Genomic DNA, 115,343 nt, shown 5'->3' with positions numbered 1-115,343 from the left:
CATCCAGGATTACCCGCCCACACTAATGGATAGCTTGTATCTTCTGGTTTTCTGGTAAACAATGTGACTGCATCTTTCCCTTCACCCATAACAAGCTCTGTTTTAGCATTTATTAATGCTTCTTCAATTTCTTCCATTTTAACTAAAAAGCGCTTGCCGTCACTGATATAATATAGACCAATATCTGCCAATAATTCCTTCGCAGCTAAAAACGTATTTTTAATTTGTTTTTCATCCGTTGGAATAATGATGTCTTCGTGGTATTTTAATTCATATTTCATCACCAAGTCCATGATCTTCATGACAACATATTCCACATCCCATTGTTCTTTGGTCATCTTTTCACCATTGTGAGCTCTTTCTACCCATTCTAAATAATGCATAATGTCCTCCTTTAAGTCTCTACTTTTAGTTGTTGTTAGATGATAACTTTTTTAAGTGGTTCTAACCGCTTATTTATTTAAACACCTCTCATGTTTAACATGTTACTTAGCATTGTTCGCTCTATAGACTATAAAAGAACGTCATGGTTATTATCTATGTATGTAATCAAGGTAAATCAATACTATATTAACCTGATAAAGCCTATGAACGTAACAACCTGTTTTGACATGTATATTTACACATATTATAAGATGTTTAATTGTACATGTCAATGATTAGAAACTTGCTCTTCTAAGCTGTTTTAAGCTTAATTCAAAACAACTATGGCCTTTGAAATCATGTATTAATGTATGATTTAGCCATGTCCTAAGAAGCTTTTATGGGGATAGCAAAAAACCTGAATCAGTAGCTGCATTCAGGTTTTTTTGTGCTTATGTATACAATTAATGCTTTAGCCGTAACCTTTTCATTGTTTAATAACTGTATAAGAATGCCAAGAAGTCTATCTATTTTCATTATCTCACCTATTTTGTTTTTATATTTTATCCCTTAATTTAGCATATCCACTAGACTTTGATAATCTAGAATCTCAATATACTGATTTGCATAATCAATTAACCCTTCTTTTTTCATATGAATCATCTCTTGTGATAAAGCAGGTCTTGAAACCCCCAAGGATTCTGCCATTTTCTTTCTTGTCATACCTAATTGAATAAAATAGCTACCTTGCTGCCGGTGTAATTTCAGTATTAAATCAATTATTTTCTTTCGTATGGTACTGTAATTAGCCAGCTTTATGCGTTCGCTTAAATACACCACTTGATTGGATATAAGTCGGATGAAATTATGTAAGAATGTAGCATTTTTCTCACATAGGTGACGCATATCTTCATGGGATATACGCATAATTTCTGTTTTACCACTTGCTACTAAGGTGTTTGCATAGACAGGATCATCGGAATAAACCAAAGCAAAACCAATTAAATTCCCAGAAGACATTTTCTTAATATGAACTTGTTTGCCATCTTCATATAGTTTATTAATGGCTATTTCTCCCTGAATGACAATGTCAACATGTGTAGCCTTCTCACCTTCAAGTGCAACAATTTCACCTTTTTCATATGTTTTCATTTGATAGTGAATTGACTGCAGTAACTGTTCAATATCCTCACTACCTATACCCGAAAAAATCTCACTTTTTTGAAGCATTTTTATTAATTTCATGGTCTTATTCCTCCATACGTGATATGATTTTTTTTAATGGTTTACATATAATTTTTATGGTCTACTTTTTTATTGTATAATTCTAACTTATTTATTATTATTTTATATTAACCTAATATTTATAATTATAACATATTATAAATCCAATCAGCATATATACATTATAAGTTTACATAATAATATTACAGTCTACTTTCATCCTTTATTAATCAATAATTCAATTTTTCAATCTCATCAAACATTCTATTTTTATTGATGATCTGAATATAATTATCAAAAGTAGTACTGGTACGACGATGCCCTAGAATATCACTAACGATTCTAACAGGTACACCACTGTCTAGCAGGTAGGTTGCGAAAGTATGTCTAAGGCTATGGGGGGTGATTTTCTTTTCATAATTCCTTGTACCATTAATACCCGTACGTTCAAGGATGTCTTCAATAATAATGGCTATACGTCTCGTTGTTAGAGGTGTATCCTGTCCTTGACGATACAAGGATGGGAACAGATATTTACTATGAAAAAGTGATGGATTCATCTTTAATGCTTCACTTACAATGGTCTTCCCTAACCTGTCAATTGCTGTTTTATACTTAAAAAATGCAAACATAAGTTGACTGTTAAGAGGCACCCACCTGGTTTTATTGCCTTTTCCTGTTATGGTTAACAACTTGCTATCCAGATTGAAATCATCCCACATGACTTTCGCTGCTTCAGATATACGAAGTCCCGTGTAAAGAAATAGATGAATCAAGAAACGATTGCGTATTTTATAATAGACCTGATAGTATTGATCTTCTAAGGTTTCATACGTTTCTTGATGGGTATGGCTTGCCTCTTGATCTAAAAGTTTTAATACCTTGTCAATTTCATGTTTTCGCAAGATTGGTTTTTCTTGGGTGGTATCAATTTTTAATGCTTTTAGCTTATGACTAACACTTACCTGAATAATTTCCTCTTCATTGGCATACTTAAACAGTCCAGTCAAAGCATTCCGCTTGGCATTAATGCTTCTCGTTTTGTATTGACGTGTATCCGTATCTAATGCTGATAGAAATCCTTCTATAATGTCTTTTAGTTGGTCTTCCTCCACATAATGACTGCCTTTATTTTCTATGATGTAATTGGAAAATTGGTTCAAGGTCACTTGGTAATTTTTCTTTGTGGCCTCAGAAAGACGATTAATTTTCAGATAGTTCATATATTTCTTATTAAGAGATATAATATCAAAAATATTTGGTTCTAGCTCCATGATGCTCTTTTCCCTTCTATGTAAAAATACAATTTAGTTTACATAATATAATTATAGTATACTTGCCCTATCCTAGGGGTCTATGCCTATCAATTTTTCATTATAAGCTGTATTTTAGCCTGTTCATATAATAATAATTTTATATGAACAAGGTGTATGTAATGTAAAGCTTGATTATATAGGCTTATACAGATATTTTACCTTATTCTATATCGATTATCAAGAGATAGTTCGTATATTTATCTATAGTGAGTTCGTATATTTTTCATTAATTGCACCAACGATATATGAAGTATACCCTATTAGTTAAAATGTAATGATAGCAACAGGAAATCATCTATAGATCATGATATATATTGGCTAACCGTGCAGTGATGTGCCATGAAGAAGTATTTGTTTATTAATAAGAACGATATTTATAGAGACAGTAAATTTCCACTCTCCTCTATGGACAAGGTTTCATGTTTACAAAAAGTATTTGAATAGGAAATAAAACATTTTAATATTTTTTATTTTCATTATATAATTTAAATATTTTATTAATATTGATTTTTATACTTAATAGTGGTAAAATAATGTTAGTTTAATATATTGGACTAATTTATCTCAATTTTTTGCTTAGTATTGCTAAAGAAAATACCGAAGTCCTATCCATGGACTATTAAGTGTGCACAAAAATATATCTATAATGAATAAAGGATTAATAGGAGGAATTATTTATGAGATTCAAAGGAAAAAGAATTGGACAATTGTTATCAGTTATGTTGATGTTATCCATGATCATTGGAAGCACAACTGTTATAGCTACAACTGTAGATGAGAGAGCGGCATCAAATAAGTATATCATTACTTGTGTCAAAGATAATCTTGATAATAAAGACATGTATATCTTTGCCAATCGATTAAACAGCTTAGGCTATAGCAAAGAAGCAGAAAATACAAATGTAACAACGAGCAGTTTGAAAAACTATTTTCAAAATATGTATGTTAAAACCGTTTATCATACAGGACATGGTAATGTGGGTTCAATCATGACTGCTAATGGTAGTCTTAGAACAGGTGATGTAACCGTTCAAGCAGAAAATATTATCATCGCTACTTGCCTTACTTTAAGTGATACAAGCTGGAAAAATCAGTTTGGTGGTACAGCAGAAAAAATATTAGGCTATACAAAGGTTTCCTATGATTACATTGATGAAGATGTTGTGAATAATCTAGGCGATGCTTTAGCAAATGGAAACAACTACATGAAAGGTTGGTACTTAGCCAACTCCCCTATCTATTATTTAAACGATCGTTGGTGTGGCTATGTAAAAGAAGGTAGTAACATTGTAGAATATTCTGCACGAACAGGTAATATACCTAAAGCTTCAACCTTACATACGGACATGTTAGAAAAAAATGTTAGTGCTTCAAAAGCTCTATTAGCGGATGAAAGAACATTTGAAGACCAATTTAAAAACTACCTTGATACCGATATGACTCGATTAATACCAAAAGAAAAAGCACCAGCAAAATTCATGTCAACAAGTGAAGAATTTCTTGAAAAGGTAACCACATCAAGAAGTCAAGCTGTAGAATTAGCCGAGGCGTGGTTAGTAGAAAATGGATACACCACTGAAGATATTACTTTGGATTATGTTTCAGCCATAGATGCAATTGTCAATGACAATGATGCTATGACTGTAGGCTATATTGTCAGATATGCAAGAACCATTGATGGTTTAAATATACGATCAAATGGCGCTTGTGACCATATTTCCATACTCGTTAATGGGGATGAAATCGTAAGCGTTTCAGACATGTGGAGTGATATCCATCTAACAGCCAATGAATCAGGTCATGAACTAAATATTATGCCTGTTAATAAAGCTTTAGAAAATGCATCAAAAGAAATCTCCAATCAAGTAAAAGGTGGAAAAGTAAATTTCGTAACAGTGAATCCATGCTACAGCTTCCAAAATGAAGAAATTGTTCCAGCCTATGAATTTGTTAGCGAAGATGGCATTACTGCTATTGTTTCTGCTGAAAATGGTGAGTTCATTAGCACAAAATAAGGAGTAATCACATACTAAGTTGTGTGCTAAGGAGAGGGATTTTTTCATAAAATAAAACAGCTAGAGATGAAAGGAGAGCATTTTTTGCTCTCTTTTCTTATGCACATTTTTTATAGGGTTATCTTTTATAAACATTAGATTTTTGATCATGTTCATTTACTCATGTTTAGTAGCTATAAAAAATACCCGTTTAAATGGAAATAATACACGTCCATCATTTTGTATGTTATAGGCATTTTTTATTATCTTAAGTACATCTTTAGCAAACTCTTTTTTATCTGAATCTTGACTAAGACGGTCTAGATAAGGTTTCATACCTGTAGATGTGTACCAATCAATAATTTGTTGATGATTTTCCATCACATGGTAATAATGGGTTTCCCATATGTATACTTCATCACTTAGCTTGTTAAGTAAATCATAATAATAATCTGCTTCATTTAAAGTGAACGTGTCCCCTTCAATACTAATATGCTGCCATTTCTTGCTAGCAGCTGTTTCCTCAATAGCCAGTTGCATGGGCATCTTACTAACTTCAGGAATTTGGATAGCTAATGCACCTGCGGGATTAACCAGGGAAAATAGTTTAGGGATCAATAACTCATGATTAGGCATCCACTGAATTGCTGCATTAGAAAACACCACATCCCATGTACCTAAAGTGGATAAATCACCGTTGGCATCAGCATGAATCCACTGAATATCTGGTGACGCTTTTCGTGCTTTTTCTATCATATTGGCTGAACTATCAAGCCCTACAATCATTGCATCTGGCCATCGTTTTTGAAGTTTACGTGTACTATTGCCTGGTCCACACCCAATATCCAATATACGATTGGGTTGATCAAGTTCTATTCTAGAAATCAAATCAATAACCGGTTGTGTTCTTTCTTTTTCAAACTTTAAATAAAGATTAGGATTCCAATCATGCATACTAACGCCTCCCTATATAAATTGCTACTATTATATACTAACACCGGTTTATTTACAAGCATCATTTACGTTCAATTAAACACAGCGTAGGAATGCTTATGATTGACTCTTCCTACCTGCTGTTAATTTTACGAAATTGGCGAGGTGTCATATGACAATATTTATGGAATACACGTTGAAATTGTGATACGCTCCCAAACCCACATGCTTGACTAATATCAATTATTTTTTTATTGGTGTTAATTAATAATTCTTGTGTTCTTTTTATACGGATAGAATGAATATAATCTGTTATGGAAAAACCTGTTACTGCTTTAAATTTATGGGATAGATAGTGTGGACTAATAAAAAATGTTTTTGCAAGTTCTGCCAAACGAATATCATTAATATAATGACTATGAATATACTGGGCTATATCAAGCATCTTCTTTTCTATATCACTGGGGTGTTTTGGAGAAATATAATCGTCTTTATGGCCTTTACTGATTAAAATAAGCAATTGATGAAAACATGTTTCCAATTGAAATCTATAACCATCAGGTTGCCTGGTACTCAAGATAACTAGTTCTGAAAATAGTTGCATCAATTTATGTTTATTATCTTGCTGATGAAACCGAATGATGGGATTATCACGCTTAAAACAAGCCAATAGCCACTGTATATCCTCTGAATGTTGTGTGGCTATGTACTTATCATCAAAGTTCACCAATAAACGCTTTGTGTCCATTGCCTTGGGATAATGGGTTTTATGTAAAAGATGTTTATGAATGAGCACCACATCCCCTGCTTCTACATGATACAGTTTATTCTCAATAAAATAATCACAGTAACCTTTTTGTAAATAATATATTTCATAGGTTGAATGAAAATGACTTGCATCCATACGGGTATTACCATGATTAATGGCTTCACTAAATTCCATGAAAGGTTGTTCGTTTTTATACAAAATTTCCAAATCATATCACCTACTATCTATAAATTCCTATGGTGTTATCATACATGATTAAAACCATAACGTAAATGACTAAAAAGCATAAAATGCATATTATTTATGAAAATCAGCACCATTTACGCAGTATCTACACAATGAATACCTTATAATGTCATTAAAATCATACCTCATTAAGGTTATTCCAATGAGGTATGGTGAAACAAAAAATGTTCAAAACATGAACACTTGTGTTTATAACAAGAAAGGATACTAAAATTATGAAGAAATATGCCATTGTTGGTTTAGGTGGGCGAGCTCGTTTCTTTTATGAAGCACTCATACAAGATTATGCTGAAACTACTGAAATTGTAGGGTTATGTGATATCAATCTTACAAGGATGCATGTAACAAACAAACGCATGGTTGAATTAGGTGGAAAAAAAGTCCCAACCTATAAACATAATGCTTTTGATCAAATGATTAAGGAGACACAACCAGATTGTATCATTGTAACAACTGTTGACCGGACCCATCACCATTATATTATCCGTGCAATGGAGCTAGGATGTGATGTCATCACAGAAAAGCCCATGACCGTTGACGAAGATAAATGTCAAGACATTATAAATGTGCAGAAAAAAACAGGAAAAAGTCTACGGGTAAGCTTTAATTATCGCTATGCCCCACTTAATTCAAAAATCAGAGAATTAATCATGAATGATACCATTGGTAAAGTTAATGCCATACACTTTGAATGGTTACTAAACACTCGTCATGGTGCTGATTATTTTAGACGATGGCACCGTGATAAACGAAACAGCGGTGGTTTACTCGTGCACAAGTCAACCCATCATTTTGATTTGGTTAATTTTTGGCTCCACTCTCAACCCGATACTGTATTTGCTTTTGGTGACCTTATGTTTTACGGAAGAGAAAATGCTGAAAATCGTGGTGTAGAACATTTCTATTATCGTGCTCATGACTCTGAATATGCTAAAAACGACCCATTTGCCCTACATATGAAAGACAGTTCTAATCTAAAAGAACTTTATTTAGATGCTGAACAAGAAGATGGTTATTTAAGGGATCAAAGCGTATTTGGGGATGGTATTAGTATTGAAGATACCATGAGTGTACTGGTACGTTATAAAAACAAAGCACTACTTACCTATTCCTTAACAGCTTATTCCCCATGGGAAGGCTACCGTGTAAACTTTACAGGTGATAAAGGTCGTCTTGAAGTGACATCCATTGAAGATGTCTACGTGAATGGTCAAGGTGATGCTTCCAAAGAAGGTGTTTTAAAAGGTATGTCCATTACAGTATATCCTCAGTTTGGTGAAGCATACACCCTTGAGATGCCCATACAATTAGGTGGCCATGGTGGCGGCGATCCCGCCTTATTAAAAGATCTATTTAGTGAAAAAGCTGGTGAAGACCCGTTGAAAAGAGCTGCCACCCATGAAGATGGGGCTATGTCTATACTCACAGGTATTGCTGCTAATAAATCCATTGCTAGTGGTATGCCCATAAAGGTTAATCAGCTGATTCAGTTTTAAAAGTATGTTACAAAGAGGTTGTTAGAAAATCATGTGACGGTACATACGTAGGAAGATATACGTCACTGTACTAAAAATTTTCTTACAGCCCCTTTGTTTATAGAAACAAATATTATAAGGTTACACCTGTCTTGAATATAGCCATATCTCGAATATGCTGTTCTTCATGTTCAACAAGCTTCCCAGATGCCACATCTATGAGATATGTTATAAAAGCATCTAACATCTTGTCTAAAGTCTTACCTTCCATAAGTTCGCCAGCATCAAAATCAACCCAGTGTTTCTTTTTCCTGTACAAGGCCGTATTGGTTGAAATCTTAACTGTCGGTATGAAGCCACCAAAAGGTGTACCTCTACCCGTTGTAAAGAGTACCATCTGACATCCTGAAGCACCTAATGCTGTTGTGGCAACTAAATCATTACCAGGAGCAGATAACAGATTAAGCCCTTGTATCTTGATGCGTTCTCCATACTTTAATACATCTTCAACCATTGCTGTCCCACCTTTTTGGACACATCCTAGGGATTTATCTTCCAAAGTCGATATACCCCCTTTCTTATTACCAGGTGAAGGGTTTTCATATATGGGTTGATGATACTGCATATAATAATTTTTGAAATCTTGTATAAGAGATACTATTTTTTCATATATCTCCTTATTTCTGGCACGATTCATTAAGATTGTTTCTGCTCCAAACATCTCAGGTACTTCTGTTAGAATGGTTGTACCCCCTTGACTGACTAAAAAATCTGAGAACTTACCAACAAGAGGGTTAGCCGTTATACCCGATAGCCCATCGGAACCCCCACATTTTAACCCCACTTTCAGTGTAGACAAAGGCACTTCTTCACGCTTATCATCCTTCATCTGTTCATGAAGTATCTTAAGCAAATTGACACCTTCTTGATATTCATCTTCTACATCTTGACATACCATAAATTTAACCCTTTGCTTATCATAATCCCCAAGACCTTCTTTGAATACGTCCATGGTATTGTTTTCACATCCTAAACCTAGCACAAGTACACCGCCAGCATTAGGATGCCGTACGAGATCACGAAGGATGGTTACTGTATCATCATGGTCTTTACCCATCTGTGAACACCCATAGGGATGTTTTTGAGCGGTAATTGCTTCTGCATAGATGGGGCTCACTTCTTCTTTGAATAAACGAATGATATTATCTGCTATCCCATTAACACAACTGACTGTGGGTACGATCCATAACTCATTGCGAATACCCACGTCGCCATTATTCCGAAGGTATCCTTGATACGTCAACCTTCTATTGCTTTCGGGTAAACATATAAGCTGTTGATGATATGTATAGCTTACGCTGCCTTCCAGACATGTTTGTAAGTTATGTGTATGTACCCATTCCCCTTTTTTTATTGGTAGGGTTGTATAGCCAATAGTATAACCATATTTTATGACTAAGTCTCCCTGAGCTATATCGTTAATAGCAACTTTATGACCTCTGCCAATGGACTCTTGCAAATAAACCCCATTGCCGATAAGTGTTCCCTTATCCATATCTTCTAAAGCAACAACAACATTGTCATCCTCATGAATCTTTATGTATTGCATAACCTTCATCACCTCTTTCATGTCTTACTATGCTAATCTTGCTATAAGTTATCAACGATTTCATGTATCCCTTTTTCATATATAATCTGTACATAATGAGCAAGTAAATCTTCTAAACCATCTATTTCACTGAGTTTTCGTCCCCATAGTTTTTCGTTGTTCAGTATCTGAACTACCATGTTTTTATAGTCCTCTATGGTTGTTGGCTCTTTTTTCCATTGCTCACTGTAAAAATCTAATACCCACTGCTCATCTTGTAGCTCTATTGTTTCATTTGCGTATTTTCCTTTGTAAAAGCAAATATAGGCAGCCAGTGCCATAACGAGTCGTTTTGGCAATTCATGTTTTTGTTGATAATAGGTTATAAGTGATGGCAATACGCGTGTCTTATACTTAGACATGGCATTAAGGGATATACCCATGAGATAATGTTGTATGTAGGGGTTTTTAAAACGTTCCATAACATCATTTGCAAAAGCTTCTAACGCCTCATAGGGTAAGGTTAATGTAGGTATAATCTCTTCAAATATGGTATTACGAACATACTGACCAATTACCTGATCTTCTACACATGCTCTCACTGTTCTTAGACCATAGAGATACCCAATAGGTACCATAGAAGTATGGGCACCATTAAGTATCCTTACTTTTCGTGTTCGATAAGGCGTGAGATCTTTTACAAACAGCACTTGTAAATCTGTCCTATTCAGTGGTAATTCTCTTTCTAATTCTTCTGGAGCTTCAATTACCCATAGATGAAAAGGTTCTCCTTCTACAACTAACTTATCTTCATAACCTAATTTTATGTTTATTTCATCTATTCGTTCTCGAGGGTATCCAGGAACAATACGATCAACCAGTGAGTTGCAAAATGTATTAGCCTTCTCTAACCAGTCCATAAATCCATATTCTAGCTGCCATTGTGCTGCAAGCTTCATGATGATCTTTTTCAGTTTTTCTGCATTTTTATCAATTAATTCACAGGGGATAATCACCATTCCTTTGCTGCAATCACCTTGGAAATATTGGTATCTATGATATAACCATGCTGTCAGCTTTCCTGGATAGCTTTTTTGTGGTGTATCAGTTAACTGGTCAGCTTCCTCATAATAGATACCCGCCTCTGTGGTATTGGATATCACAAAACGCATCTCTTCAAGGGTAGCTGTTTTTAAGAAGGCATCATAATCACCATAAGGATTTATAGCTCTGCTTATGGCATCAATACATAGATGCTCCTGGATGCATTGACCATTTTGAATTCCTTTTAGATACAGTGTATACAACCCATCCTGTTCATTAAGTATATCAATCAAACCCTTTTCAATTGGTTGAACAACGACAATGTGACCATTAAACAAGGCTTCTTGATTTATCTTATGAATCATCCAATCTGTAAATGCCCGTAAAAAATTACCCTCACCAAATTGCAATATTCGTTCTGGTCGTTTAATTCTGTTGATATGTTTGCTTGATAATCTCATCTTTATAGCCTCCAATGTAATCGTATACAGCAACGCACACGTGAGCATTGCCATTAAAAATAATCATGTGATAAGGCTTCTGGACAAATCACATGTATCATGCCTAGGGTTTATGCTCACGTGTGCATTAAATGAGCAAGTAAAACGCATACTTCAACATATACGTCTACTCTTCTTGATCCATTCATTTGTGTTTATTATAACATATACGGATAATCGGTACAATAAAAACCCTTATTATCTTCTTAGTTTTTCCAATAGACTTGTAAAATAATTGGGCAACGGTGCTTCAAACGCCATGTATTCTTGGGTTGTTGGATGGATAAAACCTAGAATTCTTGCATGAAGTGCTTGTCCCTTTAACTTAAAACGATTATTTTTGGGACCATATACAGGATCACCTAATAAGGGATGATGTATACTTGTCATATGGACCCTTATCTGATGTGTTCGCCCTGTTTCTAATTGAAGTTCCACATAGGTATACTGATTGATTCTTTCCAATACGCGATAATGGGTAACCGCTTCTTTGCCTTGTTTCGTGTTAATGGCCATTTGCTTTCGATTAACAGGATGTCGGCCTATAGGCGCATTAATGACACCTTCATCGTCCTTTACATGATTATATACAATAGCGTTGTATTTCCTGGTTATGGAGTGGTTTTTTAGTTGTTCCGCTATAGATGCATGAGCCAAGTCATTTTTGCAAACAATCAGAACACCGGATGTATCTTTATCAATACGATGAACAATACCTGGTCGCATAATGCCATTAATACCTGACAGATCATCTTGGCAATGGTACATAATTGCATTGACAAGGGTTCCTGTGTGGTGACCAGGCGCCGGGTGAACCACCATGCCTTGAGGCTTGTTAACCAAAAGTACGTCTTTATCCTCATAGAGTATATCCAGTGGTATGTTTTCAGCAGGTATATCTAATGCTTTTGGTGCTGGTATATTTAACGCAATAATATCGCCAACTCTTAATTTATAATTGGATTTAATCGGTTTCTTATTAATGGACACCTGCTGGTCTTTAACCATCCGTTGTATAAAAGACCTTGAATAGTCAGGTAATACTTCGGATAAATATTTATCAATACGCTTCCCCACATCTTCCGACTGGGCAACAAACTTAAAAGCATTCATTATTCCTTGCTCCTCTTAAGAAAGCTAAAGTCCTCTTCCTTGTACTTAAACAGCATGAGTATGGCCAATAGAATAGCTCCGACCACCACATAAGAGTCTGCTGCATTAAATACTGGAAAATTAATTAATTTTACATATAACATATCCACAACATAAGTCAACCGAATACGGTCAATATAGTTACCTATTGCACCTGCAATAATAAGGATAAGCGTTACACGTATGGGATTGTATCGTTTATGTTTAGGAATTTTGGTATACACATATATCATGATGATAAGTATAATGGTTGTAATAATAATGAAAAACCACCAATTTCCTTGTAAACTTCCAAAAGCCGCCCCTGTATTTTTTACATAAGATAGACCAAATACATCGCCAATTATTGGGATGTAATCATTTCTAGGAATGTGAAGAACCGTTAAATACTTGGTGTATTGATCAAGTGCCACCAATAATATAACACTTATTATCATGAGTATCATTGACTATCTCCTTGCATTATATATTTTATAGCGTCTATTATAACATTTTTTTCTAAATCATGCTTCATTTCACAGCTTCCAATAGATGTTAAAACGATAAAATTCAACGCATTATATTTGGTTTTTTTATCATAATACAACTCTTGATAGACAACCTCAGGGTCTAAATTATCCAAACGTGTTGGCAGGTTAAAAGCTTCCATACAAGCTTCTATAGCCATGAAATCCTTTGCTGATATTTGATTAAGCCCCTTGGATAAATAGGCTGCAGCCACCATACCGATAGCAACACATTCACCATGTAATAATGAAAAGTTTAATAACCGTTCTACTGCATGACCAATGGTGTGTCCGAAGTTAAGTGTTGCTCGAAGTCCTTTCTCTTTTTCGTCAGCGGATACAACCTTGCTTTTGATAAGGCAGGATTCGTAGATAAGTTCTTCTAGTATTTCTGATTCTAGTGCCAAAATTTCTCTAGGGTGAGATGTGATATACTTAAAATAGGTGGCACTTTCTATAAGACTGTGTTTAATAATCTCTGCCATACCTGCTTGTACTTCACGTATAGGTAAAGTAGACAAGGTTTGAGTATTGATATAAACCAATCTTGGTTGATGAAAAGCACCTACTACATTTTTATAACCATCAAAGTCAACACCTGTTTTGCCTCCAATACTACTATCCACCTGGGCTAACAGCGTGGTTGGAATCTGTATAAAATCAATCCCCCGCATATACGTTGCTGATGCAAATCCAACCATGTCACCAGTTACACCACCACCTAAAGCAATAAGAACAGATTCTCGGTCCAATTTATGTGCTAATAACCCTTCGTAAATTGTTTGTATGGTATCTAGATTTTTATTCTTTTCACCATGGGGAATTACAATATACGATACTTCATTTGTAATGGTTTGTAGTAGCTTCACCACATGATTTAAATATAGGGGACTGACATTGTCATCTGTAATCAGACAAACTTTTTTCCCTTGTACCCCTTGCTTCACCAGATGTTCACACAATAAGTCAAAATTATGATGAATAATGATGGGGTATTCATTTTTTGTGGTCTGTACTTGAACATGTCTCATCGTATTACCTCTTTCATTCATTAACTGTTATCTTACAACTACTTTCGAGTATCCAAACCAAACGACTACGTCCCGAAAAGATAAAAATCAAAAAGTAGATGTTAAAATATAGTACGCCAACACGCTTAAAGCATGAAGAAAAGTCTTAGAGGTAATCCAAGACTTTTATAAGAGAACACTACAACTCAGCTTCCTGAGCAACCGCAGCTTCCTCCGCCGTTTTTTGATTCATGATATCTTCTATCGTAATCGTCTCCTGATGCATCTCTAAGGAGTTGGTTGTTGTTAACTCAATTTGGGCTTTTAAAAATTGTCTTATTTGAATCTTGGCTGCATCATATTGTTGAATAAGTTCTTCTTTCTTCTTATTAATACGGTATACTTCATTTCTCGCATTGTCAAGATAAGCTTGCGCTTTTAATTCTGCATCCTTTTCAATAATTGTTGCTTTTTTATGGGCACTAGCTTTGGTTTCTTCTGCTGTTTTTTCAGCTAACAACAATGTATTTTTAAGTGTTTCTTCAATGGTTTTATAATACTGTATACCTTCATTCAACAATTTCACTTTATCTTTTAATTCAATGTTTTCTTTGTATATTTTTTCATAGTCTTTTAATATGTCCGCTAAAAATGTTTTTACTTCCTGAGAAGCAAATCCATATACGGTTTTTTTAAAATTTTTGCCTTCTATGTCCAAAGGTGTTAACATAAGCTTCCTCCTAAGTATATCTTTTTACTACAATCAAAATACGATCTTTTTTAGTTCGGTTGCCAATATTATCGAGTAAAAATTTCCCCATACCTCTTACCGAAACAATATCCCCTTCCGCTAGTTGATAGGAAGACGATAAAATTAGACGACTGTTCACATAGACCGTTTTACTCTTTATAAGTGCCGCAGCTTTTGCACGGGACAGTGGAAAAGCTAGACCTATAACAGCATCTAAACGAACAGAAGGAACAGTACCTTGAATATCCTTATATTGAGGTTTTATTATTTCTAATGGAACAGCATCCAGTTGCTCCACTGTCACAACCGTTTGTTTAACCAGATTAAGATTCATTTGAATATAAGATGCTATTGTATGATTAACAAAAGCAATGGCTCGATTTTCTTTTACTAAGATATCGCCTACTTTTGCTCTCGTTATACCTAATCCTAATATGGACCCAAGATAATCTCGGTGCGTTAACTTATTCGAAAACTTTGCGTTTTTGGGGTATATGCTTATTGCATCAATCGGGTAGATAAGATCATTTTTTTGCATATAGTCTGGATAAAAGGCTATGATTTTCCTCTCAGAATCATCATAACCACCGTAAAATGCATAATGAATATTATTTAACTCATGTTTACGCTCTAAGAACAGATTTTGCTCATAGAGGGTAAGAAAATCTGTAAATACATTACAGTGCTTTATACCTGCAAGTTTGCCTTTGTTCATGATGTGATTAACAACCAGTTGTTCATCTTTTATATTCAACATCTAATCCTCATAAACTTAACGCCACTTGGTTAATTAAGTTTTGAAGTACATTCAATAACAAGAAAGCAACTAATGGAGAAAAATCAAGCATGCTTCCTTTACCACCAAATATGGATTTATTGATTAATTTCCTAATGGGTGTTAATAACGGATCTGTAATTTGCACAATAAACTGAACGATAGGATGATTGCGTGCAGATGGTATCCATGAAGAAAGTACCCTTACTAATAATAGTATTTCTAATGCGTATAAGAATAATTCTAACGTCCTTAAAACATAATCCATGGAATCCCTCCTTATCTGTCTGTATTATTCATTGGATTTCCATGATGGTAGTATAATACCATTGGATTTTAATTCTTCAGTAAAATTGCCTGCTATATCTACATTCTCTGGAGCAATAATAAAGATATTATTTGTTACCCGCTGTAAATTCCCGTTAAGGGTATAACAAGCACCGCTGACAAAGTCCATAATCCGTTGAGCAATGTCTCTGTTCATCTTGTCTAAATTAATAATCACTGGTTTTTTTGATTTAATGTGGTCACATATTTCTTGAGCCTCGTCATAAGACTCCGGCTGAATAACCACTACTTCCATCTGAACGTTCGCTTGAAAATTAACCACTTTCGTTGGATTACTCCTTTTGCTTGAATAGCTTTTTATATGCCTAACATCGGATGCAGCCACTGATTGTGAAGATGTAGCAGCCACCTCGTCCTCAAATTCTTCCATGCCATCTTCTTCATAATCGTCATAATCATTCAATTTCATCATGTCCATCATCTTATCTATAAACTTTGACACATCATCACCTCTTATTATAATCTCTTTTGCCAAATATGCCTGTACCAACTCGCACCATTGTTGATCCTTCTTCAATAGCGACCATGTAATCATTTGTCATACCCATTGATAAAATATCCATATTAACATTATCAATGTTTTTCCTTTTTATGTCAACAGCTAATTGGGATATTTCTCTAAAAATCTCACGGTTTTCCTCAGGGTCTTCCACATATGGCGCAATGGTCATTAACCCTCTAATTCTTAATTGTGACATGTTACTTACTTGGCGGATAAAGTCATCAAGTTCCATGGTCTTAATACCAAATTTTGTTTCTTCATCTGCTACATTTAGCTGAATAAGTATATCGATGATTTTGTCTGCTTTTTTAGCTTCCACATTAATCTTCTCTGCTAATTTAATGCTATCAACAGAATGAATCAGATCAACTTTATCGATAATATATTTCACTTTATTCGTCTGTAGATGTCCAATCATATGCCATGTAGCATTATGACCTAAGACTTCATACTTCTGGCGTATCTCTTGTACTTTGTTTTCACCCATGTCTGTAACATGACATGCTAAAGCTGCTTCTATATCTTGAACAGGTTTCGTCTTAGATACGGCTATCAAGGTTATGTCCTCTTTTTGACGGCCAACTTTGTCTGCTGCTTTTGCAATATTCTCTAATACGTCTTCAATATTATCTTTTATGCAATCCATTATTGTCATCCTTTCACCACATGTATAGCTATAGAATCATACCTTCCTCAATATCCTCTGAGTCCACAATAACCCGATCATATACACGTATGCCATATGAGGTGTTTGCTTTTACAATTAAGTATTGGTCGGTGGCATATTCTTCTTCAATGAGTTTAAATGAAACATAACCTTTATTGATGGTATAGACACCAGGTAACGATTCTTTAATTTTCAAAGAATAATTGGTACCATCTTCCTGTGATAGGATATCATTCATTTGAAATCCATTGTCACTAATGGGGACATAGTAATTGTTTTCAATGTCCTGATAGTAAAAATCTAATTTAACGAATTCTGCACTTTCTCCGCCTACAAATTTCTCATCAAATACTTTCTTCAAAACACCTCTTGAGTTCCCTTTCCTCATAATACATTCTTTAGGTATTTTAAGAAATTCTTTTTCAACTTGGGCTGTTTTAGGTATCTTAATCCCATCATATTGTTTGTAAATCACTTGAAACTTCAACGTTCTTGCATCCAAATACTCATTAAAGTATCGATCCATTTCAAGTACCATGTATGTGTGTTTATCTTTCTCTATGGTTGAGACAATTTTACCAATGGTGGTCATATTTTTTTCTAAAATATGTATTTCAAGGGTTTCTTGATTTTTTTTTGCTTCTATATGATCAAGTAAATCACGGTTGATTTTGCTAACGATATACCATTTATCATTATCAATTATTTTAAACAAAGGTTTATCTTGCTTAATTGTTGCTTGTTTATAAGTATACATGGGTTCTGTATCCACTTTATATAGAAGTTCATAGTCAAGATCTAAGGGATCAAAAGATTCATAACCATCGATCCTATATGAGATAACACCACTTTTTTCAGCTTTGACTAGATTGACATGATTGGCTATCTGTGACTCCAGAAGCTCCTTATGACGTAATGTTTTGCTATCCACATCTTGATAGATATATTTAGCTCTGGCTATATACGTTAATGTGTCTTGTATACCATTTTTTAGGGCATAGACATTATCAAAATCCTGAGGAGCATAATTCATTGTATGGGTATATAATGTCTTTTTAATGGTATCATGTCCATTCAAATTATTGTTATAGGCTAACTTATCATTAACATAGGTTAGATTTTTCTGTACCTCTTTTGTGAACTCACCATTCAAATCAATGGAGCATACCACGTTATTAATATTGGTCTTCTCTCCCTCTGGCACAAAAAAGCTCGTACTACCACTACTTGCACTCTTAACGACCGTTTCATTTCTTAATATGATACCATCAAAAAATTCATCTTCAAAAATGTTACCTTTTTCTGCTGAAACGTAATGGATACTACCCTTCATGGCATAGGTTACAATATTATAAATAAGGTATACGAATAGCAGTAGATACATAAACGTTCCTATACCTAACCCTTTAGCTTTTTGATTACGCCGCCTTTTTTTTCTTCTAGGTGGTTCACCCTGTCTGTTTCTCTCTATGGGTTTCCTGTGACTTTGACGTTTTCTATGGCTTCTATTTTCCTCCAAATTGACACCTCTTATTAATTAAATTCATCCGCTGTATTTTTCTAGTATCAAGAGTCAATGTGTAACATGTAACATATAGGCTATATCAACAGCCTTAACGTCCATACATTACATTCATCATACACTAATCAATTCATAGATTGCAAGTCCTAATCGTCTATATAAGCGTATATCACTATGGCTTAACATGCATTTATCGATCATGTATTCTAATTGCTTGCTTAACAGGAAAATTTTGACGTAAGTGTAGCACCATTCTTAAAACCACATTGTCTTCCTTGGTAATGACCATTTTCCATCATATGCTCCTCAATAGCATCTCTGATTTTCCACCAACTGGTCTGCCAATTGCAAAAAAGAGTCTCTTCTTCTGGTGCTCGACTAACTAAACGTTGTATAGCTACTTGCTGTTGTGTATGTTCTAGAAATAGTACAACACGCTTTATATAAGCCTCTTTGCTAATAATTGTAATATCCCCGTTAAGGTATTGCTTGGCCATGGGTGTATGTCTAGCAATATACAGGGAGTGAAGTTTAATCTGATCAACATCAAGAGCTGCCAATATTTTAGCACCTTCTAGGATATCTCTATCTTCATCCCACGGCAGATTAAGTATCATATGGGTGCATACTTGGAAACCATATCGTTTAATGCGTAGGACACCATCAATAAATTCAGCTAAAGAATGTCCTCTTTCAATTTTATCTAACGTATGGTAATTAACTGTTTGAAGACCTAATTCAACGGTTATGTGTATACCATGTTTTTGCTTTAAATCTGCAAGTATTTGAAGGTAATCATCTTGTATGCAGTCAGGTCGAGTAGAAACGGCTATTTCCACAATATCTTCGCCAACTGCCTCATACATAACTTGTTTAAAACGAGCAAGAGGCATATACGTATTGGTGTAGTTCTGAAAATAAGCAATGAACTTGTGGGCATGATATTTCTGAGCAATATAATCCTTGTTTTGGTCAAGTTGTTCTTTGACAGATAATTGATTGGACAAACTTTCAAAGCCTGTACCCACATCACTGCAGAAAATACAGCCCCCGTAACCAGCAGTGCCGTCACGATTAGGACATGTTAAATCTAGATTTATGGGTAATTTATATACTTTCTCACCATAACGTTCTTTTAGATAATCTGAGTATTTATAGTACAAGCGTTCCGTCATTGCTGCCATCATTGCCTCCATCTGTTACTCTATAACAGGTTATACTGTTTTATTATTACCTGTTGTAATCATATCTTTATATTTTAAATAATCATTCATAATATCGGATTCATCGCTCTCATCCAGTGACTCGATTTTTCTATCCGTCATATACACCTTATAGTTATCAAGAATATAAAACTGCTCTTGTCTTGTAGCATGCTCCGTTATGAGAGGTTCTTTGTACAACCAATTGGTGACTTCAATAAAAACAACACCTGTCTCAAGCATATAATAAGCTTTTGAAACTCGACCCATTTCACCATAATGGGTCACTTCAAAACATGTAAGTGCATTCTTCTGGTAATAAGGTTGAATAACCCCGCCTTCTGTTGACTCGCCCATAATGGAAATTTCTTTGCCCTTTTCTAAGGCCATGTTTTTCATTAATTCATCCATATGCGCCACTTTCTCTTTGTAAGTTGATGTTACAGGTTCTATTTCAACGATAGGTGTATCTTTCGTTTGCATTTCTTTAAATACAGCCTCTTTTACTGTTACATTCACATCTTTGTCCATAACGACAGATGTAACATCACTGGGCATATCTTTGTTTTCCGATTGCTCCTCAATGAGCTTCTGTTTAACCAGTAATTGAGAGCCTTCTTTTATAATGGACAGGATGACACCTTGCCCTCCATACCACCCCAAATAATTGGTTAATGCATTGGGCGGTGTATCCCACTCTGTATTCTCATCCAATAATCCGTCTTTAAAACCAGCAATATATTCACCAATCTTTAATGTCATTTTTTGTTCTGCATCAACAATGAGATATGCAGTCGTATGTGGATACTCTTGTTGGTCTAATTCCGTAACAAATTCAAAATGTACATCAAGATTTTTTGCCATAACTTCTTTGGTTTGATTGCAACCTACAGTTACTATAACAATCATTGCAATCGCAATAACACTATACACTTTCCTCATCATTTTATATTCCCCTTTTCTAAGTAAGTCTTACTCACGGTCCTCTTTGCTTAAATGGTTAACCATCTTAGCATCCATTATTTTTACGTAAGTGTTTCCTTAACTCCCATAGTTTTAACCGCTTATTGAGCCCAATTACAGCGTCAATAATCTGCATCAGTACCATGTAACCCATTGCACAATAAGTAAGTATAAGCAGGTAATATATAAGAGGCGGCAATCCCTTTAAAACAAATAGAAATGGTGATAATAGGACATACGCACCTATCAATATCCCACGCTTAACTTGATCTTTACTTAAATATGTACGTTTGGTTAACCCATGCAACAAGTCACCTCCTTCACCTTTATTTGCTCATGGCTTATGTTTACATGTTAGGGCAACAATAATGATAAACAGAAAACATCTTACTAGACAATAATTGTGCACCCCTTATATTGCACTTATCTAGTAGCTGTTGCTTATTTTATCAATATGCATTATCCTCTTATGGTTGTCCATACTTATTCTATTCTATCATGAATACGTAAATCCTTCCAGCCTTTTTACAAATATTTACATATCTTTTTCCAATCACTTTCTTTTCTATGAACATATGTATTTATTCATTATATTTTATTTTTCTTATCATTTCAATAAAGACATAAGCCTTATCTATTATTTCCAGTATTTTTCCTTTACTTCTTAACAAAATAATAATAAAATTAAATGTGTCGTTTCATGTGCTAAAAGTAATGATTATATACCGTAGTATGATACAAACTAAAAGAATTGAGTGATAATATGTTAATAGAATTAAGCCAACTGCTTTTTAATCGTTTAGGCATAATCGTACTATTCGCTTTTCTCATTACAAAACTTGACATTTTCAAAAATTACATTGTGAAAGAAAAATTAAGCATATCGGACCAACTATTTTTCTCCCTTTTATTTGGAGGTATCGGTATCATCACCACTTATTGGGGTATTGAAGTATTGGGTGGTATTGTTAATTCTCGTTCTATTGCTATTGTGGTATCTGGACTTATAGGTGGTCCAATGGTGGGTTTTGGCGCTGGCCTAGTAGCAGGTGTCCATCGTATGCTTATTCCTGATGGTCAATTAACGGCTATTGCTTGTGGTCTATCCACGATTATTGGTGGAATAATAGGTGGACTAGCTAGAAACTACATACATGATAAAAACAAAAAATGGTTATATGGCATTATTACTGGTGTCATTGCTGAAATCATTCAAATGAGCATGATTCTACTAATAGCAAGACCATTTACTGATGCTTTACATATTGTAAAAGTTATCTTTCTTCCTATGACGATCATTAATTCTCTAGGTATTGGTATTTTCTTGGCACTGATTCAAGAAATATATAATGATCGTGAACGAGCTGGAGCTATACAAGCTCAATTAGCATTAAGCATTGCTAATAAAACCCTTCCATTTCTTCGTAAAGGATTACATGAAGATTCTGCCAATCAAACTGCCAAAATAATCTATGACATGGCTGGCATGGATGCTGTTGCCATAACAGATAAGGAGAAAATATTAGCTCATGTAGGTGCAGCTAATGATCATCACAAAAAAGGCTCTTTCATTACAACGCATTTATCCCAGAAAGCTATCCTTGATAAAAAGCATATGATTGCACTGAAAAAAACTCAGATTGAATGTCCCGATAAAACTTGTCCCCTTAAGTCAGCCATTGTTGTACCACTTATGGAAAAAAACAATGTGATTGGTACATTGAAATTATATAAAACATCGTCCCATGATATAAGGCGAACAGATATTGAATTAGCGAAGGGTCTAGCCCACCTTTTTTCTACACAAATAGAACTTAGTAAGGTAGATTACCAAAAAAACTTACTACGTAAAGCTGAGCTAAGAAGACTTCAGGCACAAATAAGACCTCATTTTTTGTTTAATACCTTAAATACCATTGTGTCCTTTTGTAGAACAGACCCTAATAAAGCTAGGCAGCTCCTGCTGGAACTTAGTTTCTTTCTAAGAAATAGTTTTCAAAATGCTGAAGACTTCATTACTTTAGAAAAAGAAATTGCCATTATTAAATCTTATCTATCTATTGTTAAGGCTAGATATGGCGAAAAAATAAATGTACATTTTGACATTCAAGAAAAATCTTGTATTCAAATTCCCTCCCTTATTTTACAACCAATTATTGAAAATGCTATTATACATGGTATACTTCCCAAAACTGGACCTGGTCACGTTTATGTTAAAATCCGTCATGGTGATTATGTTACCTTCGAAATTAGAGATGATGGCTTAGGTATAGAACCGGATCGACTTAGGCGTATCTTAACAAATCCATCCACTAAATCAGGTATAGGCATTACGAATGTTAATGAACGTCTGAAAACCACATGTAATGAACAGCTCCATATTACAAGTACTAAAAATATGGGTACGACTGTTACGTTCAAAATACACAAGGAGATGAGTTATTCATGTTAAATGTTATATTGGTTGACGACGAGAAACCTGCATTACAAGAGCTTTCTTTTCTATTAGGGCAACATAAGCACATCAATATCATTGGTATGTACATGGATGCATCTGAGGCATTAGAAGCCATTATCCATGATAAGCCAGATGTGGTTTTTCTTGATATTGAAATGCCCGTTTTGAATGGATATGCCATTGCTTTAGACCTTCATAAACGTCATATGAATACGGATGTAATTTTTGTAACAGCTTATGATGACTATGCAATAAAAGCTTTTGAACTCAATGTAGTGGATTACATTCTAAAACCTTATGATGAACAACGCATTGATGAAACCATCAAAAGACTACTTGATAAAAGGTCTTATTCCAAACTTCTTCATCCCATTGATGATAATATTATATGTCATAACTGTATTGAAAAAATTCCTGTATGGGATGGGGATTGTATTGCTATTATTTCACCAGAAGATATTTTATTTTGTACCCTTAGCAATGGGGAAATTATTATTGAGACAGCTACTAATAAGTATAAGAGTCATAATACCTTAAGCGAGTTAGAAGCCACCTTAAAAAAGCATCATTTTTTTCGATGCCATCGTAGCTATTTGATTAACATGGATAAAATAGAAAAAATCATACCTTGGTTTAACCATACCTTTGTTGTAAAAATGAAGCATTCTTGTGTAGAAATTCCAGTCAGCCGACGCCAAATAAAGACCTTTAAACAAATTCTTAATCTATAGTGTTATCTCGTTTCTTTCCCTAATAACCGTTTAAGCTAAGATTATGACCGCTTAACGGTTTTTTTGTATTATTTAGGTAAAAATCAACAATAAAATAGTTGATCATGCTATCCTTTTTATATCATTTAATTAAAGGGAGGATATTTATGATAACATTTTTATTAGCCGTTATGATCCTTATTTTAGGTTATTTATTCTACGGGAAATTTGTTGAAAGGATATTCGGTATTGATACCAGCAGAAAAACGCCAGCTCATGAAATGGCTGATGGTGTTGACTATGTTCCTCTTAACTGGAAAAAGGTATTTCTTGTTCAATTTCTAAACATTGCTGGTTTAGGACCAATCTTTGGTGCTGTAGCTGGGGCATTATGGGGACCTGTGGCTTTTCTATGGATTGTATTTGGATGTATTTTTGCTGGAGCTGTACATGATTATTTTTCTGGCATGCTCTCCCTTAGAAACAGTGGTGCTAGTATTGCTGAGATATCAGGAAAATATCTAGGAAATGGTGCTAAAACATTCATGCGTTTTTTCTCGGTGATCTTGCTTATACTCGTGGGTGTTGTATTTGTTAAAGGACCTGCTGGCCTTCTTGAGAATCTAACGTCTATTAATACCATGACTTGGGTTGGTATCATTATAGTCTATTATCTATTAGCTACTGTATTACCTGTCGATAAAATTATAGGAAAGATTTATCCAATATTTGGTGCATCACTATTAATTATGGGTTTTGGTATTATCATTGGGTTATTTGCAAAAGGTTATCAAATTCCTGAACTTCAGTTAGCTAATTTACATCCTACAAGCAAATCTATTTTTCCCTTCTTATTCATTACCATTGCATGTGGTGCTATTAGTGGTTTCCATGCTACTCAATCACCAATCATGGCAAGATGTATTAATAATGAAAGTGAAGGTCGAAAAGTGTTCTATGGTGCTATGATTATGGAAGGTATTATCGCGCTTATATGGGCTGCTGCTGCCATGGCCTTTTTCGGAAGCACAGGTGCGTTAAAAGCAGCAGGAGGGGCCGCTGTTGTAGTAAATACCATTTCTAATTCACTACTTGGTAAGGTTGGAGGCGTATTGGCTTTGATTGGTGTTGTTGCCTGTCCTATTACCTCTGGTGATACAGCCTTTAGAAGTGCTCGTCTTACCATTGCCGATGCATTAACATTCAAACAAGATAAGTTCAGAAACCGATTCTTAATTGCCATTCCTTTATTTGCTATAGGTGTCGCCCTTTGCTTCATTGATTTCAGTATTATTTGGCGATACTTTGCCTGGTCTAACCAAACACTAGCTACTGTTGCATTATGGGCTGCTGCAAGCTATCTAGTTGGTAAAAGAAAAAATCATTATGTTGCCTCTATTCCTGCTACGTTTATGACAGCCGTTATAACCAGCTACATTTTAATTGCAGATGAAGGTCTTCAATTAGCGTCATCCGTCGGATTGAGTATTGGTGTATTGACAGCTTTATTAGCTATTACATTATTTTTATGGAAGTCTAAGAATGCTGTTAAAGAGGCATAAAATATAACGGACTGCCCTTCATAAAAGATTCATACAGCTTAATAGTGGATAATATAATGGTAGCACAAAAGCATCACCATTATATTATCCAAAATTATGGGGTATCAATAGTAAAAAGCATAGCGTTCCATGGCATCCATAAGAGCCTTCACATTCTTAAGGGGTACTCCTGGATATAAGCCATATACCATCATGAGCCCGCCCTCTTTTCTACTAATTTTCTGCACTTCTTCTCTTATAAGTGCATCTATTTCATCAACTGTACCATGGGGTGTGGTAAATTGCCGGTCAATATCCAGCTCAATGCACACCTTACCAGCGAATTTGTCAGCAATCCAATCAATGCCATTCACATAATCCTGCATATTTATTACTTCCACGCCACCATCAATGATGTCGTCTATTAAATCATGTAAATCCCCATCAGAATGCATATGAACAATAACACCTTTATCCCGCGCTGGTTTCATTAACCTCTGATAGCTAGGTTTAATGTACTCTCTAAAATACTGAGGTGATATCATAGGACCTTTTTGCATACCTAAATCTTCTGCATATCCCATCATATCCACACCCATATCCAAATATTGATTAACAATGTAGAGATTAAATGCCTCAACCATATGAATGAGTTTTTTTAAATGAGGATTCTGGTCGGCCATATCAAATATTAGATTTTGGTATCCTCGAATATCGCATAATTGAAGAAATGTGTGCCCATGTCGTAGTCCACCAAAAGCCAAGTCACCATTTAGCTTTATTTTTTGAATGTGTTCTTTAACGTGCAGCCAATCCACCGGTCCAATTCCCATACACGTTGTTGGATCAGGTGCTCTATACGTTTCAAAAGATGACCAGTCTTGTAGAGGGTGTTTGGTAACCGTACCGGTGATGCCATCCACCGTTGTTTCCCATAGACAGCCCCAATCATCTGTGTAGGGCTTATCTTTGCTTGCAACTTGAGCAAAATCTGGTATATATTGTCCTTCTGGCCGTTTATAATCCGGAAATAAAAAAGGGTGTGTTTCTATTAAATCAAAGAGCTCTTCTTGGGGATAATGCTGCCAACAGGCATCATTAATATGGAATGTCATTGGAATATACTCTGGTCTTTCAAATCTCACAGCTTTTAACATATTCGCTTTATGATTCATGTTATGTCCTCCAATTTTTTTCTTATTATATCAAACACCTTATTGACTTTCTTTCAAATGCGTAACATGCTATAATATCATACAAATATAAAAAGTATTCCAAGGAGATTATGATGGACAAACGTAATGAGACCAATGAACGGTGTGTGGTGGATTTTTCAACCATTGACAAAGCATTTTCTTTTAGACTTGCAAAAGTGAATTATACCCAGGCTCGAAAACCTATTCAAACACATATTCATCCAGATATGATAGAAATTGTTTATTTAATCAAAGGTGAACAGGTATACCACGTGGCTCAGGAGGATTATGTTGTTAAAAGTGGTGAGGTATTCATGACCTTTGAAAACGAACCCCATAGTACAGGCTCTAATCCAGAAGATAAGGCTGATTTTTTTTATTTTATTATTGATTTAGATAAACATAAGCATGATCTTATTGGGTATGGGAATCATGAAGGCAATTGTATTATTGATTTGTTAACCAATCCTAAAAAACGCATTTTTAAGGGAAATTCTAAGCTCAATGATCTACTTGATCAATTAATAGAAGTTCCTTTTGATGATTGCATATACAAAAAGACACGTATTCGTAACCTTGTTTCACAACTGCTATTGACTACCCTTGAATGCAAGACAAAAGAGCGTGATCTGCCCTATAGAAATACCATGAAGTATGTTAGAGCCTATATTGAAGAGCATATCTATCAACATATAACGATTGCTGAATTAGCCATGATATCTGGCTTATCAGAAACACGGTTTAAAACCAAATTTAAAAAAGAATGTGGCATGCCGCCACATGAATACGTGTTACGCCAAAAAATAGCTCTGGCTAAAACACTTTTATCAACATACCCCCGTCAATCCATAACCGATATTGCATATACCCTTTCTTTTTCATCCAGCCAATATTTTGCCACTGTATTTAAGCGCTTTACAACCATGAGTCCAAAAGCATTCAGAACCTTAAACAAGGGTTAATTGTTGGTTTGCTTACTGCTGTTGTCAAAAACCACAAGCATAAATCATTGACATGTAATGTTTTTATCTCTTAGGTAACGATAGAACCCCTGCTTATCTGTCCATTGTATGAAATCTATTTCAAAGCCATCAGGGTCTTTTAAGTAAAATTGTTTTGAAAAAGGTTTAACAATAATTTCTTGACTTTCATGGGCATATCCTTTTGATTTTAAAGTATCCAACCATCCATCTACATCATCTACATGATAACCGATGTGTCTAAAGTTCTTCACTGTTTCTATTGAGAAAAGATCTCTTTCAGAAATAAATAACTCATGCCCATCGCCTTTAAGAATGGCATACCTCTTCCCATCTGATTTTGTGCCTATGTCAATTAATGCATAATCTAGGGCGTTCTTATAAAAGTCAATAAACTTATCAACATCGGATACATACCGATTTAAATGATCAATGATTTTCATGGCATGTCTCCTTTCCTCCATAACGTTATACATAACTTTATATTTATCACTGTTTATAGCGTTGGGTCTTCTAGATAGGATTTAAAATGCTCAGCAAATTTCGTATTATCTTTTTGATTGGTTCTATTTGCTACTATTTTCCTAATATCATAACCTTTCTTGACAATGAACACCTTGAATATATTGGATGTAATGGCACGGGTTGGGCATTGATAGATACAACGCATACAAAGGTAACATTTCCATTTGAACTTTATCTTACCATCTTTCACATGAATATTCTTAGATGGACAATGCTTAACACATTTACCACAATGGATACATGCATCGGTGGCTCTTAATGTCTTACCGAAGATCCGGGCAAGAAATCGGTCTTCGCAAGTATTAAGAAAATTAGTTAATAAACGCAAAGATAAGCTAGGATGATATAAGCGATTCTTCCTCTCAAGTATGTCTTGACACATATGTACAACTTTACTGCCTGCTGCATCATACAATTGTCTTACCAATGCGTGTGTGTATTCTGTCAACCAGTTAGATCCCATACATATAATTCGATCATAAAATACATGGTAATTTTTCTTTTTTAGCTTCTTAATAATCTTACCTGATGCATTATGATTAATTGAGATATTATCAGCTGCTGTTTTGTAGATAAATACTTTCTGTGATTGGCTAGTGGGTAAATGTTTCACCCATTTTTCTACCATTTCTGGTGGTCCAAAACCGTATATGGGATGCCCAATACCTATCATATCGTACTGGGTCATATCGACAACTTGTTGTGTATTGATGATTTTTTCAATATTATAAATCTTAACATCAACAGATTGTTTTATCAGTTCTTCTTCTATGAGTCCAGTAACGAGTTGTGTATTACTTGTACCAGAGAAATAGAAGATGCCTATTTTTATGCTCATGAATAACGCCCCTTTTAATCTTAACTATTTTCCTTCATATAACCATCATAACAGACAGATAGAGAATCAGCAATATCGTTATTCAGTTTTAGTTAGAAGGTATGCTCACTTTTTTTTTTATTTCTTGATATTTTCATGCCTAACTCTTACAATATACAAAAGGATTTTTTTAACACTTTTTCATTGATGTGAATAGTAATATTAATAAATAGAAAAAATATATGCCATAAATACTGGATAAAATCATTCATGCTTGGGAGGTCCACTATGAATAAAAGAATAAAAAGGATTATATTTTTACTCATCATTATTATTTTTTTAATAAGTCCTTTTTTCCAATTTATAAAAAGCATCACCGCTATGAGCGTCTATAGTTATCTTTGTAAAAAAGATAGTTTTACCAATACGTTAGGTATCCATATAAAAATGCCTGGTGGTCTTAGTACTGCTAAAAAGGATTGGTATCCATTTGTCATGACTTTTGATGATAACAAAGGCTTTTCTAATTATGTGAAACGAAATATGCATTACACCGTTCTCTATAATTTTGGTGCTTTTGAGTATCTGAATGGGGCTTCTTCACTATATAACCCTGACTCAGACTACTATGGTGCTTTTTATGGTGCTTATTTTGTACAGGAACTTGATAATCCTGACCATCCATTTGGATTTGATGATCAAGGTAACGTTCATATTGAAGAAGCTGTGCTACCGGGTACATATGATATTAATGAATTGGTTCTTGGTGGCTTTGGTCTGTATGACCCTATTTCAAGCTACATTATTGATGATGTGAAAAAGGTGGAAACCTTTATCAATTACTCTAATTGGACAGTAATCGATGCTACAATAACAACCCATGGACCTAATCATAAGTATACGAAAAAGCAACAAGCCTATATCCAATATGGTAAGCCGCCAGCTAAGTATAATAAGGGAGAAGATTTTCCAGTGACCGAATTTAAAAGCCGCTTTTATCTTAAATATGTTGAAGAAAAGAAATGCACGGTTTTCTTATACATTATCGGACCCCATAAAAAAATGATTGAAGCATGTGATGAGCATTTCTTGCAAAAAAGCGTTTTAGAAATAAATTAGAATGCAATTAAATGATTCATGCACCTTGAAAAGTGATTATAACGTAAAAGAACAGATAAATACCTTCTGTACTTATCTGCTCTCATATGAAGTTATTATTTTTTAATGACTTCATGTTACTTATAACATTATTCGTATAATTAGATTCATTGGACATAATCAGACTCTTTTCTATTTATGATGTTTTCATTCTTGTTGTTGAAATTTTACCATGTACCTTCGTTAGATTTTTGATTTTCAACGTAGGATTACTTATCCCACAAGTATTCATAATGGATTCAATAATCTTAAATTCATTTCTCTTAATCACAACTTCTACCTTATATCGTCGGTCACCATGATTTCCTCTGGCCAAGTAATTATTAACTGTATAGCCTTCATCTCTTAATTGCTCAGCAATAGCAATCATCTTATGTTTATTTTTCAAGAAAATATCTACTTCCAAGATACCAAGAGCTAATCTTTCCTCAATCTTATTTCCAATAAATACACCAACCGTTCTTCCTAACGCATATGCTGCGGTATAGTGAAATCCTTTGGAACTGGTTACTTTTGTCACAACAGTGGCAAAGATCATAGCGTCTACAAAAACAACCATATACACAGGATTCATTATTTTCTTTGATATTAATATGGTCTTGAGTGTTGCTAAAATATTTGTAAATGCTGTTATCATAAATAGACCAATAAGTCCTAACCATATATTTTGTGTCATATATCTCACTTCCTTTACTTCTTTAATGCTTATTAAAACAAGTTTCCCTTAGTTGAATAGCCACCTTAAGTTACTCATGGCCAACATGAATAATACCAAGATATGATCAAGGCAATATCATGTACAAATATATATATTTGCACAATAAAAAAATGCTTGGCAGCATAGATAATATAACTCCATATGGGTAGCAACTTAAATATAATGATTTAAGGGATTTCTATATGAAAACAAGAGGGGCTTAATCCTTGTAACTTAGAAATTGAATGAAAAGTACGTCTTACTCGTTTAGATATAATGATAAGATTAATTATAAAATAAATGATACTACTTTTGATTCTTGCTTTTTATCCAACCAACTTATATATTATACCATAACAAAACAATAATTACAAGAAATTTTTATTTTATGGTTTGTATTTGTATATTCTTGTACTTCCTTCTATGGTTTGTTTTTTTATTGATGGCCAATAAAATGCACTTATGAGAATACATCACTTTCTCATAAGTGCTAATCAATTATGTAACATTATTATTTTTCAAATACGGTATTCTGGTCATGAATAAGTAACCATCTATTATCGAATTTCTTAAATATAAGATTTAAATAATAGTCCATCGTTGTTGGGTTATCATTTTCATCAAGTTCTTCATAATGTACCTTTATCAGTGTATAAGCGATCTCAGTGCCCTCTGCTATCTTTACAATCTCACACTCCATTTTCCAGTTTGTTTTCGCAAACCAGTTTTTGTGAAGCTCAATAAATTGATTACCGTTATTAATGAGTTTACCATCTGGCATAATTAATAATACTTTGTCTAAACATACTGTCTTCAAATAATCATCCAGTTTTCTTTCTTGTAGCGACTCTAGATGATAACTAAGGGTTACCCTAAAATCCATTTTCCCTCTCCCTTTCTTATCTAGTATACAATTTGCCCTGTTGTTGAGTACCATCTTAATCATATCAAATAGCTGTTCATTAATCAACACATTCCGTCAATATGTCGTTAAAAAAATGTGTATACTTCATTTATCTTGATGAAATAATCAAAAAAGGTCTTGTTACTAAGCCAGTAACCATGGAAAATTCATGGAATTGTGTTTATTTATTTTTTTCTTTTATAACGTATCTTTATTTTCTTCAAATAGTCAATATGAAATATAACTATAATGTTTTTTTAATATTTTAGTTTGTAAACAATACCTTTATATATTACAATAATAGTGGATAAAAAAGAAAGATGGTGAACGTATATGCGACATAAACGAATTAACGACTCGGTGCAGTTAATGTAATCTGATAGCAGATTGTGCCGAGACATTTGTTATTTGCTTTCAGTTAACTGCACTGCTTTTCATTTCATTAAGTCATTCATTAGAAAAGGAGATCAGTTATGAATAGAGAACAATTAAAAGCTATATGGAAAAAAGAAGAACTACAATGTTTTAGCGGATGGGATTTTTTATATCTTAATGGAAGATGGGAAGAAGAGCCCTTACCATGGAACTATAAAAGTATGATAAACACTTACTTAAAACCCAGTTATAAACTATTGGATATGGGAACTGGTGGTGGTGAATTCTTATTAGCCCTTGGTCACCCCTATAAGCATACTTCTGTTACAGAAAATTGGCCACCTAATGTGAAACTATGCAAGGAACGTTTAACACCATTAGGTATACATGTTCATCAAGTAGATGATGATGCTTGCCTACCTTTTGAACATAACACCTTTGATATCATTATTAATCGACATGAGTCTTATGTCTCCAGTGAGCTAAAAAGAATACTGAAACCTCATGGTATTTTTATTACACAACAAGTTGGTGGCGACAACAACAAAGCCTTATCTTGGCGTCTTACTAAGCATCCTAACAATTCATATGACTCTATTACACTAGATAATATGTCTACGGACTTGGTTCATCATGGCTTTCAGATTTTACACCAACAGGAATACCGTCCTTATTTACGATTTTTTGATATTGGTGCTTTGGTCTATTTTGCCAAAATTATTGATTGGGAGTTCCCTAACTTCTCGGTTGATGGTTGCTTAGATACGCTTTATGAGCTTCAAGAAGAACTTGATCATACCTCTTATATTCAAAGCACTGAACATCGAATTGTGATTGTATCGAAACTTCATAAATAGCTCTAATGTCTATCAATGACACCTTAAGCGCTATGGAAGATTAATTCAAAGAGATTAAGGAAGATAAATTCGTTTAAAATACCTTCCTTAATCTTTACATTAAAAATGTCTAATTAGACTATTTATATGTCTATTATGGTAAAATCCCCTATATCATGAAAAGCTCATGAATAGGTATTTAGTTATTATGATGTTATTTTCAGCAATTTTAAATAGACTGTTCTGGTTGATCAGCACCTATTTCTTTTTGTTGCATCATTTGAGATTGAATACTATCGGCTTCTTCTTGTGTCATCCTACCACTTTTTACTTCATCTCTTAAATAACTCGTTATAGCTCTCCTATATTCTTCTCTGGTGTCATAAGGTCCAAATTCTTTATCACCTATACATGCAAAGAAGCTTTGATCAACGCTAATGTTTTTAGGTCCGCTGGTAATAAGAATTGAGGCTTCTGTTACATGCTCCCCTTTCTCATTGATATACTCATCAATAATTTCAGGTTTATATATAGTCGTTTCACTAGACTTAATTTCTTCAAGCCATCTTTCTTTTCGCTTTATGTGTTCATCCAGCTCTTCTTGCGTATATTTTCCTGTCTCAATTAACGAAGGAATCATTTTCTTAAATTCTTCAATTTCCTGTTCATATTCTTCTGAGGTATAAGGTTCTGGTAGATTTTCTATACCATTATCTACCTCTTCCTCATTTAAAGGGTCATTGGAATCTACGATGACTGTTTTTCCTTCCTTTATCGTATGGTTGATAACGCTATTATTGGTATCTTTTGATTGAAGTTGATTATTATTTTTTTTATCTCTAGCATCTTTATCATTGGCAAGGACAGCCGTACTTAACGAACCAATGACTAATATAACTGCTAATACTTTATATAACCTCGTTATTTTATTTAATTTCATGATACATTCAATCCTTTCTTTTACTGGGTTTTTCCCAAAAGCATTATTATAAACATGCCATGAGTAAAACTTCTTTTTTTGTTCTGCCATCTTTAATAGGGATAAGGCATAGTCCGATTTGACCTTTTCTCCATAGATGGCTATTACTTTTTCATCACAAGACATTTCAATATCTCTATCCAGTAAAAAATACATCGCCCATACGAGAGGATTGAACCAATGTACACACAAAGCTACAACACCACCTATTTTCCACAACACATCAAATCGTTTAATGTGTATGAGCTCATGTGTGAGCACATATTCCAAATCCTGCTTATTGGAATAATCCATGCACTTTGGTAAAATGATTTTAGGGTGGATAAAACCATAAGCAATTGGTGTAGAGATGCGATCTGACATCATAATTTTTAACCGGCGATATAGGTGCTGTTGCTTCATCCATTGTGATATGACATCATTGTTTTGGATAGGTAGAGCCTCCCGTAACTGTTGATAGCTTTTTATAAAGGACAATAAAAAATATGTGATGAATATTACCATAACGACTCCCCAAATAATAACCATTGGATGAATGGTATTCACGTCTTGCTGCGGAACATCTATGAACTTATCTGGTACGAAATGATTGACCAACCCTGTAAAAGGTACATTATCACTTATGGCTAAAGTACTCCTTTGATTTCCTTGAATCCAATGATTAAAGATGCTATGCATGTTAAATCGTGAAGGTATACGTATTGGTACTAGCAATTGTAACATTCCAATAATCCATAAATACACAAATGTCTTTTTGGGTAGGCTATTGAGTGCCAGTGCTCTTAATAGGATGACAAACATGATAAAAATACTGGCTGTTAAGCTCATTTGTACTATACTCAATGACAATCACCTCACTTTAACTCTTCAATCAGCTTTTTCAAATTGTCAATTTCTTTACTAGACAGATTATGGTTACCAAGAAAAGCTGCAAAAAATTTCTCCGTTGAACCTTCAAACATTTTGTCGATTAGCTCGTTTGTTTCATATTGTTGAATCCGTTCTTTACTGATAAGTGCTTGACACATAAAATTAGGTTCATACCGCTTAATAGCACCTTTGTCGATACATTTCTTTATAACGGTGTACGTCGTATTTCTATTCCAGCCTATTTCTTCTTTTAATCGTTTGGCGAGTTGACCTGCAGACAAATCACCGTTTTCCCATAAAACTTCCATGACTCTGCGCTCTGAGTCAAATAGTTTAATCTTCATTTTTATGACCTCCTAAAAGTAACTATTGCAATAGTCACATTCATACTATCACGATAGTCATTTGTTGTCAAGAGATACCCAATACGTATCTTATGGGTTTTCTCAAACAACTATAACTTCTAATGTTGATGCCGATAAACTTTAGTTATAAAGTGGTACCACTGAATGAATTCCTGATTAAGTAATGATTGATATTTGCTAACGGCTTGATCTGTTTTAAATAATTGTTCTTGAGTAGGTTTTTTATATGGATTGTATCTACGCTTCCATTTATGCATACCTTCTTTTGCAATATGAGCTATGACCTGTGATTGGTGACTGCTGAGTTTAATCATGTAGCTTAAGGCTTCCCATTGATGACTATGACAGATTATTACCCCAGCATTAATCATGACATGTTCCCTATCTGTTTTCCCTATTATCTGATATAACCCTTCTACATCAATTAGATGACTATGTGCCATCAACATCCTTTTTGCCTCATTTGATACACCTATTCTACTATCTTCAAGAAAAAATAGTAGTTCCTTTTTACATTGACCAAAATCAAGGGTTGCAAGGCATCTTAATAGTTTTCTTACTACTTTTGGTTTTTCACTGATTAGCAATTGTTTAAGTTGAGGTATTTGATCATGGGCTGCAACATCCGTTAAACCCAATATGACTATGTCATCTTTTGGATTTGCTTTTAATCGTTCCCAATAAAATTGTATAAAATCATTGTATCCCATTTGTTCTAAAAAATATCTCCCAATTTCTCTAACAGCCTCATGCTTGTCCATTAACGAAAAAAGAAGCATTTCTGGTTTGTGAATCAGCTTTCTAACATACATTTCTCTAATTATAGACACTCTCACTTGATAGAACTTGGCATTAAGTAACATGGCTTGTTTATTCAGTAAGTAGTCATCTGGCAAGCGCTTCAAGATACGATCTATTGTATAGCCTTGGACTCTCATGTCGGACTCCTTAAAAAAAACGTCCATTAGTTGTTTATAATCAACAGATGGGTTATGAGCTAGTCGATATATGATGAAGCGTCGACCTAGAACGTCTCCATGCTCTAAACATGAGAATAAGATGTTGATAATTTGCGGATGCTTCATTAACTTTTCAAATTTGCTTCCTATATACTTCACATCATTTCTTTGAAACTTATTGATATGCATAAATAAAGTAAAATACTGAAAGATGTTTTTAAGATGATGACGATTAACTAAATGATATAAATAATCAGATGCCTTCTTACTAATAACGTTTACCCAATCATTACACCGTATCATTATATAAGGCAAAATGGTAGGATGATGAATACCCATTAAGTAATCTAACGCTTTTTCTCGGAAGTAACCATTAGGGTGAAACGTTGAAAGGCCTACAACATGAATAATTTCCATGGTATCCATATGGCTGCTCAATAGTGTTTCTACCCTTTCGCTTTTCCAATCGTATGACCAGCTATAAGAAGTTCTATCCCGAAACTCCTTATCGATGCTAATCCATTTTTTTATAGGAGTTTGCTCCATCAATCGTGATAGTATTCTTATAGCTCTATCTTTTAAGTCAATGTCCGTTGATAGCAAAGCCCAGTAGATAAGGGGTATATCATTTCGTTCTAACTTCTCTTCATTTCTAGATAAAATCTCTTCAAAATCGTAGCTGGGTATATGCTTTTGATTATTCTTCTTATGGCGATTAAGTATATGTTTGATAATGATATCTCACTCCTTTATTGCTAGATCTATTACTATTTTATCCCTTGAATGTATTTTTACTATATTATCAAATATGACTCTTAAAAGCAATAACAATGGGACTAAGATAAAAAAAGTTGCCTTTTCAGGCAACCCTTATCTTGCGTATATTAACTTTTACTTGATTGACGATTTGCAAATGTTAATATAGCTCCTAATGCTATGGATAAAAGAGCTGCCATAACAATGCGATACGCCTTAGGCATCATAAATGTGATGGTATGTGCCGGTATCCAAAAGAATGGTATGGTTTTGACCACAATAAAATTGGCATACCTGTTCCAATTGGTATTTCTTAGTACAAGATTATAGTTAGGTTTATGCATAGGATTACCATATCGAAGGTCCAGATAGGTATCCGATAACATATGCATGGCCATAAAAACAGGAGCAAAGAAGATATTCATCAAAGCCGATGTAAAGAAAGCAAAAGCTAATTTGGATTCGCCTCCTGGTAAATAGCCCATATTCATACATGCTTGAACACCACTAGCAAACAACTGGAATATTAATGTGATGAGTATGCCAATGAATCCCCATATGATGATTCGCCATATAAAACCAGCTGGTAATTGCCACTGTTTCTTGTTAAGACGTAACGTCAGTAATTCCCCCATGGTTGATAATACTGCAAACTTAATAAATCCACTTATGTAAGGGTGAGCTGTGGTCTGTGCAATAAACGATGCGTTTGTCCACGGTGATACAATGTACCCGATCACCAATACTAAAACAGCTCCCCATAAAAAATCACCTTTTTTCATCTCGTACCCTCCACCATTATATAGATTGTTAATTGGTTGGCTATAACCTTTATGTATTATATAAAAGATAACATATCACTATATTGAATACAACGATTATCCGCAAATACTTATTTTAATAAGGCCGTATCTATCATGAACCATAACATATTAAAACCACCTGCATAAACAGATGGTTTATATTAGCTATATAATGCTTGCTAATAACAATAACTCTTCATTATTCTCATACATCATATCAAATTGATCAAGTGGTAAAGGATTCTCACCCAGACCTGCTTCAATGGTGTATCCAGGTTTTCTAAAGTCCTGTATATACCAATCTTTGTAACCTGCTAGACTCTGGCTCAGTGTCTCGGAAGCTAATTCATAGCCACTGGCCCGTGCAAAAGCATCGCCAATAACAACACTCACCTCCGGTTGCAGGTCTCTAAATTGCCAAAAGATGACTTGACCTTGTGTATGGTATGCTAAGACTAATCTTGTAACGATATTACGTGTTAGATTAGCCATAGCAAAGGATTCTGGTTCTGATTCTGGAGCCGTACCTGCAAATAAGTATGGACCAGGACCAGTGATACCAAACTCTCCTTCTAGGTCTTTATACTCTTGCCAACCAGCATTGTAATTTCGATTAAGGTCTACGCCCCGGATATTGGATTTCCAATCATCAAAATCATCACTATCAAAGTTCCATGCAATCAACTGCTCTTTGTTTTTTCCATATTCTGTAGCACCGTTAATCACTAAATCCACACCATCTGGATTAACCATTGGAACGATATGAATGGTTGCTCTGTTCCAAATATCTTCCGTATTATAACCACGTATGGTTCCTCTTCTCACATATACTTCCAAGAAATTCTCTAGCCATTTCATCAATAGTGGTGATGTGATCCATTCATTAGCATGGTGGGTGCCATTGTAGATAACGTGATTACTACCATTCCCTATGGTAATATGGTAGAGCTGTCTACCATCAACACTTTCACCTATACTCTCATACATCATCATAGGATAGCGTTTTTTCAATGCTAAGATGTTATTTTCCATAATATCATAAGTATAAGGCACATTGGTTGGTACAACCTGATAGTTAAGGGGTATAATAATTGACTGACCAATTTCTAGCATAAAAGGATTAATACCTGGATTAGCTGCTATAATGCGCCATACATTCGTTTTAAAAGCATTGGCTATATTGTATAAGGTATCACCTTTTTGAATGGTATATGGCACATATCCCATGATAAATTGGTCTATTCTATTCAAGGTTTGGGCATCCAATTGGCCTGTTTCATTTAAATTATTATCATTTTGAAAATTTTTTATGGCATTTTTTGAATAATTTCCCAAAATTCCATCTATAATATAAGTATAGTAACCTAATTTATTTAATAAGCCTTGAATCTCACGTATTCGAGACTTTGATAAATTGTCCAAATGCATCACCAATATTTTTTGTTAATTTATCTTATTATAGTTTATGTTAAATGTACCTTGTACCATTATTTTACTAGTTATTTTTCGAAAAAATACAGAAACTATTAGTAAGATTAAACCTCGAAAAGGTGATGTATATATGGTCTCTTTCAGGTTAATCATAAATCACTAAAAAGGAGGATTCTTTATGAATACTAGAGGTATTGATATAGTTGCCCTTATCTTAGTTATCGTTGGTGCAATCAACTGGGGTCTTATCGGCTTTTTCGAGTGGGACTTAGTTGCAGCTATATTTGGCGGCATGTACACAGTAGCTAGTCGTATTGTTTATGCACTAGTAGGAATCGCAGGTATATATTCATTAACATTCTTCGGAAGAATTCGAGGAGAAATGTAAGTATACTAACAAAGCAGCAAGTACTATATTTTATCAACCATCCTATGGTTGATCCATAAACCATATATTATGTCTATCATAATATATGGTTTTAATCTATCTATATTGCTATTAAAATGGAGAATAAGCCCTATCAAATTGTGATAAATATATAATACCACAACATGTATTGGTATATAAATCACATTTGGATAATATCTTGTATTTTATTAAGTAATATTAGCTAATATTTTTTTTAATTATTTACCCCATTTCTATTGTAAATAATTTGTGAAAGTTATATAATAAAAGAGTAAAGTTATTAATTTTTTAAGAATTGCATCATATCATTCTTAAAACATATCTAATTGGTGATCCCGTACATAAACGCAGTGGGATTCATCTCACAAAAAGTTAATATGTTCGCTCTATCAATTAGATGAAAAATTCTTAAGGAGGAGATTGCTATGATAAGGTTAGTTGCTGGTGATACTGGGGAAGGTAAGACTAAGGATTTAATTCGAATGGCTAATGAAGCAGTCAAAACAACAAAGGGTCACATCGTTTATCTTGATGGGGATAGCAGTCATATTTATGATTTACATCATAGTATTCGATACATTAATGTTTCTGAGTTTCCTATAAATGATTATAAAGAATTTTTTGGTTTTATGTGTGGTATACTTTCTGAAGATAATGATATTGAACAGATTTATGTAGATGGTCTATTAAGAATGGCTCATTTACCTATTGAAAATGAACATACAGAAGAATTAATCGGAAAACTTAAGGCCGTTTCAGATAGCCTTAATGTGCGTTTTGTTATTAGCGTTAATTGCGATACAACTGGTCTGCCAGTTGCTTTTAAAGAATATTTAGTTGCATAATATTGATTATTAGCCGCCTATTTCTTAGGTGGCTTTATTAATTATCTATTAATATTGAATAACTATACCATTCCCCACATGAACAAAAGAGGCTACGCCTCGTTCCGCAAAGCGGATTTGTCCGTTAGGAAAGTTACCTTAGCACAAATCTATCTTATTTGTTAAATGGAGAACTTTCCTATAGTACAAAAAAAGAAGGAGTATCTATGCTCCTTCTTAGTTTTATGAACGAATAACGCTTCGCCATTCTAAATCGCCACGTTCTAATGCTTTAATTAATAATTCAGCAGTTGCAAGATTTGTTGCGATGGGTATGTTATGAATATCACATAGACGAATAACAGATGCAGGATCTGGTTCATGTTGTTTTTGTGATAACGGATCTCTTAAGAAAATCACCATATCAATCTGATTATGGGCTATCTGAGCACCTAATTGCTGCTGACCACCTAGATGTCCAGCTAAATACTTATGAATACTAAGATTCGTTACCTCTTCAATTAACCTACCCGTTGTTCCTGTAGCGTATAATTCATGCTTATTAAGAATATTACGATATGCAATGCAGAAATTTTGTATCAATTTTTTCTTTTTATCATGAGCTATTAAACCAATATTCATGAACTTACCCCCTTTAGTAGTAAGATGTTTTTCTTTGCACACTTATATTCAATACTAGTCCAATACCAATCATATTCGTGAGCAAAGAAGAGAGTCCATAGCTTATAAATGGTAATGGTATTCCTGTATTTGGTATAATACCTGTTGCAACACCTACATTAACAAACGTCTGAAAGGTTATGATGGCTACAAATCCTACGATAATCAACATACCATATAAATCTACCGCATCTTTTGCAATCCATAGACACCGGAGAATTAAAAGCAGAAGCAAAAATAAGGTGACACTACATCCAACAAAACCAAATTCTTCACCAATAATAGAAAAAATAAAATCCGTTTGAGGTTGAGGTAAATAATTGTATTTGTTAATGGTGCCGCCATACAAACCTTTACCATGAAGTTGTCCTGAACCTAGTGCTTGAATGGAGTTCTCGGTCTGCCATACATTAGCTCCTTCACTCTCTGGGTAAAGAAAGCTCTTAACACGGCTTACTTGATGATCCTCAAAAAACTCCTGATCTGGTTGTTGAATATACCATGCGGTTAGCCATAATAATGGTATAGCTATCAGTAATGCACCAATGACATACTTATAGTTAATACCCGCTGCATATACAATAATCACTAATATGACAATGATCACAAGCGATGTGGATAAATCGGGCTGTTTATAGATTAAAAAAGTGGGTATCAAGGTCAATATAGCCAGCTGCATAAGAAAAAAGAAATTGTTAATCTTATGCTTGTTTTTATCAATGATATAAGCGAGAAATATCACCATCATCATTTTTGATAGCTCGGATGGTTGTATACGAAAACCAGCAATATCAATCCACCTTGCAGCACCAGAAACTTTATGCCCCATAAATCTTACCGCTACTAATAGTATAATATTAAATACATAAATAAGCCAGTAAAACTTTCCAATAAAATGATAATTAATAAAAGAAATGCCAATCATCATGATAAAGGTAACGATAAAACCAAATCGCTGCTTGTTCCATTTCAGAGGTGACCCATTACTATTAATCTGCGTGGCACTGCCGATTGCCACGATACCAATTGCCACCAAAGCTATAACGATTAAAATAATAAAAAAATCATATTTTCTGAAGTTATAATTTCGAAACACCAATTGCACTTCTTTCTATTATTATGACTTTTCATGGTTATAATTAACCACAAAAAGTCAATATTTTTATTTTGCTTTTCTCATCTTCTTAATTGGAATGTTGGCATATAGTGCTGGAACAATATCGTCACTGATCTCAGATTTTGTATTGCCCATTTTAACATCCAAACCTTCCTCATCAATTTCCATGTATTTGCTGATCACTTTAATAATATCTGTTTTAATCATGTCTAACAATTCTGGAGAACAATTGGCTCTGTCATGAATAAGCACAAGTTTAAGTCGATCTTTTGCAACTCTCTTTGAAGTTTTTCTACTTAACAATGGCATAAACGTCCCCCCTTTTAATTACCAAATTTCATGAAACTTTTTATTTTACTCAATAAACCGCCTTCATTTTCAAAACTTAAAAATGGTACTTCTTCTCCTAGTACACGTCTTGTAATATTGGCATAAGCTTTTCCTGATTGAATACTTTTATTGCCTACAATAGGTTCGCCGTTATTGGTTGAAATAACAATATGTTCATCATCGGGTATAGCGCCTAATAATTTTATAGCTAAGATTTCAACAACGTCATCAACAGACATCATATCACCTTTTTTTACCATATCGGTACGAATACGGTTAATAATAAGCTCAGGGCTGCGAAGGTCATTGGCTTCAAGTAGACCTATAATGCGGTCTGCATCACGAATAGCTGAAATCTCAGGTGTTGTGACAACAAGTGCTCTATCAGCGCCAGCTATGGCATTCTTAAAGCCTTGCTCTATACCTGCCGGGCAATCGATAATGATGTAATCAAACTCTTCTTTTAGATTTTCACATAGTTTTAACATCTGCTCGGGTGTTACAGCATTCTTGTCTCTGGTTTGTGCTGCTGGTAGCAAATAGAGATTCGTATAACGCTTATCTTTAATTAAAGCTTGTCTTAATCTACAATTGCCTTCAATCACATCAATTAGGTTATACACGATTCTATTCTCAAGTCCCATAACTACATCTAAGTTTCTAAGGCCGATATCTGCATCAATTAAGCACACTTTCTTATCTTCCATGGCCAAACCAGCACCTAAATTAGCTGTTGTCGTTGTTTTTCCTACGCCGCCTTTACCAGACGTTACAACAATTACTTCACTCATAGAAATTTTCCCCTTTTCAATTAATTTTAAAATCCTGTTCAAAATAGTCTAGTTCATTGTAGATATTTCTATTTAAAGGTTCAATGCATATTCTACCTTCTTCAACATAAGCAATCTGTGTCTTGGACTGTTCGTCAGAATCATCTAGTTGATCCGATGATCGTCCAATAATATCACCGATACGAAGCTGCATAGGATCCATGGACAATGCGACGATAAATGGATATCTGCCATTACATGCCCTTGTGATAACCGTTCCTTTTAAAGAGCCAAGAACAATCACATTACCACCTGCTGATACTTTAGCACCTGGATTCACATCCCCAATGATAATGACACTGTTTTCCACATTTAATTCTTGGCCTGAACGTAAGGTGCCACGATGAAAAACTGCCATTTGACCATTATCCGATGATGTTGTATCGATGGATTCTTGTTGCTTCTGTTTATTGTCTTCCATAACACAGACCACTTCCATATCTGAATGGCTGGTAATGATAGCAATCAGTTCTTGTTGTTCGCCATCGGTTAATTCTCTACCAGAAAAAGTAATGGCCACTTTAGCATCTTTAAAGAACTTTTTAGCATCTGTTATCTTTTTTATTAATGTTTCCTTTATATTATCAAATGTTGCTTGCTCATCTAATATAATGGTAAGTCCATACTTATTACCTTTAATGAGTAAACTATCGCTCATATAAAGCATCCTCCTATATCATTTATTCCCTACCATATTTCTGTCATTCTTCAAGTTGATTATCCATGGTTGTCGTTGTTGTCTTACCATTTATATCATAATATTTTTCTATTATTTCTTTAACCACTTTCCCTGCATTTTGAGCTGTATCTGCAAAAGGGATGGATACAACTACAGCTATTTCAGGCTTATCATAAGGCGCAAACGCAGCGAATGTGGCATGATCAGGACGTAATTTAGATTGCTGCGCTGTACCTGTTTTACCAGCAACACGTATGGGTAAATCTTTAAAAATTGATGCTGCTGTACCTCCTGGACTGGTAACCATGAGCATACCTGAATATATTGTATTAAGATGATCAGGGTTGAATTCATTTTTGGTAGCGATGTTTGGTGTACGTTCTTCATATAAAGTACCATTATGTCGGGTAATTTTATCCACAATATTCATTTCATAATTGGTACCACCATTAGCTAATGTGGTCACATAGCGTGCTAACTGTATAGGTGCATAGGCATTTCTTTCTTGTCCCATTGCCGCACGAACAGGATCATTTGTTGGATTAGAAGGCTTATATTCAGCAAGCTCAATACCCGACTTGGTGTCAAGACCAAACTGGGCAATATAGTCCATTAATGTGGTTATACCTAACGATGAAATATAATTACCATTTTCATCGGTACCTAATCGCATACCTACTTCATTGAAAAAAAAGTTACAGGAGTCTCTAAGTGCTTCAGCTACATTTTCATCACCATGTCCATGACCGTATTTTCTATATATCCAACAACTGACATGTGGTGTTATCTTTTTGAATACACCTGTGTCATTGATAATCGTATGTTTGGTGATAACACCTTCTTCTAGACCTGCCATGGCAGAAACCATCTTGAAGATTGATCCTGGTGCTTTCTTTTCTTTCGTAGCACGGTGAATAAGAGGTTCTGTTGGATCAAGATACAACAACTGGTAATAGTAATTATTATCGAAATTATTAACGAGTCGATTATTATCATATCCTGGATAACTCACCATGGATAAGACTTCACCTGTATCCACATCAACAACAACAGCAGATCCCGTACTAGGGTCCTGAGCTACTTGACTAGGTTTTAATTCAAGTGAAGATAATTTCTGTTTCATGAATGTGAGAGGTGATAGACGACCATTTAATACTTGATTTTTTTCCGTTTCGTTCGTGTTAACAATACCTTGTTCAATCAGCAACATGGATAAGTCAATATACGAAAATCGCTCATCTTCAGCCATGTCTTTCAGTACTTGGCGTTTAAAAGCATTTCGATTCAATATTTTGCTATTGATATAATCAATGGTATAGTTATATATTTCTATATTTGAAGGACTTTCTCCTTCTTTTTTATTCATATCAAGCGAAATACTTTCATCTTTTATACTGTCGTTTAAAAACTCATAAATGCCGATTTTATTATCTTTAAAGTCTGTATAGGCTTCTCTTACTTCTTCAGTAGTTACAATTTTGCCGTCTTTCTCCTTTTCCACAGGCTTTCTTGTTAATAATATACTATTTTTTACTAGATTGTCAATTATATAGTCTAAATACCTATCTGTCTCTGCGGAATAGGCATTATTTTTACCTATGAGCCTGTCATTAATTGCTTTCACAAGGTTATCATAATGGCTAACAAAGGCTGCATAAATTTTATGTTGGTGTTGACCTTCTGAAGACTCTTCTAATTGATCTAGAGATATAACCGTATTGGTGAACATCTCACCGTATATTTCTCTAAGTAAAATCGTGGTCTTTTTTCGATTAGAAGGTTCACGTAAAACTAAATTTTCAACCACCACATTTGCAATTTGTTGTTCAAGTGCTTGATAGGTTTTTATCTGCATCTCTCGATCAATGGTTAGAAATATATCATTACCTGGTAATGCTTCCACCGTATCCACTACATTTCTAGTCCGACCACTACTATCCACCTCAACGGTTTGTTTCCCATCTGTACCTCGTAAATAGAGTTCCATCTGTTTTTCTATGCCCACTTGTCCAACAATATCAAAAGCATTATAATCATGTGCTTTCAATTTGTCTAATTGAGCAGCAGATATCTTCTTGGTATACCCTAAAATATGCGAGAAATATGGTATATCGTTATAGACACGTTTGGGTTCAACGATAATACTAGCACCTGGAAATTTATCATGATTTTCATTAATAAGTGCTAAAGTTTTCTCTGATATATCTTTCGAAATTTTTAGGGGTTTATATTTCCTTCCCCAATTGAGAAATAAAGCATATTTGACTGACATAATACGAAGTGCTTCTTCATCTGTATAGTTTTCTTTGGGGATATCAAATTCTTCTCGTATATAAGCCATTGTTTCTTCTGGTGTCATAGACGCTTCTTCTTCACTGAGGTCTTGATTACTAAATATTTCACGCTTAAATCTAGCAATGGAAGAGTTAGAACCACTAAAGGTTAGTGCACCGTCTTCACCGATAACAATAGGAAATGACACTTCAAGTTGATTGCCATTTTCAATAATAATTGAAACCAACTCATGTATCATTTTTGAACGATCTTTAACCACAATACTATCATCCAACATAACGGTATAAGCTAACTTATTCGTAGCAAGGGGCTTTCCGTTCCGATCATAGATATTACCTCTTGTGCCTTCAATGGATAATTCTTTCTGGATACTTATTCGAAAATCCTTCGCTAGTTGCTGCCCTTGGACAATTTGCAATTCAAAGACCCGGTTAATTAACGTCCAAAACACAAGTAATATAAATACAAGCAGTAGAAACAGACGATGTCGCATAATTTTCCATACTTGTTTTAATAATTCCCTTATCAATTGGTACCTGCCTCCTTTTCTCCATCTCTTGTTAAGCGCATGTTCATATAATGGTAAAATTTGTATATAAGAACGGCAATAAGTGCTGTATAAACAACTTCAGGTATGATAATATTTAAGAAATAATGACCCATGTTTAGTTTTCCTCGCAGTAAGAATGTAAATATGTATACATATAATCCAAAAATCAAATCACTGATAGCAATGACGATTGTAGGAATAAGTACGCTATCCTTATAGATAATTCTGTATAAGTAGCCGCTGAAAAACCCTAGATACATATAAATAAGTGCATAAAATCCTAGTACTTGTCCGAAGGTCATATCTTGAAGCAACCCGCAGAAAAACCCAATAATACCACCTGCATATTTGCCTCTTAACAGTGCTACGGATACTGTTGTAATGAGTAGAAGGTTAGGGGTGATATTATTGATACTGATATACATCTTCAGTGACCCATATAATACTATATTAATTAATACTAAAAGTACGGCATAAATTACTCGTCGCATACTTTTATCTCCTTACTGTTCATATAAATTCTCTTTCCACACCTGATTGATGACGAGCACTTCTTCTAAATGCTTAAAATCAACAGCAGGTTCGATGACCGCTGATTTATTGAGTTGGTTAGGGTTTTCATTAATTTCCTTAATGGTACCAATTAAGATGCCAGGTGGATAGATTTCGGATAAGTGAGAGGTAACAATCTCATCACCAACAATTATGTTAGCAGATTCATCTATAAAATTCACCTTACAGTAGCCGGCATATTCCTTTTCACCTTCAACAATACACGTGTCCGAGGTTCTAAAAATCTTACCACTCACCCGACTTGAATCATCAATAATCGTTTTGACTTTTGAAAAACCAGGACCCACTTCAAATATATGGCCTACAAGACCATTACCTGCTAATACAACCATGTTTACTTTTAATCCATCGTTGGTACCTTTATCAATTCTAAATACATCGTACCAGTTACCAGGATCTTTACCAATAACAGATGCCCCTATCTTTGGGTAACTTGGATATTTTTTATCCAATTCATACAGATTACGTAAACGTTCCAATTCTGTTTTATCTTGTTGAAGTATTTTATTTTCATAACGCAATTTATCCACTTCTTCGGTTAAATCACTGTTTACAGCTTCTAAACGATTAATGTTTTTAACAAAATCCACTTTATCGATGACCCAATCTCCAAATACATTAACACCTTTCTGCATGGGTACCACCACATAGGATACACTTTTTTCGATAGCACTCACTTCTGATCGATTTTCCCACGTAAGAATGATAAGTACAAGACATAAAAGGGTCATGGCTAGCAAGATGTATTTAGCTGATAATTTTTTTCGTCGAATCACAATTAACCCTCCTATATATTCAAACTTATTTTAATTTACTTTCCCGTTTGGATGATTCTAAAACACCTTCATATTTTTTCATGTTTTTAAGGACGGTATTAATGCCATTAACGACACATTCAATAGGCGTGTCAACAGGATTAATGGATAACGATGTTTCTAGACTAATAAGTACATCAATATTGGTCAGTAATGAACTACCACCTGTCAGATAAACACCCGTTTCAAGAATATCCGATGATAACTCAGGAGGTGTTTTTTCTAAAATAAATTTAATGGCATCTACAATGACATTAATATCTTCTTTCAGTGCATGATGGATATCTTCATTGGATACAGTCACCTTTTTGGGTAAGCCCGTAACCACATCTCGACCAATCACATCTGCAAACACCAAATCTTCTTCTGGATCTATCCATACATACCCAATTTGTTTTTTTATTTTTTCAGCTGATTTTTTTCCAATATAAACACTATATTTTTTCTTAACATAGGTTGCTATATCATCATCAAACTTGTTACCACCAATTTTTAAAAGCTTACTAATGACAATACCCCCAAGGGAAACCACGGATATTTCTGTGGTTCCTCCTCCAATATCCACAATCATATTCCCAAAAGGCTTTAAAATCTCAATACCAGCACCTATTGCAGCTGCTACTGGTTTTTCAATAAGGTATACCCTTTTAAATCGAAATCCAAGATGTACAAATAAGTCATATAGTGCTTTTCGTTCAACTTCTGATACATCGCTGGGAACACTCACGATTGCCAAATTAGTCGCAAATGTTTTACCCATTTTTAACCTTTTTAATTGTTCTTTTAATAACTGTGACATGGGATCAAAATCTGCCACAACCCCATATTTTACTGGACAATTCATGATGATATGTGAAGGTGTTTTTTCAAGCATATCATAAGCTTCTTCTCCTACGGCCACAACATTATTTTTATTTTTATCTACTGCAATGATTTCAGGTTCGTCTAATATAATGCCTTTTTCTCTCTGTCCAATGTGCATAATCGACGTACCTAAATCGAATCCTAATTCTCGATTAAACATATAGTACTCCTTTCAAAATCCCTAATAAGCTATCATACCATGGTGTCAAGATTTGGTACAGTACATGAATTTTATAAACTTATACAGCCAAGGCAAACATGTTGAATAGCCATAAAAACCTATAAGGTTTCATTCAACATATATAGTTACGATTAAAACCAAACTCTCTCTTTATATTATCTCCAAATCATGGTTAATTTCTTCATCCATAACAAACCTTATGATATTTAATTGACGGATACTGGTTCGACCTTTATACGATGCCCCGCTCTTTAAGACTTATATAATGACCATCTCCAATAATAATATGGTCCAGCAACCTTACACCAATAATATCGCCTGCTTCAATAATCCTTTTTGTGATGGCTATATCTTCTTGACTTGGTGTTGGGTCTCCACTTGGATGATTATGTAAGAGTATAACGTGCACAGCATGATGTCTTAGAGCTTGAATGAATACTTCTCTTGGGTTAATCAAAGATGCATTCACTGTACCAACAGTTAAGAACTTATCTGCAATGATCTGATTTTTCGTGTCCAAAAATACAATTTTCAAGTGTTCTTGTTGTAAATAGCGCATTTCCTCCATGTACAAAGTTGCAATGGAACCTGGTGAAGATATCTTAAGCTTCGTTTCTGCATTATATTTTGATAGCCGCTTTGATAACTCTGCAATAGCCTTAATTTGAATAGATTTTACACGGCCAATGCCTGACACTTGTTGTAAGTCATCAAGTGATAAACCATAGATTCCCCGTATTCCCTGCTCGGTTATACCCAAAATACGCTGTGCTAATTCAATGGAACGTTCTTTTCTAGAACCACTACGAATGATAATTGCTAATAATTCTGCGTCAGACAAAGCACTTGGTCCATACGTTTCGAATTTCTCATAAGGTCTTTCTGATGAGGGCAAGTCCTTTACTCTCATCCTTGTGTCATTCTCCAATATCTATACCCCCTAATAGATCAATAGCATGATACAGTTAAGAAAATATCTCCCTTTTACATGTATTCTTAACTAAGGGCATCATATAGGACATGTTTTTCATCTATATGATAGCCTTAATTAAGAAAGCCACAGATGGTATTTAGCTTAGCAGTAAGTTTAGATAATAAAAAAAGTTAAGGTTAAAATCCTAACATTAGCACCTGGTATCATAAAGGCAAGTTCAAAAGGTGTAAAGTAGACTTTAACACTTAACGCTATTAGATACATGCTTCATGCAGCCCTAAGGCTCAACTTAAACTAAACTAAAATAATCGATACCTAAGGCATGAAACCCTTGATATAATCTATTAAGTGGCAACCCCATCACATTATAGTAATCACCATGAATGCCTTCAACTAAGATGGAACCAATGCCTTGAATACCATATGCTCCAGCTTTGTCTGCCGGTTCACCCGTCTTAACATACGCAACGATTTCATCATGATTTAATGATTTCATGGTCACTGTTGTGATTTCATGGGTGAGATACTGTTTGCCAGTTTCCATATCTAATATAGCCATACCAGAATATACCTCATGTGCTCTACCGCTTAATGCTTGTAAATATACCATGGCTTGGTCATCATCACATGGCTTTCCTAGAATCTTATCATCTAAGACAACCACTGTATCACAACCGATAACAATGGCTTTTTCATCTAAATGGCTAGCAACATCTTTCGCTTTTTCCATGGCTAAAGTTTCAACATACTCATGAGGACTGGTTTGCTCAAAGATGTCTTCATCTATTTGACTAACACGTACATCAAATGCTAACTTTAACCGCTCAAGTAATTCTTTTCTCCTCGGTGACCCAGAAGCTAAAACAATGCGTTTCAAGTCATCACGTCCCTATCCTTAGTTTGGCATAACCTATATTTTTCTATATACAAAAATACCAGCAATAATACCTAATATGCTAGCTACAGTAATATCAAAACGAAGCTGGAATACAAGTAATACAACACCAAGGTCTAATGTCACTGGATTCTCCATGCCAAAAGCCTTATGAAAATTGAACCACGTATTAAGCCACTCAATATCCTTCACAAGAAACCCAACAAATGAACCTAATACAATCCCAGCTAAAATAAGTAGGAATAATGCCCAACCGTTCTTATCACTTCTTCGATAACTCATGTGTCATCCACCCCTTCAATAAGTTGTCCAAAATCATAAATGTAACCTGATGTATTTTCGTGAGTCTTTTTATATCGGTCATTTTATGGTTTTTTCAACGAAATAATTTTAACATATATAGAAAACTTTGTATATACGTCTACATTATTTTTTTATTAGAGTTTTCTTAATATCAGGGATTATTCAGCGGATAGGCTCATTTCTAAGTCTTTTTTCCTATATATTGGCAAAAGAAAAAACGAGCATAACACTCGTTCTTATTCTTTCTCTTTTACTGTAATTGCATTGGTTGGACATTTCTCCACACACTTCATACATGCTGTACATTTTTCATAATCGATGGTTGCTAAATTATTATCCACGTGAATCGCATCGAACTCACATACTTTTGTACATAAACGACAGCCAATACAACCTACATCACAACTGAGTTTTACTTCTTTACCTTTGTTGGTGGAGTGGCACTCTACACGTACCTTGCTGTCATATGGAACAAGCTCAATAAGACTCTTCGGACAAGCACCTATACACATACCACAAGATGTACATTTTTCTTCATCCACTACTGCAATACCATCCACAATATGAATGGCATCAAACATACAGGCTCTTACACAGCTACCTAGACCTAGACATCCATATTCGCAAGCTTTTGACCCATGACCTTGCAGGAAGTTAGCATTTTTACAATCCATCACACCATCATAGGCGTATTTCTCTCTGGCTTTATCACAAGTTCCTTGACATTTAACATAAGCAATTTGCTTACCTTCACCGGAACTTTCAATACCTAATAATGCTGCAATATTCTCCGCACAACTTGATCCGCCAACTGGACATCCGCTAGGTAGGGCTTCGCCCTCTACAACAGCTTTAGCAAATGCATCACAACCAGCATAACCACAACCACCACAATTAGCACCAGGCAGTATGTCTCTTACTTGTGGAATTCTTGGATCAACGTCAACTGCAAACTTTTTTGCAGCTATCCCAAGTCCTAAAGCGAAGATAATACCTAAACCACCAATACTTAAGGCAGGATATATGATATTATTCCAATCCATTATCTGCATCCTCCATTCTCAATATTATGCAACTCTTATTTAATAAGGCCTGAAAATCCTAAAAAGGCAATTGCCATAAGCCCTGCTGTTAATAACACGATTGGGTAACCTTTAAAAGGTTTTGGAACATCGTTAAATTCAATTCTCTCACGAATACTTGCTAAGATAACAATGGCTAGTGTAAAACCAACTGCCGTTCCAAATCCATTGACAATACTCTTAATCAGTGAATATTCAGCTTGCATATTAATAACAGCTACACCAAGTACAGCACAGTTAGTCGTAATGAGTGGCAAGTAGACACCTAGCGCTTGATACAATGATGGGCTGGTTTTTTGTATCACCATTTCAACCAATTGTACCAAGGATGCGATAACTAATATAAATGCAATGGTATAGAGATATTCAATATTTAAAGGATCCAGTATAAACTCATAAACAATATAGGATATGGTTGATGCCAGCGTCATGACAAAGGTCACAGCAAGCCCCATTCCAAAAGCTGTCTCTACTTTTTTGGATATACCTAAGAAAGGACATATGCCTAAGAAACGCGTTAAGACAACATTGTTAACCAATATAGCACCAATAAATAATAGTAATAGTTCCATGGTCTTCTCCTCCTCTACGCTTTCTTAGAATCTCTGTCTTTTAGGTAATTAAATACAGCAAATAGCAATCCAAGTACGATAAAAGCGCCTGGAGCTAGAATTAAAATGTTCACAGGCTCATAACCTTTTGGCATCACCATCATTTCAAGTGTTGTACCACCAAGAATGGTACCTGCTCCAAATAACTCTCTAACGAAACCGATAACAGCTAGAGCAATTGTAAAACCAAGTCCCATTGCTATACCATCAACAACAGAAGGAAGCACTTTACTCTTAGCTGCAAAAGCTTCAGCTCGTGCAAGAACCACACAGTTAACAACAATAAGTGGAATGAATAAACCAAGGGCATCATATAAGGAAGGTACAAACCCCTGTAACAATAAATCAACGATGGTGACAAAAGTCGCTATAATAACAATAAATGCAGGTATTCTAACCTTGGATGGTATGATGCTTCTTAGAGCTGATACAACCAAATTAGAGAACAACAACACTACGGTGGTTGCAATACCCATACCAAACCCATTGAATGCCGATGTGGTTACAGCAAGTGTAGGACACATCCCCAATACTTGAACAAAGGTAGCATTCTCATCAATCAAACCGTTTCTAAATATTTTTCTAAGATTCATTACTTCGCCCCCTTGCTTAGATGTTCATTATAATATGCGCTGGCATCGTTCACAGCATCTGTTACAGCTCGGGATGTAATAGTTGCTCCACTAATGGAGTCAATTTCGTCATTACCAGGCGTACCCGCTTTTATGACAACCAAATTTTCTGTAGGTTTACCTTTAAATTGGTCTTTAAAAGGATCTTTATCGGCTTTAGCTCCTAAACCAGGTGTTTCTGAATGTTTAATAATATCAATACCCGACACAACACCTGATATTTCAATGCCCACGATAATTTCTATTTTGCCCCCATAGCCTTCTTTTGTTTCAAGCTTAAAGGCATACCCAGAGAGTTTACCCTCTTTTTTCGCGGAAAAAATATTGGTAATGTTAGATGCCTCTGATAAGGTTGTATCCATTTCTTGAAAGTCGGCATCCCCTAATACGGTTTTTAGAGCTGCATCTCTTGTCTTTATTTTCTGTTGTGTAATAGGCTCTTTAGTAATGGAGAATGTTAAACCAAGGAGCAAACCAGCTACAATGGTAATCGTAAATAGTATAAGTGCATCTTTAATAATACTATTTTTCATTTTTTGCCACCTCCCCAAATACACGAGGGATTGTAAAACGATCAATCAATGGAACAAATAAGTTCATGATTAAGATAGCAAAAGAAACCCCTTCAGGATAACCACCGTATATACGAATAACGGATGTTAAAATACCGCATCCAAGTCCCATAATGACTTGACCCGTACGTGTGATCGGTGATGATGCATAATCCGTTGCCATATAAAATGCACCAATCATTAATCCTCCACCAAAAACCTGATAACCTACATAGGTCATATCAAGTCCTCTTCCTCCAAGAAGTATGGATAAGATCACAACTGTTCCTATATAGAAAACAGGTATACGCCAATTAATGATTTTTTTCGCAATCAGGTAGATACCACCGAGAACTAATGCAACCACCGACGTTTCTCCGATACAACCACCAATAAATCCAAAAAATGTATTGGCAACACTTGGCAAATCTGTTACTCCATCTTTAATCATACCTAAAGGTGTTGCAGCAGATATACCATCTACTTCCCACCTTGTCATTAATCCTGTAAAAGAGATGAGCAAGAAAGCTCTTGCACCTAAAGCTGGGTTCATAAAGTTCTGACCAAGCCCGCCAAATAATTGTTTAACAATGATAATCGCTACGACACCACCCACTATTGGTAGCCAATAAGGTACTGTGTGCGGTAAATTAAGTGCTAATAATAGTCCCGTTACCACTGCACTAAAATCACCTATGGTAACGGTTCTTTTTGTTAAGAACTGATACAAACTTTCTGCCCCAACACATGCAGCGATACATATAAGAGTAATAATGAATGCTCGTATGCCGAAATGATATATCCCAAAAACCGTTGCTGGTAATAAAGCAATAACCACATGTCTCATAATCCTATCAACTGATTCATTGGAACGAATATGAGGCGATGAGGATACGATATATTGATCTGTCACAACTAAACCCTCCTAAGATTAGATATCATGGATCTTTATTTCTTTTTCTTTGCCATAATGGTACGCTTGGTAGTCCTTATAGAATGCGTTAAGTGCCGCTTTGAAGGACATATATAGGAACAGGCCCCACACTCAATACAGTTCATGCCTTTGTATTGCACGAAGAGGTCGTCCTCATTATGAATGGCATATTTATTTAAATCTGCTGGTAATAGATTCATAGGACATATACTGACACATTTTCCACACCTTATACAGTTGCGTTCATTCATGACTTTTGTCTCATCTTTGGTTAGACACAGTATGGATGATGAGCCTTTTATAACAGGTACATCTATAGAAAACAAAGCCAGTCCCATCATGGGTCCACCTGAAATAACTTTTGAAGGTTCTTCCGTAAAACCACCGGCAGCTTCAATCAGTTCACGATAACTGGTACCTATTCTTACCTTAAAGTTCTGAGGTTCTTTAATGGCACCACCTGATACCGTCACAATTCGACGCATAAGAGGACGTCCTCGTAATACAGCCCGATGTATAGCAACCACTGTATCAATGTTTTGTACGATACATCCCACATCTGCAGGTAAACCTCCCGTAGGCACTTCTCTTTTCGTTATGGAATAAATAAGTTGTTTCTCTGCTCCTTGGGGATATTTTGTTTTCAGACTTGCAATACTTATATTATCAATACCTTCTACTGCTTGTTCCATAGCTGCTATGGCATCTCTTTTATTATCTTCAATACCAATCACGCCTTTGGCACCTGGAAACATATGCAGAATTATCTGAAGACCTTTCACTACACGGTCTGTCTCTTCCAGCATAATGCGATGATCCGATGTAAGATACGGTTCACACTCGGCACCATTAACCATGATATAATCAATTTTTTTATCAGGTGGCGGCGATAACTTAATAAAAGTAGGGAATGTAGCACCACCCATGCCTACAATTCCAGCTTCTTTAATGATCTCAAGAAGTTCTTCTTTTGATAATTGTTTATAATCATCTCGACCAATCATGGTGTCTATTTCTGTATATTGACCATCATTTTCAATGACAATGGCTTGTACTTTAGAGCCATTAGGATGCAATACATCTTGAATAGCTTTAACTGTACCTGATATACTGCTATGAATTGGTGAGGAAACAAACCCCTGTGCCTCTCCAATTTTTTGTCCTAGTAATACGGTGTCACCTTTTTTAACTAAAGGTTTACATGGCGCTCCAATGTGTTGTTGCATTGGAAAAACCAAATCTCCTTTTGGCGTATAGATTTTAATGGGTTTCTTTTCGGTGAAATCTTTTGAATGACTTGGATGAATCCCTCTTTTAAAAGTCAATGCTCCCATTAGCATCCCCCTGTCTTTTATTTTATCTCGTACATAACTAACGTATCTTAACACTTTATGTCAATACTATAATAATACAAAGGTAGAAGTAATACAACAATTGATAAAAAAAGCACAAAGTGCCATAATACCAGCAAATACACAAACCTAAGGCTATGATTATTGTATACAATATACCTATTCCTTAAATTTCTTCTAATCTACCGTAATATCTGGTTTCTTTGTTAATTGCTTAACAAATGTACAAATAAAAAGACATCTAGTCCCAATAGAGGATAGATGTCTTTTCTTAAGATGATTTGGTGATTATCATAAATCATGTTAGATTAAGGCCTGTATGAACATACGTCATGATAATGTCTTATGTATTTGACGAATAAAAAATATTATTTAACAAGTATCATCATCTCACCATTTTTAATTTTTTCTTGTACTCTTTTAACGATTGTTGAATCAGAAATTAGCCCCTCGTACCATTTAACACAATCTCTACCTTTTTGGTTATTATGTAAGTCCATATTTCTATGTTCTAATCCATTAAACCCATGCCAGACATTAGCTTTATATTCTGCATCGGTGAGTCCTTGATTTTCGTGAGCATCTGCAAATGCTTTGGCCAATGGTTTTCCAATACTTTTTGTCATAAGAGCATTCCACATAGCATGTCTAAAAGAATTTCCTACATCGCCATCTATCCATCCAAGATAATATGTGTTCGTTAATTCATCCGTTTTATTTTTAGCAACATTAACGAGTAAAGCCTGAATAGGAAAAAGTACAACTAAAACTTTTTCAGCGTCTGTCAAGCTTTTCCAAACATCTCCTGCTTCACTTATCAAGCCTCTTGTTGTTAATTCATTGGATAAAATATCTTGAACTTCATAAGCATTTAAATTAGGGTTTGCTTCTTGTAGATTAATAATTGTAGTAACTGTTACAATAAAATCTTCATCCAAATACTCTTTGTTTTCTTGAATAACCTTCATCATATCTTCATGATTAACTGCTGGCTTACTACTATCCATAGCAAATACTTGAACAAAGCATAATTGTGATAATACCAAAACAAGTATAAATATTTTCATGTTCTTTTTCATTTTTTCCATCTCCTTCTTTAATAGAATTAATATTGAGTTATGGTATGCTTGTGTCGGATATAGTGTTTGTACTAATCAATATTATATATACATATCGCCTCCTTTAGAGTACATTATTTTTTTATATGTTTTAATAATATCATAATTATAATAAATTATGTGTCGAATGTTGTAATTATCTATTTATTCATTATAATTATATATTTCAAACTTAATTTGAGCAAGCTTTAACTTATTAAATCTAAACGTAAAAAAGCTCAAAGATTATCATTAACCTTTAAGCTTTTATCTATGCTTTCAATTCCAGCATGTTTTCTTTTAAATAGTTTTTTAACCACTGTATCACTTGAATATCTGTAAGGGGTACATCATCACCCAAGACCTCTTTCAAGTCATTGGTTGATATATCAAAGGATGTGTCGTCATAATAATGTTCATACTTAATGTTTATCTGAGCATTAGATGATATGAGTGTTGCAATGGTAGACCACATATCGCCTATTGGTGGGCGATCAATATGGTCATAACACATGGTAGCTGTAATCGTTGTTCCTTGACCTGATGCACTGTCAATCTGTAATGTACCATCACACATGTTACACGTATCTTCAAGAAACGGTATACCCAATCCTACACGTCGCATGGTTCTAGAAGTGGTAAAAGGATTTCGAATATCCTGTAGTATGGTTTCTGGTATACCTGGGCCGTCATCTTCAATGACAAATTGAAAAATGTTCTGAGAAACCAACTCTTTCACAGTAATGGTAATACGATGCGCTTTTGCTCGAACGCTATTCTGGGCAATATCCAAAATATGCATGGATAGTTCTTTCATCATAAACTATAATCCTTTCACTATCCTATTGACCGAGTGCCTTACCAAGAGCAATAGCAATCTGATAGGACGATTTCTTGGTAACCAATATGGGTATCTGTTCCTCATTGGCTTTATCAATGGCTTCTTGTTCTACTTCAAAACCTTCTGAAACAATAATACAGGCCGAACCGGTTAATAGTGCGACAGCTACTATATTGACGTGACTTTGTATGGTGATCCAAGCACTGCCTTCTTTTGCTTTCCCCATAACAACGCTTAGCAAGTCACCAACAAAACCATCGGTTACTTCATTAGATTGGCTTTCCTTTCCTGCAACTAATTCAAGTTCTAATTGATTCATTATATCTGTTACTGTCATTGCGTATCCTCTTTTCTATGACTTATCTAGCTATCTTTACTAATAGATGGCGGCATCTTCTGGGATAAGGTTACCATCTGCTCTGCCATGTCCCGTACTTTTTCTCTTAGCATGAATACACAGTCTTCAATATGCGCATTTTCACATACGATATCCTCTGCCAATGCTCGACAAGTGGGAGCTCCACATGATCCACAATCAATCTTAGGCAATTGATTATAGATTTCTTCAAGATGCTCTAATTTTTCAATGGCTTTTTCCATATCATCATCAAGTTTTAATACTTGCTTTGTTTTTAATGGTTTGGTCCAGTACATATCAATGGGGTGGTCAAATAAAGGAATATCTCTTTTATACAGGTTATTTTTGTTGAATTTCTTAATTTTATCCATACGATTGCTGGATACAAAAGCATTCTCTACTGCTAACGGCCCTCCAAGGCACCCACCAACGCAAGCAAGACACTCAATAAAATCCACATCATCTAACTTACCATTTTCAACTTTTTCTAATATCTTAATGACATTTTCAATGCCATCTACGGCAATATGGTTTTCAATACCTGAGGCATTTCCTTCACCACCTGTATGTGCCCAGCCAATTCCTTCACTATTACTCATCTGTAATCGTTCTGGCTGATCAATGGTTTTAATAACTGGCACGAGTTTTAAGTAGATTTCCTTAAGGGAAATAACACCATCCACATAAGACTCTTCAATCACTTGGGGTTGTTTACTATTGGTTACTTTTGCTGCACAAGGTGATATAAAAAACACACCGATATCTTCTTTCTTAATCCCTATACCCATAAGATATTCTTTTGCATATCGGGCCATGGCTTCTTTTGGCGATATGATTGGAAGAATATTAGGTATTAAGGATGGAAACCGAATTTGAATCAGTCTAACAATAGCTGGACAGGCGGAAGAAATGACCGGTTTAGGCATATTTTTGTCATCTAATAAACGTTTGCTTTCAGCAGTTATAATCTCAGCTGCCTTAGCTACTTCAAATACTTCGTCAAACCCCAGCTTTTTTAATGCGGTTAATACAATATTTGGATTAACAATATTTCTAAATTGAGTATACAGTGTTGGAGCCGGTATGGCTACTTTATATGCATAATCGTTTATTTTATCCAATGGCTCTGTCACAGCCTTTTTAGCATGGTTTCTGCAAACACGTATACACATGCCGCAGTCAATACATCGCTCATCCATAATATGTGCTTTACCGTTTCGAACCCTTATCGCTTCCGTTGGGCATCGCTTAATACAATCTGTACACCCAATACACTTATCAATATCTAACTTAACAGAATGCAATATTTCCCCCATAATAAGCCCTCCAATCTATGATGCAAATACCTTCCCTATGTTTCAACACCATGTTCATTCTTTTTGAAACACTGTCATTAACAATTCACGATGGAAATAGACTGTCTTCTATAACCAACTATTGCCTTCACCTATATTCTACCAGCTTATTCGTGTATTTTAAAGGCTAAATGCACCTTTGTTCCTTTGCCAACTTCTGTTGTAATTGTCATATCATCGCTATGTCTTTTCATATTAGGCAGCCCCATACCTGCCCCAAAACCCATCTCTCTTGCTTCTTTTGAAGCTGTTGAATAACCTACTTGCATAGCTAAATCCAGGTTTTCAATACCTGGACCATCATCAACTAATTGAATGTCAATGTTTTCAGGTGTTATCTCCACATCAATAATACCGCCGTTGGCATGAATAACCATATTAATCTCGGCTTCATACATGGATATGGATACTTTTCGAATAATATTTGGTGAGATCCCTAATTGTTTTAGGGTTTTCTTCACTTTGCTTGAGGCAATTCCAGCGGTTATAAATTCACCACCTTCTACATCAAAATGTAGCTTCATCGTGGGCAATCTCCTCTCCTTCAAGGCCATTTTTGTAGAGTAAGCCGCTTGCAGTAAATAAAGAATGCCTCGTTGTTAATAGTACAATATTTCTTTTCTTTGCCATGGTAATTAATTCTTCACTGGGTTTTTTTCCCCGAATAATCGCAATTGCTTTTATATCTAACATTTCAGCTGTACGTATGACTTGAGGATGCACAAGCCCTGTTAATAAAATAACATCATTTCTTACAAAAGCTAATACGTCACTCATTAAATCGCAACCATATCCATATGTCACTTGTATATCCTGTAACTCTTCACACGCTAAAATATCAGCTTCTAATATGTCTTTGATTTCTCTAATAAACATGTAGACACCCCCTGTAGTTTTCATAAATCAAGCAGTTTGTGTGTTAACATTATAACAAATTGTTACGATTTTTACAATCCTAACTTGCTCAAAATACTGGTAAAACCATGACAATATTAGACATTCAAGTCTTTCATATCAATATCCTTAATTGCATAATAGATGACCAATGCACCTACTAAAGAAAGACACATTGGTATGATAATGATGGAATAAAGTGTAAACCCTCCTGAATTAGAATTCAAAATGCCACCAATTAGTACAGAACATATGATGGTCATGGTTACGGACTTTTTCTTCATGGCTATGTATAAAGGTATTAGACCAACCATAGTATTGACAATACCTCCAATAAATGCTTGTGTAGCTAATACATAAAGAACGTGCGTATTGAATTCCCCTAGTGTTGTATTGGTGAGTAGAAATATCAAATAAACAGCAAACACCACAAAAAAGTAAGACAAAAATGTTAAGCAGAAGGTAAATATACCGATAATCAATAATTTGGATAGGATAAGTTTTTTTCTATTTACAGGATACGTAAACATTAAATAAATTGTTTTATCTCTATACTCGTCAATAATAAATTTTGAAAGGAGAACACCTGCAAATACAATAAAAATGACATTGATAAATGTTCCTGCAACGGCTATAAGTTCTTCATAGCTACCGAATGCCTGTTCTTTGGGATTATTGGCTGTATAATAAACCAAAGCAACAAATCCTATTGTCACCATATTGCATATCCATGCAATAAATACATTTTTTCTAATTTTGTATTTTTTTAGTTCTAAGGTCATTAAGTTAATCAATGATAGCACCTCCATTAATCATATCAAAAAAGTACTCCTCCAGAGAACGCTCTTTTTTACGAATAGAATCAATGGTTATATCATTCAAAATAAGCGTTTTGGCTATATGACTTTGTGTTATATGTGTATCGTATATCCTAAGAATCTTGTCATCCATCACTTTGAAATTATGAATACCTAGTTCGTTGTCTAATATAAAGGAAGCTTGATGACATTGGCTACACACAATTTCAATGTATTCTTTTTTATAATCCTTTATGGTCTTCATTTTAACTTGATTGATTAAATGTCCATTATTAATCACACCTATTGTATCCGCAATCTGTTCTATCTCACTTAAAATATGACTGGATACAAGGATTGTTATACCATAATCATCACAAAGCCTGCGAAACAATTCTCTCATTTCTTTTATGCCAACAGGATCAAGTCCATTAATGGGTTCATCCATGATCAAGAGTTCTGGTTTGGTTATGATAGCACGTGCTACACCTAGCCTTTGTTTCATACCTAATGAGAAGTTTTTTACACTTTTTTGGTTGATATTGGTTAAATGAACCATGGATAAAGCTTCATGAATGGCATCTTGCTGATGATATCCCATATATTGGCAGTGCAGCTCCAGGTTTTCTCTTGCGGTAAGTTTTTCATAGAATATGGGATACTCAATGATATTACCCATTCTTTTTAAAATGTCAAAAGATTGATTTGTCAGTTCACTTCCAAATACTTCAATGTTACCAAAAGAAGGTTTAAGAATATTTGTTATTAACTTCATGACGGTTGTCTTTCCCGCACCATTTGGTCCTAGAAAACCATATATTTCTCCTTTTCTTACACACATGTTAACATGGGACACGACTTCTTTGCCACTAAAGACCTTTGTTAAGTCTTGTGTCTTTAATATATACGTCATTTGAATGCTCCTTTCATTCTTGGTGTAATATCATTATATCCTTCGTAACTTTCTTTTTAATTAATTAAATCTTACAAATTTCTTACAGACTAAAGGAACTAAAAAAAGACTTCTACAGGAGCCTTTTATTAGTACACAACTCTATTAAATGTCATGGTAACACAAGTTCTTTCATAGGGCTTGCTTTCTATTAGAATATCACCATTCATATTTTCTACAAGCTTTTTTGTAATGGTTAGACCTAGACCACTGCCCTGATAATGTTTGTTTCTAGAATCTTCCAACGTATACAACCTGTCAAAAACTTGATTAATATGGGTTTCACCAATACCTCGACCTTTATCCCATATATGAATGAAAACATTGTCATCAACAGCTTCTAGTTGAAGCCCAATGATTTTGCCATCCAAACCATATTTGATTGCATTGGAAATTAAGTTGTTTAAGATACGATTAAGTGCTTCCTCGTTTCCTAATATATACAGTGGCTCATCAGGTATATCAATGTTAACGTCAATATGTTGATTTAAAAGAATCTCATAAAACCCAAGGATATTTTTTTTACAGATTTCATTCACATTTACCCGCTTAAGCTGTATATTTGTATCACCAGATTCTAATTTTGCTAAATCAAAAAATGTATGAATGAGTTGGATTAAATCCTCTGTTTTTTGTTTTACTTTTAATAACAACCTTTCTCTTTCCTGATGACTTATCTCATTGTTCATGGTGAGTATTTCCATATACCCTAATATAACTGTTAGAGGCGTTTTTATGTCATGGGATATATTGGACAGCATCTTTTTCATGGAACGCTGACTTTTCACGGAATTAACCATGGATGATTGACTGTATGCTAATAACTTATTTATTTCTATGAGTAAGGGTTTTAAATGCCGGTCATTGGTTAAAATTAACAAGTTTTCATTTGTGTTATTTAACATAATCATTTCTATTTTTTTCTGCATATAGTTTAGATGCTTGTTTTTAGCTTTCAATGAACAGTGTTGCAAGTAATTAGTGATAATCAATACAATAATAATCATTAAACATATTATCATATTAAAATTCTCCTAACTTATAGCCTATACCCCATATGGTTTTAATGTACATTGGCGTAGAAGGATTATCTTCAATTTTTTCCCTTAGTCGTCTCATATGAACATTAATAACATTCTCTTCTCCATAGTAATCATCGCCCCATATAAGATTATATATTTGTGCTTTGGTAAATACGCGATTTTTATTGGTTATAAACAACTTCATAATATCAAATTCCTTGGATGTCAACTTGACGTCTTGACCATGCTTGTATACACAAAAATTATTCAAATCCATTGATAAATCGTGAACGTGAATGATGTTCTCTTGCCCGTCAGCTTTGGTGTAATGTGCAGCGCGTCGAATCAGTGCTTTAACTCTTGCCGTTAATTCAATCATGGAAAAAGGTTTAGAAATATAATCATCCGCTCCTAGACCAAGACCAACTGCTTTATCCACATCGCTATCTTTCGCTGACATAATTAAGATGGGAATGAGACTCTTATGACGCATAATCTCCATGATTTCTATACCACTAAGTTTGGGTAGCATAAGGTCTAAAATAACCAAATCAAAGGTATTTTTTGAAAAAACAGCCACCCCTTGTTCACCATCAAATACAGGTGTCACAACAAAGCCTTCCAATTCAAGATAATCTCTCACCATGTCACTGATAGACGTATCATCTTCAACAAGTAATATTCTATTATTATGCATTACAGGACCTCTTTTCAATATTTACATGGCTAGATTCATTATTCATTTTAATGCTAATCAGTCTTAATCTTCTTCCAGTAACATGGATGCTAATGGAAATGGTTGAACTGCTCGTTTAATAATACCTTGAACATAGGCAATGAGTACACCATAATTAACAATTGGGATTGCTTTACCTGCTGCTAATTTTATACGGTGTTGCATTTCTCTACGGTTTAACATGCATCCACCACAGTGCACAACAAGTGCATAATCATCCATATTCTGGGGATACTTCATACCACTTGAAAACTCAAACTGTATATTCTTGCCTGAATATTGACGTATCCAACGTGGAATCTTCACTGTTCCAATATCATCCGATTGACGGTGATGGGTGCAGCCTTCCGAAATAAGAATCTTATCCCCATCTTGTAAATCATCTAATTTCTTTGCACCTTTAATCAGTTCCATGAGATCGCCTTTATATCTGGCAAATAAAATCGAGAAAGATGTTAACATCATATCATGAGGTGTATCTGCAGACACCTTAGAAAAAACCTGAGAATCTGTAATAACAAGCTTTGGTTTTCTACCAATATTCTCTAATGTCTCTCTTAGTTCATACTCTTTGGTTACAATACATATGGCATCACTCTCTAGGACATCTCTAATCACTTGCTGCTGAGGAAGAATAAGACGCCCCTTTGGTGCAGCTTTATCGATGGGTACAACTAACACAATAAAATCGCCAGGTTGAATGATATCACCAACTAATTTGAACTTATCTTCATCGTCTGGCAAAAGCTTAATCATGGCATTCTTCAACGTATCAATACCCTGTTTCTTCAAGGCTGATACGGGAATTAACCGAATACCTAAGGCTTTCTCCATCTGCTGAATAGATGAATCGCTGAGCTGTTCTATGTCAATCTTATTTAGAACACCTACTACAGGTATCTTCTTCTCCTTAATCGTTGCTAAAATACTTTTCTCAAAATCCGTAACACCAACCTCCGCATCAATGGTAAGTATAGCTAGGTCTGTTTTATTAAGTACTTCATAGGTTTTTTGTTTACGCAATTCACCTAACTCACCTACATCATCTAGACCAGCTGTATCAATAATCACCACAGGACCTATGGGCAATATCTCCATAGCCTTGTAGACAGGGTCAGTAGTGGTTCCTTTAACTGCTGATACCAGTGCAATATCCTGATTAGTAATCGCATTAATAATGCTGGATTTTCCTGCATTTCTCTTCCCAAATAAAGCAATATGTACCCGATCGCCTCTTGGCGTTTTATTTAAACTCATGTTTTATCCTCCTCTGCCATCATGAAGTTATCTATCAATGCTCCATTATACCATCATTATTCACTAAATAAAAGTCGTTCTCATCTATATCCTAGTATGGAATAAATAAATGAATTCATGACAAGAACAGTATTTCAACATGAGGCTCACCTGTTTTTATACAGTCGTATCTGGTTTATATTAGCCTCCATTCTTTTTATCACTATTTTCACTTGGCTTTTTTTTCAGAAGAACAACTAAAAGTGTGAGAATGGTAATATAGACTGTAAAAACAATAGCAATATAGGGTTCCTTTTTTGTAATTTCTCGTCTAATGGATTCGTTATCAATAAGCAACATGGCTACACCAACTAACACGGCTATTGCACCTAAAATAATTGTATGATATTCTTTCTTCTTAATTTGCAGGAACTCTGTTAAGGTAAAAGCAGAAAAATACAATGCGTTTGCACTAATTCTATAGATAATAAAACTCCAAAATAACATGAAAATATACCGGAAAAGATTAATGATGGGCACCTGAACACTATCAGCAATGGTGAGTAAGGGCCAATAAAACTTAATGGCTACATCAGCACCCAGATAGTAAATAACGGTGACGGTTAACCAGACATAAATAGCTACCACAATGCCAACACCTTTTAACATGGACCCGAATAGTTTTTTCTGATCACTAGCAAATGGGTATAATAAAAAAACAACTTCTATGCCTGCATAACTGTAAATGGATTGGAAGCTGCCTGTAAGTATATCACTTAAACTGCTATTAAAAACAGGTAATAAATTAAAATAGCTCCCCTTTATAAATGCATAACCAGGTAATAGGATTAAGATAAGTGTTAAATAAAATATAACAGCGTTGACTTTTGCTATGACTTTCATGCCTTTTGACGCAAAATAAAAGATTAGAAACATTGATATGCCAATAATCGTATATATGGGTAAGAAGGGAGCAATAAATGTTCGTGTAATGGATGCAAATGCCGATACAACAACCAAGAGGATGTACATAAAAACACCGCATACAAAAATGCTGCATACAAAGCCTAAGTACTTCCCAAATAGCTTACTATTGATGCTAATGATGGTATCCTTTGGATAACGTTTGCTGATGATAAAAGCCAGCCAAATCATATAGAGTGGATAAAGGCCTCCAATAAGGATAGCGATCCACCCATCATTTCCAGCATTTTCTATGGTACCTGTCCCACCTAAAATACCAACCCCTATCACCATGGCTATTATAAAATGGGTCATTTCACTAGGTGTTAATGTTGCGGTATTGTTTGCATTCGATTTCATCCCTGGTTACTCCTGCCTTGTATTTTTTACATTAACACATATATCCATGTATCAATCATATTATCTTCTTTTCAAGGCAGAACTATTCATAGGGATACCCATAGGATACTGATAACTTATTTACCAGGGATACCAGGCTTTGTCACTTGATATGGATTCAATACTTGATCTGCTTGTGCTTCATCCATTATGTCATCTTCTAATAAGATATCTTTTATTGTTTTACTGGAACTCAATGCTTTCTTCGCTACTACTGCTGCATGGTCGTAACCAATATGATGTACCAATGCTGTTGCCAGCGCTGTAGAATTCAATAAGTGTTCAAGGCATTTGTGTGTATCCACTTCTAGAACGTCAATACATCGTTCTCTAAAAATGATAACTGCTTTCTCCATCATTTCCAGTGAATCCAATAATGAATCCGCAATAATAGGCATAAAAGCGTTTAATTCAAAATTGCCATAAGACGCTGCAAGCGTAATCGCCTGGTCATTAGCGATGACTTTTATACCTGTCTGTATAACCATCTCAGGTATAACAGGATTAACTTTACCAGGCATGATGGATGACCCTGCCTGCATAGGCTTAAGCTTGATTTCCCCTAATCCTCCTCGTGGTCCGGATGCCATCATTCTTAAATCATTAGCCATCTTCATCACATTCACTGCTGCGGACTTTAGCAAGCCCGATACTTCAACAAATACATCATTATTCTGAGTGATATCAATGGGGAATTCAGCCCTTGCTAAACCAAGGCCTGTTAACTCTCTCAACATCTCTGTCATGGTGAAAATATATTTTTTTGAGGCATTCATACCTGTTCCAATGGCCGTTCCGCCAATATTCATCTGGCGCAATCGTTCTTCCACTTTGTAGAGTCGCCAGCGGTCTCTTGCAATAGCTTGGGCATAGGCACCAAATTCTTGTCCAACCATTATAGGTAAAGCATCCATCAGCTGGGTTCGCCCTAATTTAATGATATCTGCAAATGCATTTTCTTTCTGCTGAAGGGTTTCTTGCAGCTGTGAAAAAGCATCACTGACTTTTCTTAAACGAAAAATAGCCGCAATTCTTAAAGCTGTTGGATAGACATCATTGGTTGACTGGGACCTGTTCACATCATTAAGAGGATGAATGATGCTGTAGTCTCCCTTTTGCCCACCTAGAATCTCTATAGCTCGATTGGCGATAACTTCGTTTACATTCATATGAGTGGACGTACCTGCTCCTCCCTGTAGAGGATGCAAATCAAACTGATCCTGCCATTGCCCCCTTAAGAGATCATCACAAGCTGCCACAATAGCTTCCGTTTTGTCTTTTGGAATTTCTTGAAGATGCTGATGTGTTAAGGCTGCTGCTTTTTTAATGATGATGATAGCCTCGATAAGACGCCAATTAACGTTAGCGTCTCCAAGATTAAAATTCTCCTTGGCTCTTTGGGTATGTATACCATAATATGCTTTCTGATCAATTTCTAATGTGCCAATACTGTCTTGTTCCCATCTATAATCCATGTATCATTCCTCCACTTCTGATAAGCTTCATGTCATGACCTTATTTTATCAAGAATGACCTAGGATTATAAGTCTTTTTTTCAAATCTACACAGCTTTTTCTTCACGCTCGCCGTAGAGTTGGATGCATTCCTCCATAAAATCAAGGACCCTGTCCATATGCTGAACATCTGTATAGGGTGACATGATGACAACTTTCACACATGCTAAAGGTACTGGATAACCATCACTTGATATAACAGTTGTTACCTTAGTTGTATCGCCTAGAAACACCTCTGCCCGTTTTTCACCAAATATATCAAATAGTTTTTTATTAAAGGTATTGGTTTCATCTATCAAACGTTTAAGTCGCTTACCGTGACGTTCTTCATAAAGACATGGTGTGTTTTCATAAAATCGAAAAGCAGTGATCATACCTACAACACCCTCGTTAATAATGGCTACATTATGAAACCTATTCATGAGTTTTTGTCTAAATGCTAATGTCACTTTTATGTAGTGTCCAAATAACACTTGATAGCCCTCTACTCCCATACCTAATAATGCAGCATAGATTGTAATGGAACTACCCATACGAGAACATTCTAAGGTATAACTGGTATGATAACTACCGTATCCCCGATTCCCTACGTAGGGTGTATCGGACTCACTTAAGTCAAGAAGTTTAAAATCCACACCTTTTTTTGCCATGAAAACAGAAGACGTATAAGGTGTAGAGCCTAACTTATGAAAATCAAAACACACCGTATCTGCTAAATGCATCGGTGATAATTTTATTTTTATTTTTTCAATTTCATGTAAGACATCTTTGGAAAAAAGTAAAGGATTTTCATTAAGGTTATAATCATTGAAAACTAAGAACATACCGCCTATTGCTGAATCAGCATGAATGTGTATAGGCTTGACAAGGTACTGGTCTTGAAAGTGCTGACAAATGGTTTTGATACCCTTGATATCATCGATTGAAAAGGAATCTGTGCTTCCCATTGTAGCAAGAATGTATAGTGGAATACCTCCCTTGTGAATTACCTGACGGATGTGAAATTCAAGGTCATCCAAGTCCATGGACAGGTCCTCATTTGATTTTACTAAGATAAGATGGTCACTACCTATCCCTGTGGCTTCCATTGATTTTAATAAACTATAGTGACAATTCTCTGAAGCAAAACAGTAGAGATTCTTAGGCACGCCATACTGAGTTGCCTTACTATCATATTTGCTGATTGCTAATCGCAAACTACTAAAGACTGCACCCTGTCCACCCCAAGTGGTATATCCCCAAGTTTTTGTTTTGGAATAGCCAATTAACTCGGATAACATGGCAATAATACGAACTTCTGCTTCGGCACACGCAGGACCCACCACATCCCATACATTATTACCATCTAATAAGATAGCGGCTATATTACCTAAAAAAGACGGGATACTAGCTAAGCTACTCACATTATTCAGGTTAAATTGATTCACAAAAGGATGTCCTTCTGACAATGCTAAAAGTTGGTGGATAATCTGGTCATTATCACACCCTTTTAAGGGCAAATGGGATGAATGGATAAATTGATCATAGAGGTCGTTGTTTTTTCTTTTCAATTCACCAAGTATTGGTTTATTTTTATTCTTTTTCTCGTCAATTCCTGTGATTAATTTATGAATATGATGTAAAATATTATCTTGTTGAGTGACATTACCGTCTTGACTAGGAAATTTATTTCTTAATTCATAAATATTCATGCTATCCCCCCTGTTAAGAATATATACTATTTTATACTATTTTGTGTAATCTTTCAACATTATTAGATATTTTAGTTATCTAAACAGACAATATGATTGTCATATTATACTTAATCAATTACTTAATTGTAATAAATAAGGTATATTTTATACTTTTATAGTCTGTTTTGCCTATTTTATACTAGTCAGAAAGAATCACAGCCCCACCCATGACCTATCATATCTATGTGCACTTTAATACTTCAAATAAACAAAGATTTAAAATCACACTAAGAATTATTGACTTTTACTAACTGGCGTGGCACCTTCACAAATATTCTCACAGAATCAATAGTAACGGTTATTTTATCTTATTTTAATCCTTTACTAAGCTGTATCTAATTTCACAATTATATAATGCATATATACTGTTAAAGTATAAAATATTATATTATAGGAGTTGGTTAAGCTGAGAAAAAAATTATTATTGATTATTCCAATCATTATAATTGCATTGCTATTACTTCCATTTATTTTTACGGATAGGAGTTACAAAGGCCTAAATGGACCCGACTTATCTGAATTAGAATATACCGAAATATATTTTGATAACGATAGCGAAAATTTGAAACTTGCAGGGATGTTAATGTTGCCAGAAGGTGAAGGACCATTTCCAACGGCTGTTATTATACATGGTTCTGGTCCAAGCGAAAGAAATAGTGTATGGTACTTATCCGTTGCAAAACATTTACAGGATAATGGGATTGCAGTCATACTTCCAGATAAGAGAGGAAGTGAAAAATCAGAAGGCGACTGGGTAGGAGCAAATTTTGAAGAACTAGCAACCGATACCACTAGTGCAATAGAGTATGTTAAAAGTCAAAAAGATTTTAGTTATTCAACCATTGGCATTATCGGAATGAGTCAAGGTGGTTGGATTGCTCCCGTAGCTTCGGCTAATACAAACGATATCTCCTTTATTGTATCCATGTCTGGGTCAACTGTTACTACCGATGAACAATTATTACATGAAGAGATTCATAACATTGCATCCTATACGTATACGTTTGTTGCAAAATTAATTGCTCCAATTACGACGCAAAACATTAAGAAAGGGGATTATTTTAATTCAATTGCAGGATTTGATCCCATCCCATACTGGAAACAAGTTGATATTCCTGTATTTTTTGCATTTGGAGGCAATGATAAAAATGTTCCAGTTGAAGCATGTATTGACCTCTTAAAAGAAAATAATCTCACTGATTTTAAAATCAAAACTTATCCTCAAGGTGGTCATGCCATTCGTGATGTTAAAACAGACAAAGTGAGTCAAGTGTATTTGAATGATTTAGTAAAATTCATTAAAGAAGATAGCCATTAAGCCACCCATAATTAAGATAAAGCGAACTAAAGAAATATTTATAGGGGTAGTACCAGCGAAGCTTCGCTGATACTACCCCATTTAAGTGAATACACAAAGGTTACCTAACGTCTTTTTGTAGGAATTGCTTAGTTTGACCCAACAAAATATCTATTGCTGTATAAGCTTTTAATTACCTTCTCTAATAAATATGTCTCTTGCCCACTGTGCCCATTCATCTTTTATATTAATATCTTCCCAAGTAGGGTAATCTTTTGCGATGAAGCCCCCGCCAAATCGCCCAAAATGGGTAAACATATCTTTTGCACAATTTTCTATGTAGCTCTTCTCTCCAGTAGCCATTACCTTCTGAATGTCTACTGGACACCAAAAGGTCACTCTTCCCCCAAAATCATGGGCTAAGTTTTTGGTACCTAGCAATTCAGGTTGATCAAATTGCAATACATCTACACCTATTTCAATAAAATCTTCAATAATATCATACACATAACCACATGAATGAACAAAAAAATCAAGTCCTTGATTATGTGCTTCTTTTGCAATATGGGCATAAATAGGTTTAAAAATCTCTCGCCATAATTCAGGACTCATTAACAACGCATTTTGTGTTCCCCAATCATCATATACAATAACCCCGTCAAACCCTAATTGAGCGGATTTCCTCACCAGTTTTATGGCCAATTTTTCTAACTCACTCAACAGTTTTATGACATGATTTTTTTCCAGAATTACGTCCATGAGCACATTATCAATCCTTCTTAGATCTCTAATGGTTGAAAACACAGCCACGGACAGTGCACCTAAACAATATTTGTCTTTATTTTCTTCTAGTATGTCTTTTACTTCACTTTCGTAGCTTTCATCATATTCTGGAAAGCTATATGTCTCTAGAAGATGCCAACCTTCCTGTAAGGCTCCTTTAATACATTCACCCTTTGTTTTTTCCTCTAATCGACCATAAATATTGCCATAGGAATCTCGCCTTACTTCACCTTTAAAATCAGGCACTTCTTTCAATTCATTTTCATAGTGTCCCCACTCTTTTAGATGCTCATATTGAGGATGTTTTAGTTTAGCCCCCAATATCCACGCGATATCATCTTGGTGAGGTTCATTAAAGTCCAAACCAATGCGTGCTGGGGAATTAAATGCTATGACATCTTTAATAATCTGTTTACTCGTCATGATATAACCTCATTTCGTATAGGATGTAGTTCTATGGTAGCTTAACCTATGGAAAACGTCCATGTATTATTACCACAAAAACTGTATTATATCCATAAATCGATTATAAGATATTTGAATAATAAACGATTTTAACTTATAATATATGTATAATATCCATATAGGAGGTAGACATGACATATGTATTATAACCATGAATTTCATGACATCAACCATTTGGTACCTCACTTCCTACATGTAGCCGATAGGTACTGTGATCACAATTGGTATGTTCAAAATGTGGCTCGGGATTTCCATAATTTTTTATTAATTATCTCTGGAGAAGGTATTGCATGGTCAAATCATCAAACCATTAAACTCTTGCCTGGTATGCTTATCTACCATGCTCCTGGTGAAACATATGGTTATACAACAAGCCAATCAAATTTGATGCACTGCTTTGGTGTTAACTTCCAAATTGCACAAACTACATTTTCTGATGCCACATGGGTGACTAAAAACATCCATCGACTGCCTTTTAACAACATATCACACCTATCCCATTCAGGCATCCTACGGAAGTATTTTAAAGACCTTACAACAGTATGGGAAGAAGGTAAAAACCATTATATTCTTAAATGTAAAAGTATTTTCCTTAACATTTTATACGAATTACATAACCAGCTACTCATACAAGAAAAAGGCAAAGATAAAGAAAATATTAGAAAGATTGAAGATGTACTAATCCATATACGAAAAAACTACAATACCTCGTTGACACTTAACCATCTGGCATCCTTAATGGATTTTAATCCAAAATACTTTGGAAGTTTCTTTAAAAAGCATACGGGCTATACCCCCATTGAATATGTAAATAAAGTCAGAATAGAAAAAGCAGAAGAATACCTAGGTATTGGTTATAACATTACAGAAACCTCTCAATTAGTGGGCTTCAACGACCCCTTTTATTTTAGTAAAGTCTTTAAAAAAATCAAAGGTATAACCCCTAGGGACTATGCCAAAACACCCGTACATTTTTGTTAACGCGTCTTCACATCATGAATGAAGCAGGTTATATAAGCTTATATTACTTATACAACCTGCTTCATTATTAGCGTCTTTTACCCAGTTCATTACAGATATCATCCCATGTGACATCTTTTTCGACCATTAATACCGATAAGTGATAGATAAGGTCTGATACTTCATAGATTACCTCTTCATTACCTTCATTCTTAGAACCAATGATTACTTCAGCTGTTTCTTCGCCAACCTTTTTCAATATTTTATCAATCCCTTTATCAAAAAGATAGTTGGTATAAGAGCCTTCTTTGGGATTTTTTTTCCTATCTAAGATAATGTTGTAGACTTCTTCAAATATGGATAATACACTTTCAGACTTGGGTTTAGTTCTGTCTCCCATTTCTACCATATTCTTTGTTTCTAAATCAATTTCTTTATAGAAGCAAGAATAAGCGCCTGTATGACAAGCTACACCTTCTTGCTGAACTTTCACAAGGAGTGTATCTTCATCACAATCTAATGCCATATGCTTTAATGTCTGATAATGGCCTGAGGTCTCACCTTTTAGCCACAAACATTGACGGCTTCGACTGTAGTAGTGTACTTTCTTCGTTTCTAAAGTCTTATCAAAAGCTTCTTTATTCATATAGGCTACCATCAGCACTTCATTGCTATCTATATCCTGAGTAACCACAGGTATGAGCCCGTTTTTGTTCAATTTCAGGTTGTTAAAATCCATGACAAACTTCCTTTCTCTCTATAACCTTACAGGTATATTATTTTCTTTTAAATATTCTTTCAGCTCTTTCATATCAAGCTCTTTAAAATGGAATAAAGAAGCTGCAAGGGCTGCATCTGCTTTTCCATCGGTTAAAACCTCTTTAAAGTCCTCCATATGACCAGCACCACCTGATGCAATAACTGGAATATGAACCTTTTCACTAATGCGCTTCGTTAAGGCTATATCATATCCTGATTTGGTACCATCCTTATCCATGCTGGTTAAAAGAATTTCACCTGCACCACGTTCACAGACTTCTATTGCCCACTCAATAGCATCCATATGGGTGTTAATACGACCACCATTTATATAGATATCCCAACTATGTCTTCCATCATTATATTTGGCATCCATGGCTACCACAACACACTGGCTGCCAAATCGTTTTGCGGCTTCATTAATAAGTTCTGGACGCCTAATGGCTGCGGAGTTAACAGCTACTTTATCTGCTCCTGCTCGCAATATGGTTTTGAAATCATCAACCGTCTTAATGCCACCACCAACTGTCAGAGGAATGAATATCTGCTTAGCCGTATCCCTAACCACTTGCACAATGGTCTCGGCCTTCGTGGGTAGCTGTAATATCAAGGAAGACAATTTCATCTGCCAAACTTTTATTATATGCTTTTGCTACTTCTACGGGATCACCTGCATCTACCAAGTCTAAGAACTTTACACCTTTTACTACGCGACCTCTATCCACGTCTAAGCAAGGTATAATTCGTTTTGATAACATCTTATCACCCTTTCTAGGACTTATCTATTTTTCAAATAATGATACAGCTTCTTCTAAGTCAATAGCCCCTGTATACAAGGCTTTTCCTATAATGGCCCCTTCTGCATTGATTTTTTCCACATCTTTTAAGTCATCAATGGACGAAACACCTCCAGAAGCTATAATATCTAGGTTCGTTTCTTCAATGAGATACTTCGTATATGCCACGTTAGGACCGATTAACATACCGTCTTTGGAAATATCCGTATAGACAATGGTTTTCACGCCATATCCTTTCATTTTTTGACATAAGTCTAATGCTGACATAAGACTGACTTCTTCCCATCCGTTAATGGCTACCATGCCGTCTTTTGCATCGATGCCAACGACAATTTTGTCACTACCAAATTTTTCGATGGCGTCTTTCACAAAACTTGGATTCTTAACTGCCAAGGTACCAATAATAACGCGATCAATACCTATGCTAAGTCGTTCTTCAATATCCCTTATGGTACGAATACCACCACCTGTTTGAACAGGAATATTAACAGCTTTTACAATCTTCTCAATGGCATCTTTATTGGTCCATACGCCATCTAATGCACCATCCAAATCCACAACATGAATATAAGATGCTCCCTTATCAGCCCATTTTTCAGCTATGTCATAGGGGTTATTTGCATAAATGGTTTGTTCATTAAATTTTCCTTGTTTCAAGCGTACACATTTACCACTTTTTATATCAATTGCTGGGTATAATCGCATTTGTTTACCTCCGCTTACCTGTAATCATTCTTATTCATTTATCAACTTACTCTATGTTATTTTAATATGTTTGGTTTACAAGTCAATAAAATTTTTCATTATCTGTAAACCAATTTCACCACTTTTTTCTGGATGAAATTGTAAGGCATATACATGGTCTTTTTGTGCAGCTATTTGAATCTCTTTTCCATAAGTAGTTGTGGCGCTAACGATATCGGCTTCTGTATCCAGATGATAAGAATGTACAAAATAAACATCACTATTATCTGGTAAGCCTCTAAATAGAGGTTCTCTTTTCTTAATAGCCAGTTTGTTCCATCCCATATGGGGTATTTTTAGAGGTACATCCAGTTTAATAATATCTCCTTCTAAGATACCAAGCCCTTCGTATTGACCATGTTCTGTTGATGTATCAAATAATAGCTGCATACCAAGACAGATACCTAATAGGGGTTTTCCTTGTGAAACAGCTGTACGAATAAAATCATCTAAGCCTTTCTCTTTTAATAACTGAATCGCATCTCCAAAAGCACCTAAGCCTGGTAAAATAAGTTTATCCGCCTTATCAAGAACTGCTGTTTCAGATGATATCACCCATTTTTCATGCATATAATCCAGAGCATTGGAGATACTACCCAAATTACCCATACCATAATCTATTATACCAATCATCGTGGTTCATCCTTTCAATCATCTTCGTTTACTATTTAGAGCATACCTTTTGTCGATAAAGCACCTTTAATCCTTTCATCGACCATGGTTGCTTGATCTAATGCATTGCCAAAAGCTTTGAAGATCCCTTCAACAATATGATGGTTATTCTTACCATCCAGTAACTTAACATGTAAGTTCATCTCAGCGTGCATCGCCACTGCCCGAAAGAATTCTTCAACCATTTCCGTGTCCATTTCACCTAATCGGGGCGTTGTTAGTGTGACATCATAATTCAGATAAGGGCGCCCTGATAAATCAAGTGCACATAATACCAAGGTTTCATCCATAGGGATGATGGCAGAACCATAGCGCTTGATACCATGCTTATCACCTACAGCTTCTTTAATACATTGTCCAAAGACAATACCAATGTCTTCAATGGTATGATGACAATCTACTTGAAGATCGCCTGTACATGTGATATCTAGATTGAATAACCCATGTTTAGCAATATGGGTCATCATGTGATCAAAAAAGCCAATGCCTGTATCCACAACATATGTCCCACAGCCATCTATGTTTAATCCAAAAGTAATATCTGTTTCATTGGTTTTTCGCCTAATCTTACTCTCACGACTCATGATACGTCTCCCTTCTCATTCTACTGTTTATAACCACTTAACCATGAACAAGATTATAGTTAAATCCATTATTTATATGGTTTTCATGACTTCAATTAGTTTTTTATTTTCCTTCTCCGTACCTACTGTAATACGTAAGCAATTCGCTAATGCACCAGTAGCACCATAACCTCTAACTAAAACCTTTCGTTCCTCTAATTGCTTCACAATATCGTCCCTTGATACGCTAATTAAAATGTAATTGGCATCAGAGGGATAGACTTTACACACATAATCAATAGTCGATAATGCTGTAATTAATGCTTCTCGTTCTTTAACAATGGCTTTTACATTGTCTTTATAATGCCCATATTTTTCAAGAATAGTCTTCGCCATATATTGGCTGAAAGCATTTAAGTGATAAGGCGGTAAAACAAGGTGTAAGGCTTCAATCATTTCTTTTGACCCAATGCCATAGCCTACACGAAGACCTGCACAACCATAGGCTTTTGAAAATGTTCTTAGGACGATGATATTTGGGTATTTGTCTATCTGATCAATCATGGTTCTATCCACAAATTCCCCATAAGCTTCATCAATAACAACAGGACATGTCATCACTTGAAGCAATTTTTCTATATCCTTTATGGCTAGAGATGAACCTGTGGGATTATTAGGCGTACATAGAAACACACATTTTGGCTGGATCTCCTGATAAGTCTGAATAATTGTATCAATGGGATACTGATAATCGTCATCTAATGAAAATTCAACAGCTATACCCCGGTTTAACGTTGTTGCTAACTTATACATACTAAAAGATGGTGCTGGCATAAGCACCTTATCACCAGGTTCAATAAAAACCTTGGCAATACTCTCAATGAGTTGATCAGAGCCTACACCACAGATGACTTCATCTTTACCCACTTTCCAAAACTCAGCAATAGCCTCTTTTAATCTATGACAATCTGTATCTGGGTAACGACGCATATGTTCGCAATCCTCAATCCAATCTTTCATAGCCTGAATCACTTCAGGATCATGTGTATAAGGATTTTCATTAGCATCCAGCTTCACCTCATAGGGTTTTTCCGGCGCGTGATAGGGACTGTAGTTTTGTAAATCTTTTCTCATATATGTTTTAATCATTTTCAAATCTCACCTTTATAGCATTGGCATGAGCTGTTAACTCCTCTGCTTCTGCAAATTTGACAATATCGTTTTCTAACGTAGAGAGTGCTTCTCTTGAAAAAGAAATAATACTGGATTTCTTAATAAAATCATCCACACTTAGAGGGGAAAAGAATTTGGCTGTTCCGTTCGTTGGCAACACATGGTTGGGTCCAGCCATATAGTCGCCAAGGGGTTCTGGACTATATGCCCCTAAGAAGATAGCCCCTGCATGCTTAATTTTGGGTAAAAGCATAAAGGGTTCTTTTGTACATATTTCCAGATGTTCTGGGGCAATCCTGTTACTTAAGTAGATGGCTTCCTCCATATTATTCACAAGAATAATCGCTCCATAATCATCTAAAGACTTGTTAATGATTGTTTGTCTACTTAGGTAATCGGTTTGTCGCTCTATTTCCTTCTGTACGGCTTCTACCAACACCTCACTATTGGTAATCAATACGGAAGATGCTAATTCATCATGCTCAGCCTGTGATAACAGATCAGCCGCTACATATTTAGCATTGGCTGTTTCATCTGCAATGACAAGGACCTCACTGGGACCAGCCACAGAGTCTATGCTCACATGCCCATAAACAGCTTTTTTAGCCAAAGCCACAAATATATTGCCTGGTCCTACGATTTTATCTACTTGAGGAATGGTTTCTGTCCCAAAAGCTAAAGCTGCTATAGCTTGAGCTCCTCCCACTTTATATATGGCATCTACACCACATTCACGAGCAGCAACCAAGGTTAGGGGATTAACCAAACCGTTTTTATCCGGTGGTGTGGTCATGGTGATGGTCTCAACACCTGCTACTTTTGCAGGTATAATGTTCATGATAACAGATGATGGGTAAACAGCTTTTCCACCAGGTACATAGACACCTACTACATCGATGGGCGTTATTTTTTGTCCCATAATACTCCCTGTTTCACAACTATCAAACCAACTCTGTTGTTTCTGTTTGGTATGATAGGCTTCAATTCTTACCTTAGCTTTTCTTATAATACCAACAAGTTCTTCATCTATCTGTGTATAAGCACTATCTATTTCATCTTGCGTCACTTGTAGTGTGTTAGAATCAATGATGGCACCATCAAATTTTTCTGTGTATTGACATACGGCATTATCGCCATTTATTTTCACGTTATCAATGATGTCAAGTACTGTCTTGTTATACTCTTGATACTGATCTGGTGCTCGATCTTGCAATAATTCCTGTAGTTCATTATCTGAACAACTGTTATAACGTATATATTTCAACCGCATTACCTCCTAACAACGCTTATTTTGTCAGTTCGCGTAAACCTTTTATCATTTGACTAATACGTTCATTTTCCATTTTCATACTCACACGGTTAACCACCATGCGAGCAGATAATGGGCATATTTCTTCTAATACAACAAGTCCATTGTCCTTTAAGGTTGTGCCTGTTTCAACGATGTCCACAATGACTTCAGAAAGCCCTACCAGAGGTGCTAACTCAATAGAGCCATTAAGTTTAATGATTTCTGCTTTTTGACTTTTATGATTATAGAAGTAATCTTTAGCTATATTGGGATACTTAGTAGCAACACGTATAGCACCACCTTGTTCCAATACATCTTTCATTTCTTTTGGTCCAGCTACAATCATTCTACATTTCCCGAAGCCCAAATCTAAGACTTCATAAAGATTCTTTTTCTCTTCAAGTATGGTGTCTTTTCCCACAACACCAATGTCTGCTGCCCCGTACTCCACATAAGTAGGTACATCACTGGCTTTGGCTAAAAAGAACCGACATTTTAGTTCCTCATTGGTAAAAATCAATTTTCTTGTATCACTTTTCATCTCATCACATGTGATACCAATTTGTTCTAATAGTGCTAATGCCTTTTTGGCTAATCTTCCTTTGGCTAGGGCAAAAGTTAAATATCTCATGATAGGTCACCTCGATCAAATAATTCACTTACAGCTACTTCTGTTTGCTCCATGTTTTCTAAATTAATAAGTAAAACCTGTTCTTTAGATTTAAAAGCCATGATACCTCCAACACCTTGTTTCTTACCATATGCTATATTTGCTTCTAAGGATTCGCCCAATAGACCCGTTTCTACATGCATACCTTTTGAACGAAATTCTTCTGATAACTGAATGGCTTCTTTTCTTGTCTCCTGACTATAGAGTACCAATGTATCAATAGTAAATGTGGGTAAGTCTATTTGTTGTCTTTCCATAGCCAATAGCAATTCATCCACCACAATTGCAAAACCAATGGCGGGTACATCTTTTCCAAATTGCTTCAACAAGGTATCATATCGTCCTCCATCCACAATGGAAACACCGGTACCATACGTGTAACCTCTAAAAATAATACCTGTATAATAGTTAAGATGGCTCACTAATCCAAGATCAAAAGATACATAATCTTCAACGCCATAATCGCAGAGAATACCATATACCATTTCTAAACGGTCCAATGCGGAAGTGGCAATTTTATTTTGTGTCAGCTGTCTGGCTTTGTCGATGACATCAACTGATCCAAATAATTTAGGTAAATCCAAGAAAACTTCTTTAAGATCATCGGTCATCCGACATTCATTTAATAAATTTTCTACTGCAATAAAGTTTTTTTCATCAATTAGGGTTCTAAGCTCTTCTTCAGCTTTTTGATCTAAGCCTGCTTCTTCTGCTAAACCTTTGAAAAAACCTGCTTGCCCAAGATCAATCTGAAATTCTTTTAAGCCTGCCATACTTAAACTGTTAATAATCAGTGCAATCACTTCAGCATCTGCATCAATACTGGCATTGCCAATAAATTCAACGCCAGCTTGGGTAACTTCTCTAGCTTTACCTTGATAACTTACATTGTTTCGATATGTATTCCCCATATAACACAGACGTAATGGGTCACAATCATGTTTATAATGGGTTGCTACATACCTGGCAATAGATGGTGTTATATCTGGCCTTAAAGCCAATATATTGCCATCACGATCAAAGAACTTGTACATTAACTGAATATCCACAGTACCTCTTTCATGATTAAATACGTCATAGTATTCAAATGTAGGTGTTTCTATATCTCTAAAGCCGTAACGATGGAATACGCTACCTATTCTATCTTTCAACTCTTTTTTCCTTGATGTTTCATTTCTGTTAAAATCGCGCACACCCTCCGGTGTATGTAATAGACGATCAATCATCATTATTATATCCTTTCTTTATTCATGAGGTTATCTATCTCTAAATGAACTTTGTCTACAATCAGCATAGCATTCAGTATGCTGTCAGAGACAAACTCATATCTCATTCGCTTTAGCATGGTAAATTGCTAATTCGTTAAAACGAATCATTGTAATATTATATGTTATAAAGGACGTATTGTCAACATATAAATTGGTAATATTTTAGACTATATTATAAATTATATACGAGACCCTATGGCTTAGTTATAATGTGTATAGTATAACATATGGGTACACGCAAAAAGACAGGGTTTGATGGGTACAATCAAACCTGTCTTTATTGATGACATGGCCATTATTATTAGGTACCCAATGTCATATACTACATTGGATGTAAAATCAGATGTTTTTTCATTATATTATACATAATGAATTTCAACTGCCCCTAAACTTACATTGCCAACTAAGGTTACAATCTTGTCAGGGTCTGGTTGAGCACCATTCTTAAATTCAACTGCCCCCATGCCCACCCTAAGATCATTTACAACGGTCCAATCCTTAGGCATATAGAGTTCCACGCCACTGAAAGAGGCGTCAATTTTAATAATTCCTTTGCCTTCACACAAAGAGGCGTTGTCAAAGTACACTTCCATTCCACCAAATCTACATTTTAAATTAGCTTGCTCAAATTTTTGCGTCGTGATGTATTTAGCACCTCCACCCAGGAGAATGTTAAACTTCACATGACCTTCATCCTCAATATCCAATTGGTCAGATTCTTTCTTTTGCTGGCTGTGAAAAATTTTGCTAAAGATCATGGTGATACCAAGTGTACCAAAAAATATTGACATGATGACTTTTAAAATCTTCTTACTCATATCTATTCCTCTTTTCCAATAGTTTTGCTCTTAACTCCTTGTAATACTTTCTTGAAACATATATTTTTTTATGTGTATTCAGAAATTCAACCCTACTTGCAGATGTTATATTGCGCAATATGGAATACACTTTATTACTATTCGCTATGGTGGATTTTGATACCCGAACAAACGCATCCGGTAGAATTTTTTCTAACTCATAAAGCTTGAATTTTACGTCATATATTTCATTAACAGTATGGGCAGTCACCCCATTTGTATTCGTCTCGAAAAACAGTATATCACTTGGCGATATGTAATATTCCTGTTCGTTCTTATAAAAGATAATCTGGGTTTTTGGGGTTATCAGTTGGGATAGGCGAGACTCTAATTTAAGTATTTTATTATTGACCTCGCTACACCTGATAATCACTTCCGTTTCATTTGTTTTAGTATCCACTTCAATTCTTATTTTCATCTGTTTCACACTCCATAGCTCCTTGTATATTCTATTATATCATATAACCGATATTGGGTTATGAAGACACTGGTTTAGAGGTCTTATGTTCATACGTATACTTAGATATGATGAAGCAAATCAATATGATTCCTATACACCATATGATGGCGCTAATCAAATCGCTACCAATTTCTGTACCAAGCATCAACCCTCTAATCGTGTTGATGACGTGAGTAATTGGCTGATGGTCAGCAAAGTATCTTAATACCTTTGGCATGGTTTCGGTAGGAATAAGAGCTGAACTCACATAAGGCATAAACTGCACAAACATCATCATGCCACCTACTGATTCAACATTACTGCCAAGCAATCCAATCATCATGGATATCATGGATATCATCAAAATATATAGCATCGTCATAGCAGCTGTGGCAAACCAATGAAGAATTGATATATCTGTTCTAAATCCGATGGCATATGCGAAAAGTATAACGATAATTGCCCCCATAAGATTACGGACCAAAGATGCAATAATATGCCCCGATAAAACGGAAGACTGACTTATATCCATGGTTCTGAACCTGTCGATTATCCCCTTTGACATATCATTGTTAACACTAACGCCTGTCATATATGCAACGACAGCAGGCTGCATAACCAGGATTCCAGGCAATACATATCTTAGATATTCTATTCTGTCTCCACCAGGGCCTAATGCTCCACCAAAAATATATACAAATACCGCTGTTACCATAATAGGTAGGAAAATTATCATCATCAAGGCTTCTGAGTTACGAATCAAGTGTAATAAATCTCTCTTTACCATAACCTGTATTTGCTTCAAATTCCTTTTAATCACCGATTGCATTGCAAGCCTCCCTTTCACTGTCTTCACTAATCACTTTCAAAAATACCTCTTCCAAGGATGCTTTTTTCTTCTCAAAGTTTTTAATCTTAATATGGTGGTTTTTTAATACATCAAAAACTTCAAACACTTGAACCATAGATTCATGGGTCTCTATCTTTAACTCGCAACTATTGACATCCATTACCGGATGATAGTCCTTCAATATCAATTGAGCTTTATAGGTGTCTTCCTCTGACCCAAATGACAATTTGATGATATTACTTGCAATAATATCCTTTAGTTCATCATTGGTGCCTTCTGCAATGATTACCCCTCCATTGACTATGGCAATTTTATCAGCTAAATATTCAGCCTCATCCAGGTACTGGGTTGTCAGAAATATGGTGATGCCTGTTTCAGATAATTCCTTAATCATTTTCCACATGGACTTTCTACTCATAGGGTCCAACCCTGTTGTAGGTTCATCTAAAAAGATAACACTTGGCCTTCCTATTAAGCTCATAGCTATATCAATTTTTCTTTTCATACCACCAGAGTATGTTGACACTCGTCGATTAGCATCTTCCAACAACTTGAATTTCATTAGAAGCATCTCGACTTTTTCTTTTCGATTATCAATATCTAGAAGTTTACCTATCATGTCTAGGTTCTCTCTACCGGTTAGTATTTCATCAACTGCAGCATACTGTCCGGTTAAAGCAATATGCTTCTTCACTTCACTGGGTTTTTTAGCCACATCTATACCTGCAAGTTTCACTGTACCACCATCTGGTTTCAGCAATGTGGACAAAATTTTTATCATGGTTGTTTTACCAGCACCATTTGAACCTAGCAATGCAAAAATACTTCCTTTTTCCACTTTCAGATCTATGCCTTTCAATACTTCAACTTCATTAAAGGATTTACATAAATTTGATATCTCAATCATTACATTTCCATTCAACTTTTAACCATCTCCTAATTACTCTATAACTATGGGTTGATTCACCATAACTTGTTGTGAAATTCATTCACGACTACAAGCTCCATTATATGATCACCATTTTGGTATGTAAATGCAATGTAGGCAAGAGGTCAATTATTGCTATTAAGAGGTATTCATAGGCAAGACAAGAAGGCTATTGCCGAAGAGATAATCAAAGAATCACTTGATGAAGGATTCGCTACTTTTGATAATATAAAGACTCTGGATATCCGTTATCCAGAGAAGGTTAATAAGATGACTGAAGGGAAGATCAATTTTGCATCACAAGTAGAAATAGAATTTATTAAAAAAGCCCTTGGTATGGATGCAATGATGACTATTAGATTGTAGTAGAAAAGATGAATGAATAAGTGAAAATAGCTGGAAACATGTTTTCGAAGATTATTGATTGTGGCTTATTCATCCAACGTAGACAAATAATATTGTAGTTGTTCTAAAAAATGAAGATACACACCATCTTTTGTGGCTATTTGATATTGTGGGTTCATATCTTTATAGGGTATGGATTTACGTCCCCCTAACTTAGCCTTATCCCAATAGTCTTTAATAAATGTATAAGGAAGATAATAGTATTCATTATATTTGGAAAAATAAACAAGAATAAAGGCAATACCACCCTGTTTTTCAAAATCCTCCATAAACATCATCTGATGTTCATGAATATTACATAGGGGCAGTAGTTCTTTCGTGGTCTCTTTCGCATCAAAACAAATACTAATGCCTTGCACAACACCAATATAATCCACTGTACTCTTCTGTTCAAAATAAGCCAAGGATATATGCCTGCTTTTTTGATCAATCTTAATGGGCTTAATAGGGGTAGGTATTTTTTGTATCAGTCCTAATCCCTTGTCACGATACTTTTCGTTTGTATAATTAATTAATTCCTCTAAAGTGCTCCCTCTCAAACCACGGGTCTGCCAATATGCCATCTTCTCACCCCTCCATAAATCTATGTTTTTCTTGTAGCCCTGCTATAGCTTTTTCCATGTCCTTTAATAAAGTTATGTCCTTTTCACAGGTTTTCATCTTATTCAATAAGCTTATGCCATCGCTGAATCCTAAGCGCCATATGGCATCGATTATTTCTTTTCTTATATCCGCCCTTGGATCATCCATTATTTTTTCAAGTATATGAAGGGCTTCTTTGTTACTACTATTACCTAATGCTATAATGCTATTGCGCTGTAAGATTTTCTTACCTCGCCATCCAGATGCGGTTTTCCCATAAGTATCCTTAAATACTTTATTCGATATAGAAAGTAACGATTCATGTTCTGGATAAGGTGTTATAATCGGTTCCAGTACCTTATTACGCACTTTGTTATATGGACATACTATCTGGCATACATCACAGCCATATATCTGCTTACCCATCTTGTTTTTTACTTCAGCGGCTATATGGCCTTTATGTTGTGTTAAGTAAGACAAGCACTTATTACAATTTACATTTTTATCACCTACAATGGCTTGGGTTGGGCAAGCCTCTACACACTTATGGCAAGTACCACAATCTATGGTACCTTTACAATCTTCCTTACATAAAGCATAATCCGTTAAAACATACCCAATAAACACTTTTGACCCATAGGATTTATGAATGAGCATGGCATTCTTACCGATAAAACCCAAACCTGCTCGACAAGCTATGGCTCGGTCAGAAAATGGGCTTATATCCACAAAAGCCATAGTTTCACAAGGTACTTTGCTTTTCAAAAAAACTGCCAATTTTTCTAGTTTTTCCATAAGGATATTATGATAGTCCTTAGAAACAGCAGTCATGCTAATATGACCTCTTAACTTATCATCTTCATGATCATGGTTCTTGTTGTGTACGTCATAAGCCTCTAATATAACCAGAAAAGATTTGGCATTTTTCATGGTTTGCTGAGGATATATTTTTCGTTTATAATCCTTTGACTCCAGATCACACATATACCCTTGTGCTTCTCTGTGGTAAAGACAGTCCTCTATTTCAAAAAAGGGGGCTGCTGTGCAAAACCCTATAGCATCTACCCCTATATCCTGACTATATGCAATTAACGCTTCTTGCAAAGCTTTACCATTTTCCATTTGTGTACACTTCCTATCATTGCATTAACGACGTTTTTTGCTTTCTCTATTTGTGCCAAATAACTCATTGGCTATTGCTTTGAATGTGTCATCAACAGGGTCCATCATCTCTTTTCCATCCAAATAAGACAGTATACCACTGTCCACATGAAAAACAATGCGATAAGCATGCAATAAATGATGCTTCAAGCCATATTCCTTTTTAAACCGGTCATTTATGTTTTTCTTTCCATATTTATAATCACCAATAAGCGGATGTCCTATACTGCTTAGGTGTGCACGAATTTGATGGGATTTACCCGTAATAATTTGCACATCTAACAAAGAATATGCTTTATTATCCGTCAGTGGTTGGTAAATTGTTTGAATGTAGTGACCAAGGTTTTGGTCTTTGGTGACGTGTACCCGATTATGTTGATTGTCTTTATTTAAATAACCTTCAATGCTGTTTTTCTTAGAAACAAAACCAGAAACAATACATTGATAATGTTTATCTATTTTTTTATGGGCAATAAGTCCATTAAGGGCTTGTAGGGCTTGTAGATTTTTACCACTTAACACAATACCGCTTGTATTACGATCTAAACGGTTGCAAATACCTGGCCGAAACCCTTTTGTAACGTTTGGGTCATAGTCACCTTTTTGTATGAGATAAGATGTAATCTCATCCACTAATGACCGTTCTCCGCCTTGGTCAGGTTGGGATAAAAGGCCAGCAGGTTTATGACAAACAAGGATATGCTCATCTTCATATAACACCTTAAATGTTATGGGCATGTTGGGTGTGGGAACGTGAGCATGTAAACTAAATTTTTCAATGGTTTCTTCTGCCATAAACAGTTGGATACCATCATTTTTTTGTAATATTTCATGACCTTGGATACGTTTTCCATTGAGCTTAATTCTTTTTTTTCGCAACATTTTATAAATAAAGCCTTTAGATGCTTTACTAAAATACTTCATTAGGTATTTATCGGCTCTTTGATTACTTTCATCTTTATTAACGATTATTTCTTTCATCATAACCTCTAAACAGATTGTCCCAATAATAAGTGAGCTAGATCAACTTGTGTATCTGTATGCACGTTTTTAAGCGTTCTTACAAGCTTATCGTTTACATATTGATACATGGCTTCTTCATCATTATAGACACTAACTTTTACTGAAAATCCTTTGGGAACAATGAGTTTTTCAATATATTCTTTATAGGATAACACATCTTTACGTTCTTTTTTCCTATCGATTAGCAAAACCAATTCACGATCACTCATAACGGCTGCTTCGTAGAATAACGTTTGCTTACCTCTTACAATGGCTAGGCTTGCTAAACATACCAACTGTTGGCTGACTGCTTCCAAACGTTTATAAAATATTTCATTGCCATCTTTGAATTGACGGTATAGAATATACTTCACAAGAAACTGAGCTGCTGGTAATACCAACAAGACACTCAACAATAACAGGACATTTCCTTCCAACAGATACCTGTCAACGATTAATACAATAGCAATGACCATAAAACTGATAGCTGATAACATACCATACATTTTTCTCTGTGAACGGATATAGCCATATTCTCCTTTTGGCTGTCGCATACGCCTGCAATCCTTTCTTTCGTAAACTATACTTTATAAATTATATCATAGTTTAATAGGGTTGAAAATATCTTTCTCGGGTCATGATATAACGTACGTGCTTCACATAACTGCCTGTAAAAATCTGAGCATTGTTTTTAATGCTTACTTCTTTGAAGTTCAGTCGTTTAGGAATTGCTCGACTTTTCGTATTTTTTTCATCCACGTAGATATAGACTTTATTAAGCTTTAGCTGGTTGAAAACAAGTTTTAATAAGCCATCACAACATGTGGTCATAATCCCTCTTCCCACATATTTTTTGCCTAACCAATAACCAATTGAAGTGGACTTATCTCCCCAATTAATACCATGTAGACCAATACGACCAACAATTTTACCACTATATATTATATTGCACTGAAAGCCATTGTTTTCGGCATACTGATCCATAGCTTTTAATGCTGAGTATCGACAATCCCTTACGCTTTTTATTAAATCCACCCAAGTGAGCCATTTTTTCAGATGTGCTCTTGACTCATCAATTAATTGATAGACCTCTTCTGAATCCAAAACATGGACTAATCGTAGGGATAAATCTTTGTTAATTTTATATTCAAACATGAAAAGCTACTCCCCCTAGTGTGATAATTCCCTTATATTATTATACGCTTAGGGTTGCATATTGAACGTCACTTATGCTATTTTTTCTAAATATCTCATGATGAAGGGTTAGCTATTAAAAATCATGGAAACAGCCCCTCTAAATCATTACATTTAGGGGGCTGATACATTTAATCATCTATTTTGAGGGCTTTAATCAATGATGATATGTGAGGGTAGCCTCTCAATCTTTTATTTATTATAGTCCAAATAAGCTTTCAGTTTTTGATTCTTTAGAAACTTTCCACTTACCATCAATTTTAACAGCAATGAGCTCAGCTTCTGTTTCTTTAATGTTTTCTTCCTTGCCCATTTCTTCTGTCAAAAGATCCGTTACCATTTTGGTTATTTCTTCTTGTTGCGCTTCTGGATCCTTTTCTTCACTATCTGCTGCTGATTCTAATGCTTTTGCGGTTAATTCCATCATTTTGCTTTGTGCAATTTCCATAATGTTATTAAAATCAGGATGCTTCACCTTTAGCTTCACAGTAGCTTTATCGCCATCTTCTTTTACATCTGTAATTTCATAGCTGATTTTACTAAAGATCTCTGTTGCAATAGGGTCTACATCTTCTTCTGATGGAAGCTCACTGGCATCTTCAGCGTACTCTGCTGCCTTTTTATAATCACTGGCAATAATACCATCTAAAAATCCTGAAATGGCAGTCTTTGGTCCGCCACTTTCTGTTTTTTTTGCACAACCTACGCTTGCTAAGAGTACACATAGCATGACCATCATTACGAATACTTTTTTCATATAAATTTCTCCCTTATTTATGTATTTTGCAGAGGTATCCTCCGCATACTGCTTTGCAGCTTCATAATTAAATTTACTTTAAACAAGTAGATTACATATGACCCTCACCATATGACATGATTTAATTACGTTACACATTATACCATATTTTTTTAAATTGTAAAGTATTTTTATTTAGTCCCTTAATATATTAATGTCTTCACCATTTAATACTTTGTTCAGATTTCGAACAGCACACATTTTCCCACACATGGTACATGTTTTTTCATCCTCTGGTTTGGAACTTTCTCGATAGGCTCTAGCCTTCTCTGGATCGATGGCTAAGTTAAGCATTTTATCCCAATCTAGCTGCTGTCTAGCATAACTCATACGGTTATCCCATTCACGTGCTTTAGGTATTTTTTTTGCTATATCTCCTGCATGTGCTGCAATCCTGGTTGCGATAATACCTTCTTTCATGTCTTCTAATGTGGGTAGTCGCAAATGCTCAGCTGGCGTTACATAACATAAGAAATCTGCACCACTTGATGCTGCTATAGCACCACCTATTGCACCAGTTATATGGTCATAACCTGGGGCTATATCTGTAACTAAAGGACCAAGAACATAGAAAGGCGCACCATGGCATAACTTCTTTTCTAAGAGCATGTTAGCTTCAATTTCATCAATTGCCATATGACCTGGACCTTCAATCATCACTTGTACATTCTTTGCCCAAGCTCGCTTAGTAAGTTCCCCAAGTACGATTAATTCTTTAATCTGACTTGCATCGGTGGAATCTGCAATGGCACCAGGACGACATGCATCCCCAAGACTAATGGTGATGTCATACTTGGCACATATGTCAAGTAATGCGTCATAATGCTCATAGAATGGATTTTCCTGCCCATTTAATTGCATCCAAGCAAACATGAGAGAGCCACCTCTGGAAACCAAGTTCATTAAGCGTGGATTGCGTCTAAAAGTATTGGCTGTCTCTTCATTAATGCCTGCATGTATGGTCACAAAATCCACACCGTCTTTACCATGCTGTTCAACAACTTCTAAAAATTCATTAGCGGATATATCCTTTAATTCTTTTTCATAAAAGCCTAGAGCATCATAGACAGGTACGGTACCAATCATCGCTGGTGACATATCAATGAGCTTCTTACGAAACGCTATGGTTTTCCCATAATTACTTAAGTCCATAATGGATTCAACTTTCATGGCAATAGCGGTTCGTACTTTGTCATATTCCCGCTCTAAGTCATAACTGTCTTTGGATATACCTAGATTCACGTTTATTTTTGTTCTTAAGCCTTCACCCACACCTTCTGGGTCAATATTTGTATGATTTTTATTAGCCGGTATAACCACTGTTCCTTTAGCAATTCTTCCCATGAGTACCCGTGGGTCCATGTTTTCTTTTTTGGCTACAAGTTTCATTTCTTTTGTGATGATGCCTTTTTTTGCCGCATCCATTTGTGTTGTATATTCCATGATTATCCGTTCCTTCCTATAAGCTTTTATCAAGTTATTCATAGCATGAGGTATATGAGCAGCGTTATAAATCTCTGACACAACAGCTATAGCATCCACGTTTCTGATGATGTCATCTGTTAAATTAGATGAGGAGATACCACCAATACCTACAAGGGGTATAGGCACTTCTTTTCTAATAGCATGCAACGTGTCCATGGACATAGGTATAGCATTTACTTTTGTTGTCGTTGGAAACAAAGCCCCTACGCCTAAGTAATCTGCACCATGCTGCTGGGCGTTTCTTGCTTGATCCACAGTCTTAGCTGTTATGCCAATAATAGCGTTATCTCCCAATAGAGCTCTTGCAGATGATAGATTTGTATCATGCTGCCCTAAATGTACCCCATCTGCCCCAAGCTCTACAGCTATTTCCACATGATCATTAATAATAAAGGTCACACCATGATGAGCGCATATTGCTTTCAATGCGCGTGCTTCTTTCATGAGTTTCTTTTTGTCAGTACTTTTACACCGATATTGCAGAATGGTTGCACCATGTTTAATAGCAAGTTCCGTTTTATAAATAAGTTCATCATATGTTAACCCGTCTTGTGTCACCAGATAGATATCCTTATTGAATGTCATGATACACAACCCCTCCTCCATCTAATAGATTTGTATGTCTTCTTTTATAGATGGCATCAAACAACATGACTTTGTATGAACCAATTCCTTGATTGACGTCTAGAAGCTCTTCCACATCTGATGCCGCTGTATGCATAGCCAACATGCCGTAGACACTGCTGGCAAATGGGTCTTTACAACGGGCATAAGCAACACTTATCAGTGTGGATATCATGCACCCTGTTCCAGTGATCTCTGTTAATCTGGGCGTATCTCCCTTAACGATTGCCACTTTTGAAGCAGAACATACCATGTCGTCTTTTCCCGTTATGGCTACAACAGCATTGTATCTCTTGGCTACTGCCACACCAATGTCAGTTAATTCTGTTTGTTCTAATGCTTCACCATCTACCCCTTTTGCTTGTGTTGTCAATCCAAGTATCGCTTTTATTTCTGAGCCATTACCTTTAATAATATCCACATGAAATGTTTCTAATATATCCATAATCATCTTTTTACGGTAGGAGGTTGCCGCTACACCTACAGGGTCAATGATAACAGGTATATGATGCCTATTGGCAATGGCAATGGCATCATGTATAGCAGTTACTTTATCTGAAGTAATGGTCCCAATGTTAATGACTAAACACTGGCACTGCCTAGTAATCTCTTCTAGCTCTTCCACAGCTTCAGCCATAATGGGACTTCCCCCAAAAGCTAGCGTCATATTTGCCATATCATTCACTGTCACATAATTGGTGATATAGTGAATAAGCGGTTTTTCTGTACTTTCATAGATTTTTTTATAGATTTCTTGATCGGTATTATTCATTATATACTCCTTTCGGAAAATGCTTAATGGGTCCATCTCCACTGCCTATTGAAAAACCACCTTGAATGGCTTTGCTGATGTAGCTTTTAGCTCGTTGAATAGCCACATGTGAAGGATACCCTATACTCCAGTTAGCTGCTATAGCAGAAGATAAAGCACACCCTGTACCATGGGTGTTCGTATTAGGGATACGTTCATGTTCATAGCTTATAAAATCATAACCATTATAATAAATGTCCGTGGCTGTATCTTTCAAGTGACCACCTTTCACCAAGACATTCTTTGGCCCCTGTTTGTGTAAGCGTATACAAGCTTTTTTCATATCGTCTATGTTCTTAATAGGCATCTTGGTGATGAGTTCAGCTTCTAATATATTGGGTGTAATCATATGGCATATGGGAAAAAGCTCTTCAACCATCATGGTGATTGCATCGCCTTTTAAGAGGATTCTGCCAGTGGTCGATACCATAACAGGGTCTAACACAATAGGAGGCATGGTATACTTTTTTAAAGTATTTAACACTGCATGAACGATACGCTTATTATATAGCATACCTATTTTGACGCTGCCTACCTGAATGTCACTAAAAATAGCATCAATCTGTTTCTCTATGGTCAAAGGGTCAAGCCCTTGAATATGAGACACGCGTACTGTATTTTGTGCCGTAATAGCTGTAATCACACTCATACCGTACACACCATGGGCTGCAAAAGTTTTTAAGTCTCCCTGTATCCCTGCACCTCCACTACTATCAGAACCAGCTATTGTTAAAGCTGTTTTCATGATAAGTATCTCTCTTTCGCCAAAACAATTCTTTTGATACCCGTTAATTGGAATATGCATACAGCTAATACTGCTCCTACAAAAGAACTGATCATAAAGGGTATAATAAAAGCAAATAGAGTTGCTTCTTTTCCCATGAAGAGATTCGCTACAGGAGTAGCAACCATCGCTCCTATAACACCGGTTCCAATGCATTCACCTAAAGCGGCTAAATAGGTTTTGCCATATCGCATGTAGAGTAAACTAGCAAGAAGTGCACCAAATAGACTGCCAGGAAAAGCAAACAACGTACCCATACCAAGGAGATTACGTAGCAGGGATACGGTAAACGCTTGACCAACAGCGTACACTGGTCCTAAAAGAATAGCTGATATCACATTAATTAAATGTTGCCATGGATAACATTTTGTAAGCCCAATGGGAACATGATAAGGACTTAAAATGACACCTAAGGCTACTAAAATACCTGTTAAAGCGAGTTTATGCGTATTAAGTTTCATGAGATTCATCCTTTCTGTTTTTTGCACCAAAAATCAAGGTAGTCACCTTCTGCGCATACCTTACAGGTGGAAAACTTATAGGCTATGTAAAATGGATGATTGGATGTGCTCGTCACTTCTTTTGATAACAACATGACATGTAGGAGAACTTTTCCAATAGAAAAAGCAATCCGAAAGGATTGCCTTAATATCATCAAGTATATGTTATAAGCTTCCCTCCGCTGGTATTAACCAGATCAGGTTTATAGGGTCAAAGAATATGGTTCTTAATCTCAGCTGGCAACACCAGCACCCCTAGCAAAAAATATGCAATTATTGTATCGCTATCATCATAGCATAGTTTACTTGATTAATCAAGACATATTTACTCATCCGTTTTTACCATTTTATAACATGATTATTGTATTCGTATTACCCTGACAGGACGTTGTCAAGGTTCATAAAGTATAATGATATTACGATAATGTGATTAGGAGGGTTAAAATGAATGAAACAACTTTAAAAGAACTGTTACAGCAAATGAAATTAAGAGAATGGACTTTACTGGATAATATGGATCCCAATACCTTTGTACTTCATATAATGAAGCATATTGGGTCAACTGATCCAGAATTAAGGGACCATCTTATTTTACCGTGCCTCTTAACAATCATTGAACGTAAGGCATTAACGAATAAACAATTAATTGCGCTACTGGATTTATGTTTAAGTAAAGACCATCTTTTTTATGAACATGGTTTAGCTGAGAATGACGGTGTCTTTAACCGGTCTTTTACCGTACTTATTATTGGTGGTATTTTGAATTATCATTTAACACATAATCAGCAATTATTAAGTCAAGAACTTGTCATTCATGTGTATACGTCATTGGTCAACTACATAGAGAATGAAAAAGATACACGTGGATATGATCCTGTAAAAGGATGGGCAGATGCTACTGGACATTGGGCTTTGACATTTGATTATTTAATGGAATGTTCCTCCATTGGTGGTATACAATTAAAAGAATCCTTAGACTTAACGAAACGCCTGGTATGTCATAATAAGCTTGTGTTTATTAATAATGAGGATGATCGCTTCACCACGGTAGTCGTTAATATTATTGAAAGAGATATTATTTGTGAAGCTGATCTCATTCAATGGATAAGTAGTTTTGAAACCATAACATTAGCTAAAGATTATTTAGATCGGTACAAACTATGTGTGAATCGAAAGAACTTCCTTATGAGTTTGTACTTTCGACTGTCTCACAAAAATCGAGTAAAACTCTGCAAAGAAATAGAAAAAGTCATCTTCTCTATTAACCCATATATCGTATAGTGAATGAATTTGCTTATACATTACTTTTATTAAAACCAAGTATTGATAAGTAAACAATAATGCATGAAATTAGTTTAAATTAGGATTATCTATACGCTGTTTTGCCTATAAATAATCCTTAATATTTTACGAGATAAAATTAAATATATAGTTACTACTCTTTTAGGATGATATTTTATGTATATTAGAATCCCACATGTTCTGGAATCACTACAATAAAATAATGATTCTCAAATTTTCTTCCGTTATGTACGATTGTTGTGTAGTTACACATTCTTGCCTGTATCTGACAGTCTGAGCATTCACCAGTTTCTCTACATGGTGTCTCATGGCCAACCCGCTCACAATTCATGGGTGCAATGTCTCGTAATCGTTTAAAAGCATCGTCCAAGGTATCCACAAACTTGTTAACGCCTACCGCCATCACCACATGTTTAGGACCAAATACAATACCTGCTGCCCGATTGCCTGAACTATCTCTATTGACAAGTTCGCCATTTCTGGTTATTGCATTGCAACCGGTTACCAAATAATCTGCTAACATGGATTGACGATATACATTAACCGTCTCTTGCCAGTTTGGCTGGCTATACCGTTTAAATAATTGGTATTCACCATTTGAAAAGTGTTCCACTAACCCCATTGCATTTAATGTTTCTGAACCTCCCAATGCAATAGAAGCTCCTTTTTCAATGTAGTTTAATATACATGCTTTTGCCTCATCTAAATCTTGAGCGTAAACAGCGTCATAACCCTTACTATTTAGTATCTCAACCATTTTCTTAGCTTTTAATTTATTTTTCCATTTTACGTATTTATTTGTCATGAGCTCTCCTTTTCACAACACATAATAAGTTTCACTATACGAAACCATAGTATAATATATGAAATATTATACTATGATTTTACATTAAAATCAACTATATGCTGTATAAGGAACCATAAGGTTTATTACCTTATGGTTCCTTATACAGATTGAAAAACTTGAAAAGCAGAACGTCTTTATTGTAAAAAAATACTGTATTGGATTACTAAACAGTCTGTTTGTACGTTCCCAAATCTAATGCTTTCTTAATATAGTATCTGAAAGTTTCATAGTCTACCGTATCAGGAATAGAATGGTCGCTGTGAAGGACATAAGCAAACTTTTCAATGAGTTTAGGAATTTTGGTTTCTAGCTCTTTATCAATGACTTTTTTGTCATTTGTATAAAGCGTCCTTACATCAATACCACCCATAAATGCAATCTGATCGCCATAAGTATCATACAGTTTTAGAAGATCCATTCCAGCCTTAACTTCTATAACCTGTAGGCAGTCAATCCCTGCTTCAATCATCCCTGGGAGAAGAGGTTCAACATAGCCGCATGAGTGCATAATGACAGGTAGATTCTGACTATGAGCATAATCAATGGTATAGATGTGACCTGATTGAATAATGCTTTTATACATGTTCATTGAGAAAAATGGTTTTTCTTTGAATCCCATATCTTCATAATAGAATACACCATCTGGATAGCCTTCTTTTTCAAATAAAACTTTCTGTAATTGGACTGTAAGCTCGCTGTAGGTTTTAACCATATCTTTTACCCAGTCAGGATCAAGTGCCATACCCATAAGTAAATATTCATGCCCACATACATTATGCATTAGTTCAAAAACATTAATACCAGCCCACACAAAAAACCTTCCTGCTTTTTTGGCTTCTTCTCTTGCTCTTCTATAAGCCTCAAAATTAATTCTTCGTTCATCCACTTCTATAAGATAAGGTTTGGCATGTTCTTCCCAGGTAGCTCTGTCTCTTACGGTAAAGTCTACATGCTCTGGCGTAGAATCATGCAATTTATGCCTTCTTAAAATAGCCCCATTACCATCTTTGATTAATCTTGTCTCTTCTGTCTCTTCTATGACTTCAGGTTCAAAGTCAAGATTGGCCACCAAATTAAATGCCCAACAACGCTGGATATCAAAATTAAAATGATCTTCTACACTCTCATCTTCCTTAATGTGACCCTCGGAAATCCACTTACCTCTCGTATCACCCCAAAAGTGTTCATAAAATCCAATTCTATCCACTGGCTCATGATTAAGAATCTTAAGAATACGCTCTTTTCCTGTCATATATGTAACACTCCTACTCTTCATTAATTAATTAATTATATTGACATATATGTCCCTATTATATATCCTTATATTAGAGAATATAATAAACAATCTTGATTAGAAACTAAATTATATTGACATCTATTATCCATTACATTTTTAAGAGAAAGGGTGTTTTACCATGACTCAAGAGGGCTACGCTCACTTTAATCCTTATGTCATTGTCAGTGGTCTATTGGATATGCATACCTGTCCTCCAAAAGGAACCCAATATGGTAAAAGGGTTGTTCGCTGGTATGAGTTCGAGCTTATGAATACCGTTGATGAAGGCTATATGATTACCGATGGTGATACGCAAACGATTCATATAGGCGATTTGTTTATTAGAAAACCAGGTATGATTGTACAAGGTGTATCTGCCTATGGTTGTAACTATATCATCTTTGATAGTGTATATGATACATCTTTTGTTCAAGAATATGAACAACCCTTCTACCAAAATGCTACAGATGATTTTCTGAATCATATAGATAAAAGAGGTAATCATTTTCAATTATTAGAACAGTTACCCTCTCGAATAAAAATTCATGATCTGGACTATTTCAAAAGGCTTTTTAATACATGTTTAGATCATTATATTCGGCAGAAAAAAGATTTTCAATTTTATGCAAAAGCCATTCTCTACAATATCTTATATACCATTAATAAAGAAATGAAAAAGTCTGTAAATAGCTTAAGCACCCATTATTCCTTAGAGCATAAATATAAAGGTATATTTCATGCAAAACAATTTATGGACCAGCATTTTCATCGTAAAATTGAACTCAAGGAATTAGCTGAAATTGCAGGTTATAATCCAGACTTTTTCTGTCGTCAATTCAAGAAAATAGTTGGTAAAAGCCCTATTGATTACCTGATTCAAATTCGGTTATTTCATGCAAAGAAGATGCTCATGACCACAAATAACCCCATCTTTGATGTTGCTTGGTCTTGTGGCTTTAAAAATGAAACTTATTTTTATACCTTGTTTAAGAAAAACGAACACATGACACCGGGAAAATACAGAGCATATAATCAGCATCTGTTTTAGTGTTAACTGCTGCTTTTTTGACTCTTTATACCTAATCTTTGATTTTCTTGTTCAATGACTTTCTTATCTATCCTTTCAAATAATATTTCTGGCTCTTCAATGGGGTAACCCCCTTCAACGGTTTTCATTTCCCAACGACTGTTTAGTTGAAAGATGCTTAGAACCTTATCTGATGAAAAAGGTATAAATGGTTGTAATAAGGTAGCAAGATTAGCAATGATTTGCACACAATTATATAATGTTTCTTGGCATGCCCTTACATTCAGGGTTCTTGTCTCCCATGGCTTCTTGTCGTCAAAATACTTATTTGCTTTTCTGATGTAAGAAAAGAGGGTATCCAAACTCTCTTTCATGCAACCATTTTCTATAAGCGCACTTACTTGGTTATAGAGACCTTTTAGATCATCATTAATCTGTTGATCCATTTCACCTCTTGGTACACAAGCATCAAAATACTTAACAATAAAGACCAAGGAACGATGAACAAAATTCCCATAGGCTCCTAATAATTCACCGTTATGCCGTTTAATGAATTCTCTAAAAGAAAAATCCGTATCTCTTTTTTCCGGCGCATTTGTGATGAGAAAATACCGAATAGAATCAGGGTCGTATCGTTCTAACAAATCTTTCACCCATACAGCATAGTTTTTACTGGTTGATATTTTACGATGTTCCAATGTTAAATATTCACTGGAAATGATATAATCTGGTAAATGATAGGCTTCACCCTGAGCTAATAGTAAACCTGGTAAAATAATGGAATGAAAAGGTATATTATCTTTCCCATGAATATAGTAATGCCTAGCACTATCATTCTTCCAATACTGTTCAAATGTTTTGCCTTGATCCATAGCCCATGTGGCAGATAGATAACCTAAAATATTTTCTGCCCATATATAGATTCTCTTTTCTTCGTAACCTTGTCTTGGTACATGAATACCCCAACTAATATCCCTTGTTAATGCTCTATCTCTTAATCCTTCATTCAAATATCTATTGGTAAATGATACAGCGTTATCACGCCAATAATGCCCCTTCTTATTTACCAGTTCTCTTAACTGTTGTTCATCATGGGATAATTTCAAGTACAGATGATTGGTTTTCTTGAGGGATATCCTTTTACCACAGATTGCACATGACGCCTCCTGAAGGCTCTCGGGTTCTATCACGCTTCCACATGCGTCACATTGATCACCTCGGGTGTCTTCTCCACATATAGGACATTTGCCTTCTACATAGCGATCGGGTAAAAACTTATGGCAATCTTCACAATAAGCTTGCTCAACCTCTTTTTCAATAATGGCTTCTTTATTTTTATATAGCGTTTTATGGAAATCTGAAACAAATGTTTTATGGTTTTGACTGGTTGTTTTTCCATAGTGATCATAGGAAAATCCTAATCCATTAAAACATGTAACAAACTCCCTATGATAATACTCTGCAATGTCTTCTGGTGATTTATTTTCTTCCTTTGCCTTTAATGTAATAGGTGTCCCATGACAGTCACTCCCTGACACGTAACACACCTGATCACCTTTTTGTCGATAATAACGTGCGATAACATCTCCTGCTATAAGGGCTGCTACATGGCCAACGTGTATTGAGCCATTAGCATATACCCATGCGCCTCCAATTAATACATGCATATGCCTACCTCTTTTCTTAATTTTTTAATAAGTTTATATGATACTCGTAAAAAAAAACATTAAAAAAGCACTCACCTCCCGGAATTCATTCATTCCGGGGACGAGTGCATATAGGCAATAGGCATCGTGGTACCACCCCAGTTCGTTTGTATCTCACAATACAAACCTTATCAAGTACGCTCAGGAAATGACCTCAGTTATACTCTATCGCTATAACGGGCGACCCCGTCGCAGCCTAAACATTCGTATCGGTGCGCAACTCCAAGACCATGTTCGATAAGTTCAATGTTACCCATTCTCAGCATATGGAAAACTATTTCCAGGGCTCTCTGTATCCATCTACCTTATCTACTCTTCTTTTCTTCGTCTTTAAGGGTTATAAATTTATACTCTATTATAAGCAATATTTCATAGATGTCAAGCTTTTTTGATAGTCATAGTTTCCAATTCACAACATCATAAGCCTACTTTTCTTCAAATGGGTCTCTTTTTATAAAACCAGCAGTTATAAAGCGATAAAATATCTTTGGTGTTGTGAGCCATGCAATATAGCTTCCATTCTTCCTATTCTTTAAAATCCTTTTTCCTAAATAAGGGGCTACATCTTGAACGCTATCTGCTAGAATACGAAATATCTTCATTGTTTTTTCTTTATTTGAGGACTTTTCTATGTCATTTAACAAAAGATCGGTTATGACCATACCTGGGCTTAGTCTACCAATTAGAAGACCAGTACCTTCTTGTTCTTTTGCCAGAACTTTCGTAAAATATCTAACCATCCGTTTGGTTGTCCCGTAGTAACCGTAATTTACAACAACACGACCATCACTACCAAGACCTTCCATATTGTAAATAGAACCATACCCTTGATGTAACATGAGTTCTACTGCAACCTTTGACCCATTAATAACACCGTATACATTCACATCAATAATATGTTTAACCGCTTTATTAGAAAGTTCGTGAAGTTTCACAGCAGGCTGTGTAACACCTGCATTATTAATCCATATATCTATGGTGCCCAAATGTTCTTTCGCCATACGTCCAAGCCGCTTCACCTGCTCATAGTCTGCCACATGACAAGCAACACCAAATACCTGCCCATTAAAACGTTTCTCTAGCTTATCAACGGCACGAGCTGTTGATTCTTCCGTTGACCCTACAACCACAACGTTCATACCCTGCTCTAAGAAATAAGTTGCAAGTCCAAAACCGATGCCTCTAGAACTACCTGTAATAACGATATTTTTCACATGGTTATTCATGTACATCCCCCTAACTATCAAATAAAAATTATTTTCATATCACTGATAACTACTTTTAGTATATGATAAGCCATAATTTTAGTATATTTTAACCTGCTAATTTTTACAAGTATATTGCATTAAAATCATATAGAATGATCATGAATAATTTATCTTAAGAATCGTGTTATCACCCCTTGAAAGATTTCATGCTCTATGATATGATGTTTATATTGTTGTACATAGTTTTAATAACTACATATAACGATTATACACATTACTTTAAAACTATCCAGTGAATTTTTACCAATATAATATTTTTTAAGTGCCATCAAAAGGAGGATATTCATGAAACTAACCATTAAAGACCCTGTAAGCGCCCTTACACACTTCATAGGTGCTATTGTAGCTCTAGCTGGCGTTGTTGCACTGGTTGTAAAATCCAATTATACAGCAACCATATGGCATACCTTATCCTTTTCCCTATTTGGAATAAGTCTTGTGCTTCTCTACACAGCTAGTACTGTTTATCATATCATTGATAAGCCAAAAGCACTAAGTGTACTCTTAAGAAGAATCGATCATATGATGATTTTTGTTCTTATCGCTGGAACCTACACACCCATATGTCTTGTGCCATTAAGAAACGGCTTTGGCTATACACTTCTCACAATCATATGGTGCATTGCCGTTATTGGTGTGCTCACAAAGATATTCTGGATCAACGCACCAAGTTGGCTTGCCGCAGCTACTTATATCCTTATGGGCTGGACTGCTGTTATAGCACTCGGGCAAATAAAAGAAGCCCTACCCTCTGGCGGCTTCACATGGCTTCTCATCGGCGGCGTCATCTATACACTAGGCGGCATCATCTACGGCCTCAAATGGCCTAACTTCAAGTTCAAAAACTTTGGTTTTCACGAACTCTTCCACCTCTTTGTCATAGGCGGCAGCATCTGCCATTTCATCCTCATGTACAACTACATCATGGTATCAAATCTCTAAAAACGATTTGCCTTAATTAAGTAGGGTAACTAGAACAAATCCAACGTCTTAAATCGCCTGTTTTTCTCACTGGCAAAAAAGTGGCAAAAACAACATAACCCTATATCATAATCATAAACGACCTTTGCGGCTTGTTGCCCTCCTTTTAAACCAATAAAGGCAACAAACGCAACGTGAGTATATGATTATGATATAGGGTTTTACTCAATTACCGTTAGCGGTGTTCCACTTTCTACAGCATTCTACCCAACACCCGTTAAGGTTTTCCACTTTCCTACAGATAATACTTAAATATCATTCTAGCGCCCACAACCCCCTATCATTCTCCCTAGCCCCTTCTTCCAACCTAACAAAAATCTTAGAATACTTCACATCCGGCGGATAAGTCATCACATTCCCATAACCCTCTTTAATTAAAATCGCATTAAACATCTGCTCTTCTAACTTACTCTTATCCGGTTCACCTAACCATACATAACGCAGTAACCGACCATACTTATCACGATCACTAACATCCTTTTGGAGATAAACCTTTTTCCCATCCAATTGAGCTTTCGTATAAGCACTGGCTTCCTTACCATATGGCTGAGGCTTATTAGCATAACGTCCTACAGATTCAGGTGTATTCACACCGATAAAACGCACTTTCTCTTCTTTACCATTAATGGTTACAGCAATGGTATCACCATCAACCACACGACTTACAATGCCCACATCATATTTTGTATCTTCTGTGATACTCAGAATGATGCTTCTAGCACTTTCAAAAACTTCCTTAGCAACATTAACATTCTTATGGTTAATATCAATATCAAAAAATACCAAGAAACTTAATGCCATTAAACTGGCCATAATCCCCTTATAACCAATCTTTTTCTTCTTTTTCCCCAATCTCACTTCATCACATCCCCCGATGAACAACCAAACTCAACTGTATGTTACGACGATTTTCCATTCATACCTGATAAAATCCATCTATGAGGTATCATTTTCCCAATCACTTGCAAAGCTTTCATACTAAACCCTTGAATGGATACCTCTTTACCTGCTCGTACATCCATAAATGCCCGTCCAACAACCCGATGGGCAGGTTCAAAGAAGAACTTTTTAAAGGATTTTGGTACTTGATTATTAGCAGCTACTTTGAAAAATTCTGTTTCTACTGGTCCAGGACAAACTGCCATGACTTGAATCCCTCTTGGTTTCAATTCATGATGAAGTGCCCGTGATACACTTAACACATAGGATTTCGTTGCTGCATAAACGGCAAATTGCGGCTGCGGTAAGAAAGCAGCCGATGAGGCAACCTGTATAATCTCTGAAGATTTTTTCATATACTTTAGTGTCACATAAGTTAGATAAGTAAGTGCAGACATGTTCACATCCACCATGTTCATGGTTTCCTCTAGAGATATGGCGTCAAATTGTCCAATCTTACCTAAACCTGCATTATTGACTAATAACTTTACATTTGGGTTTTCTTCTTCTAAAAGTTCTTTATAATCTTCAAGGTCTTCTTTTAACGCTAAATCATAGGTGAATATTCTAAAGGTATGCTCTTTATATTTCTTCGCTATGGCTTTTAAGCGTTCCTTACGCCTTGCAATTATCCATATTTCGTCAAAAATATATACTTTGGACCGGCATATTTGTCTAACAAACTCTCGCCCAAGTCCCGATGAAGCACCTGTCACAATGGCAATATTTTTCATATAATCCATCCCTTCATTACTTTTTCTTTTTGTGTACGTTACGAATGGTCTTTTTCTTTTTCTTCGGCGCTGTTTTCGCTTTTTGACCATGACTATATTTTTTTGCATGGGTTCTTTGTTGATGGGCATGACCTTTTGGCCGAATCAAACAATCCTTATCAAATCCAATGAGGTCTTCGCGGCCGGCCAATATAAGAGCTTCATGAACCAAGCGATAATTCTTGGGATGACGGTATTGTATAAGGGCTCTTTGCATGGCTTTGTCATGTGGTGATTTGGGTACAAATATTTTTTCCATGGTCCTTGGGTCCAGCTCTGTATAATACATACATGTGGACAGGGTGGATGGTGTTGGATAAAAATCTTGTACCTGCTCAGGCATATAACCTAAATCACGTAAATATAATGCCAACTCTATTGCCGCATCTAAATCTGACCCAGGATGACTGGACATTAAGTAGGGCACTAAAAATTGCTTTTTATCTAACTGTCGATTAATCCGGTGATATTGATCCACAAAACGATGATAGACACCTGCATGGGGTTTTCCCATCTTGTCCAATACTTTGTCAGAGACATGTTCTGGAGCAACTTTTAATTGTCCACTTACATGATGCTCTACCAGTTCTTTAAAAAAAGTGGCATCTTTATCATGAATCAAATAATCAAATCGTATGCCGGAACGTACGAACACTTTTTTTACTTTTGCCAAACCTCTTAGTTTTCTTAGTAACGCCAAATAATCTGTATGATCAATCTTCAACTGACTACAAGGTTCTGGAAAAAGACACTGCTTATGTTTGCATGCGCCATGCTTCAATTGTTTATCACAAGCTGCATGACGGAAATTAGCAGTAGGACCGCCCACGTCATGAATGTAACCCTTAAAATCTTTATCCCATATGATAGCATCTGCTTCATTGATAATGGATTTATGACTTCTTGCCTGTACAACACGTCCTTGATGGAACGTTAAAGCACAGAAATTACATCCTCCAAAACAACCTCGATTACTGATGATACTATGTTTTACTTCCATGATAGCTGGAATACCACCCTCTTTTTCATATACAGGGTGATAGTTTCTCATGTAAGGAAGGGCATAGATACTGTCCATTTCCGATTGGGTGAGTGGTTTAGCCGGTGGATTCTGAACAACAAATTCATTATCCTTATAACCTTCAACTAATCGTATACCCCCATGATATTCTGTGTTCTTATGTTGCATCATGAAACTCTCTGCATATTTTTTCCTATGTGCCGTTATGTCTTGGTAGGTTGGTAACTGTACATAGTCGTAAACATCTTCCATATTCTTAGCTTTGTATACTGTTCCATTAATGTAGGTAATATCCTGAACATCTATCCCACTATCTAAAGCTTCTGCTACCTCAATGATAGCCCTTTCACCCATACCATACACAAGAAGATTCGCCTGTGAATCCAGTAGGATGGATCGTTTTACTTTATTACTCCAATAATCATAATGTGCCATACGCCTTAAGCTGGCCTCAATACCACCAAGTATAATGGGCACATCCTTGTAGGCTCTACGGATAAGATTAGCATAGACGATGGTTGCACGATCAGGCCTTTTACCAATAACCCCACCTGGTGTGTACGCATCTTTTTTTCTTCTTTTTTTAGCCACTGAATAATGATTAACCATGGAGTCAATGTTGCCAGCCGTTACCAGAAATCCTAATCTTGGTCGACCAAAAACCATAATATCCTCTGTTGTATCCCATCTGGGTTGAGGAATGATACCTACTGTAAACCCTTGTGCTTCCAGATATCTACTAATAATGGCTACACCAAAGGATGGATGGTCTACATAAGCGTCCCCACTAATTAAAGCAAAGTCAACGTGTTCCCATCCTCTATTGTGCATACCTTGTTTATTAATCGGCAAATAATCTTTTGTCATGCTAATCTTCCTATCTCTACATGCTGATTGTTTATTTAACTATGTGGTGTTTGCACATCACATACCTTCTTGATTTTCTATTCATTGGTTCTACCTTGACTTCTTGCTTATTTTCCTGAACTTTTATATTTAATCCTAATCCCATATTCAGTAATTGAATGGAATCTTCAAATCGACCCCATTCACTGCTATTTAACACCACAGCTATGACCGTTTTATTGTTGCAGGATGCTGCTGAAACAAGACAATATCCTGCTTCCTTGGTATAGCCTGTCTTTATACCAATAGCGTGTTCATAGTAATAGGGCGAATGCTTGACAAGCAATTTATTTGTATTTTCCCAATAACGCATGGTTGCATCATGCTCATTATATTGTTTAAAATCTTTCATTTTAAAATAAGGTGTACCACATATCTCTCTAAATTCCGGGTAGCTAAGTGCTGCTTTTGTTATCAGGGCTAAATCTTTAGCTGTTGAATAATGGTTCTCATGATGATAGCCATCAGGATTGTTGAATGCTGATGATGTAAGACCTCGTGCTTTCCCATATTCATTCATCAATTTGGTAAATGCTTTGATGGATGTGTTAACATCTTGATGGGATCCATGCTTTTTTCCTATGTGTCTTGCCAATACATAAGCCGCATCATTTCCAGATGGTATCATTAACCCCTTAATTAAGGTTTCAACGGTTAAGGTTTCTCCATAGTCAATACCTGCTTTACTGGAATGAAGCCGTACCTTATTCACCTCTTCACCAACTTTGATGGTATCTTTTAAACCCATTTCCTCCAAGGCTACCAGTGCTGTTAGTATCTTTGTTGTACTTGCAGGATATGCTTTTTGATCAGCATTTTTTTCATATAAAATATCCCCAGAATCAGCATCTATTAATATAGCACTACTACCTATAAGTTGCAAGCCTTCAGATAACAATGGCATGTCTTCTGTTGCTTTCTCCTGAAATGCACCTTCTTGATAGGCTATTTCTGTTGTGTCACTATATAGATCCTTATACGTATTTGGTTCAAGTACATTACCCACGATTAATAACATAATAATTGTAAAAATAACTAAGATCAGTTTCTTCATCTCAATAACTCCTTAAGCTTTTTTACAATTATTATATAAGGTAATACTAAAGAACATCTTGAGCATTTTCTAAAGATTTCCTAAAGATTGTCGTGATATAAATCAAAAGACAAGGTAAATGTTGTTTGATTATCATGACTATCAACGGTAATTTCCCCACCATGCATTTCTACAATATTTTTAGCGATTGCAAGCCCAAGACCTGAACTTTCCATATCATGGTCCTCATGCTCAATCTTGTAAAATTGATTAAAAATATAGGGTTGCTGATGAACAGGTATAATATTATTATAATTGGTAAAATGAATGTGAACGTGGTTATACACCACTTCTAATGTTATATCAATATGTTTACTGTTTTCACCACTATACCTTACCGCATTGGACATAAGATTCTCGAATACTCTTAACAGTAATTGACTATCCCCGTGTACCTCATATCTTTCATTTCCAACATGCACGCGGCATTCAAGCTTCTTCTTTAAGAAGTAGGGGTAGTATTCCACGACAAGCTGATTAATCAGCTCCTTAACATCAATCTTTATTTTATCTAAGACCATGTGACTATCACTGAATTTTGTATAATCAAATAATTGGTCAATCATTTTTCTCAACTGAATGGTTTTTCTATAAGCTATTTGAGTATAATATCGGAGTTCAACCTCATCTTTGTAATCATCATTATTTATGAGTTCCAGATAACCATAGATGGATGTTAGGGGGGTTTTTAAATCATGGGATAAACTTGTAATTAAATAATTCTTGGTTTCATTGGTTTGACGCTCTTCTGAAATAAGCTGCTTCAACTGAGTGGTCATGGTATTGATGTCAACAGCAAGTTGACCTAATTCATCTCGTGTTATTTTATCAATTTTTATATCTAGATTTCCACCAGCTATCTCACTGACACGCTGTGATATCTCACCAATATACTTAACCAAACCGCTCACTAATATAAGCAAATAAATGATAAAACAGATAATACCAAAAGCAATCATAGCTTGTGTCACTGTCAGGTAGCGTTGTACGAGATTGATTAAGTTTCTGATGCTTGTTGTGCGTCTTATTGGCACTAATATGCTGTAAACGCCTAATAAGGTTAAAGCACTCAAGACAGCGCTTTGAAAGCACATGAGCAATACTTTAAACCGTATATTATGCAAGAATCTATTTCTCAATTTTATAGCCAACTCCCCATATGGTTTTAATATATTTCGGATGTCTGGAGTTATCTTCTAGTTTTTCCCTCATATTACGTATGTGAACCATCACATTATTATTGCTTTCGTAATATTTATCTTTCCAGACTTTTTCAAATATCATTTCACTGCTAAAAACTCTTCCTCTATTCTTAGCAAGTAAAATCAGTATATCAAATTCTGTAGGTGTGAGTTTAATGATGTGATCACCAATAGAAACAACATGACTGTCTAAATCAATAAACAGATCGTTAATCATTATTGTATTGTTCTGGGTGTGGTTTTCATTAAAATATAAATAGCGCCTAAGTTGAGAACGGACACGAGCACATAATTCCATCATACTAAAAGGCTTGCATAGATAATCATCGGCTCCTGTACTCAATCCAATGACTTTATCAATATCTTGTGATTTAGCACTGACCATGATAATGGGTACATGTTTCGTTAATCGTATTTGTCGACATACTTCTAGGCCATCCATCTTAGGCAGCATAATATCCAGTAGAATAAGCTGCAAATCTTTTTCAAGAGCCATATTGACAGCTTCTAAACCATCATAGGACTGTAGCACATGGTAGCCTTCATTTTCCAGATGCTTTTTGATAAGTCCTGAAATTTCTTTGTCATCTTCAATGACTAATATCGTAATATCTTCCACACGCTCACCCCATTTTAATTCCATCTATTATTCTTGCACGTCATGTGATGGTTTAACCAACTTTAACTGATCATTTACAAATTGGTAGGTTGCTCCATTTCTTTCTTGTACATGGAATGTTTTTGTTTCGCTTATAAAAAGCATATCTTTACCTACAGCATCACTCACATGGGTACGATGCCATTCATCTTCTATCATTTTATAAATACTGACGCGACCAAAATAACCAGAAACCCATTCCACTGTACCATCGTCGTCTAAATCCATGATAGATACAGGCAAATCACCATCAATATAGACCATAGGCTCATGGTCCATGGATAGATAATACGTAATAGGAGAAATTGCTCCAAAGCTACCTTCTATATGCACAAAATGTTGTTTGTTTACTTGCACTTCTTTTACTTCAACACCATCTGCTAAGCCCTTACCCGTCACCTTACCTATAGGATAGAAGACATCCTTTAGCCAGATACCTATGGATAAGTTGTCATCATCTGATTTTATGGCATAGAGCATTAAGCGATAGTTAACTGTATATATATCTTTTATGGGACTTATGGACACGGTCTCGTCAATAGGTACTAATACTCTCATATCTTGTTTATTATAGTCAAGTTCTATTAGCTCTGCTGCTATTTCTTGTATCTCATCTTTTTCTTGATTCAACGCTATCTCTTCAACTTGTCCAGTTGGATTCGTTCTGTTATATTTGTTGGCGCTACATCCCATCATAGATGTTATCCATAACGTTATTAACAACACGTATATTGTCCTTCTCATGCACTATAACCCCTTCTGTCATCTTACAATCCTTTACCCTCTTTTAAGATTGTCATTAATTCATGGTAATCTTTAATATAGTAATCAGCTAATTCCCTCTTTTGCTGATCCATTTTATGTGAAAAGTTATCGTAGATTGCACATACCTTCATCCCTGCTTCCTTTCCTGCAATGATACCATTGGGAATGTCTTCAAAAACAAGGCATTCTTCAGGTTTCACCTGAAGGTCATCAGCAACTTTCAGATAAATATCTGGATGTGGTTTTCCTTTTTGTACCTCACAAGAGGTGCGTATGGACGTGAAATAATGGTCAATAGCATGTTTTTTAATAATGACATGCACCAATTCATTGGAATTACTTGAACCTATACCCATCTTCATATTACTGGCTAACAAATACTCCAGAAAAACTTGTATCCCTAATTTTAACTCCACACGATTCTGATAATATTCCCATGCCATATCATTCCATGTTTTTTTTATGGTGTCAATGGGTTCAGGAATCTGAAATGTGTTCTTAAAATAATGTGCTGTTTCTGTAAAACTCATTCCTTCAATATCATCTTGTAATGTATCGGGTAGTGGTATACCGTATCGACCTAAGTATTCAATATCAATAGTTTTCCACAACCACATGGAATCGATTAATGTTCCATCTAAGTCAAAAAGCACTGCTTTTACATCCGTTAACATGACGTCACTCCTTCTATTTCTCTGTTTCTCCAATGTTACATCCAACGCCAACCTGCCTGGAATTTATTTTTTAACATATGGTTGGTCTTTTTACCAAATCCAAGACTAAAACCATCTACCGTTACAAGATGCCACCCTTTGTCACCATCTGTACGAATGGTTTCACCTTTTAGATAACGGATAACGTCTTCACTGCTGCTTGATAAACACGTGATTTGTTTAAACATATCTGGTTTTAACCAACTGGCTAATGCTTGGGATGGTTCAAATCTATTTTTCCTTAACTCACCTATATATAAACCTGATCTGAGAATACGCAAACCTTTTAGACTTGGTATGTCATCTGGCATATAATAGAGTTTATCCTTTATGACTTCTAGACGCCTTCTATCAAATGGACAGGTTAAATAAGCTTTTTCAAATGCCGTATAGTCTTCATAGACCTTTTCTTTTGTCTTGGATGCATAAGGTTTGTACATTTCCTGATGATGCCCTTTTTTATGAAGTAAGGCTATAAAATGCCCTTCTCCACGAATTTTATGAGGCCATAATCGAATGGCTTTTTCCATGTCAAAGGCTTCACCACCAGCCCAATGAGTTTGACCTCTAGAAAAATTATCCCTATCAGGTAATGTCACTAATTCAAAATCATCATGCTCATCCAAAAAATGATAAATGACTTGTTCATTTTCCTCTGGAGCAAAGGTACATGTTGAATACAGCATATAGCCACCTGGTTTTAACATAGCAGCGGCATACGGTAAAATCTGCTTTTGAATACTGTTATAGGCCTCATTGGAGTCAGGTTGCCAGCTCTTAATGATGTTAGGATCTTTTCGAAACATGCCTTCTCCTGAACATGGCGCATCCACAAGAATTTTATCAAAGTAGTCACTAAAATAAGTGGCTAATCTTTCAGGCGATTCACTGGTGACTAAGCTATTCCCAATACCGAATAATTCAATGTTCTTCAGTAATGCTTTAGCCCTTGATGCACTAATATCATTAGACACCAATAAGCCTGTCCCTTTTAATTTTGCACCGAGCTCTGTACTTTTTCCACCTGGTGCCGCGCATAAATCAAGAACTTTATCCCCTTCTTCAATAGGAAATAGTTCTGCTGGTGTCATGGCACTCGGTTCTTGTATATAGTAGAGACCTGCATAATAATAAGGATGCTTAGCAGGTACATCCTCTTTTTTATAGTAGAATCCATTGGAAGTGAACTGGACTTTCTCTATGTGAAAAGGTGATTGGTTCTCGAATACTTCTGTGGTGATTTTGAGGTTATTCACGCGTAGACCATAATGACGTTCCCTTTGAAGGGACTGTATAAAGTCATCATACTCATCACCTAGTAACGTCTGCATTCTAGCTAAATAGGTTTCAGGTAATATCAACATGTAACTCCTTCCTAATGCATGATGAACACATGTTCTATTTTATTAATTTTAACTTAAAATCCAAGTAATCGCAAGAGACTAATTGATAATCCACATGATTCCTTACACCCATAAGTCCCATTTTAAAACTGTCTTCACCATGAAGATGCCCATAGATAACCTTATCCACACCATATGTCTCATATAGCCTGGTAAAATCAGAAGGTTCTAGGCAATCATTGGTTGGTGGATAATGGGTCATCACATATATGGTATCCACATGATCAGGTACGGTGTTAAGGGATAATTCCAGACGGTTAATCTCCCGTTTATACAGTTTTTCATCCTCATTGGTAAATTTATGCTTATTGGGACATATCCAGCCTCGTGTACCACATATAGCAATGTGCTCATGGAGGATACTATTATTCTGGATATACATGAATTCTGGATACATCTGTGATACTTTATTAAGGGATTGCCACCAATAATCATGGTTGCCTTTCACCATGACCTTTTTTCCAGGCATGCGACGAAGAAAGTTCATGTCTTCTTTGGCTTCTTCAAGGCGCATCGCCCAAGATATATCGCCAGGTAGTAATACAAGGTCATCTTCTTTCACTCTAGCTTTCCAATCTTTCTCAATCTTTTCATAGTGCTTGTACCAATGCTTCCCAAAAACTTTCATTGGTTTATCTGTATTAAAACTGAGATGCAAATCACTTATTGCATAAATCATATAAACATCCTTCCAATTCCTTGTACCTCGTACTTTAATTAAGACTTTGAGCCTTATACACTGCCGCCATACGGTCTAAGTGCTTATTAAATTTGTCAAGCTCTTCAAAATTACCTCTATCCCATAATTGATAGAATTCTTCTTGAATACGCTCCACATCTTTAATGTCATCACAAACCTTGTGCAGGTTCTGAATATTATTGAGAATATCGGCTATGATACTGGATTTAACTTGAAATAAATTCTGAGCTTTGATAATCTCATTGCGAATCCTTGACATTTCCTCATCAAGATTAAAGGCTGCCTCAGCTGCGTTGAGTAGTCTTTTTTTGATATTGTCTGGCATGTTATGAGCATATTTATACTGTAAGGAGTGTTCTATGGTTGCCCAGAAATTCATGGATAAGGTTCGTATTTGAATCTCAGCTTGTACACGTTTTGCCCCCAATGCTGTATGCACATCATAATAAACAATAATATGGTAACTGCGATAACCACTTTTTTTCGTATTGGATATATAATCGTTCTCTTCCTTAATCTCCATGTCTTTACGGCTTCTAATTAATTCAACCACTTTATCAATGTCTTCAACAAACTGACAAATGATACGAATCCCTGCAATATCATCAATCTCATCTTCAATACGTTCAAGGGGAATCCCCTTTTTCTTAGCTTTTTCTAATATATTGGATATCTTTTTGACTCTTCCAGTAACGTATTCTATGGGTGAATATTGTCCAAGTCGTCGGCTCTCATGAACAATACTTGCAAACTTTACTTTTAACTCCTCTACTGCTTGTTGGTAAGGTATTAAAATCTCTCTCCATAATTGTATTTTCATGATGCATCTCTCCTTAAAACATGACATAATGATGTTACCATAATTATACATATACCTTATTATATTATACCATAACTGCCCACAAAAAATCATAATTAAATGGCCTTATTAACAAATCTTTCATACCTTTTCATTCATGGATTGTAACTTTTGTTTCTTCTATGTAGTTAAGCAGCCAGTAGGGATTAATCCAAAATTCTTCTAAAGCTTCATTGGCTGGTAAAGCAATTCCCAAATGCAGATGAACAGGGAACTGTCCCCTTGTTCCTTCTTCACCATACCCGGTATCCCCCATGTAACCAATAACATCTCCAGCTTTAATGACCTTACCTTCAAACATATGATCTGCATACCCATCCATATGGGCATAATAGAAATAACCGCCATGCTCAGCCCGAATACCGATACGCCATCCACCTAACTCCAACCATCCTATTTTTTCAATGTACCCATTGGTCATACTGACAATGGGTATACGACCATTTTCATTCTCCGCATCCATAATATCTGTACCATAATGTGGTCGATCCCCTCCATAAGTTCGTTGAGCTTTCCACGAATTATTAAAATAATATGCATTGGTATTCTTATTACTATCTTGAGGTATGGGAAAACAAACCACATCTTTTAAAAGCATTTCATATATTTTTTCAATGGCAGCTGGGTATTTTACTTCGTCATAATAGGGCTGATTGAAATCATAGGATACATCCTTAAGCTGGAAGTCATTATAAGCCATATAGGCTGAAAAAAACTGAATAAAATCCTTACGCTCTGTTTCACAGTAACGCTTAATTTCTTCAATGGCTTCATTGGGTATTTGAAATGATGCTATTTTTTCTACGGGAACCACTTTTTCAAGTGCTGATAAGGGTATGGGTTTTATGTCAATGGTGCGGTCATATAATCGTTCTAATAATAGCACATCAAAAAAAGCAATGATAAATATAAAGCATAATAGTTTAAGGATTCTATGTTTTACCATGACCTACCTCATTTATTTCTATCAACAGATTGGCAACGACATACGTGTGAATTTGTAACATATTGTTACATGGGTATCTGTTCTAATATATGATAGGGAGTTAAGGTGTATTCCCATTGAAGTAAGACGTTGGAAGAGGTATATATGGATATGCTTGTTTCCGTATATACCTCTTTAATTGTTATTTATTTAATTTTTGGTTTGGCGCAAGACGTCGTAGGTAGGTATTTATACAAATCTAGTTCATGCCAGTAATCCATAAGAAAAACTAAGCGCATTCCAGTAGATTTTACTAAACCTTAAAACTCCCTGCGGTCAGACAATTAAGGTTTTTAACGTAAAATATACTTTCATTTGCTAAGGTTTTCTAATGGATTACTGGAAATCACTTGATTTGTATAAATACCTACCTACTGGGCTACGTTGTTTGGTGGTGCATAGGGTAAGCGTTTAGGCTTAGAGGATAGATAGTAAGCATATTAATAGAATAAAGTTAAAAATTTATTGTAATTTATTCAGCATGGCTTGTAGTGTGTTTGCAATATCTTG

At 35.4% G+C, this 115,343-nt stretch carries 117 protein-coding genes, 1 pseudogene and 1 riboswitch (2 of these 119 running past the window's edge); of the genes and pseudogenes, 16 read left to right on the top strand and 102 right to left on the bottom strand.

Annotated features, from left to right (window positions below):
• From HZI73_RS14255 to HZI73_RS14245, 3 genes are all read right to left on the bottom strand, one after another.
• Window positions 1–383 carry the beginning of a monomethylamine:corrinoid methyltransferase gene (locus HZI73_RS14255; RefSeq protein WP_212694060.1) on the bottom strand. Its footprint begins 985 nt before the window's first position, so the window shows 383 of its 1,368 coding nt (coding positions 1–383); it begins with the start codon at window positions 381–383; its stop codon lies off the left edge, out of view.
• 550 nt (window positions 384–933) lie between these two features.
• On the bottom strand, window positions 934–1,608 hold the full coding sequence (locus HZI73_RS14250; protein WP_212694059.1) for a Crp/Fnr family transcriptional regulator: 675 nt from the start codon (window positions 1,606–1,608) through the stop codon (window positions 934–936).
• Between the two features lie 209 nt (window positions 1,609–1,817).
• A complete protein-coding gene (locus HZI73_RS14245) occupies window positions 1,818–2,861 on the bottom strand; it encodes a tyrosine-type recombinase/integrase (protein ID WP_212694058.1) in 1,044 nt (347 codons plus the stop codon).
• A gap of 719 nt (window positions 2,862–3,580) precedes the next feature.
• Between HZI73_RS14245 and HZI73_RS14240 the strand changes: the two genes are divergently transcribed.
• Window positions 3,581–4,918: a hypothetical protein gene (locus HZI73_RS14240; protein WP_212694057.1), complete on the top strand. Its 1,338-nt coding sequence runs from the start codon at window positions 3,581–3,583 to the stop codon at window positions 4,916–4,918.
• 156 nt (window positions 4,919–5,074) lie between these two features.
• Here the strand turns inward: HZI73_RS14240 and HZI73_RS14235 are convergent, their stop codons facing one another.
• Together HZI73_RS14235 and HZI73_RS14230 are read right to left on the bottom strand one after the other, a co-directional pair.
• On the bottom strand, window positions 5,075–5,851 hold the full coding sequence (locus HZI73_RS14235) for a methyltransferase domain-containing protein (protein WP_212694056.1): 777 nt from the start codon (window positions 5,849–5,851) through the stop codon (window positions 5,075–5,077).
• Between the two features lie 112 nt (window positions 5,852–5,963).
• On the bottom strand, window positions 5,964–6,806 hold the full coding sequence (locus HZI73_RS14230; protein ID WP_212694055.1) for an AraC family transcriptional regulator: 843 nt from the start codon (window positions 6,804–6,806) through the stop codon (window positions 5,964–5,966).
• Between the two features lie 224 nt (window positions 6,807–7,030).
• Between HZI73_RS14230 and HZI73_RS14225 the strand changes: the two genes are divergently transcribed.
• A complete protein-coding gene (locus tag HZI73_RS14225; protein WP_212694054.1) occupies window positions 7,031–8,341 on the top strand; it encodes a Gfo/Idh/MocA family protein in 1,311 nt (436 codons plus the stop codon).
• Window positions 8,342–8,453: 112 nt separating this feature from the next.
• On the opposite strand, the gene HZI73_RS14220 is transcribed toward HZI73_RS14225, so the two are convergent.
• The 14 genes from HZI73_RS14220 to HZI73_RS14155 all read right to left on the bottom strand — a co-directional run bounded on the left by HZI73_RS14220 (window position 8,454) and on the right by HZI73_RS14155 (window position 21,157).
• The gene (locus HZI73_RS14220; RefSeq protein ID WP_212694053.1) at window positions 8,454–9,929 is read right to left on the bottom strand and encodes a UxaA family hydrolase; all 1,476 of its coding nucleotides are present in this window, start codon (window positions 9,927–9,929) and stop codon (window positions 8,454–8,456) included.
• A 41-nt stretch (window positions 9,930–9,970) separates the two neighbouring features.
• On the bottom strand, window positions 9,971–11,413 hold the full coding sequence (locus HZI73_RS14215) for a tagaturonate reductase (RefSeq protein ID WP_212694052.1): 1,443 nt from the start codon (window positions 11,411–11,413) through the stop codon (window positions 9,971–9,973).
• Window positions 11,414–11,650: 237 nt separating this feature from the next.
• Window positions 11,651–12,565: an RluA family pseudouridine synthase gene (locus HZI73_RS14210; RefSeq protein WP_212694051.1), complete on the bottom strand. Its 915-nt coding sequence runs from the start codon at window positions 12,563–12,565 to the stop codon at window positions 11,651–11,653.
• Entirely contained in the window at window positions 12,565–13,050 is a 486-nt protein-coding gene (gene lspA, locus HZI73_RS14205; protein WP_212694050.1) for a signal peptidase II, read from the bottom strand. The genes HZI73_RS14210 and lspA overlap by 1 nt, the downstream gene beginning before the upstream one ends.
• Entirely contained in the window at window positions 13,047–14,141 is a 1,095-nt protein-coding gene (aroB, locus tag HZI73_RS14200) for a 3-dehydroquinate synthase (protein WP_212694049.1), read from the bottom strand. The genes lspA and aroB overlap by 4 nt, the downstream gene beginning before the upstream one ends.
• Window positions 14,142–14,319: 178 nt before the next feature.
• Window positions 14,320–14,850, bottom strand: a complete 531-nt coding sequence (locus HZI73_RS14195) for a DivIVA domain-containing protein (protein ID WP_212694048.1) — start codon at window positions 14,848–14,850, stop codon at window positions 14,320–14,322.
• 10 nt (window positions 14,851–14,860) lie between these two features.
• Complete coding sequence (locus tag HZI73_RS14190; RefSeq protein WP_212694047.1) at window positions 14,861–15,628, bottom strand: YlmH family RNA-binding protein; 768 nt, start codon at window positions 15,626–15,628, stop codon at window positions 14,861–14,863.
• Between the two features lie 7 nt (window positions 15,629–15,635).
• Window positions 15,636–15,914, bottom strand: coding sequence for a YggT family protein (locus HZI73_RS14185; protein WP_212694046.1), 279 nt, complete (start codon window positions 15,912–15,914; stop codon window positions 15,636–15,638).
• Window positions 15,915–15,938: 24 nt separating this feature from the next.
• Entirely contained in the window at window positions 15,939–16,436 is a 498-nt protein-coding gene (locus tag HZI73_RS14180; RefSeq protein WP_212694045.1) for a cell division protein SepF, read from the bottom strand.
• A 4-nt stretch (window positions 16,437–16,440) separates the two neighbouring features.
• Complete coding sequence (locus HZI73_RS14175; RefSeq protein WP_212694044.1) at window positions 16,441–17,142, bottom strand: YggS family pyridoxal phosphate-dependent enzyme; 702 nt, start codon at window positions 17,140–17,142, stop codon at window positions 16,441–16,443.
• Between the two features lie 28 nt (window positions 17,143–17,170).
• Complete coding sequence (locus tag HZI73_RS14170; RefSeq protein ID WP_212694043.1) at window positions 17,171–18,682, bottom strand: HlyD family efflux transporter periplasmic adaptor subunit; 1,512 nt, start codon at window positions 18,680–18,682, stop codon at window positions 17,171–17,173.
• Between the two features lie 221 nt (window positions 18,683–18,903).
• Entirely contained in the window at window positions 18,904–19,881 is a 978-nt protein-coding gene (locus HZI73_RS14165; protein WP_246552162.1) for a TIGR01212 family radical SAM protein, read from the bottom strand.
• Window positions 19,882–19,899: 18 nt separating this feature from the next.
• Window positions 19,900–20,832, bottom strand: a complete 933-nt coding sequence (locus HZI73_RS14160; RefSeq protein ID WP_212694042.1) for a hypothetical protein — start codon at window positions 20,830–20,832, stop codon at window positions 19,900–19,902.
• 64 nt (window positions 20,833–20,896) lie between these two features.
• Entirely contained in the window at window positions 20,897–21,157 is a 261-nt protein-coding gene (locus tag HZI73_RS14155; RefSeq protein WP_212694041.1) for a hypothetical protein, read from the bottom strand.
• 444 nt (window positions 21,158–21,601) lie between these two features.
• Here HZI73_RS14155 and HZI73_RS14150 point away from each other — a divergent pair, with 444 nt between their 5' ends.
• The 3 genes from HZI73_RS14150 (at window position 21,602) to HZI73_RS14140 (ending at window position 25,580) form a co-directional block, all read left to right on the top strand.
• Complete coding sequence (locus tag HZI73_RS14150; protein ID WP_212694040.1) at window positions 21,602–23,302, top strand: LytS/YhcK type 5TM receptor domain-containing protein; 1,701 nt, start codon at window positions 21,602–21,604, stop codon at window positions 23,300–23,302.
• A complete protein-coding gene (locus tag HZI73_RS14145) occupies window positions 23,296–24,039 on the top strand; it encodes a LytR/AlgR family response regulator transcription factor (protein WP_212694039.1) in 744 nt (247 codons plus the stop codon). Before HZI73_RS14150 ends, HZI73_RS14145 begins: the two co-directional genes overlap by 7 nt.
• 146 nt (window positions 24,040–24,185) lie before the next feature.
• Complete coding sequence (locus HZI73_RS14140; RefSeq protein WP_212694038.1) at window positions 24,186–25,580, top strand: carbon starvation CstA family protein; 1,395 nt, start codon at window positions 24,186–24,188, stop codon at window positions 25,578–25,580.
• A gap of 104 nt (window positions 25,581–25,684) precedes the next feature.
• On the opposite strand, the gene HZI73_RS14135 is transcribed toward HZI73_RS14140, so the two are convergent.
• Window positions 25,685–26,734, bottom strand: coding sequence for a uroporphyrinogen decarboxylase family protein (locus HZI73_RS14135; protein ID WP_212694037.1), 1,050 nt, complete (start codon window positions 26,732–26,734; stop codon window positions 25,685–25,687).
• Window positions 26,735–26,844: 110 nt separating this feature from the next.
• On the opposite strand from HZI73_RS14135, the gene HZI73_RS14130 reads away from it, so the two are divergent.
• Window positions 26,845–27,717: an AraC family transcriptional regulator gene (locus HZI73_RS14130; RefSeq protein ID WP_212694036.1), complete on the top strand. Its 873-nt coding sequence runs from the start codon at window positions 26,845–26,847 to the stop codon at window positions 27,715–27,717.
• A 44-nt stretch (window positions 27,718–27,761) separates the two neighbouring features.
• On the opposite strand, the gene HZI73_RS14125 is transcribed toward HZI73_RS14130, so the two are convergent.
• Window positions 27,762–28,178: a VOC family protein gene (locus HZI73_RS14125; RefSeq protein ID WP_212694035.1), complete on the bottom strand. Its 417-nt coding sequence runs from the start codon at window positions 28,176–28,178 to the stop codon at window positions 27,762–27,764.
• Between the two features lie 53 nt (window positions 28,179–28,231).
• Window positions 28,232–29,098, bottom strand: a complete 867-nt coding sequence (locus HZI73_RS14120; protein ID WP_212694034.1) for an EFR1 family ferrodoxin — start codon at window positions 29,096–29,098, stop codon at window positions 28,232–28,234.
• A gap of 267 nt (window positions 29,099–29,365) precedes the next feature.
• Here HZI73_RS14120 and HZI73_RS14115 point away from each other — a divergent pair, with 267 nt between their 5' ends.
• On the top strand, window positions 29,366–30,196 hold the full coding sequence (locus HZI73_RS14115; RefSeq protein WP_212694033.1) for a hypothetical protein: 831 nt from the start codon (window positions 29,366–29,368) through the stop codon (window positions 30,194–30,196).
• Window positions 30,197–30,371: 175 nt separating this feature from the next.
• On the opposite strand, the gene HZI73_RS14110 is transcribed toward HZI73_RS14115, so the two are convergent.
• Together HZI73_RS14110 and HZI73_RS14105 are read right to left on the bottom strand one after the other, a co-directional pair.
• Window positions 30,372–30,911 carry a DUF5698 domain-containing protein gene (locus HZI73_RS14110; protein WP_212694032.1) on the bottom strand — a complete coding sequence of 180 codons (540 nt, stop codon included), beginning with the start codon at window positions 30,909–30,911 and terminating at the stop codon, window positions 30,372–30,374.
• Window positions 30,912–31,443: 532 nt separating this feature from the next.
• A complete protein-coding gene (locus HZI73_RS14105) occupies window positions 31,444–31,815 on the bottom strand; it encodes a nuclear transport factor 2 family protein (RefSeq protein ID WP_212694031.1) in 372 nt (123 codons plus the stop codon).
• Window positions 31,816–32,309: 494 nt separating this feature from the next.
• On the opposite strand from HZI73_RS14105, the gene HZI73_RS14100 reads away from it, so the two are divergent.
• On the top strand, window positions 32,310–33,068 hold the full coding sequence (locus HZI73_RS14100; protein WP_212694030.1) for a class I SAM-dependent methyltransferase: 759 nt from the start codon (window positions 32,310–32,312) through the stop codon (window positions 33,066–33,068).
• A 208-nt stretch (window positions 33,069–33,276) separates the two neighbouring features.
• Here the strand turns inward: HZI73_RS14100 and HZI73_RS14095 are convergent, their stop codons facing one another.
• The 5 genes from HZI73_RS14095 to HZI73_RS14075 all read right to left on the bottom strand — a co-directional run bounded on the left by HZI73_RS14095 (window position 33,277) and on the right by HZI73_RS14075 (window position 39,201).
• Window positions 33,277–34,869, bottom strand: a complete 1,593-nt coding sequence (locus HZI73_RS14095; protein WP_212694029.1) for a M56 family metallopeptidase — start codon at window positions 34,867–34,869, stop codon at window positions 33,277–33,279.
• Between the two features lie 11 nt (window positions 34,870–34,880).
• A complete protein-coding gene (locus HZI73_RS14090; protein ID WP_212694028.1) occupies window positions 34,881–35,240 on the bottom strand; it encodes a BlaI/MecI/CopY family transcriptional regulator in 360 nt (119 codons plus the stop codon).
• A gap of 119 nt (window positions 35,241–35,359) precedes the next feature.
• Complete coding sequence (locus HZI73_RS14085) at window positions 35,360–36,823, bottom strand: hypothetical protein (RefSeq protein WP_212694027.1); 1,464 nt, start codon at window positions 36,821–36,823, stop codon at window positions 35,360–35,362.
• A 281-nt stretch (window positions 36,824–37,104) separates the two neighbouring features.
• A complete protein-coding gene (locus HZI73_RS14080) occupies window positions 37,105–37,758 on the bottom strand; it encodes a hypothetical protein (protein ID WP_212694026.1) in 654 nt (217 codons plus the stop codon).
• A gap of 186 nt (window positions 37,759–37,944) precedes the next feature.
• Window positions 37,945–39,201 (bottom strand): M14 family metallopeptidase, encoded by a 1,257-nt coding sequence (locus tag HZI73_RS14075; protein WP_246552160.1) that lies wholly within the window; start codon window positions 39,199–39,201, stop codon window positions 37,945–37,947.
• A gap of 187 nt (window positions 39,202–39,388) precedes the next feature.
• Between HZI73_RS14075 and HZI73_RS14070 the strand changes: the two genes are divergently transcribed.
• Window positions 39,389–39,598, top strand: a complete 210-nt coding sequence (locus tag HZI73_RS14070) for a DUF378 domain-containing protein (RefSeq protein ID WP_212694024.1) — start codon at window positions 39,389–39,391, stop codon at window positions 39,596–39,598.
• A gap of 446 nt (window positions 39,599–40,044) precedes the next feature.
• Entirely contained in the window at window positions 40,045–40,464 is a 420-nt protein-coding gene (locus HZI73_RS14065) for a twitching motility protein PilT (protein WP_212694023.1), read from the top strand.
• A 222-nt stretch (window positions 40,465–40,686) separates the two neighbouring features.
• Here HZI73_RS14065 and mgsA read toward each other — a convergent pair whose 3' ends face one another.
• The 32 genes from mgsA to HZI73_RS13905 all read right to left on the bottom strand — a co-directional run bounded on the left by mgsA (window position 40,687) and on the right by HZI73_RS13905 (window position 70,507).
• On the bottom strand, window positions 40,687–41,085 hold the full coding sequence (gene mgsA, locus HZI73_RS14060) for a methylglyoxal synthase (protein ID WP_212694022.1): 399 nt from the start codon (window positions 41,083–41,085) through the stop codon (window positions 40,687–40,689).
• A gap of 13 nt (window positions 41,086–41,098) precedes the next feature.
• Entirely contained in the window at window positions 41,099–42,220 is a 1,122-nt protein-coding gene (gene rodA / locus HZI73_RS14055) for a rod shape-determining protein RodA (RefSeq protein ID WP_212694021.1), read from the bottom strand.
• Between the two features lie 66 nt (window positions 42,221–42,286).
• Window positions 42,287–42,550, bottom strand: a complete 264-nt coding sequence (minE, locus tag HZI73_RS14050) for a cell division topological specificity factor MinE (protein WP_212694018.1) — start codon at window positions 42,548–42,550, stop codon at window positions 42,287–42,289.
• A 14-nt stretch (window positions 42,551–42,564) separates the two neighbouring features.
• The gene (minD, locus tag HZI73_RS14045) at window positions 42,565–43,362 is read right to left on the bottom strand and encodes a septum site-determining protein MinD (RefSeq protein WP_212694017.1); all 798 of its coding nucleotides are present in this window, start codon (window positions 43,360–43,362) and stop codon (window positions 42,565–42,567) included.
• 16 nt (window positions 43,363–43,378) lie between these two features.
• The gene (locus tag HZI73_RS14040; RefSeq protein WP_212694016.1) at window positions 43,379–44,059 is read right to left on the bottom strand and encodes a septum site-determining protein MinC; all 681 of its coding nucleotides are present in this window, start codon (window positions 44,057–44,059) and stop codon (window positions 43,379–43,381) included.
• Between the two features lie 43 nt (window positions 44,060–44,102).
• Window positions 44,103–46,904, bottom strand: coding sequence for a penicillin-binding transpeptidase domain-containing protein (locus tag HZI73_RS14035; RefSeq protein ID WP_212694015.1), 2,802 nt, complete (start codon window positions 46,902–46,904; stop codon window positions 44,103–44,105).
• Complete coding sequence (mreD, locus tag HZI73_RS14030; RefSeq protein WP_212694014.1) at window positions 46,901–47,416, bottom strand: rod shape-determining protein MreD; 516 nt, start codon at window positions 47,414–47,416, stop codon at window positions 46,901–46,903. The genes HZI73_RS14035 and mreD overlap by 4 nt, the downstream gene beginning before the upstream one ends.
• A gap of 12 nt (window positions 47,417–47,428) precedes the next feature.
• Window positions 47,429–48,274 (bottom strand): rod shape-determining protein MreC, encoded by an 846-nt coding sequence (gene mreC, locus HZI73_RS14025; protein WP_212694013.1) that lies wholly within the window; start codon window positions 48,272–48,274, stop codon window positions 47,429–47,431.
• Between the two features lie 25 nt (window positions 48,275–48,299).
• Window positions 48,300–49,337, bottom strand: coding sequence for a rod shape-determining protein (gene mreB, locus HZI73_RS14020; protein WP_212694012.1), 1,038 nt, complete (start codon window positions 49,335–49,337; stop codon window positions 48,300–48,302).
• A gap of 253 nt (window positions 49,338–49,590) precedes the next feature.
• Window positions 49,591–50,268: a RadC family protein gene (gene radC / locus HZI73_RS14015; protein WP_212694011.1), complete on the bottom strand. Its 678-nt coding sequence runs from the start codon at window positions 50,266–50,268 to the stop codon at window positions 49,591–49,593.
• 313 nt (window positions 50,269–50,581) lie between these two features.
• Window positions 50,582–51,169, bottom strand: coding sequence for a Maf family protein (locus tag HZI73_RS14010; RefSeq protein ID WP_212694010.1), 588 nt, complete (start codon window positions 51,167–51,169; stop codon window positions 50,582–50,584).
• Between the two features lie 33 nt (window positions 51,170–51,202).
• A complete protein-coding gene (locus tag HZI73_RS14005) occupies window positions 51,203–51,469 on the bottom strand; it encodes a DUF4321 domain-containing protein (RefSeq protein ID WP_212694009.1) in 267 nt (88 codons plus the stop codon).
• 257 nt (window positions 51,470–51,726) lie between these two features.
• On the bottom strand, window positions 51,727–52,533 hold the full coding sequence (locus HZI73_RS14000; protein ID WP_212694008.1) for an RnfABCDGE type electron transport complex subunit B: 807 nt from the start codon (window positions 52,531–52,533) through the stop codon (window positions 51,727–51,729).
• Window positions 52,534–52,568: 35 nt separating this feature from the next.
• Window positions 52,569–53,144, bottom strand: a complete 576-nt coding sequence (gene rsxA, locus HZI73_RS13995; RefSeq protein ID WP_212694007.1) for an electron transport complex subunit RsxA — start codon at window positions 53,142–53,144, stop codon at window positions 52,569–52,571.
• A 14-nt stretch (window positions 53,145–53,158) separates the two neighbouring features.
• Entirely contained in the window at window positions 53,159–53,776 is a 618-nt protein-coding gene (rsxE, locus tag HZI73_RS13990) for an electron transport complex subunit RsxE (protein WP_212694006.1), read from the bottom strand.
• Window positions 53,776–54,348 (bottom strand): RnfABCDGE type electron transport complex subunit G, encoded by a 573-nt coding sequence (locus HZI73_RS13985; protein WP_212694005.1) that lies wholly within the window; start codon window positions 54,346–54,348, stop codon window positions 53,776–53,778. Before HZI73_RS13985 ends, rsxE begins: the two co-directional genes overlap by 1 nt.
• A complete protein-coding gene (locus HZI73_RS13980) occupies window positions 54,338–55,279 on the bottom strand; it encodes an RnfABCDGE type electron transport complex subunit D (RefSeq protein WP_212694004.1) in 942 nt (313 codons plus the stop codon). Before HZI73_RS13980 ends, HZI73_RS13985 begins: the two co-directional genes overlap by 11 nt.
• A gap of 35 nt (window positions 55,280–55,314) precedes the next feature.
• Window positions 55,315–56,634, bottom strand: a complete 1,320-nt coding sequence (gene rsxC, locus HZI73_RS13975) for an electron transport complex subunit RsxC (RefSeq protein ID WP_212694003.1) — start codon at window positions 56,632–56,634, stop codon at window positions 55,315–55,317.
• 386 nt (window positions 56,635–57,020) lie between these two features.
• Window positions 57,021–57,731, bottom strand: a complete 711-nt coding sequence (locus HZI73_RS13970) for a DUF6973 domain-containing protein (RefSeq protein WP_212694002.1) — start codon at window positions 57,729–57,731, stop codon at window positions 57,021–57,023.
• A gap of 289 nt (window positions 57,732–58,020) precedes the next feature.
• Window positions 58,021–58,569: an ATP-binding protein gene (locus tag HZI73_RS13965; protein ID WP_246552158.1), complete on the bottom strand. Its 549-nt coding sequence runs from the start codon at window positions 58,567–58,569 to the stop codon at window positions 58,021–58,023.
• Window positions 58,570–58,591: 22 nt separating this feature from the next.
• On the bottom strand, window positions 58,592–58,927 hold the full coding sequence (locus HZI73_RS13960) for a DRTGG domain-containing protein (protein WP_212694001.1): 336 nt from the start codon (window positions 58,925–58,927) through the stop codon (window positions 58,592–58,594).
• A gap of 26 nt (window positions 58,928–58,953) precedes the next feature.
• Entirely contained in the window at window positions 58,954–60,264 is a 1,311-nt protein-coding gene (locus HZI73_RS13955) for a [Fe-Fe] hydrogenase large subunit C-terminal domain-containing protein (protein WP_212694000.1), read from the bottom strand.
• 146 nt (window positions 60,265–60,410) lie between these two features.
• Complete coding sequence (locus HZI73_RS13950) at window positions 60,411–60,827, bottom strand: ATP-binding protein (RefSeq protein ID WP_212693999.1); 417 nt, start codon at window positions 60,825–60,827, stop codon at window positions 60,411–60,413.
• A complete protein-coding gene (locus HZI73_RS13945) occupies window positions 60,811–61,179 on the bottom strand; it encodes a hypothetical protein (RefSeq protein WP_212693998.1) in 369 nt (122 codons plus the stop codon). Before HZI73_RS13945 ends, HZI73_RS13950 begins: the two co-directional genes overlap by 17 nt.
• 116 nt (window positions 61,180–61,295) lie before the next feature.
• Window positions 61,296–61,991 carry an ABC transporter permease gene (locus HZI73_RS13940; RefSeq protein WP_212693997.1) on the bottom strand — a complete coding sequence of 232 codons (696 nt, stop codon included), beginning with the start codon at window positions 61,989–61,991 and terminating at the stop codon, window positions 61,296–61,298.
• Window positions 61,984–62,907: an ABC transporter ATP-binding protein gene (locus HZI73_RS13935; RefSeq protein WP_212693996.1), complete on the bottom strand. Its 924-nt coding sequence runs from the start codon at window positions 62,905–62,907 to the stop codon at window positions 61,984–61,986. Before HZI73_RS13935 ends, HZI73_RS13940 begins: the two co-directional genes overlap by 8 nt.
• A 128-nt stretch (window positions 62,908–63,035) precedes the next feature.
• Complete coding sequence (locus HZI73_RS13930) at window positions 63,036–63,968, bottom strand: sensor histidine kinase (protein WP_212693995.1); 933 nt, start codon at window positions 63,966–63,968, stop codon at window positions 63,036–63,038.
• 1 nt (window position 63,969) lies between these two features.
• Complete coding sequence (locus tag HZI73_RS13925; protein ID WP_212693994.1) at window positions 63,970–64,665, bottom strand: response regulator transcription factor; 696 nt, start codon at window positions 64,663–64,665, stop codon at window positions 63,970–63,972.
• A 63-nt stretch (window positions 64,666–64,728) separates the two neighbouring features.
• On the bottom strand, window positions 64,729–65,961 hold the full coding sequence (gene hydF, locus HZI73_RS13920; RefSeq protein WP_212693993.1) for a [FeFe] hydrogenase H-cluster maturation GTPase HydF: 1,233 nt from the start codon (window positions 65,959–65,961) through the stop codon (window positions 64,729–64,731).
• Window positions 65,962–66,141: 180 nt separating this feature from the next.
• Window positions 66,142–67,263, bottom strand: coding sequence for a GerAB/ArcD/ProY family transporter (locus HZI73_RS13915; protein ID WP_212693992.1), 1,122 nt, complete (start codon window positions 67,261–67,263; stop codon window positions 66,142–66,144).
• Window positions 67,264–67,379: 116 nt separating this feature from the next.
• Window positions 67,380–68,777 (bottom strand): aspartate ammonia-lyase, encoded by a 1,398-nt coding sequence (locus tag HZI73_RS13910; RefSeq protein ID WP_212693991.1) that lies wholly within the window; start codon window positions 68,775–68,777, stop codon window positions 67,380–67,382.
• Between the two features lie 86 nt (window positions 68,778–68,863).
• Window positions 68,864–70,507 carry a pyridoxal phosphate-dependent decarboxylase family protein gene (locus HZI73_RS13905; protein WP_212693990.1) on the bottom strand — a complete coding sequence of 548 codons (1,644 nt, stop codon included), beginning with the start codon at window positions 70,505–70,507 and terminating at the stop codon, window positions 68,864–68,866.
• 439 nt (window positions 70,508–70,946) lie between these two features.
• Between HZI73_RS13905 and HZI73_RS13900 the strand changes: the two genes are divergently transcribed.
• Window positions 70,947–71,867 (top strand): alpha/beta hydrolase family protein, encoded by a 921-nt coding sequence (locus tag HZI73_RS13900; RefSeq protein ID WP_212693989.1) that lies wholly within the window; start codon window positions 70,947–70,949, stop codon window positions 71,865–71,867.
• Between the two features lie 168 nt (window positions 71,868–72,035).
• On the opposite strand, the gene HZI73_RS13895 is transcribed toward HZI73_RS13900, so the two are convergent.
• Window positions 72,036–73,052, bottom strand: a complete 1,017-nt coding sequence (locus HZI73_RS13895) for a uroporphyrinogen decarboxylase family protein (RefSeq protein ID WP_212693988.1) — start codon at window positions 73,050–73,052, stop codon at window positions 72,036–72,038.
• 180 nt (window positions 73,053–73,232) lie between these two features.
• Between HZI73_RS13895 and HZI73_RS13890 the strand changes: the two genes are divergently transcribed.
• Entirely contained in the window at window positions 73,233–74,075 is an 843-nt protein-coding gene (locus HZI73_RS13890; RefSeq protein ID WP_212693987.1) for a helix-turn-helix domain-containing protein, read from the top strand.
• A gap of 67 nt (window positions 74,076–74,142) precedes the next feature.
• Here the strand turns inward: HZI73_RS13890 and hisIE are convergent, their stop codons facing one another.
• The 13 genes and pseudogenes from hisIE to HZI73_RS13825 form a co-directional block, all read right to left on the bottom strand.
• Window positions 74,143–74,793 (bottom strand): bifunctional phosphoribosyl-AMP cyclohydrolase/phosphoribosyl-ATP diphosphatase HisIE, encoded by a 651-nt coding sequence (gene hisIE, locus HZI73_RS13885; protein WP_212693986.1) that lies wholly within the window; start codon window positions 74,791–74,793, stop codon window positions 74,143–74,145.
• 18 nt (window positions 74,794–74,811) lie between these two features.
• A pseudogene (hisF, locus tag HZI73_RS13880) lies at window positions 74,812–75,571 on the bottom strand (imidazole glycerol phosphate synthase subunit HisF).
• A gap of 24 nt (window positions 75,572–75,595) precedes the next feature.
• Complete coding sequence (hisA, locus tag HZI73_RS13875; RefSeq protein ID WP_212693985.1) at window positions 75,596–76,315, bottom strand: 1-(5-phosphoribosyl)-5-[(5-phosphoribosylamino)methylideneamino]imidazole-4-carboxamide isomerase; 720 nt, start codon at window positions 76,313–76,315, stop codon at window positions 75,596–75,598.
• A gap of 75 nt (window positions 76,316–76,390) precedes the next feature.
• Entirely contained in the window at window positions 76,391–76,987 is a 597-nt protein-coding gene (gene hisH / locus HZI73_RS13870; RefSeq protein WP_212693984.1) for an imidazole glycerol phosphate synthase subunit HisH, read from the bottom strand.
• 35 nt (window positions 76,988–77,022) lie between these two features.
• Window positions 77,023–77,610 carry an imidazoleglycerol-phosphate dehydratase HisB gene (gene hisB / locus HZI73_RS13865; RefSeq protein WP_212693983.1) on the bottom strand — a complete coding sequence of 196 codons (588 nt, stop codon included), beginning with the start codon at window positions 77,608–77,610 and terminating at the stop codon, window positions 77,023–77,025.
• Between the two features lie 72 nt (window positions 77,611–77,682).
• Entirely contained in the window at window positions 77,683–78,738 is a 1,056-nt protein-coding gene (gene hisC, locus HZI73_RS13860; protein WP_212693982.1) for a histidinol-phosphate transaminase, read from the bottom strand.
• Window positions 78,731–80,026: a histidinol dehydrogenase gene (gene hisD, locus HZI73_RS13855; protein WP_330619516.1), complete on the bottom strand. Its 1,296-nt coding sequence runs from the start codon at window positions 80,024–80,026 to the stop codon at window positions 78,731–78,733. Before hisD ends, hisC begins: the two co-directional genes overlap by 8 nt.
• Window positions 80,027–80,048: 22 nt before the next feature.
• On the bottom strand, window positions 80,049–80,684 hold the full coding sequence (gene hisG / locus HZI73_RS13850; protein WP_212693980.1) for an ATP phosphoribosyltransferase: 636 nt from the start codon (window positions 80,682–80,684) through the stop codon (window positions 80,049–80,051).
• Window positions 80,681–81,952 (bottom strand): ATP phosphoribosyltransferase regulatory subunit, encoded by a 1,272-nt coding sequence (gene hisZ / locus HZI73_RS13845; RefSeq protein WP_212693979.1) that lies wholly within the window; start codon window positions 81,950–81,952, stop codon window positions 80,681–80,683. The genes hisG and hisZ overlap by 4 nt, the downstream gene beginning before the upstream one ends.
• A gap of 398 nt (window positions 81,953–82,350) precedes the next feature.
• On the bottom strand, window positions 82,351–82,809 hold the full coding sequence (locus HZI73_RS13840) for a hypothetical protein (protein WP_212693978.1): 459 nt from the start codon (window positions 82,807–82,809) through the stop codon (window positions 82,351–82,353).
• Window positions 82,802–83,266: a LytTR family DNA-binding domain-containing protein gene (locus HZI73_RS13835; RefSeq protein ID WP_212698806.1), complete on the bottom strand. Its 465-nt coding sequence runs from the start codon at window positions 83,264–83,266 to the stop codon at window positions 82,802–82,804. Before HZI73_RS13835 ends, HZI73_RS13840 begins: the two co-directional genes overlap by 8 nt.
• Window positions 83,267–83,324: 58 nt before the next feature.
• A complete protein-coding gene (locus HZI73_RS13830) occupies window positions 83,325–84,116 on the bottom strand; it encodes an ABC transporter permease (protein ID WP_212693977.1) in 792 nt (263 codons plus the stop codon).
• Window positions 84,100–85,059: an ATP-binding cassette domain-containing protein gene (locus tag HZI73_RS13825; RefSeq protein WP_281418796.1), complete on the bottom strand. Its 960-nt coding sequence runs from the start codon at window positions 85,057–85,059 to the stop codon at window positions 84,100–84,102. The genes HZI73_RS13830 and HZI73_RS13825 overlap by 17 nt, the downstream gene beginning before the upstream one ends.
• A gap of 138 nt (window positions 85,060–85,197) precedes the next feature.
• Between HZI73_RS13825 and HZI73_RS13820 the strand changes: the two genes are divergently transcribed.
• On the top strand, window positions 85,198–85,431 hold the full coding sequence (locus HZI73_RS13820) for a hypothetical protein (RefSeq protein ID WP_212693976.1): 234 nt from the start codon (window positions 85,198–85,200) through the stop codon (window positions 85,429–85,431).
• 65 nt (window positions 85,432–85,496) lie between these two features.
• Here the strand turns inward: HZI73_RS13820 and HZI73_RS13815 are convergent, their stop codons facing one another.
• The 10 genes from HZI73_RS13815 to thiW all read right to left on the bottom strand — a co-directional run bounded on the left by HZI73_RS13815 (window position 85,497) and on the right by thiW (window position 94,370).
• On the bottom strand, window positions 85,497–86,033 hold the full coding sequence (locus HZI73_RS13815) for a Holliday junction resolvase RecU (protein WP_212693975.1): 537 nt from the start codon (window positions 86,031–86,033) through the stop codon (window positions 85,497–85,499).
• A 4-nt stretch (window positions 86,034–86,037) separates the two neighbouring features.
• Complete coding sequence (gene queG, locus HZI73_RS13810) at window positions 86,038–87,174, bottom strand: tRNA epoxyqueuosine(34) reductase QueG (protein ID WP_212693974.1); 1,137 nt, start codon at window positions 87,172–87,174, stop codon at window positions 86,038–86,040.
• A 24-nt stretch (window positions 87,175–87,198) separates the two neighbouring features.
• Window positions 87,199–88,197, bottom strand: coding sequence for an RluA family pseudouridine synthase (locus HZI73_RS13805; RefSeq protein ID WP_212693973.1), 999 nt, complete (start codon window positions 88,195–88,197; stop codon window positions 87,199–87,201).
• Window positions 88,198–88,202: 5 nt separating this feature from the next.
• A complete protein-coding gene (locus HZI73_RS13800; protein ID WP_212693972.1) occupies window positions 88,203–88,769 on the bottom strand; it encodes a hypothetical protein in 567 nt (188 codons plus the stop codon).
• A gap of 52 nt (window positions 88,770–88,821) precedes the next feature.
• Window positions 88,822–89,370: a GNAT family N-acetyltransferase gene (locus tag HZI73_RS13795; protein WP_212693971.1), complete on the bottom strand. Its 549-nt coding sequence runs from the start codon at window positions 89,368–89,370 to the stop codon at window positions 88,822–88,824.
• Between the two features lie 238 nt (window positions 89,371–89,608).
• Window positions 89,609–90,166 (bottom strand): hypothetical protein, encoded by a 558-nt coding sequence (locus HZI73_RS13790; RefSeq protein WP_212693970.1) that lies wholly within the window; start codon window positions 90,164–90,166, stop codon window positions 89,609–89,611.
• A gap of 174 nt (window positions 90,167–90,340) precedes the next feature.
• The gene (gene thiC / locus HZI73_RS13785; protein WP_212693969.1) at window positions 90,341–92,275 is read right to left on the bottom strand and encodes a phosphomethylpyrimidine synthase ThiC; all 1,935 of its coding nucleotides are present in this window, start codon (window positions 92,273–92,275) and stop codon (window positions 90,341–90,343) included.
• Window positions 92,262–93,086 (bottom strand): hydroxyethylthiazole kinase, encoded by an 825-nt coding sequence (gene thiM / locus HZI73_RS13780; protein ID WP_212693968.1) that lies wholly within the window; start codon window positions 93,084–93,086, stop codon window positions 92,262–92,264. The genes thiC and thiM overlap by 14 nt, the downstream gene beginning before the upstream one ends.
• Window positions 93,079–93,870, bottom strand: a complete 792-nt coding sequence (thiD, locus tag HZI73_RS13775; protein ID WP_212693967.1) for a bifunctional hydroxymethylpyrimidine kinase/phosphomethylpyrimidine kinase — start codon at window positions 93,868–93,870, stop codon at window positions 93,079–93,081. The genes thiM and thiD overlap by 8 nt, the downstream gene beginning before the upstream one ends.
• The gene (gene thiW / locus HZI73_RS13770; RefSeq protein WP_212693966.1) at window positions 93,867–94,370 is read right to left on the bottom strand and encodes an energy coupling factor transporter S component ThiW; all 504 of its coding nucleotides are present in this window, start codon (window positions 94,368–94,370) and stop codon (window positions 93,867–93,869) included. Before thiW ends, thiD begins: the two co-directional genes overlap by 4 nt.
• A gap of 196 nt (window positions 94,371–94,566) precedes the next feature.
• A riboswitch (TPP riboswitch) is annotated at window positions 94,567–94,676 on the bottom strand.
• 177 nt (window positions 94,677–94,853) lie between these two features.
• Here thiW and HZI73_RS13765 point away from each other — a divergent pair.
• Window positions 94,854–95,690 (top strand): DUF2785 domain-containing protein, encoded by an 837-nt coding sequence (locus tag HZI73_RS13765; protein WP_212693965.1) that lies wholly within the window; start codon window positions 94,854–94,856, stop codon window positions 95,688–95,690.
• A gap of 184 nt (window positions 95,691–95,874) precedes the next feature.
• On the opposite strand, the gene HZI73_RS13760 is transcribed toward HZI73_RS13765, so the two are convergent.
• Complete coding sequence (locus HZI73_RS13760; RefSeq protein ID WP_212693964.1) at window positions 95,875–96,516, bottom strand: lactate utilization protein; 642 nt, start codon at window positions 96,514–96,516, stop codon at window positions 95,875–95,877.
• Window positions 96,517–96,721: 205 nt separating this feature from the next.
• Window positions 96,722–97,810 (bottom strand): uroporphyrinogen decarboxylase family protein, encoded by a 1,089-nt coding sequence (locus HZI73_RS13755; protein WP_212693963.1) that lies wholly within the window; start codon window positions 97,808–97,810, stop codon window positions 96,722–96,724.
• Window positions 97,811–97,973: 163 nt separating this feature from the next.
• On the opposite strand from HZI73_RS13755, the gene HZI73_RS13750 reads away from it, so the two are divergent.
• Window positions 97,974–98,882 (top strand): helix-turn-helix transcriptional regulator, encoded by a 909-nt coding sequence (locus tag HZI73_RS13750; protein ID WP_212693962.1) that lies wholly within the window; start codon window positions 97,974–97,976, stop codon window positions 98,880–98,882.
• A 2-nt stretch (window positions 98,883–98,884) separates the two neighbouring features.
• Here the strand turns inward: HZI73_RS13750 and metG are convergent, their stop codons facing one another.
• Both metG and HZI73_RS13740 read right to left on the bottom strand, forming a co-directional pair.
• Window positions 98,885–100,528 carry a methionine--tRNA ligase gene (metG, locus tag HZI73_RS13745; RefSeq protein ID WP_212693961.1) on the bottom strand — a complete coding sequence of 548 codons (1,644 nt, stop codon included), beginning with the start codon at window positions 100,526–100,528 and terminating at the stop codon, window positions 98,885–98,887.
• A 464-nt stretch (window positions 100,529–100,992) separates the two neighbouring features.
• Window positions 100,993–101,793 carry an SDR family oxidoreductase gene (locus HZI73_RS13740; RefSeq protein ID WP_212693960.1) on the bottom strand — a complete coding sequence of 267 codons (801 nt, stop codon included), beginning with the start codon at window positions 101,791–101,793 and terminating at the stop codon, window positions 100,993–100,995.
• Window positions 101,794–102,120: 327 nt separating this feature from the next.
• Here HZI73_RS13740 and trhA point away from each other — a divergent pair, with 327 nt between their 5' ends.
• Window positions 102,121–102,777 (top strand): PAQR family membrane homeostasis protein TrhA, encoded by a 657-nt coding sequence (gene trhA, locus HZI73_RS13735; protein ID WP_212693959.1) that lies wholly within the window; start codon window positions 102,121–102,123, stop codon window positions 102,775–102,777.
• A 294-nt stretch (window positions 102,778–103,071) separates the two neighbouring features.
• On the opposite strand, the gene HZI73_RS13730 is transcribed toward trhA, so the two are convergent.
• From HZI73_RS13730 to HZI73_RS13670, 13 genes are all read right to left on the bottom strand, one after another.
• A complete protein-coding gene (locus HZI73_RS13730; RefSeq protein ID WP_246552156.1) occupies window positions 103,072–103,674 on the bottom strand; it encodes a thermonuclease family protein in 603 nt (200 codons plus the stop codon).
• 41 nt (window positions 103,675–103,715) lie between these two features.
• Window positions 103,716–104,489 carry an SDR family NAD(P)-dependent oxidoreductase gene (locus HZI73_RS13725; protein ID WP_212693958.1) on the bottom strand — a complete coding sequence of 258 codons (774 nt, stop codon included), beginning with the start codon at window positions 104,487–104,489 and terminating at the stop codon, window positions 103,716–103,718.
• Between the two features lie 16 nt (window positions 104,490–104,505).
• Entirely contained in the window at window positions 104,506–106,416 is a 1,911-nt protein-coding gene (locus tag HZI73_RS13720; protein ID WP_212693957.1) for a YgiQ family radical SAM protein, read from the bottom strand.
• 31 nt (window positions 106,417–106,447) lie between these two features.
• Entirely contained in the window at window positions 106,448–107,509 is a 1,062-nt protein-coding gene (locus HZI73_RS13715) for a D-alanyl-D-alanine carboxypeptidase family protein (RefSeq protein ID WP_212693956.1), read from the bottom strand.
• Window positions 107,510–107,589: 80 nt separating this feature from the next.
• On the bottom strand, window positions 107,590–108,672 hold the full coding sequence (locus HZI73_RS13710; protein ID WP_212693955.1) for a HAMP domain-containing sensor histidine kinase: 1,083 nt from the start codon (window positions 108,670–108,672) through the stop codon (window positions 107,590–107,592).
• Window positions 108,673–108,676: 4 nt separating this feature from the next.
• The gene (locus tag HZI73_RS13705; protein ID WP_334300235.1) at window positions 108,677–109,369 is read right to left on the bottom strand and encodes a response regulator transcription factor; all 693 of its coding nucleotides are present in this window, start codon (window positions 109,367–109,369) and stop codon (window positions 108,677–108,679) included.
• Window positions 109,370–109,396: 27 nt separating this feature from the next.
• Window positions 109,397–110,152: a hypothetical protein gene (locus HZI73_RS13700; RefSeq protein ID WP_212693953.1), complete on the bottom strand. Its 756-nt coding sequence runs from the start codon at window positions 110,150–110,152 to the stop codon at window positions 109,397–109,399.
• A gap of 23 nt (window positions 110,153–110,175) precedes the next feature.
• On the bottom strand, window positions 110,176–110,847 hold the full coding sequence (locus tag HZI73_RS13695; RefSeq protein WP_212693952.1) for an HAD family hydrolase: 672 nt from the start codon (window positions 110,845–110,847) through the stop codon (window positions 110,176–110,178).
• Window positions 110,848–110,882: 35 nt separating this feature from the next.
• On the bottom strand, window positions 110,883–112,250 hold the full coding sequence (locus HZI73_RS13690) for an RsmF rRNA methyltransferase first C-terminal domain-containing protein (protein WP_246552154.1): 1,368 nt from the start codon (window positions 112,248–112,250) through the stop codon (window positions 110,883–110,885).
• 34 nt (window positions 112,251–112,284) lie between these two features.
• Entirely contained in the window at window positions 112,285–112,968 is a 684-nt protein-coding gene (locus tag HZI73_RS13685; RefSeq protein WP_212693951.1) for a metallophosphoesterase, read from the bottom strand.
• Window positions 112,969–113,002: 34 nt separating this feature from the next.
• Window positions 113,003–113,809 carry a GTP pyrophosphokinase gene (locus HZI73_RS13680; protein WP_212693950.1) on the bottom strand — a complete coding sequence of 269 codons (807 nt, stop codon included), beginning with the start codon at window positions 113,807–113,809 and terminating at the stop codon, window positions 113,003–113,005.
• Between the two features lie 130 nt (window positions 113,810–113,939).
• Window positions 113,940–114,794 (bottom strand): M23 family metallopeptidase, encoded by an 855-nt coding sequence (locus HZI73_RS13675; protein WP_212693949.1) that lies wholly within the window; start codon window positions 114,792–114,794, stop codon window positions 113,940–113,942.
• Window positions 114,795–115,295: 501 nt separating this feature from the next.
• Window positions 115,296–115,343, bottom strand: the 3' end of a protein-coding gene (locus HZI73_RS13670) for a polyprenyl synthetase family protein (protein WP_212693948.1). It continues 915 nt past the right edge of the window; only the last 48 of its 963 coding nucleotides appear in the window; the start codon falls outside the window, past its right edge — the gene reads right to left on this strand; the stop codon is at window positions 115,296–115,298.

Source organism: Vallitalea pronyensis, assembly GCF_018141445.1.
Classification (GTDB): Bacteria; Bacillota; Clostridia; order Lachnospirales; family Vallitaleaceae; genus Vallitalea; species Vallitalea pronyensis.
Note: the sequence above shows the minus strand (reverse complement) of the source record. Positions and strands in the feature narration are given on the sequence as shown.

Bases quoted from the DNA above. Each gene is read 5' to 3' on its own strand.
- HZI73_RS13790 (WP_212693970.1), bottom strand. From the start codon at position 90,166: ATGAAAAAAGTATTCGTAATGATGGTCATGCTATGTGTACTCTTAGCA.
- trhA (WP_212693959.1), top strand. From the start codon at position 102,121: ATGAAACTAACCATTAAAGACCCTGTAAGCGCCCTTACACACTTCATA.
- HZI73_RS14210 (WP_212694051.1), bottom strand. From the start codon at position 12,565: ATGAATGCTTTTAAGTTTGTTGCCCAGTCGGAAGATGTGGGGAAGCGT.
- HZI73_RS13955 (WP_212694000.1), bottom strand. From the start codon at position 60,264: ATGGGGGAAATATTGCATTCTGTTAAGTTAGATATTGATAAGTGTATT.
- HZI73_RS13755 (WP_212693963.1), bottom strand. From the start codon at position 97,810: ATGACAGGAAAAGAGCGTATTCTTAAGATTCTTAATCATGAGCCAGTG.
- radC (WP_212694011.1), bottom strand. From the start codon at position 50,268: ATGAGAGTAAAGGACTTGCCCTCATCAGAAAGACCTTATGAGAAATTC.
- HZI73_RS13720 (WP_212693957.1), bottom strand. From the start codon at position 106,416: ATGACAAAAGATTATTTGCCGATTAATAAACAAGGTATGCACAATAGA.
- HZI73_RS13680 (WP_212693950.1), bottom strand. From the start codon at position 113,809: ATGAAAATACAATTATGGAGAGAGATTTTAATACCTTACCAACAAGCA.
- HZI73_RS13815 (WP_212693975.1), bottom strand. From the start codon at position 86,033: ATGGCATATTGGCAGACCCGTGGTTTGAGAGGGAGCACTTTAGAGGAA.
- HZI73_RS13695 (WP_212693952.1), bottom strand. From the start codon at position 110,847: ATGTTAACGGATGTAAAAGCAGTGCTTTTTGACTTAGATGGAACATTA.
- rsxC (WP_212694003.1), bottom strand. From the start codon at position 56,634: ATGGGAGCATTGACTTTTAAAAGAGGGATTCATCCAAGTCATTCAAAA.
- HZI73_RS14250 (WP_212694059.1), bottom strand. From the start codon at position 1,608: ATGAAATTAATAAAAATGCTTCAAAAAAGTGAGATTTTTTCGGGTATA.
- HZI73_RS14185 (WP_212694046.1), bottom strand. From the start codon at position 15,914: ATGGATTATGTTTTAAGGACGTTAGAATTATTCTTATACGCATTAGAA.
- HZI73_RS13765 (WP_212693965.1), top strand. From the start codon at position 94,854: ATGAATGAAACAACTTTAAAAGAACTGTTACAGCAAATGAAATTAAGA.
- HZI73_RS14005 (WP_212694009.1), bottom strand. From the start codon at position 51,469: ATGAGTTATCGAAGAAGTGATAAGAACGGTTGGGCATTATTCCTACTT.
- HZI73_RS13750 (WP_212693962.1), top strand. From the start codon at position 97,974: ATGACTCAAGAGGGCTACGCTCACTTTAATCCTTATGTCATTGTCAGT.
- HZI73_RS13740 (WP_212693960.1), bottom strand. From the start codon at position 101,793: ATGAATAACCATGTGAAAAATATCGTTATTACAGGTAGTTCTAGAGGC.
- HZI73_RS13915 (WP_212693992.1), bottom strand. From the start codon at position 67,263: ATGAAATCGAATGCAAACAATACCGCAACATTAACACCTAGTGAAATG.
- HZI73_RS14070 (WP_212694024.1), top strand. From the start codon at position 39,389: ATGAATACTAGAGGTATTGATATAGTTGCCCTTATCTTAGTTATCGTT.
- HZI73_RS14240 (WP_212694057.1), top strand. From the start codon at position 3,581: ATGAGATTCAAAGGAAAAAGAATTGGACAATTGTTATCAGTTATGTTG.
- HZI73_RS14080 (WP_212694026.1), bottom strand. From the start codon at position 37,758: ATGAAAAAAGGTGATTTTTTATGGGGAGCTGTTTTAGTATTGGTGATC.
- HZI73_RS13800 (WP_212693972.1), bottom strand. From the start codon at position 88,769: ATGCGACAGCCAAAAGGAGAATATGGCTATATCCGTTCACAGAGAAAA.
- HZI73_RS14140 (WP_212694038.1), top strand. From the start codon at position 24,186: ATGATAACATTTTTATTAGCCGTTATGATCCTTATTTTAGGTTATTTA.
- HZI73_RS14215 (WP_212694052.1), bottom strand. From the start codon at position 11,413: ATGAGATTATCAAGCAAACATATCAACAGAATTAAACGACCAGAACGA.
- HZI73_RS14190 (WP_212694047.1), bottom strand. From the start codon at position 15,628: ATGTTGAATATAAAAGATGAACAACTGGTTGTTAATCACATCATGAAC.
- mreB (WP_212694012.1), bottom strand. From the start codon at position 49,337: ATGTTTAATCGAGAATTAGGATTCGATTTAGGTACGTCGATTATGCAC.
- hisZ (WP_212693979.1), bottom strand. From the start codon at position 81,952: ATGATGATTGATCGTCTATTACATACACCGGAGGGTGTGCGCGATTTT.
- HZI73_RS14125 (WP_212694035.1), bottom strand. From the start codon at position 28,178: ATGAAAATCATTGATCATTTAAATCGGTATGTATCCGATGTTGATAAG.
- HZI73_RS13985 (WP_212694005.1), bottom strand. From the start codon at position 54,348: ATGAAAAATAGTATTATTAAAGATGCACTTATACTATTTACGATTACC.
- hisIE (WP_212693986.1), bottom strand. From the start codon at position 74,793: ATGGATTTTAACAACCTGAAATTGAACAAAAACGGGCTCATACCTGTG.
- mreD (WP_212694014.1), bottom strand. From the start codon at position 47,416: ATGCGACGAGTAATTTATGCCGTACTTTTAGTATTAATTAATATAGTA.
- HZI73_RS14135 (WP_212694037.1), bottom strand. From the start codon at position 26,734: ATGAATCATAAAGCGAATATGTTAAAAGCTGTGAGATTTGAAAGACCA.
- HZI73_RS13760 (WP_212693964.1), bottom strand. From the start codon at position 96,516: ATGACAAATAAATACGTAAAATGGAAAAATAAATTAAAAGCTAAGAAA.
- HZI73_RS14065 (WP_212694023.1), top strand. From the start codon at position 40,045: ATGATAAGGTTAGTTGCTGGTGATACTGGGGAAGGTAAGACTAAGGAT.
- HZI73_RS13930 (WP_212693995.1), bottom strand. From the start codon at position 63,968: ATGATAATATGTTTAATGATTATTATTGTATTGATTATCACTAATTAC.
- HZI73_RS13675 (WP_212693949.1), bottom strand. From the start codon at position 114,794: ATGGTAAAACATAGAATCCTTAAACTATTATGCTTTATATTTATCATT.
- HZI73_RS14130 (WP_212694036.1), top strand. From the start codon at position 26,845: ATGATGGACAAACGTAATGAGACCAATGAACGGTGTGTGGTGGATTTT.
- thiW (WP_212693966.1), bottom strand. From the start codon at position 94,370: ATGAAACTTAATACGCATAAACTCGCTTTAACAGGTATTTTAGTAGCC.
- HZI73_RS13925 (WP_212693994.1), bottom strand. From the start codon at position 64,665: ATGCATAATAATAGAATATTACTTGTTGAAGATGATACGTCTATCAGT.
- HZI73_RS14040 (WP_212694016.1), bottom strand. From the start codon at position 44,059: ATGAGCGATAGTTTACTCATTAAAGGTAATAAGTATGGACTTACCATT.
- HZI73_RS13715 (WP_212693956.1), bottom strand. From the start codon at position 107,509: ATGAAGAAACTGATCTTAGTTATTTTTACAATTATTATGTTATTAATC.
- HZI73_RS13830 (WP_212693977.1), bottom strand. From the start codon at position 84,116: ATGCAATCGGTGATTAAAAGGAATTTGAAGCAAATACAGGTTATGGTA.
- HZI73_RS13895 (WP_212693988.1), bottom strand. From the start codon at position 73,052: ATGACGAGTAAACAGATTATTAAAGATGTCATAGCATTTAATTCCCCA.
- HZI73_RS13685 (WP_212693951.1), bottom strand. From the start codon at position 112,968: ATGATTTATGCAATAAGTGATTTGCATCTCAGTTTTAATACAGATAAA.
- HZI73_RS14220 (WP_212694053.1), bottom strand. From the start codon at position 9,929: ATGCAATACATAAAGATTCATGAGGATGACAATGTTGTTGTTGCTTTA.
- HZI73_RS13935 (WP_212693996.1), bottom strand. From the start codon at position 62,907: ATGACGTATATATTAAAGACACAAGACTTAACAAAGGTCTTTAGTGGC.
- mgsA (WP_212694022.1), bottom strand. From the start codon at position 41,085: ATGAATATTGGTTTAATAGCTCATGATAAAAAGAAAAAATTGATACAA.
- HZI73_RS14000 (WP_212694008.1), bottom strand. From the start codon at position 52,533: ATGGATTGGAATAATATCATATATCCTGCCTTAAGTATTGGTGGTTTA.
- hisB (WP_212693983.1), bottom strand. From the start codon at position 77,610: ATGAGTCGTGAGAGTAAGATTAGGCGAAAAACCAATGAAACAGATATT.
- HZI73_RS14235 (WP_212694056.1), bottom strand. From the start codon at position 5,851: ATGCATGATTGGAATCCTAATCTTTATTTAAAGTTTGAAAAAGAAAGA.
- HZI73_RS13905 (WP_212693990.1), bottom strand. From the start codon at position 70,507: ATGAATATTTATGAATTAAGAAATAAATTTCCTAGTCAAGACGGTAAT.
- HZI73_RS14175 (WP_212694044.1), bottom strand. From the start codon at position 17,142: ATGGATTGCATAAAAGATAATATTGAAGACGTATTAGAGAATATTGCA.
- hydF (WP_212693993.1), bottom strand. From the start codon at position 65,961: ATGAGTTTAAATAAAACGCCAAGAGGCGATCGGGTACATATTGCTTTA.
- HZI73_RS13795 (WP_212693971.1), bottom strand. From the start codon at position 89,370: ATGTTTGAATATAAAATTAACAAAGATTTATCCCTACGATTAGTCCAT.
- HZI73_RS13835 (WP_212698806.1), bottom strand. From the start codon at position 83,266: ATGAAAATAAGAATTGAAGTGGATACTAAAACAAATGAAACGGAAGTG.
- HZI73_RS13690 (WP_246552154.1), bottom strand. From the start codon at position 112,250: ATGTTGATATTACCTGAAACCTATTTAGCTAGAATGCAGACGTTACTA.
- HZI73_RS13960 (WP_212694001.1), bottom strand. From the start codon at position 58,927: ATGACAGTAACAGATATAATGAATCAATTAGAACTTGAATTAGTTGCA.
- HZI73_RS14165 (WP_246552162.1), bottom strand. From the start codon at position 19,881: ATGGAGGCAATGATGGCAGCAATGACGGAACGCTTGTACTATAAATAC.
- HZI73_RS14105 (WP_212694031.1), bottom strand. From the start codon at position 31,815: ATGGATTTTAGGGTAACCCTTAGTTATCATCTAGAGTCGCTACAAGAA.
- HZI73_RS13965 (WP_246552158.1), bottom strand. From the start codon at position 58,569: ATGATGAAAGAACTATCCATGCATATTTTGGATATTGCCCAGAATAGC.
- hisH (WP_212693984.1), bottom strand. From the start codon at position 76,987: ATGATTGGTATAATAGATTATGGTATGGGTAATTTGGGTAGTATCTCC.
- rsxE (WP_212694006.1), bottom strand. From the start codon at position 53,776: ATGAATCTTAGAAAAATATTTAGAAACGGTTTGATTGATGAGAATGCT.
- HZI73_RS14100 (WP_212694030.1), top strand. From the start codon at position 32,310: ATGAATAGAGAACAATTAAAAGCTATATGGAAAAAAGAAGAACTACAA.
- HZI73_RS14145 (WP_212694039.1), top strand. From the start codon at position 23,296: ATGTTAAATGTTATATTGGTTGACGACGAGAAACCTGCATTACAAGAG.
- thiM (WP_212693968.1), bottom strand. From the start codon at position 93,086: ATGAATAATACCGATCAAGAAATCTATAAAAAAATCTATGAAAGTACA.
- queG (WP_212693974.1), bottom strand. From the start codon at position 87,174: ATGGAAAATGGTAAAGCTTTGCAAGAAGCGTTAATTGCATATAGTCAG.
- HZI73_RS14090 (WP_212694028.1), bottom strand. From the start codon at position 35,240: ATGAAGATTAAACTATTTGACTCAGAGCGCAGAGTCATGGAAGTTTTA.
- HZI73_RS13890 (WP_212693987.1), top strand. From the start codon at position 73,233: ATGTATTATAACCATGAATTTCATGACATCAACCATTTGGTACCTCAC.
- HZI73_RS13950 (WP_212693999.1), bottom strand. From the start codon at position 60,827: ATGAAGCTACATTTTGATGTAGAAGGTGGTGAATTTATAACCGCTGGA.
- HZI73_RS14110 (WP_212694032.1), bottom strand. From the start codon at position 30,911: ATGACACAAAATATATGGTTAGGACTTATTGGTCTATTTATGATAACA.
- thiD (WP_212693967.1), bottom strand. From the start codon at position 93,870: ATGAAAACAGCTTTAACAATAGCTGGTTCTGATAGTAGTGGAGGTGCA.
- rsxA (WP_212694007.1), bottom strand. From the start codon at position 53,144: ATGGAACTATTACTATTATTTATTGGTGCTATATTGGTTAACAATGTT.
- hisA (WP_212693985.1), bottom strand. From the start codon at position 76,315: ATGCGATTATACCCAGCAATTGATATAAAAAGTGGTAAATGTGTACGC.
- aroB (WP_212694049.1), bottom strand. From the start codon at position 14,141: ATGAGACATGTTCAAGTACAGACCACAAAAAATGAATACCCCATCATT.
- HZI73_RS13945 (WP_212693998.1), bottom strand. From the start codon at position 61,179: ATGTTTATTAGAGAAATCAAAGACATATTAGAAGCTGATATTTTAGCG.
- metG (WP_212693961.1), bottom strand. From the start codon at position 100,528: ATGCATGTATTAATTGGAGGCGCATGGGTATATGCTAATGGCTCAATA.
- lspA (WP_212694050.1), bottom strand. From the start codon at position 13,050: ATGATACTCATGATAATAAGTGTTATATTATTGGTGGCACTTGATCAA.
- minE (WP_212694018.1), bottom strand. From the start codon at position 42,550: ATGCCATTGTTAAGTAGAAAAACTTCAAAGAGAGTTGCAAAAGATCGA.
- HZI73_RS14195 (WP_212694048.1), bottom strand. From the start codon at position 14,850: ATGTTAACACCTTTGGACATAGAAGGCAAAAATTTTAAAAAAACCGTA.
- HZI73_RS13725 (WP_212693958.1), bottom strand. From the start codon at position 104,489: ATGAAAAATATTGCCATTGTGACAGGTGCTTCATCGGGACTTGGGCGA.
- HZI73_RS13700 (WP_212693953.1), bottom strand. From the start codon at position 110,152: ATGAGAAGGACAATATACGTGTTGTTAATAACGTTATGGATAACATCT.
- hisG (WP_212693980.1), bottom strand. From the start codon at position 80,684: ATGAGATATTTAACTTTTGCCCTAGCCAAAGGAAGATTAGCCAAAAAG.
- HZI73_RS14115 (WP_212694033.1), top strand. From the start codon at position 29,366: ATGAATAAAAGAATAAAAAGGATTATATTTTTACTCATCATTATTATT.
- hisC (WP_212693982.1), bottom strand. From the start codon at position 78,738: ATGATTAAAACATATATGAGAAAAGATTTACAAAACTACAGTCCCTAT.
- minD (WP_212694017.1), bottom strand. From the start codon at position 43,362: ATGAGTGAAGTAATTGTTGTAACGTCTGGTAAAGGCGGCGTAGGAAAA.
- HZI73_RS14120 (WP_212694034.1), bottom strand. From the start codon at position 29,098: ATGAGCATAAAAATAGGCATCTTCTATTTCTCTGGTACAAGTAATACA.
- HZI73_RS13805 (WP_212693973.1), bottom strand. From the start codon at position 88,197: ATGATGAAAGAAATAATCGTTAATAAAGATGAAAGTAATCAAAGAGCC.
- HZI73_RS13910 (WP_212693991.1), bottom strand. From the start codon at position 68,777: ATGGATTATAGATGGGAACAAGACAGTATTGGCACATTAGAAATTGAT.
- HZI73_RS13970 (WP_212694002.1), bottom strand. From the start codon at position 57,731: ATGAAAAAGAACATGAAAATATTTATACTTGTTTTGGTATTATCACAA.
- thiC (WP_212693969.1), bottom strand. From the start codon at position 92,275: ATGACATTCAATAAGGATATCTATCTGGTGACACAAGACGGGTTAACA.
- HZI73_RS14160 (WP_212694042.1), bottom strand. From the start codon at position 20,832: ATGATGAGGAAAGTGTATAGTGTTATTGCGATTGCAATGATTGTTATA.
- HZI73_RS13840 (WP_212693978.1), bottom strand. From the start codon at position 82,809: ATGAGTAAGAAGATTTTAAAAGTCATCATGTCAATATTTTTTGGTACA.
- HZI73_RS14245 (WP_212694058.1), bottom strand. From the start codon at position 2,861: ATGGAGCTAGAACCAAATATTTTTGATATTATATCTCTTAATAAGAAA.